This is a genomic window from Streptomyces sp. WAC 06738 (genome assembly GCF_003945505.1).
Taxonomy (GTDB): Bacteria; Actinomycetota; Actinomycetes; order Streptomycetales; family Streptomycetaceae; genus Streptomyces.
The window spans coordinates 5455120-5567808 of record NZ_CP029618.1 but is presented as its reverse complement, the minus strand read 5'-3'; the positions used below and the strand labels follow the sequence as shown (position 1 = coordinate 5567808).

Sequence of the window (112689 nt, the reverse complement as noted above, 5' to 3'; positions counted from 1 at the left end):
AGCCGCTAGCCGCCCTCCGGCCGCGCCGCGGGCCGCGGCGGGGTCCGTACCGCGCCGATGCTCGCCGCGATCACCATGCCGATCGCCGCGCACTGCACCGCCGTGAGCCCCTGGTCCAGCACCAGGTACCCGGCGAGCGCCGCGATCGCCGGCGCCAGGCTCATCATCAGCGCGAACGTCGCGGCGGGCAGCCGGCGCAGGGCGAACTGGTCCAGCGCGTACGGCAGCCCCGACGACATCACCGCCACCGCCAGGCCCAGCCCCAGCGTCGCCGGGTCCACCAGGCGGGCGCCCGCGCTCGCCACCCCGACCGGCAGGCTGATCACCGCGCCCACCGACATCGCGATCGCCAGCCCGTCCGCCCGCGGGAAGCGCGCCCCGGCCCGCGCGCTCATCACGATGTACGTCGCCCACAGGCAGCCCGCGCCGAGCGCGAACGCGACGCCCACCGGGTCCAGGCCGCCGAACCCGCCGCCGCTGAGCAGCACCACCCCGCCCAGCGCCAGCGCCGCCCACAGCAGGCTCGCCATCCGCCGGCCGGCGAGCACGGAGAGCGTCAGCGGCCCGAGCACCTCCAGGGTGACCGCGGCGCCCAGCGGGATCCGGTCGATGGCCTGGTAGATGGCCACGTTCATGCCGCCCAGCGCGACGCCGAAGCCGCACAGCACCGCCCAGTCGCCCCGCGAGTGGCCCCGCACCCGGGGCCGGAAGATCAGCATCAGCAGGGCCGCGGCGAGCGTCAGCCGCAGCGTCACCACGCCCAGCGCGCCCGCCCGCGGGAACAGCAGTGCGGCGACCGCGGCGCCGAACTGGGTGGACAGCGCGCCGGTCACCACCAGCGCGACGCCGCCCAGCCGCCCGGCGCGTACCCCCGCGGCCGCCGCCCCGGCGGGCACGGGGCCCGCGGAAAGGGAAGGAGCGGAGACCGGGGCGGCGGCGGAAGCGGCAGCGGCGGAAGCAGGAGCGGAAGCGGCGGGACCGGGACTCTGGGAGGGCACGCCCCCACGCTACGAGCACGCGCTTCCCACGTGAAATGCATAACCTGCTGCGCTGATGCCGCCGCACCACGACCGGGGAGCTGCGGCACCCGCGCACCTTCCTCGCCATCGCCGCGGGACGCGCCGTCGGCGTCACCACCACGGCCACCGGGCAGGCGCACCGCTCTCACTCGGTTGCCCGCGTCCCGCCGGCCGGTGCCCCGCCGGCCCGGTGGTGCCGGCCCGGCGGGACCCGCCGCGCCACCCCGCGGTTCCCGCACTGCTGATGCTTGCGCACCAGGTCGCCGGGGAAGCCGCCCAGGAACCGACGGGCCCCGGCAGCCGTTGATCCAATAAGAAACGCGCGGGATACTTGGGCCCATAGCGGCAACAGCGTAAGAATTCACCCCAAACGTTCGGCAATACGTCAGGAGACACACATGGCAGGCTTTCTCGACCGCGCGAAGGAGAAGGCGGAGACCGCGCTGAACCAGGGCAAGGAGAAGGTCGGGGAGGTGCAGGCGCAGCGCGAGGGCCAGGCCCTCCTGCGCCGCCTCGGTGCGGCCTACTTCAACGAGCAGCGGGGCAGCGGTTCGCCGCAGGAGGTGCAGGACGCCCTCCAGGCCGTCCACGCCCACATCGCTCAGCACGGCGACGGTTTCCTCACCCGCGGCTGAGCCGGGACGGGCCCCGCGGCCGGCCCCGCGGCGCTCCGGGCCGAAGGCCCGGCACCGGCCCCGACCGGCCACCGAAGAGCGTCCCGTGTACGCGCCAGAGCCCGCCGGGCCCGCGGCCCCGCCGCCCGACGACCAGCCGCCCGCCGGCCCACCCTCCGGCGGGCGGCTCGCCGCGCTCCGGCCCCGGCTGCCCTCGCCGCTGGAGGAGATCGCCGACGACCGCCTCGCCGCCCGCGGCGTCCGGCTGCTGCTCAAGCGGGACGACCTGATCCACCCGGCGCTGCCGGGCAACAAGTGGCGCAAGCTGGCGCCGAACCTGGAGGGGCGCGCGGCCGGCTCCCCCGCCGGGGACGGCCGCCCGCTGCTGACGTTCGGCGGGGCGTACTCCAACCACCTGCGGGCCACCGCCGCCGCGGGCCGGCTGCTGGGCATCCGCACCATCGGCGTGGTCCGCGGCGCCGAGCTGGCGGACCGCCCGCTCAACGGCTCCCTCGCGCGGGCCGCGGCGGACGGCATGCGGCTGCACTTCGTGCCGCGCGCCACGTACCGGCGGCGCGCGGACCCCGCCTACCACGCCGAGCTGCGCGCGGACTTCGGTGACTTCCAGCTCATCCCGGAGGGCGGCAGCAACGCCGCGGCGGTACGCGGCTGCGCCGCCCTCGGCCGCGAACTGGCCGGCGCGGCGCAGACCGCCGTCGTCGCCTGCGGCACGGGCGGCACGCTCGCGGGGCTGGCCGCCGGGCTGCCCGCGGGCGCACGGGCGATAGGCATACCCGTCCTCAAGGGCGGCTTCCTCGGCGCCGACGTCGAGCGGCTGCAGACCGCGGCCTTCGGCGGACGGCGCGGCGACTGGCACCTCGCGGACGGCTTCCACTTCGGCGGCTTCGCCCGCCGCACCCCCGAACTCGACGCCTTCGCCGCCGACTTCGCCGCCCGCCACGACCTCGTCCCCGAACCGGTGTACGTCGCCAAGATGCTCTACGCCGTCGTCGCCCTCGCCGCCGAGGGGGTCTTCCCGCGGGGCTCGGCGGTCGCGGCGGTCGTCACCGGCTGAACGCGGGTGTCGCCCGGACGAGGGAAGCCGGTCGGCGGTTGTCGGTGGGCCCTGCCATAATGGCAACCCGGAGTGACCGCACGGGAATTGGGACGAGAAAAGCCCTAGCCACGGAGCGTAATCAGGGTTTACTATTAGTGACAGCCGCGGGATGGGGTGGCCTTCTCCGGACCAGGAGACAGCAGCTCATCGCACGCGGTAGCGTCGCAGGCGAACGATTTGCCACGCCGGTCCGTTACTCCCAGTGACGGGGGGCAGGCCGGCGTTCCCATGGCAGAGAGTCGCCACGCACCTTGGAGGTGAGGGTGTCCCAGTTCGAAGGCGAGCCCAGTCCGAAGGACTTCGTCGAAGTCCGGCTGCCGGCTGCGGGGGCGTACCTATCGGTGCTCCGCACCGCCACGGCAGGGCTCGCTGCCCGCCTGGACTTCACGCTCGACGAGATCGAGGATCTGCGCATCGCGGTCGACGAGGCCTGCGCGATCCTCCTCCAGCAAGCCGTTCCCGGCTCCGTTCTCACCTGCGTCTTCCAGCTCGGGGACGACGCGCTGCTGGTGACGGTGTCGGCACCGACCACCGACGGCCGGGCGCCCGAGCGCGACACCTTCGCGTGGACCGTGCTGTCCGCGCTCGCCGGCAGGGTGGACGCGACCGTGGGCGACGACCGCACGGTCACGATCAGCCTGCTCAAGGAGCGCGGCGCGGCGCCGGGGCTGACGTGACGTACGTCAGGGGCGTTCCGATGCGAGACGAGGGCCGGCTGGCCGCGGCGGAGCGAGAGCGGGCGGACCACATGGACGGACTGCAGCAGCACGACAGGCGTGAACCGCAGGACCGCAGCGGCGCGCGGGCGATGTTCTACGAGCTGCGCAAGCTGCCCGCGGACTCCTCCGAGCACGCCGAGCTGCGGAACGCCCTCGTGCAGATGCACCTGCCGCTCGTGGAGCACCTGGCCCGCCGCTTCCGCAACCGCGGGGAGCCGCTGGACGACCTCACGCAGGTCGCCACCATCGGCCTGATCAAGTCCGTGGACCGCTTCGACCCCGACCGCGGCGTGGAGTTCTCGACGTATGCGACCCCCACGGTCGTCGGCGAGATCAAGCGCCACTTCCGCGACAAGGGCTGGGCGGTGCGGGTGCCGCGGCGGCTGCAGGAGCTGCGGCTGTCGCTCACCTCCGCCACCGCCGAGCTCTCCCAGCTCCACGGCCGGGCACCGACGGTGCACGAGCTGGCGCAGAAGCTCAACATCTCCGAGGAAGAGGTCCTGGAGGGCCTGGAGTCGGCGAACGCGTACTCCACCCTCTCCCTCGACGTCCCCGACACCGACGACGAGTCGCCGGCCGTCGCCGACACCCTCGGCGCGGAGGACGACGCCCTGGAGGGCGTCGAGTACCGCGAGTCCCTCAAGCCGCTGCTGGAGGAGCTGCCGCCGCGGGAGAAGAAGATCCTGCTGCTCCGCTTCTTCGGGAACATGACCCAGTCCCAGATCGCCCAGGAGGTCGGCATCTCGCAGATGCACGTCTCCCGGCTGCTGGCGCGGACGCTGGCGCAGTTGCGCGAGCGGCTGCTCGTCGAGGAGTGAGCGGCGGGGCGCGTGCGCCCCGCCGTGACCCGCGAGGCGCCGTGCGCCGCTCTCCGGCGCCGTGAGCATCCCCGGAGCCCTGCGGGACCGCCGAGGACTCCTCGTGCCGTACGGGCCGCATGCCGAGGCCCGCACGCGGGCGTACGGGCCTCCCCCGGCCCGTGCCGCGGTGCTACGCCGTCCGGCTCGGGCCCACGCCCAGCGCCTCCGCCGTGCTCGGGCTGAGCACGCACACGAGCGCCCCCACCGCGACCACACCCAGCACGAGCCCCAGCGCCAGCATCGTGCCGCCCGTCGACACCATCGCGAAGGCCACCGGCAGCGCCAGGATCTGCGTGATCATCGAGGGCCCCCGGCTCCAGCGGCGCTGCCGCCACAGACCGAGCGCGGCGGCCAGCGGCAGCACGGCGAGCGCGAGCACGGTGAGCCCGCCGAAGACGGCCTGGCGGGTGCTGTCCGGTTCGCCGACGATTCCGAGCACCAGCTCGTAGCCCCCGAGGGCGGCGATGACGATCCCCTCGACCGCGGTGAGTACGGCGGCGACGGTCACCCGCGGCGGCCGCGGCCCCTTCTCCCCGGCGGCCGTCCCGGCCGCATCCGACGCGGCCCTGCCGGCCGCCGGGTCCTCCGTGGCCCGGCTCGCCTTGTCCGTCGTGCCCGACTGAGCGGCCTCGGCGGCCGGCGCCCCCTTGCCCGCCCCGCCGCTCTTCGCGGCCTTGCCGGCCCCGGTGTTCTTCCCGGGATCGGGCTTCCGCCCGGCCCCGTCCGTCTTCTCCCGCTCGGGCCCGGCCGCCTGCTTCCGCCCGCCCCGGCCCTGCGTTCCGCTCATGCTCTCCAGCCTACTGGGGCCCCGGTACCCGCTACGCCGGGGCTGGGCCCCTCTACTTTTCGGTAGGTAACCTGCATGCCATGCGTGCGCTCCTCGTGGTGAATCCCGCCGCCACCGACACCAGTGCCCGGACCCGCGACGTGCTGATCCACGCACTCGCCAGCGACCTGAAGCTGGAGACGGTCACCACCGAGTACCGGGGCCACGCCCGCGACGTCGCCCGGCACGCGGCGGACAGCGGCGAGGTCGACATCGTCGTCGCCCTCGGCGGCGACGGCACGGTCAACGAGGTCGTCAACGGCCTGCTGCACCGCGGCCCCGCGCCCGAGGACCTGCCCCGGCTCGCCGTCGTCCCCGGTGGTTCCACGAACGTCTTCGCGCGCGCCCTCGGCCTGCCCAACGACGCGGTCGAGGCCACCGGCGCGCTGCTCGACGCCATGCACTCCGGCAGCGAGCGCACCGTCGGCCTCGGGCTCGCCTCCGGCACCCCGGACACCGACGACGAGGGCGCGCCGGCGCGCTGGTTCACGTTCTGCGCCGGCATGGGGTTCGACGCGGGCGTCGTCGGCCGTGTCGAGCAGAAGCGCGAGCGCGGCAAGAAGTCCACCCACCCGCTCTACGTACGGCAGTTGCTGCGCCAGTGGCTCGGCGAGGGCGACCGCAGGCACGGCACGATCACGCTGCGGCGCCCGGACGGTGACCCCGTCGAGGGCCTGGTCCTCTCGCTCGTCTGCAACACCTCGCCGTGGAGCTACCTGGGCAACCGCCCCCTCTACGCGACCCCCGGCGCGTCCTTCGACACCGCCCTCGACGTGCTCGGACTCGCCCGGCTCTCCACGCCGTCGCTGCTGCGCTACGGCACCCAGCTACTCACCTCGTCGCCGGAGCGCGGGCCGCACGGCAAGCACGCGGCGTCCCTGCACGATCTCACCGACTTCACCTTGGAATCACAGGCCCCACTGCCCTTCCAGATGGACGGTGACCACCTAGGGCTGCGTACGAGCGTGACCTTCACAGGCGTACGGCGCGCACTGCGTGTGATTGTGTGAGTGGAAGGCCCGAAAGTCCTTCCAGTCGAACGTTTAGGCTGCGCCTCACCCCCTGGAAGTGGGGCCCTTTGTCAACTGAGACCAAGGAATCCAAAGAAACTTCCCGGAAGGGGTTGTATCCGAAGCTGAGGTTTGCGAACCTCTTCATGGCGGCTGGAGCGCCTTCCCCTCAGGGGACCTCACCTCCGGCGCACTCGCCCCCTCCACATGTTGAAGGTCACACCGGAAATCTGGTTCGACCCCTTCACTTGTCGGAGGATTCGTGAAAGCGTTCACATTCACAAGCAACTGACAGCAACGCGAAGAGATGGAGCAGTCATGGACTGGCGTCACAGCGCCGTTTGCCGCGAGGAAGACCCCGAGCTCTTCTTCCCGATCGGCAACACCGGTCCTGCTCTGCTGCAGATCGAGGAAGCCAAGGCCGTCTGCCGTCGCTGCCCCGTGATGGAGCAGTGCCTGCAGTGGGCGCTGGAGTCCGGTCAGGACTCCGGTGTCTGGGGTGGCCTCAGCGAGGACGAGCGCCGCGCGATGAAGCGCCGCGCCGCGCGCAACCGGGCGCGCAGGGCCAGCGCCTGACCCGACACCCCCCGGATGCGCCAAGGCGCCGTGGGTCCCACGGCGCCGCTCTCCCCGAGCCGCAGCGCAGCAGCCGCAAAGCCGCACCACGAGTCACCGCAGAGCCCCGGAGCCGGATGGCCCGGGGCTTTTTGCTGCCCCGATGCCGCCGTGGGCCCGCCCGTCAACCCGCGGCGTCCACCTCCGTACCCGCAACCCCCCGGCGCGTCAGCGCTTTTCGGGTTGCACGGGGATGTCGAACACCACCCGCGTGCCCCCCTCCGGCGCCCGCGCCATCGAGAACGTGCCCGCCAACTCCCCCTCGACCAGCGTGCGTACGATCTGCAGCCCGAGGCTCCCGGACGTCGCCGGGTCGAACCCCTCCGGCAGCCCCCGCCCGTCGTCCTGCACGGTGACCAGCAGCCGGTTGTCCTGCCGCCCGCTGGAGCGCAGCGCGGTGACCTCCACCCGCCCCGACTCCCCCGGCCCGAAGCCGTGTTCCAGGGCGTTCTGCAGCACCTCGGTGAGCACCATGGACAGCGGCGTGGCGACCTCCGCCTTGAGCACGCCGAAGCGGCCGGTGCGGCGTCCCGTCACCCGGCCGGGATTGATCTCCGCCACCATCGCCACCACCCGGTCGGCGATCTCGTCGAACTCCACGGTCTCGTCCAGGTTCTGCGACAGCGTCTCGTGCACGATGGCGATCGAGCCGACCCGCCGCACCGCCTCGTCCAGCGCCGCCCGCGCCCGCCCGTCGGGATCCTCGGCGGCCAGCCGGCGCGACTGGAGCCGCAGCAGGGCGGCGACGGTCTGCAGGTTGTTCTTCACCCGGTGGTGGATCTCGCGGATCGTGGCGTCCTTGGTCATCAACTCGCGCTCGCGCCGCCGGATCTCGGTGACGTCGCGCAGCAGCACCAGCGACCCGATGCGCGTCCCGCGCGGCTTCAGCGGGATCGCGCGCAACTGGATGACGCCGCCGTTGCCCTCCACCTCCGCCTCCCGCGGCGCCCACCCGCTGGCGAGCTTGACCAGCGCCTCGTCCACCGGCTCCTTGCTGACGGCCAGCTCCGAGGTGGCCTGGCCGAGGTGCCGGCCGACGAGGTCGGCGGCCTGGCCGAGGCGGTGGTAGGCGGAGAGCGCGTTGGGCGAGGCGTACTGCACGATGCCCTCCGCGTCGAGGCGGATGAGCCCGTCGCCGACGCGCGGCGAGGTCTCCGTGTCGCCCTGCTGCCCGGGGTAGGGGAACGCGCCTGCGGCGATCATCTGCGCGAGGTCGGAGGCGCTCTGGAGATACGTCAGCTCCAGCCGGCTGGGGGTGCGCACGGTCAGCAGGTTGGTGTTGCGGGCGATGACGCCCAGGACGCGGCTCTCCCGGCGCACGGGGATGGATTCGATCCGTACGGGCACCTCCTCGCGCCACTCCGGGTCGCCCTCGCGCACGATCCGGCCCTCGTCGAGGGCCGCGTCGAGCATGGGGCGCCGGCCGCGCGGGACGGTGTGGCCGACCATGTCGTCCTGGTACGAGGTGGGGCCGGTGTTCGGGCGCATCTGCGCCACGGAGACGTAACGGGCGCCGTCGACGGTCGGGACCCAGAGCACGAGGTCGGCGAAGGACAGGTCGGCGAGCAACTGCCACTCCGATACGAGGAGGTGCAGCCACTCCAGGTCGGTCTCGCTCAGCGCCGTGTGCCGGCGGACGAGTTCGTTCATGGACGGCACACCTGGAGCCTACCGGCGGGGCCGCGAAGCACCCGAAGCCCGCCGCGGCGAAGCCGCCGGCGCCGGCGGTGCGGGCCGCGGGCCGGAACGCACTTCGGGCCGCGGTGCCTGGACCGGGACCCTCAACCCGTCCGGCACCGCGGCCCGGAGCCAAGCACCGGTGCGCGCGCCGCGAAGTGTGCGGCCCCGCGGCGTCGCAGCCGGTGAGGAGGCCGGGACGCAGTCAGGGCAGAGAACGTCTCGGGCCTCGTTCCGCCCCGTCGTGCGGAAGGGGCGGAAGCCTGACAAGCATTGTGGACTAGACCACTCCCGGCTGTCTACGCCCCGGACGCACCGACTTGGCCGCCCTCCGCCGACGCCGCGAAGCCCGCCGCGGCGACCTCCGCCACCCGCATCAGCAGCTCCCGGTCGGCACCGTCCCTGGCCTGCGCGGACATGCCCTGGAGGACGGCCCCCGCGTAGCTCGCGAGCTTCTGTGCGTCGGTCCCGGGCGGCAGCACGCCCGCGGTCACGTCGGCCTGGACGCGCGCGGTCATGGCGGCGAGGTTCAGGGCGCGCAGCTCGCGCATCTTGGTCACCACCTCGGGGGTGGTGGCGCTCACGCCGACGCTGAGCACCATGCAGCCGCGGGGGCGGTCCGGCGCGGTGTACCCGACGGCGGCCTCGCGCAGGATGCGGCTGAAGGCGGCGACGGCGGTGGGCTCCTCGGCCAGCGCGCGGTCGATGAACGTGCCGTTGTCGGTCGTCGCGTACGCCTCGACAGCGGCGTCGAAGAGCGCCTTCTTGTCCCCGAAGGCGGCGTAGAGGCTGGGCGCGCCGATGCCGAGGACACGGGTGAGATCGGCGACGGAGGTGGCCTCGTAGCCGTGCTGCCAGAAGGCGTACAGGGCCTTCTCCAGCGCTTCGTCGCGGTCGAAGGAGCGGGGGCGCCCGCGCTGCTTGGTGGCCATGGAAACAATTCTATAGCGCCCGCTAGACAATGTGATACGGTCCTTTCTGTAGCGACCTTTACAGAAAGGGGGCGCCGCCATGGGCGCGCTCACTGGCAAGACGGCACTGGTCACGGGCGCGAGCCGCGGGATCGGCAGGGCGATCGCGGAGCGGCTGGGGCGGGACGGCGCGCGGGTCGCCGTGCACTACGGCAGCAACGAGGCGGCGGCGAAGGAGACGGTCGCCGCGATCGAGGCGGCCGGCGGTGAGGCGTTCGCGATCAGAGCCGAACTGGGCGTGCCGGGTGACGCGGCGGCGCTGTGGGCGGAGTTCGACCGGCACGCGGACGGGCTCGACATCCTCGTCAACAACGCGGGGGTGGCGCTGCAGGCGCTCATCGAGGACACCGACGAGGCCGAGTTCGACCGGCTCTTCGCGGTGAACACCAAGGCGCCGTTCTTCGTCACCAAGCTGGGGCTGTCCCGGCTGCGCGACGGCGGGCGCATCGTCAACGTCTCCACGGTGGCCACGCACGCGGCGCTGATGCCGACGCTGCTGGCGTACACGATGACGAAGAGCGCGGTCGACGCCTTCACCAAGTTCCTGTCGAAGTCCGTGGGCGAGCGGGGCATCACCGTCAACGCGGTCGCGCCCGGCGCCCTGGACACCGACATGAACGCGGCCTGGCTGCGCGACAACGACGACGCGAAGGCGGGCATGGCGGCGATGTCGCCGCTCGGCCGGATCCCCGACGTCAGCGAGGTCGCGGACACGGTGGCGTATCTGGTCTCCGGCGACGCCAAGGTGCTCACGGGTACGTACGTCGACGTCTCCGGCGGCGTACTGCTGTAGCACGTCCTACGGGCCGCGGCCCCGGCTCCGCGGGAGAGCCGGGGCCGCGGCCCGTTCCGGATCGGACGATCAGCGGGTCTCCGTGACCTTCGCCAGCGAGCGCGGGGCGTCCGGGTCCTGGCCGCGGGCGATGGTGACCTCGTACGCGAGCAGTTGCAGCGGCAGGATCTCCAGGATCGGCTGCACCTCCTCCGCCACCCCCGCCGTGGGCAGCGCGAAGCCCCCCGCGGCGGCGTCGACCTGCGCCTGCGGGCCGATGACGACGAGGTCGGCGCCGCGGTCCCGCAGCCGGTCGAGGACCGGCTGCAGCGCCTCGCCGCCGCGGCCGTCGGTGACGATGGCGATGACCGGCGAGACGTTGTCGACCATCGCCAGCGGGCCGTGCAGCAGATCCGCGCCGGAGTAGGAGAGCGCCGGGATGTACGACGTCTCCATCAGCTTCAGCGCCGCCTCCTTGGCCGTCGGATAGCCGAAGCCGCGCGAGGTGAGGACCATCCGCTCGGCGAAGCGGTAGCGCTGCGCCAGGGCCTTCACCTCGTCCTGCCGGGCGAGGATCTGCTCGGCCAGCTCCGGCAGCACCGCGGCGGCCTCGCCGCGCCCGCCGCGCATGCCCTCGACGAAGAGGTAGAGCGCCAGCAGCGAGGCGGTGTAGGTCTTGGTCGCCGGCAGCGCCTTCTCCGGGCCCGCCTGGACGTCGATGTGGTACTCGCTGACGCCGGCCAGCGGCGAGTCCGGGTTGTTGGTCACCGCCAGCGTGAGGGCGCCGGCCTCGCGGGCGGCGCGGGTGGAGGCGACGAGGTCGGGCGAGCCGCCGGACTGGCTGACGGTGATCACCAGCACGTCGGTGAGGTCGGGCCTGGCCTCGTACGCCGTGGTGGTCGACATCGAGGTCAGCCCGCACGGCAGGCCGAGCCGGATCTCCAGCAGGTACTTGGCGTACAGCGCGGCGTTGTCCGACGTGCCGCGTGCGGTGAGCAGGACGAAGCGCGGCGAGCGGGCCGCGATCGCCTCGGCGACCCTGCGGATCTCCGGGGCGCCGTGCGCCAGGACGCGGCGCAGGGCCTCGGGCTGTTCGGCCATCTCGCCGGCCATGATCCGGCCCGGCTGGGCGGCAGTCATGCGGGGTGCCTCCGTAATGCGGTGTCAGGTGGTACGGGCGGGTGGCGGTCAGGCCCCGGCGCCCTTGCCGGTGATGACCTCCGCGGCGGCGCGTCCGCAGACGCGGGCGGCACCGTGTGTCGCGATGTGCGGCGCCCCGCGCGGCGGCGCCTGCGGCACGCCCATCTCCACCACGACGGTGTCGGGACGGGCGGCGAGCAGGGCGTCGAGCGCGTCCGCCATCCAGGGGTGGCGGTGGACGTCGCGCACCACTGCGACGATCCTACGATCACCCGCTGCCGCGAGCACATTTGCGGTCAGCGCCGACAAACCCTCCCGGCTCGCCGCCTTGCCGCCTCCGCCGCCGTCGGCGCCCAGCGACGAGCCGTCGAAGACCGCGGACTCGGTGCCGGGCAGCGCGCGCTCCAGCTCCGCGCCGACGCCCCACGGGGTCTCCTGACCCACCGCGATGCTGGCGACCGGCGTGAAGCCGGCGACGTACACCGGTCCGGCCGGCGGCTCGTAGCCCGCGGCCCCCGTGACGCGCAGCGCCCGGCGGGCCGCGGCCTGGCCGATGCCGGGGTCCGGCGCGATCCCCTCCACCGCGCCGGACGCCGCGGACGCCGACCAGGCCGCCAGCGCCCGTACCCGGGCAGCGGCATCGGCGAGCCGCTCCTCGGGCAGGTCCCCGCCGCGCACCGCGGCCACCAGGGCGTCGCGGGTGCGCAGCACGATCTCCTCGTCGCCGCGGGCGCCGATGCACATCGCGTCGGCGCCGGCCGCGACGGCCCGTACCGCACCGCCCTCGATGCCGTACGTCGCGGCGATGGCCTGCATCTCCAGCGCGTCCGTGATGATCAGGCCGGTGAAGCCGAGCCCGCCGTCGGCGACGGGGGCGCGCAGCAGGCCGGTGAGCACCGCGGGGCTCACGGTCGCGGGCACGTCGGTGCGGAGCGCGGGCAGCAGGATGTGCGCGCTCATCACGGCCTTGGTCCCGGCCGCGACCGCGGCCCGGAACGGCACCAGCTCGCGCTCGCGCAGCACGTCGACGGGGACGTCGATCCGCGGCATGGCGTGGTGCGAGTCGACGTTGGTGTCGCCGTGGCCGGGGAAGTGCTTGGCGCAGGCGCTGACGCCCGCGTCCTGGAGGCCCTCGATGTACGCGGCGGTGTGCCGGGCGACGAGCGCGGGGTCGGCGCCGAAGGAACGCGCGCCGATCACCGGGTTGTCGGGGTTGGAGTTGACGTCGGCGGACGGCGCCCAGTCGAGGTTGACGCCGACCTCGGCGAGCCGGCGGCCCAGCTCGCGGGCGACGGCGCGGGTCAGCCCGGGGTCGTCGACCGCGCCGAGGGCGAGGTTGCCGGGGAACGAGGAGCCGGTGCGCACCTCGAGCCGGGTGACGTCGCCGCCCTCCTCGTCCATCGCCACCAGCACGTCGGGCCGCGCGTCGCGCAGCCGCGCGGTGAGCCGGGCGACCTGCTCGGGGTTCTCGATGTTGCGGCCGAAGAGCCCGACGCCGGTCAGGCCCTCGTCGAGGCGGCGCAGTACCCAGTCCGGGGGCGTCGTGCCCAGGAAGCTCGGCTGCAGTACGGCGAGGGCGTCCCGGGTCAGGGTGTCGGTGCTCCCTGCGAGTGTCGTCATGGCCGTCGTGCTGTCCCTTCCCGCGGCGGGTGGTTCCGCCGCAGCTTACGAGGTGGTACGGGAGGACCTGTCTCTCCGGTCCCGTCGTTCGCCCGCAGGGCGGGCGGGACCGGAGAGACAGGTCCTACCCCTTCACGGCACCGGCGGTGAGGCCGGCGGTGACCTTGCGCTGCAGGTACAGGAAGAGCAGCAGGATGGGCAGGGCGAAGAGCGACGCGGCGGCCATGGTGGCGCCCCAGTCGTCGCCGAACTGGGTCTGGAACTGGGACAGCCACAGCGGCAGAGTCTGCGCCTCGGCCTCCTTGTTGAGGACCAGCACCATCGGGAACTCGTTCCAGGCGGTGATGAAGCCGAAGAGCGAGGTGGCCATGAGGCCGGGCGCGAGCAGCGGGAAGATCACCTTGCGGAACGCCTGGACCCGGGTGGCGCCGTCGACCATGGCCGCCTCCTCCAGGTCCTTGGGCACCGCGGCCACGAAGTTGCGCAGGGTCAGGATGGTCAGCGGCAGCACCATCACGGTGTAGAAGAGCGTGAGCGGCACCAGGCTGTTCAGCATGTCGGCGTCGCGCACCAGCATGTACACCGAGATGACCATGACCTCCCAGGGCGCCATCTGCGCGAACATGAAGACCAGGATGAGGCCGGTACGGCCCCGAAAGCGCATCCGCGCGATGGCGAAGGACGCCAGCAGCGCGATGAGCAGCGAGAAGCCGACCGCCAGCAGGGTCACCGTGAGCGAGTTCTTCCAGAAGTTCCAGAAGTTGTCGGCGTCGAAGGCCGTGCGGTAGTGCTCGAACGTCGGGTCCAGGGGGAACCAGACCGGGTCCTCGCTGATGATGTCGCCGGTCGGCTTGAGTGACGTGGCAAACATCCAGTACACGGGGAAGAGGAAGATGACGAACAGCACCACGGCCGTCGCGTTGGGCCAGAAGCGGCCGAAAAGCGAGCGCCTCACGAGTCTTCCCTCTCCTGCTTCATGAGCAAGCGGATGTAGTACGACGTCAGCCCCATCAGGACCAGGATGGTGAGTACGGAGATGGCCGCGCCCATGCCGTAGTGCTGGTTGCCGACGCCCTCGACGAAGGCGTAGACGGGCAGCGTCTCGGTGAGCCGGTCGGGGCCGCCGCCGTTGATCGCGTAGACGTGCGGGAACGCCTTGAAGATCCAGATGATCTCCAGGAACGTGGTGGCGAGGAGGAACGGCCTGATGAACGGGAAGGTCACCGAGGTGAACGTGCGCCACGCGCCGGCGCCGTCGAGCCCGGCCGCCTCGTACAGCTCCCTGGCGATCGTGGTCGTGGCGGCGTAGAGGTTGATCGCCACGAACGGGACCGACGTCCAGACGAGCATCACCGTGATCACGAAGAAGGTGGAGAACTGGCTGCTGGTCCAGGAGTAGTCGGCCATCGAGTGCCAGCCGAGCTTGTCCAGGATCCAGTTGACGACCCCGTAGCGCTCCGCGAACAGCCACTGGTAGACGGTGGTGGCCGCGATGATGGGCATGGCCCAGGCGAGCACGAGCGCCATCAGCAGGGTGAGCCGCATCTTGCGGCCGAGCCGGGCGAGCAGCAGCCCGACGAGGGTGCCGAACAGCATGATGAGCGCGACGTTGACCGCGGTGAAGACGATCGTCCGGAGCGTGACGCGCCAGAAGTCCTCGCCGCCGAGGGCGTCGGCGTAGTTGTCGACGCCGTTCCATACGGTGAGGTGCTGGATCAGCTCCTTCATACCGAGTTGCTGGAACGACAGGATGCCGTTCTTGATCAGCGGCCAGCCGAGCAGCACCGCGGTGAGCACCAGCGCGGGCAGCAGCAGCAGGTACGGGAGGGCGCCGGCGGAGCCCTGGGCCTTGCGGTGGCGTCCGGGCGGTGGGGGTGGTGTCGTACGGGCGCGGCCTTTGGCCTTCTCGGCCGGCCTCGGTATCTGCACAGTCATGATGCGGCGATCTCTTCGGGACGAGGTGGTTTCGGACCCGCGGGTGCGGGCGGGGCCGGGTCGTACCCGGTCCCGCCCGCCCGATGAGGCTTACTCCTGCGCCAGGCGCTCGTTGAGGTCGTCCTCGACCGACTTCGCGGCCTCCTCGTGGGAGTCACCGTTGAGGTAGGCGGTCATGTAGGACTTGATGGGGTTGGGGGTGTTCTCCACCGCGCCCCACTCCGGGATGAGCGGGGTGGTGCCGCCGACGGCGGCGGCGGGCGCCGCGGCCTCGGCCGCCTCGTTGCCCTCCAGCTTCGACAGCAGCGATTCCTTGTTGGGGATCACGCCGTTGGCGGCCGCGAGGGCGCCCTCGTGCTTGTCGGAGAGCACGATCTTCAGGAACTCCTGGGCGAGTTCCTGCTTCTCGCTGCCCGCGGCGACGGCCAGGTTGGAGCCGCCGAGGAAGACGCTCTCGGGGGTGTCGGCGGTCTCACCGGGGATGGTGAAGTAGCCGATCTCCTTCTCGAAGTTCTTGTCCTTGCTCGCCTCGATGGCGATGCCGGACTCCCAGCCCATGCCGATGATCGCGCCGGTCTTGCCCTTGCCGAAGACCTCGCCCTGCTGCGGGGTGGCCTCGTCCTTGTCCTTGGGCGCCGTGGAGTAGTCGGCGTACTGCTTGTAGATCTCCATGGCCGCCCCGACCTTGGGGTCGGAGAGGTTGGAGACCCACTTGTCGCCGTCCTGCTTCACCAGCTCGGCGTCCTGGCCGATGAGCAGCCCGTCGAAGAAGTACCAGTTCTGGCCGGGCATGTAGATCGGCTCGGCGTCGGTGTTCTTCTCGATCTTGTCGAACGCCGCGAAGAGGTCGTCACGGGTCTTGGGGATCTCCGTGATGCCGGCTTCCTTGAAGATCGACTTGTTGTACATCACCACGCGGTTGGCGAAGAACCACGGCACCGCGTACTGCGCGCCCTCGTAGACCGACGACTCGTTGAGGGACTCGGTCCACTCGGTGCCGATCTCCTCCTTCAGCTCGGTGAGGTCGGCCAGACCGCCGGTCGCCGCGTAGGCGGGGGTCTGGGTGTTGCCGACCTCGACCACGTCGGGCGGGCTCTCCTCGGACAGCGCGGTGGTCAGCTTCTGCTGGATGCCGTTCCACTGCTGCACCTTGTATTCGAGCTTGGCGCCCGTCTTCTTCTCGAACTCGGCCTGGACGTCCTTCAGCCAGTCGTCAGGGGTCGAGCCGTCCATGGCCCAGAAGGTGAGCGTCTCGCCCTTGAACGACTTGGCGCCACCGCCCTTGTCGCCCTCTTCGTCACCATCGTCAGAACCGCAGGCGGCGAGGCTTGCCACCAGGCCAGCCGCCGCCAGCACCGCTACCGCCGTGCGCTTCACGTCACCCTCCTCAACATGCCGGCCCACGCCCCCCTGCCGTCTTTCGCCAGCGATTCGCCACCGAAAAGTCCTTGCTCCCGGACCCTGCCCGTGGAGTGGACTTGTGGTCTTTAATGGTTTAGACCAGGTTGACGGTCTTGGTCTGGACCAATCGTGGAACGAAGCCTGGCCTAGACCAATGAGGGTGTCAAGGGTGTGCGGCCTGCTGGTTCGGCTTCCGTTACCGGACCGACATGTGAGCTATCCCGTCACCCCGCGAGTGCACCGACGGGTGACGAGCCGTGCCAGGATGTGAGCCGCTACCAGACGGAGGAGTCATGAGGACGAACGCCGGACCGGCCGAGGGAACGTCGGCTGCGACGGTACCGGCAGCCGACGAGCCGGGACGTGCCGGGGGCAGCACCGGGCGGACCACCCGCGTGCCCAAGTACTACCGGCTCAAGCGGCATTTGCTGGAGATGACCGAGACCCTGCCTCCCGGCACCCCGGTGCCGCCGGAGCGCACGCTCGCCTCCGAGTTCGACACCTCCCGTACGACCGTGCGCCAGGCGCTGCAGGAGCTGGTCGTCGAGGGTCGGCTGGAGCGGATCCAGGGCAAGGGCACGTTCGTGGCCAAGCCCAAGGTCTCGCAGGCCCTCCAATTGACCTCGTACACCGAGGACATGCGCGCCCAGGGCCTCGAACCCACCTCGCAACTGCTGGACATTGGCTACGTCACCGCCGGCGACCAGCTCGCCGAGCGGCTCGACATCACCCCCGGCGGGCGGGTACTGCGCATCGAGCGGCTGCGCCTGGCCAACGGCGAGCCGATGGCCATCGAGACCACCCACCTGTCCGCGAAGCGCTTCCCGGCGCTGCGCCGCAGCCTGGTCAAGCACTCCTCGCTCTACACCGCGCTCGCCGAGGTCTACGACGTCCACCTGGCCGAGGCCGAGGAGACCATCGAGACCTCGCTGGCCACGCCGCGCGAGGCGGGCCTGCTGGGCACGGACACGGGCCTGCCGATGCTGATGCTCTCGCGCCACTCCGTCGACACCCACGGCGAGCCGGTGGAGTGGGTCCGCTCGGTCTACCGCGGCGACCGCTACAAGTTCGTCGCCCGCCTCCGCCGCCCGGTGGGCTGAGCGGCCGCGCGGCGGCGTTCCCGGCCCGGCGCCGGGCCGCCGCCGCGCTCCGCCCCGGCCGCAGGGCCCCGGCCGGGGCTTTCGTGATCGGATAGCGACTGATCGCCCTAGTGACGGCGGCCTGCCCCTGCTCTACATTTCGAGCGCATTGCAAGAGATTGAGAGCTCAGGGGACGGAGCCGCCATGACTGTGCAAGCACCCCCGGACGTGCCGAAAAAGCCACGTCTCGAACCGAAGAGCGTCATCCTGTGGACCGCCGTGGCCCTGGTGGGCGCCGTCGGCTGGACCATGCTGGCGCTCTCCCGGGGCGAGGAGGTCTCGGCGGCCTGGATGGTGGCGGCGGCCCTCGGCTCGTACGCCATCGGCTACCGCTTCTACTCGAAGTTCATCGCCTACCGCGTGCTCAAGGCCGACAAGACGCGCGCCACCCCCGCGGAACGGCTCGACAACGGCATCGACTTCCAGCCCACCGACCGCCGGGTCCTCCTCGGCCACCACTTCGCCGCGATCTCCGGCGCCGGCCCGCTCGTCGGCCCGGTGCTGGCGGCGCAGATGGGCTTCCTGCCGGGCACGATCTGGATCGTCGCGGGCGTGATCTTCGCGGGCGCGGTCCAGGACATGGTGGTGCTCTTCTTCTCCACCCGCCGCAACGGCCGTTCGCTCGGCCAGATGGCGCGCGAGGAGATCGGCCCGGTGGGCGGCGCCGCCGCGCTGCTCGCGGTCTTCGCGATCATGATCATCCTGCTGGCGGTGCTGGCGCTGGTCATCGTCAACGCGCTGGCGGAGTCCCCCTGGGGCACGTTCTCCATCGGCATGACGATCCCGATCGCCCTCTTCATGGGCTTCTACCTGCGGATGATCCGTCCCGGACGGGTCGCGGAGGTGTCGCTGATCGGCATCGCCCTGCTGCTGCTCGCGCTGGTCGCGGGCCGCTGGGTGGCCGAGTCCTCGCTCGCGGACACGTTCACGCTGAGCAAGGAGTCGCTGGTCATCTGGATGGTCATCTACGCCTTCATCGCCTCGGTGCTGCCGGTGTGGATGCTGCTCGCGCCGCGCGACTACCTGTCGACGTTCATGAAGCTCGGCACCATCGCGCTGCTCTTCATCGGCGTGGTCGTGGCCGCGCCGACGCTGAAGATGGAGGGCGTCACCGACTTCGCGGGCGAGGGCACGGGACCGGTCTTCGCCGGCTCGCTCTTCCCGTTCGTCTTCATCACCATCGCCTGCGGCGCCCTGTCCGGCTTCCACTCCCTCATCTCCTCCGGCACCACGCCCAAGATGGTGCAGAAGGAGACGCAGATCCGGATGATCGGCTACGGCTCCATGCTGATGGAGTCCTCCGTCGCGATCGTGGCGATGATCGCCGCCTGTGTGCTGGACCCGGGACTGTACTTCGCGATGAACTCCGCGCCCACGGTGATCGGCGACACCGCGCAGTCGGCGTCACAGGCGATCCAGGGCTTCGGGTACGAGATCACGCCAGCGGCACTGCAGGCGGCGGCCGACTCCGTCGAGGAGTCGACGCTGCTGTCCCGTACCGGCGGCGCACCGACGTTCGCCATCGGCGTCTCGGAGATCTTCTCCGACGTGACCGGGGACAGTCTCAAGGCGTTCTGGTATCACTTCGCGATCATGTTCGAGGCGCTCTTCATCCTCACCGCGCTGGACGCGGGCACCCGGGTGGGCCGCTTCATGCTCCAGGACACCCTCGGCAACATCTACAAGCCGCTCAAGCGCGTGAGCTGGTGGCCGGGGCTCATCGCCACCAGCGCGGTCGTCGTGGGCCTGTGGGGCTACTTCCTCTGGGTCGGCGTCAACGATCCCCTCGGCGGCATCAACCAGCTCTTCCCGCTCTTCGGCATCACCAACCAGTTGCTCGGCGCGGTCGCGCTGACGATCTGCACCACGCTGCTGATCAAGTCGGGACGGCTGAAGTGGGCCTGGGTGACGGGCATCCCGCTGATCTGGGTCGCCGTGGTCACGCTCACCGCGAGCTGGCAGAAGGTCTTCTCCGACGACCCGCGGGTCGGCTTCTTCGCCCAGGGCGACGTGGCGCAGGAGGGCATCGACTCCGGCAAGCTGTCCGGGCAGGAGCTGGAGGACGCCGAGACGATCGTCACCAACACGACCGTCGACGGGGTGCTCTCCGCGGTCTTCGCGCTGCTGGTGGTCGTGGTGATCCTGGACGCGGCCCGGGTGTGCGTGAAGTCGCTGCGCAACCCGGAGTCCGTGGTCAGCCATGAGGAGCCGTACCACGAGTCGTCGTACGTGGCACCGGCCCAACTGATCGCGACCAAGGAGGAGAAGGAGGAGCTGGCCGCGGCGGGGCTGGGCAGCGGCGGCGGGTTCAAGCCGGGCACGGGACCGGGTGCCGGCGGCGGTACGCGGGACGGAGGGGGCTCATGACCGGGACGGCCGCGCTGGCGGCGGCCGGGCGCAAGGTCTGGTGGTACGTCCGCGAGGTGATCGGCGACACGGCGTACGAGCGCTACGTCGAGCACCTGCACGGGCACGACCCCGACGCGAAGGTGCCCACCCGGCGCGAGTTCGAGCGGATGCGCACGGACGCGGGCGACGACCCGCGCAAGGGCTTCCGCTGCTGCTGAGCGCGGTGCGGCACGGGCCGCGGACGTACGGGCCGCCGTCCCCGGCTTCCGGGGGCGGCGGCCCGTTGTCGGTGGGGCAGGGCAGACTCGGGGGTATGGACTTCACGGTGCGGCCGGTGCGGCCGGAGGAGTACGAGCGGGCGGGCGAGCTGGTCGCCGAGGCGTATCTGGCGGACGGACTGCTGACGTTCGGCGAGGACGACGAGTACGTGCACGAGCTGCGGGACGTGCGCCGCCGGGCGGCGGCGGAGCGCGCCGAGGTGCTGGTCGCGGTCGAGGGGGACGCCGGCGCGGTCGGCGGGGACGTGCTGGGCAGTGTGACGTTCGTGACGGCGGGGTCGCCGTTCGCGGAGCTGAGCGGTCCCGGCGAGGGCGAGTTCCGGATGCTGGCGGTGGCCCGGGAGGCGCGCGGCCGGGGCGTGGGCGAGGCGCTCGTACGGGCCTGTCTGGACCGTTCGCGGGAGCTGGGGGCGCACCGGGTGGTGCTGTCCAGCACCCCGCAGATGGGCACGGCCCACCGGCTGTACGAGCGGCTGGGGTTCGTCCGCACCCCGGCGCGGGACTGGCTGCCGCTGCCGGATCTGCCGCTCTGGGCCTTCGTCGCGGACCTCTGACGCCCGACCGAGAGGCGACACAACATATAGGGGTGCTTCCACGACGAGCCACTAGATGTATGCTCGTCCTAGCTGCCGACGCAGGGGAATCCGGTGGAAGTCCGGAGCTGTCCCGCAACGGTGAGCGATGTACGGGCATGCCTGCCACGCGCCGGCGGGTCCGTCTGTCGTGAGCCCGAAAACCTGCGGCAGCGATCGATGACGTCCGGGTCTCGTGGATTGGGCTCGCGGACGCACACGGGGTGCCTCGACGGATGTGGCATGCCCGCCTGCGCCCGTACCGCAGCCTCTCCCGCGCGGCCCCCCGCCGAGCGAGGGAGAGCAGCATCTTGACGATCGCACCACCGGCCGCGCCTACGGAGCCCGCCTCCGCCACCCCCCGTGCCGGCGAAGGACCGGCCGCCGCGCTCACCCGCACCCTCGCCGAGCTCGCCGCCGACCTGCCCGCCACCGACCCCGCCCGGGTCGCCGCGGACGCGCTGCGCGGACGGCACCCGGGCTCCGGCGAGGCGGAGTTGCGGGAGCTGGCCACCGAGGCCGCGGCGGCGCTCATCGCCGAGGAGCCGGAGTACTCGAAACTGGCCGCCCGGCTGCTCACCCGGGCCGTCGCCGAGGAGGCCGCGGGCCAGGGCGCCACGAGCTTCTCCGCCGCGATCGCCGTGGGCCACCGCGAGGGCATCGTCGCCGACGCCACCGCCGCGTTCGTCCGGCGGCACGCCGCCCGCCTCGACGCGCTGGTCGACGAGGCCGTGGCCGAGGGCCGCGACGACCTCTTCGGCTACTTCGGCCTGCGTACGGTCTCCACCCGCTATCTGCTGCGCCACCCCACCGAGCGCGCGGTCATCGAGACCGCCCAGCACTTCTTCCTCCGCGTCGCCTGCGGGCTGGCCGCCGGCGACTCCGACGCCGACGTGGCCGAAGTCGCCGAGCTGTACGGGCTGATGAGCCGCCTCGGGTACCTGCCCTCCTCCCCCACCCTCTTCAACTCCGGCACCCGCCACCCGCAGATGTCGTCCTGCTACCTGCTGGACTCCCCGCTCGACGAGCTGGACTCGATCTACGAGCGCTACCACCAGGTCGCCCGGCTCTCCAAGCACTCCGGCGGCATCGGCATCCCCTTCACCCGGGTCCGCTCCCGCGGCTCGCTGATCCGCGGCACCAACGGCCACTCCAACGGCATCGTCCCGTTCCTGCGCACCCTGGACGCCTCCGTCGCCGCCGTGAACCAGGGCGGCAAGCGCAAGGGCGCCGCCTGCGTCTACCTGGAGCCCTGGCACGCCGACGTCGAGGAGTTCCTGGAGCTGCGGGACAACACCGGCGAGGAGGCCCGCCGCACCCACAACCTCAACCTCGCGCACTGGATCCCGGACGAGTTCATGCGCCGCGTCGAGGCCGACGGCCCCTGGTCGCTCTTCTCGCCCGCCGACGTGCCCGAGCTGACCGACCTCTACGGCGCCGAGTTCGACGCGGCGTACGCCCGCGCGGAGGCCGAGGGGCGGTACGTCAGGCAGATCCCCGCGCGGCAGTTGTACGGCCGGATGATGCGTACCCTCGCGCAGACCGGCAACGGCTGGATGACCTTCAAGGACGCCGCCAACCGCACCGCCAACCAGACCGCGGAGCCCGGCGCCGTCGTGCACTCCTCGAACCTCTGCACCGAGATCCTGGAGGTCTCGGACGACGGCGAGACCGCGGTGTGCAACCTCGGCTCGGTCAACCTCGCCGCCCATCTCGGCGACACCGCCGGCGGCTGGGAGGGGGCGATGGACTGGGAGAAGCTGGACGCCACGGTCCGTACCGCCGTGACGTTCCTCGACCGCGTCGTGGACATCAACTTCTACCCCACCGGGCAGGCCGCGGCGTCCAACTCCCGCTGGCGGCCCGTGGGCCTGGGCGTGATGGGCCTCCAGGACGTCTTCTTCCGGCTGCGGCTGCCGTTCGACTCCCCGGCGGCGCGGGCGCTGTCCACCCGTATCGCCGAGCGCATCATGCTCGCCGCGTACGCCGCCTCCGCCGACCTCGCCGAGCGGCACGGCGCGCACCCGGCCTGGTCTCGCACCCGTGCCGCCCGCGGCGTGCTCCACCCCGACCACTACCCCGAGGCCGGCGCGGTCTGGCCGGAGCGCTGGACCGCGCTGCGCGCCCGGATCGCGGGGACGGGGCTGCGGAATTCGCTGCTGCTGGCCATCGCGCCGACCGCGACGATCGCCTCCATCGCCGGCGTCTACGAGTGCATCGAGCCGCAGGTCTCCAACCTCTTCAAGCGCGAGACGCTGAGCGGCGAGTTCCTCCAGGTCAACTCCTACCTGGTGGCCGAGCTGAAGGCGCTCGGGGTGTGGGACGCGCAGACCCGCGAGGCGCTGCGCGAGCACGACGGTTCCGTACAGGAGCTGACCTGGATCCCCGAGGAGGTCCGGGCGCGGTACCGCACGGCGTGGGAGATGCCGCAGCGCGCGCTGATCGACATGGCCGCGGCCCGTACGCCCTACCTCGACCAGGCCCAGTCGCTCAACCTCTTCATGGCCGCGCCGACCATCGGCAAGCTCAGCTCGATGTATGCCTACGCCTGGAAGTCCGGGCTGAAGACGACGTACTACCTGCGCTCCCGCCCGGCGACCCGGATCGCCCGCTCGGCCCGCGCCGCCGCGTCCACCGGCGCCGCCCCCGTACCCCTGCCCGTCCAGCAGCCGCACGCCGACGACGCCGTCGCCTGCTCCCTGGAGAACCCCGAGACCTGCGAGGCCTGCCAGTGACCACCGCCACCGGAGCCAAGAACCTGCTCGACCCGGGCTTCGAGCTGACCCTGCGCCCCATGCGCTACCCGGACTTCTACGAGCGCTACCGGGACGCGATCAAGAACACCTGGACCGTCGAGGAGGTCGACCTCCACTCCGACGTCTCCGACCTCGCGAAGCTCTCGCCAGGCGAACAGCACCTCATCGGCCGGCTGGTGGCGTTCTTCGCCACCGGCGACTCGATCGTGGCGAACAACCTGGTGCTCACGCTCTACAAGCACATCAACTCGCCGGAGGCCCGCCTCTACCTCTCCCGCCAGCTCTTCGAGGAGGCCGTGCACGTCCAGTTCTACCTGACGCTGCTGGACACCTACCTCCCCGACCCGGACGAGCGGGCCGCGGCGTTCGCCGCCGTCGAGAACATCCCGTCGATCCGCGAGAAGGCGCAGTTCTGCTTCCGCTGGATGGACTCCGTGGAGAACATCGAGCGGCTGGAGACCAGGGAGGACCGCCGCCGCTTCCTGCTCAACCTCATCTGCTTCGCCGCCTGCATCGAGGGCCTCTTCTTCTACGGCGCGTTCGCGTACGTCTACTGGCTGCGCTCCCGCGGTCTGCTGCACGGGCTCGCGACGGGCACGAACTGGGTGTTCCGCGACGAGAGCATGCACATGGACTTCGCGTTCTCCGTGGTCGACACGGTCCGCGAGGAGGAGCCGGGGCTCTTCGACGAGGAGCTGGGGCGGCAGGTGCGCGACATGCTCGACGAGGCGGTGCGCGCGGAGCTGCAGTTCGCGCGGGACCTGTGCGGCGACGGCCTGCCGGGGATGAACACCGACTCGATGCGCGCGTATCTGGAGTGCGTGGCGGACCAGCGGCTGGCCCGGCTGGGCTTCGCGCCCGTGTACGGGTCGCAGAACCCCTTCGCGTTCATGGAGTTGCAGGACGTGCAGGAGCTGACGAACTTCTTCGAGCGCCGCCCGTCCGCGTACCAGGTGGCCGTGGAGGGCTCGGTCGGGTTCGACGACGAGTTCTGAGCGCCGCCTGCCGGGCGGCAGATGAGCCGCGGCGCCGGCCGGACCCTGCCGCGGGGGGCGGGTCCGGCCGGCGGCCGCTTGCTGCTGCGGCGGCGTTGCCGCGCCGCTTGTGCTGCTGCGCCGCCCGCGGTCAGATGCCGCAGGAGGGAGCCGACCAGTAGCGCGAGGACCGGCCGTCCACGTGCGTGTGGTCGTTGTGGCCCGGGTAGCCGGGACCGAGGATCCCGCCGAAGCCGTGGGTACGCGCCTGCTGGGCCAGCCGGCAGAACGACGGGGAGCCGACGAGGTCGGCCGCCGTGCCGTACAGATGCTGGCTGTTGGAGGCGCCGCCGACCGCGCTGTTGCACGAGGTGGAGCGGAAGCCGCTGCTGATGTTGATGGGAACGTCGCCCAGCGCGTGCCTCATCGCCTCCAGCTTCCACATGGTGCGCTTGGCGTTCTCCTTGGCTGTCGCCGCGGATACCGCGCCACCGCTCCAGGTGGAGTTGCACTTGTTCAGTTCGCCGTAGGTGAAGTGAATCGGCGTGCAGTCGGCGTCCTGGAGGCTGTAGATCTTGTTGAACGTGTTGGTGCCCGCGACACCGTCCGAGGCGAGCCCGTACGCGCTCTGGAACTTGGCGACCGCGGCCTTGGTGCGCGGGCCGAAGTTGCCGTCGACGGCGAGGATTTCGCCGGACGTCACGTGCCCGGCCACCCGGATCTGCAGTTGGGTGACGTCCGCGCCGGACATGCCTTCCTTGAGCGTGCGGTTCCAGGTGTAGCACGAGTCCGCCTGCGCGGTGCCGGCGGTCGCGACCGTACCGACGACACCCGCCGCCGCGATCATGACGATGCTGAGGATGAGTCTGACCGTACGTCTGAGCATGGGGCCTCCGTGCCGTACGAATGGGGGGCTCCGAGCCTCGCGTGCGCCGGGCGCACGGTCAACGCGCCGCCATGGCGCCAGTGGACTGGACCACTGCCGTAACCGCCGCGCAAGAGGCGGCGGTCACGGCCCGCGGGCGGCGGATCCGGGCAGGCCGGGGGGCGTCAGTCGTTGGGGACGGTCTCGTACCGCGGGGTGTTCTCGGCCATCTGCTCCATGACGTCCTTGCGCTCGCGCTTGGAGAGCCGGTCGATGTAGAGCCGCCCGTAGAGGTGGTCCGTCTCGTGCTGCAGGCAGCGGGCGAAGTAGCCCGTCCCGGCCACCCGGAGGGGGTTGCCGTCGAGGTCGCGGCCGCTCACCACCGCATAGTCGGGGCGGGCCAGCGACATGTACGCGCCGGGGACGGACAGGCACCCCTCGTTGCCGTCGTCGAGCTGCCGGCGCTCGGCGGGCAGCTCCTCCAGCACGGGGTTGCACACGGCGCCCACGTGCCGCACGCCGTCGTCGTCCGGGCAGTCGTAGACGAAGACCTTGAGGTCGACCCCGATCTGGTTGGCCGCCAGGCCCACGCCCTCCGCGGCCCGCTGGCTGGCGAACATGTCGTCCACGAGCCGCCGCAGCGCGTCGTCGAACTCCGTCACGTCCCGGCACTCGCGGTGCAGCACCGGATTGCCGACCACCGTGATCGGCCGGGCCGTGCCCCGCTCGCGGGCCGCCCGCTCGCGCGCCTCCGCGTCCGTCACGTCGTCGATGAACACGTCCGGCGACTCCGCTTCCCGCCCCGCCTGCTCCTGCTCCGCCTGCTGCGTCATGCTCGCCGTACGCCTTCCTGGTTCCCGCCCTCACGAGCTTCTGTGAAAAGACCGGAGTCCAGGGTACGGCCAGGTTCCGACAGCCTCAGACGACTTCCTCCAGATCCCGCCAGTCCCGGGTGTCCGGGCTGTCCGCCGCCCAGCTCTCCAGCAGCCCGCGCACCAGGGACGCGGGCGCGGCTATCCCGCACTCGCGCTCCGGCACCCACAGCCCGTCCTCGGTGCGGTGCACCAGCGGGCCCGGCTGGCCCGGCTCGCTGTGGTCGTGCGGGTCGAGGGTCGCCTGCAGCGAGCCCTCGGCGCTGGGCATGCAGCTCTCCGAGCAGGTACGGCAGAGCAGCCGCACCGACGACGACCAGTCCTCGGCCGCGTACCCCGCCTCGGCCGCCAGCAGCTCGACGGCGTCCCGGTCCGCCTCGGTGGCGGCCTCCAGCAGCACCACCCACGTCGGCACCGGCGAGGGCGCCCAGAGCTCTATCTCGTCGAAGACCGGGTACGAGGGCCCCGCCAGCGTCGCCCGCTCGCCGTGCGGCACCCCGTCGTGCAGCACGACCTCGCCCCAGCGCCGCCCCGACGACGGCAGCGGGATGCTCTGCACCTCGATCCGGGCCGGGTCGAGACGGCGGCCCCAGACGACCTCCGCCTCGCCCTCGGGCGACAGCCGCACCGCGGCGCTGCCCAGGTCCATGTCCTCCGGCGGGTCGGTGGCCCCCTGGTGCGCGGCGCCGCCGGGCACGCTCAGCCCGTACGCCTGCCAGGCCCGCCGCGCCAGCGGCCAGTCCTGGAGCGCGGTGGCGGCGATGCCGACGTTCCACCAGTCGGGCGCGCCCGTCTCGCGGTCGAGCAGCGCGACGGCCCGCAGGCCCGCGGCGCGCGCCTGCTCCCAGTCGTGCCGGAACTTGTGCAGCAGCGCAAGGTTGAACCACGACTCCGACAGCCAGGGCTCCAGGCCCGCGGCACGGGTGAGCAGCGCGCCCGCGTCGTCGTACCGGCCGTCGCCGATCAACGTGAACGCGCGGTCGGTCGCCTGCCGCCACGAGGCGGAGGGCCGATGCCGTGTTCTGCCGAAGATCCTCACGATTCCTGCCTGCCGTCTTTGACTCCAGGATGACCACTGTGCGGCCCGTCCGCACGGCGTGCTCTCCCGGGGGGCGCCGTTGCTCCCCGCAACTTCCTGTCCGCTCGGGTGCCGGGCTATGCCCGCATCCAACCACGCGGTGCCGTACACCCGCTTCTTACCGGTCAGTTCGCGCACACGCCACTCGCCAGCACCTCCCGCAGCGCGTCCACCACGACCGGGTCGTACTCGTCCGCAGTGGCCAGCCGGAGCCGCTCCAGGGCCGCCAGCGGCCCGGCGGCGACCGCGCCCTCACCCTTCGCGTTCCCCGCCACCAGCACGTCGTATGCGGCCGCCACGCGCACGATACGGGCCGCGACCGGCTGGTCACGGTACGGCTCCGCCTGCCGCTCCACGACGACGGCGACCTCGGCGGCCACCCCGGTCTGCCGCACCACCGCGCCGCCGAGCAGGGCGACGCGCCGCCGGTCGGCGAGGCTCTCGGCACCGGGCGGCACGGTCCCGTCGCCGCCGGGCGGCACCGGGTCGGCCAGGGAGAGCTTGCCGAGGTCGTGCATGAGCGCGGCCTGCTCCAGCACGTCCAGCTCCCGCTCGGAGAGCCCGCGTACCCGGCCGATCGCCCGGCTGAGGGCGGCGACGCGGTGGGCGTGGCCCTGGCTGTGGTAGCCGGCCATCTCGGTCGCGCGGGCCAGGGAGGCGATGGTCTGGCGGTACGTGCGGCGTACCGCGGCGTAGCGGCGGAACGAGACCTGGGTGAGCAGCAGGGGCAGGCTCAGCACGGGCAGCGCCCAGGGCCCGGCCACCTGCGCGGCCAGCGCGATGACGACGCCGGTCGCGCACATCGCGGAGCCCACGCCGGGCAGGGCGCGCAGCTCGTCGCGGAGCAGGGGGCCGTACGGCCAGCCGGTGCGGGCCCGGGCGAGGCAGGCGGCGAGCACGGCGTCGCAGAGCGCGGTGAGGGCGAGGACGCCGAGCAGCGCCAGGACGTAGCCGGGGCCCGCGGCGAGGCCCGCGACGGGGCCGCCGTCGCCGTCGACGGGGGCGCCGGCGCAGAGGGGTCGGCAGCAGGCGGCGGCGAAGGCGGTGCCGAGGACCCGGCGCACCAGGTGCTCGGCGGTGGGGCCGCGGCCCCGGGCGACGTGCGGGACGGCGCCGACGACGGTGGCGGTGAAGGACACGGCGGCGATCTCCAGGACCGCGCCGCCGGCCGCGTCCGCCGGGATGCAGAGCAGCGCGTACCCGAGCGCGCCGGCGGTCGCCAACGGCGCGGGGATGCGCGCGGGGGCGCCCGCGCGGTGGTCTCCCGCCACCTCGCCGAGCACGATGAGGAGGCCGAAGGCGAGCGCGGCCTCGGGCTGGGCGAGCCCGTGCGTGAGCGTCCAGCAGAACCCGGCCGCGGTCGCCGCCCCCGCGGCCCCGACCGCCACGCGCACCTCGGGCGGGGTCCGGTGCCGGGCGCGGCGAACCGATTCGCTCACGGGGCGCCACCGCTGCGTACGACGTCCGCCGTACCGCCCGCCGTACCGCCCGCCGTGCCGTCCCCGCGCCGCTCGCCGGTCCCGCCGCGCAGCGGCGCGGGGACGGCGGCCGGCTCGTCCGCGGTGACCTCGGCGTGCCAGCCGCGGCGCCCGATCGCACCGGCCAGCGCGCGCACCATCCGGGGGTCGAACTGCGCACCCGCGCACCGCCGCAGCTCCGCCAGCGCGGCGGGCACCTCGCGGGCGCGGCGGTAGGAGCGGGTCGACGTCATGGCGTCGAAGGCGTCGGCGACCGCGACCACCCGGGCGTATTCCGGAATCGCTTCGCCGGTGAGCCCGTACGGGTAACCGCCGCCGTCCATCCGCTCGTGGTGGTGGAGGATCGCCGAGCGCACCTCCTCCAGGAAGCCGATGCCGCGGACGATCTCGTGCCCGTACTCCGGGTGCAGCTCGATGACCCGCCGCTCCTCCGGCGTCAGCGGCCCGTCCTTGCGCAGGATGCGCGTCGGCACGCCGAGCTTGCCCACGTCGTGCAGGATCCCGGCGAACCGCAGGACCTCCTGCCGCCGCTCGTCCATGCCCAGCTCGCGCGCGATGAGCACCGACGCGCGGCCGACCCGCTCGCTGTGCCCGCGGGTGTAGCGGTCCTTGATGTCCACGGCCTGCACCAGCGCGCGGATCGTCGCCTGGTGCGCCGCCCGTTCGCGGTTGGCCTGGGCGAACGCCCAGCAGGAGATGGCCATCGGCAGCAGCACGAGCAGCCCGCTGGCGGGCCCGTGCGGGCTGTGCCAGAGCATCGCCATCATCAGCCCGGCGAGCCCGTGCACGAGGTACGTGCCCGCCGCCGCGGGCGCGCCGGCGAGCGCGGCGCGCGGGGAGCGGCGCTCGGCGGCGGCCTGCATGAGGGCGGCCAGGCAGGTGAGGACGGTCCAGAAGGCCGCGACCGCGGCGAGCGCGGCGGGCAGCAGTTCGGGGAATCCGGCCTCGCCGAGCCTGGCGTCCCCGGGCATGCGCCCGGCGGCGTACGCGGCCGCCCAGCCGGCGAGCGCGAGTTCCGCGGCCCGCCACAGCCGCCGCGGGGCGGCGGGCTGCTCGGCGATCCGGGCGGTCAGCGCGCCCGGAAGGGGGACGAGGGCCGCCGCGGAGGGCGGCAGCAGAAACGCTCCTGCAAGGAGGACCGGGAAGAACGCGCCGATACCGTCGGGCACCCGTCCGGCCAGCGGCGGGACGCGCCAGAGGTGTTCACCGGCCGCGTAGACGACGGCCAGCAGGGCCAGCGCCGCCCAGGGGATCGCGGCCCCGGGCAGCAGCGCGGGAGCGGCGCACGCCGCGGTGGCGAGGAGTGCGCACAGCAGACAGCCGCGCCCGGCCGCAGAGACCTGCGCCACCTGCCCCATGCGCCCCACGCTCCTCGTCCCGGCTGTACTCCGTACGAGTTGGGGAGCATAGGGCGGCACCTACGGCCGAATGGGGCGCAGTTGCGTAAAAGAACACTACGAGGCGGGTGGATTCGCACCTTCGAGTGACGTGGGGCGGCCCTCGTCCCCGCCGTCGAGCACCGGCTGTTCCGGTACCTCGTCGCCGGACCTGATGGTGTCGATGCGGCCCATCACCTTCGCGCGCAGATCCGCCGGTACGTCGTCCTGCCCGCAGCAGCGCTTGACGAGCTTCTTCACGGCCTGCTCCAGGCCGTACTTCTCCAGACAGGGGCTGCATTCGTCGAAGTGCACCTGGAACTTCGCGCAGTCGCCTTCCGGCATCTCCTTGTCGAGATACTCGTAGAGGTGGTCGAGGACCTCTGAGCAATCCGTCTCGTGCGGCTCTCCGCAGCTCATGATCCCGAACCCTTTCCCGTGTGCGACCCGGCCGACTCAGGACCGGCACCCGCCGGCATCAGGCCGCGCTCCTGCGCGTAGTCCTCCAGGAGACCGCGCAACTGGCGGCGACCGCGGTGCAGCCGGGACATGACCGTACCGATCGGTGTCCCCATGATGTCCGCGATCTCCTTGTAGGCAAAGCCCTCGACGTCCGCCAGATAGACCGCGATCCGGAACTCCTCCGGAATCGCCTGGAGGGCCTCCTTCACGTCCGAGTCCGGCAGGTGGTCCAGCGCCTGGGCCTCGGCGGAGCGCAGGCCGGTCGACATGTGCGACTCGGCACGGGCGAGCTGCCAGTCCTCGATCTCCTCGGCGGCACTGCGCTGCGGCTCACGCTGCTTCTTGCGGTACGAGTTGATGAACGTGTTGGTCAGGATGCGGTAGAGCCACGCCTTGAGGTTCGTGCCCTCGCGGAACTGGTGGAAGGACGCGTACGCCTTGGCATAGGTCTCCTGCACCAGGTCCTCCGCGTCGGCGGGATTGCGCGTCATGCGCAGCGCGGCCGAGTACATCTGGTCGAGGAACTGGAGCGCGTCACGCTCGAAGCGTGCGTTCCGCTCGGCGGACGTCTCCTCGGGCGTCTTCGGCTCCTCGGCCGCCCCGCCCTTCCCCGTGTCGGTCCCAGTGACGAGACCCACCTCCTCCAGCACCGTGGTGGAGCCTCCCGTGGCCCCGTACGGTTCGGAGGATAGACGACGTACGTGCACATCCGCCGCCCAGTACTTCTCCGCTGCCTCCGGCTGCGGACGCGACGGGCATGCGACCCCGGTCATGCGTTTCCCTTCGACGATCGCGTGACGTATACCGCTGAGAACGCTCGCCGCCGATGCCGCATTCCCCGGGCGGACCGGGTGACCATCCGCCGGGTACGGGCCCGGGCCTGCCCGGACGCGTACGAAGGGGCGCGGACGCGGGAGGGCACGGATCTGCGGCGTCGCCTGTGCCGGAGCGCCGGGGGCGCGGGCCGCTCGCCTAGATTGTGGTGGGTGAAGCCCACCACCCAGACCGTCGCCACCCCGCCCGGTGACGCCCGGATCACCTGGCACCGGGCCGCCCGGCCGCGCCTCGTGCTCGCGCTGAGCCACGGCGCCGGCGGCGGCATCGAGGCCCGTGATCTGCGGGCGCTGGCCGGCGCGCTGCCCGCCGAAGGGGTCACCGTCGCTCTCGTCGAGCAGCCGTGGCGGGTCGCGGGACGCAAGCTGGCGCCCGCGCCCAAGACCCTCGACGCCGGCTGGACGGCGCTCTGGCCCGCCCTGGAGAAGCCCGGCGTGCCGGTCGTCGCGGGCGGCCGGAGCGCCGGCGCCCGGGTCGCGTGCCGGACCGCCCGGGACCTCGGTGCCCTGGCGGTGCTCGCCCTGGCCTTCCCGCTGCACCCGCCGGGCAAGCCGGAGAAGTCGCGGCTGGCGGAGCTGCTGGACGCGGGGGTGCCGACGCGCGTGGTGCAGGGCGAGCGCGACCCGTTCGGCGGGCCCGCGGAGTTCCCGGCGGAGGTCGACGTCGTGCCCGTGCCGTACGCGGACCACGGCTTCGCCGTGGCCAAGAGCGCGCCGCCCGACGAGGCCGGGACCGCCGCCACGATCACCGCCGCCGCGGCGGACTGGCTCGCCGGCCTGCACTGAACCTGCACTGAAGTCGCACCCGTACCCGCGCCACCGCCGCCCCGCGGAGCGCCGTGGCAGCCGGCCCTGAGGCCCGGAACGCGGACCCTAGAACAGGGTCTCCTCCTCCGGCGCCGCTATCTCCTCCACCAGCTCCGCGCCGTTGTTGCGCACGTCGCTCACCTTCGTGGACACCGGGAACGCCCGCAGCAGCCCCGGCGGGGGCGGGGTCAGCAGTTCGCGCAGCGCCTCCGGGTCCTTGTTGGCCGGGTCGAGCCAGGCGTCCCAGCGGTCCGGGGTGAGCATCAGCGGCATCCGCGGGTGGATCTCGGCGAGGGTGTGCGGCCCCGACTCCCCCGCGGAACCGCCGGCCAGCTCCGTGCTCTCCGCCTCCGTCGTGACCACCGTGCACGTCACCCACCACGCGCGCGGGTCGTCGTCCGGCAGCGTCTTGTCCCGCCAGAACTCGAAGAGCCCCGCCATCGCGAAGACCGAGCCGTCGGCCGGGGTGACGAAGTACGGCTGCTTGCGGGGCCGCTTCTTCTTCCCCTGCTCCTCCAACTGCCGCTCGCCCTTGAACGTCAGCCACTCGAAGTAGCCGTCGGCCGGCAGCAGGCAGCGCCGGGAGGCGAAGGCGCGGCGGTAGGCAGGCTTCTCGTGCACGGTCTCGGCCCTGGCGTTGATCATCTTCACGCCCAGGTCCGGGTTCTTCGCCCAGGACGGCACGAGGCCCCAGCGCAGCGTCCGCAACTGGCGCACGGGGCGGGGGTCGTCCGAGTCCCGCTCGGGGCGCTCCAGCACCGCGTACACGTTCTTGGTGGGCGCCACGTTGTAGTCGGGCGCGAGCGTCTCCTCCGCGTCCCACTTCTCCACCTCGAAGAGGTGGACGAGGTCCTCGGGTTTCCTGCTCGCCGCGTACCGTCCGCACATGGGTGACAAGACTGCCACGCCCCTCTGACAGCCCGCACACGGTGCCTTGGCTACCCTGCTCGTCCGAGCACCGGGAGGGCACATGGAAGGAACCAGCCTCGGCGAGCTGTGGGACCGCGTCGTCGGCACCCAGCCGGACCCCTCGGAGTGGCTGGTCGTGGTGACGGGGCTGGTGGCGCTCTCCGTCGTGCTGCCCTGGGGCATATGGCGGGTGGCGCGCAACGCCGTCACCATCGCGCACGAGGGCGGCCACGGCCTCGTCGCCGTGCTCACCGGCCGCCGCCTGGAGGGCATACGCCTGCACTCCGACACCTCGGGCCTGACCGTCAGCCGCGGCAAGCCCTCCGGCCTCGGCATGGTCCTCACCGCCGCCTCCGGCTACACCGCACCGCCGCTGCTCGGCCTCGCCGGTGCCTGGCTGCTGGCCGACGGGCGCATCACGGCGGCGCTGTGGGGCGCGATCGCCCTGCTCGCGGCGATGCTGCTGATGATCAGGAACGCGTACGGGGTGGTGACCGTCGTCCTCACCGGGGCCGCGTTCTTCCTCGTCTCCTGGCTCACCGAGCCCGACGTGCAGGCGGCGTTCGCGTACGGGGCCGTGTGGTTCCTGCTGCTCGGCGGCGTGCGGCCGGTCTTCGAGCTGCAGCGCAAGCGGCGCCGCGGCGAGGCGCCGCAGTCCGACGCCGACCAGTTGGGGCGGCTGACGCACACCCCGGCCGGGCTGTGGGTCTTGCTGTTCTACGTCGTCGCGCTCTGCGCCCTCGCCGGCGGCGCCCGCTGGCTGCTCGACCTCTGATCCGCCCGGCGCCCCCGCTCCCGCCCGCGACCCCGGCGCCGCCGTCCACAACCCGCCGGTTGTCCACAGGCGGCGGGCGAACCCTGCGAGCGGCGGTGCCGCCCGCATAGGGTGAGTGCCATGACCGCTTCGCAGAGCAGCCCCTGGCCCGCGCCGACCGCCTCCGGCCCGGTGACGGCGGCCGTCACCGTGCCCGGATCGAAGTCGGTCACGAACCGGGCGCTGGTGCTCGCCGCGCTCGCCTCCGGGCCCGGCCGGCTGCGCCGGCCGCTGCGTTCGCGCGACAGCGCCCTGATGGCGGGCGGCCTGCGGGCCCTCGGCGTCGGCATAGAGGAGGGCATGGGCCCGGACGGCACCGAGGAGTGGCGCGTCACCCCCGGCGGCGGCCTGCGGGGCGACGCCGCGGTGGACGTGGGCAACGCGGGCACGGTCATGCGCTTCCTGCCGCCCGTCGCCGCCCTGGCCGACGGCCCGGTCCGCTTCGACGGCGACCCGCGCAGCCACGAGCGCCCGCTGCACGGCGTGATCGACGCGCTGCGCGCCCTCGGCGCCAGGATCGACGACACCGCGCAGGGCAGCCCCGGCGCCCTGCCGCTGACGGTGTACGGGGAGGGGACGCTGCGGGGCGGTCCTGTCGAGGTCGACGCCTCCTCGTCCTCCCAGTTCGTCAGCGCGCTGCTGCTCTCCGCGCCGCGCTTCGACAAGGGCGTGGAGCTGCGGCACACGGGCGACCGGCTGCCCTCGCTGCCGCACATCCGGATGACCGTGGAGATGCTGCGGGGTGCCGGCGCCGAGGTGGACGCGCCGGAGGACGGCGGGGAGCCGCACGTGTGGCGGGTGGCGCCGGGCGGCCTGCGCGGGCGGGACCTGACGGTGGAGCCGGACCTGTCGAACGCCCAGCCGTTCCTGGCCGCCGCGCTCGTCACCGGCGGCAGGGTGACGATTCGCGACTGGCCCCGGCGGACCACGCAGCCCGGGGACGCGCTGCGCGAGATCTTCACGGAGATGGGCGGCTCCTGCGAGCTGGTGACCACGGGGGACCGCACGGACCTCGTCTTCACCGGTGCCTCCTCGGCGGGCGGCGTCCGCGGCATCGACATCGACCTCTCCGAGGTCGGCGAGCTGACGCCCGGCATCGCCGCGGTGGCGGCGCTCGCGGGCTCGCCGTCCCGGCTGCGCGGCGTCGGCCATCTGCGGCTGCACGAGACGGACCGGCTCGCCGCCCTCACCCGGGAGATCAACGGGCTGGGGGGCGACGTCACCGAGACCGCGGACGGCCTGGAGATCCGCCCCCGCGCGCTGCACGGCGGCGTCTTCCACACGTACGACGACCACCGGATGGCCACCGCGGGCGCGGTCCTGGGCCTGCTGGTGAAGGGGGTGCGGGTGGAGAACGTGGAGACGACCGCCAAGACCCTGCCCGACTTCCCCCGGATGTGGGCCGGACTGCTGGCCGGGACGGACACCGGGCCCGGGTCCGCAGCCGGTGCGCCCGCCGCCCAGGACCCGAGAGACTGATCCACGCGATGCGGCGCTACGGCAAGAACCCCGACGAGGACGACGTCCGCGTACGCCCGGACCGCCGGGGCAGCCGCCCCCGCAGCCGCAACCGCCCCAAGCACGAGGACGCCGCCGAGGGCCTCGTCCTCACCGTCGACCGCGGCCGCATCACCTGCCTCGTCCGGGAGCGCACCATCACCGCCATGAAGGCCCGCGAGCTGGGCCGCAAGGGCATCGTCGTCGGGGACCGGGTCGCCGTCGTCGGGGACGTCTCCGGCGACCCCGGGACGCTGGCGCGCATCGTCCGCGTCGAGGAGCGCACGTCGGTGCTGCGCCGCACGGCGGACGACGACGATCCGTACGAGCGCGTGGTCGTGGCCAACGCCGACCAGTTGGCCATCGTCACCGCGCTCGCCGACCCGCCGCCGCGGCCGCGGCTGGTGGACCGCTGCCTGGTCGCCGCGTACGACGGCGGGCTCGACCCGCTGCTCGTGCTCACGAAGTCGGACCTGGCGCCCGCGGACGAGCTGCTGGAGTCGTACGCGCCACTGGGCGTCCGCGCCGTCGCCTGCAACCGCGACGAGCTGGCCACCGGCGAGGGCGCCGCCCGCGTGCTGGACCTGCTCACCGACCGCGTCACCGCCTTCGTCGGCCACAGCGGCGTCGGCAAGACCACCCTGGTCAACGCGCTCGTGCCGGAGCGCCAGCGGGCCACCGGCGAGGTGAACGTCGTCACCGGCCGCGGCCGGCACACCACCACGTCCGCGCTCGCCCTGCCGCTGCCCGACGAGAAGGGCTGGGTCATCGACACCCCGGGCGTGCGGTCGTTCGGCCTGGCGCACGTGGATCCCTCGCGCGTCATCCACGCCTTCCCCGACCTGGAGCCCGGGACGGCGGACTGCCCGCGCAACTGCAGCCACGACGAGCCGGACTGCGCGCTGGACGCCTGGGTCGCCGGGGGCCACGCCGATCCCGCCCGGCTGGCCTCGCTGCGCCGCCTGCTCGCCACCCGCGAGCGCCGGGAAGGGGACTGACCGCGGCCGGGCCATGGGCCGCCGAAGCGTTTCGGCAGGTCCGTCGCCCCCGCGGACGCGTGTTGGGCATAATCGCAGGAGCGTCAACCGAACGGGAGGCACTACACGATGGCGTGGCTGCTGGTCGTCGTGGCCGGAATCCTCGAAACCGGCTTCGCCGTCTGCCTCAAGCTCTCCCACGGCTTCACCCGGCTCTGGCCGACGGTCGCCTTCTGCGTCTTCGCGCTCGGCAGCTTCGGCCTGCTGACGCTGTCGCTGAAGAAGCTCGACGTCGGCCCGGCGTACGCGGTGTGGACGGGCATCGGTGCCGCGGGCACCGCGATCTACGGCATGGCCTTCCTCGGCGACATGGTCTCCACGCTGAAGCTCGTCTCCATCTCGCTGGTGATCGTCGGCGTCATCGGCCTGCAGTTGTCCGGCTCGGCGCACTGAGCGCCAGCAGCCCGCGCACCGTACGCTCCACGTCCTCGCCCCGGGCCGCCGGCGCGATCACGTAGGAGAGCGTCAGCCGGGTCACCGCCTCGCAGACCCGGCGGCGTTCGCCGAGGGTCCCCGGCAACTGCTCCTCCAGCGCCCGCAGTACCCGGTCGCGCACCTCCTCGACCAGCTCGGCCGGCGTCTCCACGGACGGGTCCCGGCGCCGTGCGCCCGGCGTCCCGCCCCGGGCGGGCACGCGCCGCGCCGGGGTCGGCAGTTGCTCGCCCCAGCAGCCGGTGAGCGCGGCGCGCACCAGCGGGTTGCCGCGCGCGGCGCGCAGGGTCCAGGCCACCAGGGCGAGCAGCCGGCCACCGGCGTCGGCGCCGGATCTGCGGGCACCCGCCAGCGTCCGTTCCACGCCCGCGAGATAGCCGTCGATCTCGCGTCTGACGAGGGCCTGGGCGAGCCCCTCCTTGCTGCCGAACTCGTTGTAGAGGGTCTGGCGGGACACCCCGGCCGCGGCGGCGACGTCGACCATCCGCACCGCCGCCCAGGGCCGGCTCCTGAGCGCCGCGAAGGCGGCGTCGAGAAGTGACTCTCGCGCTGTGGGCATCCTGGCCTCCAGAGGGCGACCGTGCGCTCAGAATTGACGCACCGCCAGGTGCTGTCAAGGGTCCGTACGGGGGGCTCGGAGGCCCGCCACGCGCGCGGGCGAAGGTTGGCGGCGCACCTTTGGGGTTACTGTTCGTTGCATGGCCGGTTTTCATGATGATCTGCGTCTCGCCCACGTCCTGGCGGACGCCGCCGACGCCACCACGATGGAGCGGTTCAAGGCCCTCGACCTGAAGGTCGAGACGAAGCCGGACCTCACTCCGGTGTCGGAGGCGGACAGATCGGCGGAGGAGCTGATCCGCTCCTCACTGCGCCGCGCCCGGCCACGCGATGCCGTGATGGGCGAGGAGTACGGCACCGAGGGCACGGGCCCGCGGCGCTGGATCATCGACCCCATCGACGGCACGAAGAACTACGTGCGCGGCGTCCCCGTCTGGGCGACGCTCATCGCGCTGATGGCGCCGGGTCCCGAGGGCAACCAGCCGGTCGTCGGCGTGGTGTCGGCGCCGGCCCTCGGCCGCCGGTGGTGGGCGGTGCAGGGCGGGGGCGCGTACACCGGCCGCAGCCTGGCGAAGGCGAGCCCGCTGCGGGTGTCGGGCGTCCAGCGCATCGAGGACGCCTCGTTCGCGTACTCCTCGCTGCACGGCTGGGACGAGCGCGGCCGGCTCGACGGCTTCCTGCACCTCACCCGCGACTGCTGGCGCAGCCGGGGGTACGGGGACTTCTGGCCGTACATGATGGTCGCCGAGGGGACGGTGGACATCTGCGCGGAGCCGGAGCTGTCGCTGTGGGACATGGCGGCGTGCGCGGCGATCGTGGCGGAGGCGGGCGGCTCGTTCACCGGTCTCGACGGCGAGCCCGGACCGCACAGCGGCAACGCCGCGGCGTCCAACGGGCTGCTCCACCAGGAACTGCTGAAGTATCTCGGCCCGTAGCCGCGCGTCGGGACCGCCGGCCAAACCCGCGCCCGGAGGCGCGGGGGCCGGCGGCCGGGCATCTCCCGCCTCTTGTTGCACTCTCCTCAGCGTGCCAGTCTGGGCACTGACAGACCTTGTGAACTTGTGAAATCCTTCACAGGTCGCGCAAGGGCCCGTTCGTACGCCTAGGAGGTGGCTCCACCCCATGCTCGTCCGCGACGCCATGAGCACGGTGGTCCTCACCATCGGCCCCGCACACACACTCCGCCAGGCCGCCCGGCTGATGTCGGCGCGGCGCGTCGGCGCGGCGATCGTCTTCGACCCCGACACCAGCGGGCTCGGCATCCTGACCGAGCGCGACATCCTCAACTCCGTCGGCGCGGGCCAGGACCCGGACACCGAGAAAGCCGACGACCACACGACCACGGACGTCGTCTTCGCCGCACCCGGCTGGACCCTCGACGACGCCGCCGACGCCATGACGCACGGCAGCTTCCGCCATCTGATCGTCCTCGACGACGCGGAGCCGGTGGGCGTCGTGTCGGTACGCGACATCATCCGCTGCTGGACCCCCGCGCGGCAGGCATCGGAGCGCCGCGAGACAGCCCTCGCGTAGCACGCCCGACGCGTCAGAGGGGCCGGGAGCCCGACCGGCATCCCGACCCCTCTGTCCGTGCACGGCAACCGGTCCGCGCCCGCGCAGGGCCTGGAGCGCGAACCCGGAACCGATCGCCGCAGTCTGGCAGCGAGCCTACATTAGACATAGTCCAAGTCAAGATCCCCATGAAGTTCGTATGGGTTCTGGCCATAGAGCGGTGCGCTGCTACCCTGAATGCATGAGCGACCTCCTGGAGCGACTGCGCGGCCGTGGCTTCCGGCTCACCGCACAGCGGCGAGTCGTGGCCGAGGTCCTGGACGGCGACCACGTGCACTACACGGCCGACGAAGTACTGGCGCGTGCCACCGCCCGGCTCCCGGAGATCTCCCGGGCGACCGTCTACAACACGCTGGGCGAGCTGGTCGCCCTCGGTGAAGTGCTCGAGGTCAGCACGGACGGCCGCGCCAAGCGGTACGACCCGAACGCCCACAGTGCGCACCAGCACCTGGTCTGCAGCCGCTGCGGCTCGATCCGCGACGTACGCCCGGAGGGCGATCTGCTGTCGACGCTGCCCGAGGCCGAGCGCTTCGGCTTCCGGGTCTCCGGCGCGGAGGTCACGTATCGCGGCGTCTGCCCGGACTGCGCGGAGCGCAGCGCTTAGCAATTTGCACTGGTCGATGGGCCAGGGGTAGTGTTGGTTTCACCGACGCGGGGTGGAGCAGCTCGGTAGCTCGCTGGGCTCATAACCCAGAGGTCGCAGGTTCAAATCCTGTCCCCGCTACCACTGACGGAGGCCCGGACCACATGGTCCGGGCCTCCGTCGTTGTCTATGCGCGGGCGAACACCACGCGGAAGCGGCCGGCGGCTGTGTGCCACCGGCCGCTTCCGGCCGTACGAAGCCCTGCCGGGCCGGCCCGCGCCGTCACGCGCCTCCCGGCGGCGGCCGGGGACCGCCCGGGCCGTTCCCTCAGGCGGTCAGCTCCTGCGCGAGCGCGTCCCGCAGCCGGGCGGCGCGCTCCGCGACCTCCGCGGGGCCCAGCTCCACCGCGCGCGACGACCAGTGCTGGCTCTCCGGCAGGTCGCCCCGCCGGGCCGCCAGCAGCGCCAGCCGCAGCGCCGCGCGGCCGTGGCCGTGCTCCGCGGCCCGGCGCCACCAGATCGCCGCCTCCGGCACGCTGCCCTCCCGGGCCAGCAGCAGGCCCAGGTTGAACGCGCCGTTGCGGCTGCCGGCCTCCGCCGCGGCCCGGTACCACCGGCCCGCGGCCTCCGTGTCGCCCCGGGCGGCCGCGCGCATGCCCAGCCGCACCTGGGCACGCCGGTGCCCCTGCCGCGCGGCCTGCTCGTACCACCGCTCGCACTCGGCGGCGTCGGCGTCCGAGCCGCCCGCGTCGCCGGCCGTACCCGCGGCACCCGCGCCGCCCCACGCCCGCGCACCGCGCGAGCCCGCGGCGTCCGGCCCCGCTCCGGGCCCGGGCCGCCGGTCGTCCAGCAGCGCCGCCAGCCGGAACGCGCCCTCGGCGCTGCCGCCCTCGGCGGCCGTCCGCAGGCGGTGCTCGGCGTCCTTCTCCTCGCCCTCGCGCAGCAGCGCGATGCCGACCTGCAGCGCGGCCTCCACGTGCCCGGCCGACGCGGCGCGCTCGTACCACTGCCGCGCGCCCGTCTCGTCGTCCCGGCCCGCGTGGATGATCCCGAGGTTGAACGCCGCGTCGACGCTGCCCGCCTCCGCGGCCTTCGAGAACCACGGCTCGGCGCCCGCGGCGTCGCCGCGCTGCAGCAGCAGCACGGCCAGCGCGTTGGCCGCCTCGCAGTGACCCGTGTACGCGGCCTGCCGGTACCACTGCTCGGCCTGCTCGACCCGGTTCTCCCCGGCGCACAGCAGCGCCAGGTTGTACGCACCGTTGACGTCGCCCGCACCGAGCGCGGCCCGGTACCACCGCTCCGCCTCCTGCGGCTCGCCGCGGTCGGCGTAGAGCGCGCCGAGCGCGTTCGCCGCGTTGCCGTCGCCGTCCTTGGCCGCCTGGCGCCACCACACGGCCGCGCTGGCGTCGTCCCCGGCGTCGCGCAGCAGAAAGCCCAGCGCGCAGGCCGCGCGCGGCTCGCCGCCCCGCGCGGAGATCACGTACCACCGGCCGGCCTCCTGCGACTCGCCGCGCTCCTCCAGGAGCGTGCCGAGGTGCAGCGCGGCGCGCACGTGCCCGCGCGCGGCGGCCTGCCGGTACCACTGCTCGGCCTCGGCGACCGGGTCGTCGCCGGCCCCCGGCCCGTCGCGGACGAGGCTCACCGCGCCCGGCGCCGCCGGGGGCGTCAGCCGCGTACCGGTCTCGACGCCGCTGCCGGACCCGGCCCGGGTGCCGGTGTCCAGGATGCGCGCGAGACGGTACGCCGCCTCGCGGTGCCCCTTGTCGGCGGCGATCCGGAACCAGCGCTCCGCGCCCACGTCGCTGCGGTGCTCCAGCAGGTCGGCGAGGGCGTACGCGCCCAGCGCGTGGCCGGCCTCGGCGGACTGGCGCAGCCAGTACTCGGCGCCGGGCTCGTCGCCGTTCTCCCGGTAGTAGCGCCCCAGCGCGTGCGCGGCGGCGGGCGAGCCGCCGACCGCGGCGATGCGCCACCAGCCGGCCGCCTCGTGCACCTGGCCGCGCTGGTAGAGCAGCACGCCCAGGTTGTTCGCCGCGGCGCGGTCGCCCTCGGCGGTCGCCGCGCGCAGCACCGGCTCCGCGCCGTCGAGGTCCCCCTTGCGCAGCAGGGCGGCGCCCTCCGCGCTGAGCTGCGCCACGGCCGGATCCGGGCCGCGCGCAGCACTCGACTCACCGGCGGCGGGAGCCTTGCGCTCCTGCCCGCCGGTGCCCCCTGTCTTACGGGCGTCCAACACCCTTGCCTCGTCCCCCATGAGGTCCATCGTCGCACCACCTGCAACCCGCGTACACCTGGTATACCGCAGCCAGGAAGGTCACTTCAGCGGTTTGTCGACTTCCCGACACAACGACTGAACAAACCTTGTCACGCCGACACCCCTCAAAACAATGACCTCGGAAACACACACACGACGCATCCGTCCCCCTCACCACACCGCCCCCACGGTGCACACGGATCACGCGGCAGGAACACGTCGAGGCCCGGAGTCCGATGGACTCCGGGCCTCGATCTCGCGTAGCGGGGACAGGATTTGAACCTGCGACCTCTGGGTTATGAGCCCAGCGAGCTACCGAGCTGCTCCACCCCGCGTCGTGTGCCGTAAGGCTATCACGCTGCCGGGGGCCCCAACGCCGCCCGTCCTCGCGGCCCGTGGCCCGCCGGACGTCACGTCCGGCGGGCCACGGCGGCCCCGGAGGGCCTAGGCCCCGCTGCCGCCGCCGTCACCGGCATCACCGGCATCGCTGCCGCCTCCGCCGTCACCGGCTCCGTCGGCTCCGCCGTCGCCGGCTCCCTCACCGGCTCCGTCGCCGTTCGCGCCGGCCTGCTGCTCGGCGTCCTCGATCCGCTGGAGCGCCTCCTCCAGGTCGTCCTGGGCCTTGCCGTACGCCTCCCAGTCCTGGTCCTGGAGCGCCTGCTGACCGTCCTCGTAGGCCTTCTGGGCGTCCTCCACGGCATCCTGGAGGCTGCCGCCGGCCGGCGGTTCCTCCTCCGGTGGCGGCTCCTCGCCCGTGTCCTCGGGTGGTGTCGCTTCCTCCACCCCGAAGACGACGTTCAGCGCCTTGGGCAGCGTGTCCTCGAAGGCCGTCTGGTCGCCGTACGTGACCAGCACCTTGCGCAGCAACGGGTAGCCGGTGCCGGTGCCTTGCACGTACACCGGCTCGATGTAGATCAGTCCGCCCTCCAACGGCACCGTCAGCAGGTTGCCGTAGATGACTTCCGAATCGCCTCTCTGAAGGATGTTGATCTGGTCGGCGATCGCGGCGTTGGAGTTGAATCTGGACTGCACGAGCTTCGGTCCCGGCACGGGACTGTTGGGCGGCAGCTTCAGGATTCTGATCTGGCCGAAGTCGTCGGTGCGCGCGTCCGCGCCCACGGCCATGTACGCGCCCAGGTTGTTGCGGTTGCGTGGCGTGAACGTGGTCGTCAGCGAGAACGACCGCGAGTCCTGGTCCGGCATCTTCATGCTGAGGTAGTAGGGCGGCACCGAACTCTCGACCTTGGTGGTCGGGTCGTCCGGGATCTCCCACTGCTCACTGCCGGAGTAGAACTGCTTGGGGCTGGTGACGTGGTACTGCGTCAGCAGCTCGCGCTGGACCTTGAAGAGGTCCTGCGGGTAGCGCAGGTGGTCCATGAGCGCGTCGCTGATCTCCGCACGCGGCTTGACCGTGTCGGGGAACGCCTTCATCCAGGTCTTGAGGACGGGGTCCTCGGTGTCCCACTCGTAGAGGTCCACGCTGCCGTCGTAGGCGTCGACGGTGGCCTTCACCGAGTTGCGGATGTAGTTGACCTGGTTCTGCTGCGCGATCACCGAACGCTGGTCGTCCGTCAGCGAGTCGGCCGTCGTGTCGCCCAGGGTGGTCCTGGTCGAGTACGGATAGCCGTTGCTGGTGGTGTAGGCGTCGACGATCCAGGTGATGCGCCCGTCGACCACCGCCGGATACGGGTCGCCGTCGATCGTCAGCCAGGGCGCGACGGCCTCCACCCGCTCCTTCGGGGTGCGGTTGTAGATGATCTGCGAGCCCTCGCCGATCGCACCGGAGTACATGATCTGCGGCTCGCTGAACGTCAGCGCGTACGCGGCCCTGTTGATCGGGTTGGACAGGTCGACGCCGCTGTCGCCCTTGTAGCGGTACGTCTTCTCGCCGGAGTCGTCGGCGTAGTCGACCTCGTCCTGCGGGCCGCCCACGATCGAGTAGTCGCGGGTCTGCTCGCCGTAGTAGATGCGCGGCTCGTAGTCGCCGAGCTCGCCCTCGGGCGGCAGGTTCTTCTCCGTGTACGCCGGGTCGCCGTCGTCGGTGACCTCGGTGCCCTTCGCCGCGACGACGCCGTAACCGTGCGTGTACCGGAAGTGACTGTTGATCCAGCCCTTCTCCGGGATGCCGTTCACGTTGATCTCACGGAGACCGACGACGGTGTCCTGCGAGTTGCCGTCCTCGTCCTCGTACCGGTCGACGTCCAGCGTGCCCGGGAACTGGTAGTAACCGCGGACCTGCTGTTGCTGCTGGTACGTCGGCGAGACCACGCTCGGGTCGAGCAGCCGGACGCTCGCCGTGCTGTCGACGGCGCTGCGCAACTGCTCGTTGGTGGTGTCCTTGGGCGCCTGGCCCGAGTACTCCGTCACCTGGGAACCGTCGATGTCGTACGCCTTGCGCGTCGCCTCGATGTTCTTCTTGATGAACGGCGTCTCCTTGGCCTGCTCGTTCGGCTGCACCTGGAACTTCTGCACGATCGCCGGGTACAGCCCGCCGATCAGGATCGCCGAGAGGACCATGAGGCCGAGGCCGATGAGCGGCAGTTGCCACGTACGCCGCCACAGCGTGGCGAAGAAGAGCACCGCGCAGATGATCGCGATGACGAAGAGGATCGTTTTCGCCGGCAGATAGGCGTTCGCGTCGACGTAGCGCAGACCGGTCCAGCCGTCGGTGGTCTTCAGGCCGCTGGTCTTGGTCGCCAGGCTGTAGCGGTCGAACCAGTACGCCACCGCCTTGAGCGCCACGAAGGTGCCCAGCAGCACGGCGAGATGACCGGTCGCGGCGGAGGTGGCCCGCGCGCCGGGGCTGGAGATCCGCAGGCCGCCGTAGAGGTAGTGCGTCAGCGCGGCGGCGATCGTGCAGAGCACGATCGCGGCGAAGCCGAAGCCGAGCAGGAAGCGGTACCACGGCAGATCGAAGGCGAAGAAGGAGATGTCCTTGTGGAACTGGGGGTCCTTCTCGCCGAACGACTGGCCGTTGACCCAGAGCAGCCAGGTGCGCCACTGCCCGGTCGCGGAGGCGCCGGCGATGAGGCCCACCAGCGTGGCGATGCCGAGCAGCACCCACTTCTTGTACGGCGCCAGGTTCATCCGGTAACGGTCGAGGCTCTCCTGCTCCAGCGACATCGCGCTGAGCGGCGGCCTGAGCCGGTGGGCCAGCCAGATGTTGAAGCCCACGGCGAACGCCATCAGCAGGCCGAAGACGAAGAACAGCCCCACCTTGGTCCACAACCGGGTGGTGAAGACCGACGAATAACCGACGGAGCGATACCAGAGCCAGTCCGTCCAGAAGCCGGCGAACATGACGAAGATGATCCCCAGGATGGCGAGCGCACCCAGGGTCATCAGCAGTGTTCGTACTCGCCGGGACGGCCTGCCCACACTGATCCGTGGCCCGGTGGGGCCCCCGCCGCGGTCCGGCATCTGGAAAGCCAAGGTGGCACCTCGATCGAGACGTGAACGTCATGTCATACGGCCCCCGCGGCACAGGGGCCCAATGTGGCAACTTACTAAAGCTTTACTCAGTTCCCGCCGGGGGTGGCAGAGACCGATGAGGCAGGATTGCAAACATGTCCAACTCTCCCACCGGCGGTCCACCCCTGGCAGCCGACCCGCTGACTCGCGCGGTCCTGGAGCTTGACGAGTACGCGGCCGGTTTCGGCTGGGACCGGCCGCCCCGGCTCTTCGCCCTCGTCGACACCGCGCGGCTGCGCGCGCAGGAGCCGGACCTCGCCGAGCGGCTGAACCTCGACGCAGGTCAGGGCGCCGGCGACGGCCCCGCCGCCGAGTCCGCCGCGGGGCCGGCCGCGCAGGTCTCGTACACGCCGATCGAGCAGCAGGAACTGCCCACCGGGCAGCCGCTCGACGAGTTCCTCGGCACCATCGCCTGGCCCGACGCGGTCGGTGGCTGCGCGCTCACGGTCGAGCGGCTGATGCTCCCGCCGGCGGCGGAGGCCGAAGTCCCGGACGATCTCGACGAGGAGGGGCTCGCCGCGTGGGTCGCCGGGCATCCGCGGCGCGAGGAGGTCCGGATGACGGTCGGCGTACTGCGCGACGGCAGCCGGGAGGCCGCGGTGCGGCTGCGCTCCAAGGACGCGCCCACGGAGGTGCTCACGGGGCCGGATCTGGTGCCGGGGCTCGCCCGGGCGCTGGCGGCGACGTTCGACTGACCCCGCCGTGACGGCCGGCCGCCTCCTCCGGGGCGGCCGGCCGTCGCCCGTTCCGCGCGCTCCGTACGCGCCCAACTACTCCTTGCACTCGTCGAGCTGGTCCAGATTGCCGTCGCGGATGTCCTTCAGCGCGTCCATCGCGTCGGACATCGTCCGGATCTCGATGAGCGTGAGCCCGTCGGGGACGTCCCGCGCGGCAGTGGCGCAGTTCGCCGCGGGCGTGAGGAAGAACTTCGCACCCTGGTCGCGGGCGCCGACGGTCTTCATGTGGATGCCGCCGATCGGCCCGACCCGGCTCTCGGTGTCGATCGTGCCGGTGCCGGCGACGAACTCGCCGCCCGTGAGGTCGCCCTTGGTGAGCTTGTCGACGATGCCGAGCGCGAACATCAGCCCCGCGCTGGGGCCGCCGACGTCGGCGAGCTTGATGTCGATCTCGAACGGGAAGGTGTGCGCGGTGCCCGCCGTGATGCCCACCATGGCCTTGCCGGGCTCCTGGTCGGACTCCCTGGTGGTGACGGTGATTTCCTCACCCGGCAGCTTGCGGGGGTCCTCGCCGTTCTTCTCTGCCTTCTCCGCCTTGTCCGCGGGGACGATGCGGAACGTGACCTTCTCCCCCGGCTTGCGGCTGGTGACCAGCTTGACCACATCGCTCGGCCCGTCGACGGGCTCGCCGTCGACGGCCTTGATCACGTCACCGGCGTGCAGGGTGCCCTGCGCGGCGCCGCCCGCTACCACGGAGGCCACGATCACGCGCGTGGTGAAGGGGATGCCCAACTCGTCGAGCGCGGCGACCTTGGCGCTCTCCTGCGAGGCGGTGAACTGCTCGGCGTTCTGCTGGTCGACTTCCTCGGCGGTGCTGTCGTCGGGGTACAGCGACTCGTGCGGCACCACCGCGTCGTCGGGCGAGAGCCAGCCGTAGACCGCCTCGACGAGGTTCATCTTGTAGTCGGCGCCGGTGACGCGGACCGTCGTCATGTTGAGGTTGCCGCTCGTCGGATACGTCTTGCGGTCCTCTATCTGCAGGACGGGCTCGCCGTCGTGGTCCCCGAGGGTGTTCACCGTGGGCCCGGGCGACATCTCTGCGTACGGAACGGGGATGAAGACCCCGGCGACGAGGATGGCGAGCAGCGTCACGGTGGAGGCGAGCAGCGTCGCCGTGCGGCGTGGCATAGAACGACAGTACGGGACGCTCAAGCGGCCCCGGAACGGGAGTGGCTACGCTCCATGGCTTCCCGGAAGCGGGCGTACCCCGCGAGCTCCGTGCTGTCGCCCACCTTGCGGGTGCGCGTTGCCCAGCTTGCCCATATCGCGGCTCCCCCGGCCGATGCGAGGGGTATGACCAACCAGGCTATCGCTGCCATCCCGTGCTCCTAGCTGACGTGAGGTCTTTCCGTTAAGCCAACGCTCACGCGGGCCCGAAAGTTACGCAACTCGACAACCTCAGCCAGCGCCTACCCATTCCTCCGTCCCGTCCGTGAACTTCTGGTGTTTCCAGATGGGAACTTCGCGCTTCAGGGTGTCGACCAGGCTGCGGCAGGCGTCGAACGCCTCCCCGCGGTGCGGGCAGGAGACGGCGACGACGACGGCGAGATCTCCCACGGCCAGTTCCCCCACGCGGTGGACGGCGGCCAGCGCCCGCACCGGATAGCCGGCCGCGACCTTCTCCGCGATCCGGCGCATCTCGGCCTCGGCGGTCGGATGGGACGAGTACCCGAGCGCGGTCACGTCCTGGACGCGCTCGGACGCCGCCTGCCGGTCGTGGTCACGGACCGTGCCGACGAAGAGCGCCGTGCCGCCCGCGGCGGGGTCGCCCACGGCGGCGAAGACCTCGTCGAGCGAGAGCGGCTCCTCACGGATCGCGACGAGCCGTACGGGGTCCGCTGCGGCCTGCTCGCCCGGGTGCTGCGGGGTGTCTGCCATCCGTCCATCCTGCCGCACGGGACCGCCGGCGCGCCCCCGCGCGGCGGTCGGCGGCCGGCGCCCGTACGGGCCGGGGCGCGGTCCGTACGCGACGCTCCGCCGCCGCGCCGGCTCAGATCTTGCCGCGCCGTGCCTTGCGCACCCGGCGCACGACCGCGGCCGTGCCCAGCAGCGCGACCGTCGCCCCGGCCGCGCCCGCGGCGCCCGCCGCGGCGGCGTCCTTGCGGCCCAGCCGGCGGCCCGCGACGGTGTGCCGGCCGGAGACCTCCGCCAGCAGCTCGGCGAGGACCTCCTCGTTGGTGTGCTGCGGGCGCCAGCCCGCGTCGTGCAGCCTGCTGCCGCTGACGACCCACGGGTACATCGTGTACGCCAGGTCACCGGCCGGCGACGGGGTGAGCCCGAGGCGGTGCAGCCGGGAGGCGGCGCCGAGCGCGACGGCGGACGGCAGCTCCATGCGCCGGATGCCGGTCAGCTCCTCGACCTCCTCCTGCTCCAGCCAGCCGTCGCAGCCGACCGCCAGCTCCCCCTCGGCCTTCTCCAGCGCCGCGAACTCCAGCGCGGCGGCCAGATCGTCGATGTGGCAGAACTGCCAGCACGGCCGGGTGCCCTTGACGACCAGCAGCCGGGGCGACTCGAAGTACCTGGTCAGCGGGGTGTCGACGCCGCCGACGACGGCCGCAGGGCGCACGACCGTGACGTTGAGCCCGGGGTGCGCGCGGGGCGCGCGGCGGCCCAGACGCTCCATCTCCAGCAGGTCGCCGACGCCGGTGGCCTCCTCGGTGGCGCGCAGCTCGGCGTCCTCGGCGAGCGGGACGGGGTTGTCGGGCAGCGCCCCGTAGACCATGGCGGAGGTGCACAGGACGACCCGGCGCACGCCCGCCGCGGCGGCGGCGGTGAGCACCGTCTGCGTACCGCGTACGTTGTACGCCGTCCGGGCGGTGGCGTCGGTCTCCAGGTCCAGGTCGAGGGCGAGGTGCACGACGACGTCCGTGCCCCGCAGCTTGTCGGCGATCGCGGGGTCCCGCACGTCCAGCACGTGCCAATGGGCCTCGGGCAGCTCGCCGCGGCGCTCGTCGATGGCGACGACCTGCTTGACCTCGTCGGAGGCCGCCAGCCGCTCCGTGACAAGGGCGCCGATGCCGGCCGCCGCCCCGGTCACGGCGACGACGGGGCGCCACGCGCCCGGGGCGGGCTCGTCGGCCGCGCCCCCATCGGCGGCCTTTCGCGCTGCGCGAACGTTCGGTTCCGGGGAACTCACCGAGCGGCTCCAGTGGTTGTGTGCAGTAGTTCCATCCATCCTGCCCCAGCCGCACCCGCGGCGGTGGCGGCGGGCGCCAGGACATCGTGCAGGCATACGAAGCGGCATAGGGTGGAGGTAGTGGAGGGCGTACGCCGCCGGCCCGGTGCAGGCGGCCCGATGAGCCGAGGAAACCGTGAGTGACACCCCATTCGGATTCGGCCCCCCGAAGGAGCCGGACGACGACGGCGAGGGCGACGACAAGGGTGCCCGCAAGGGGGACGGCGACCGGAGCGGCCGGGACCCGTTCGGCTTCGGGGGCGCCGGGAGCGACCCGCAGAACCCGTTCGCGGCCATCTTCGGCTCCCTCGGCGGCCAGGGCGGCGCCATGGGCCCGCAGGACCTGGGCGCGGCCTTCCAGCAGCTCGGCCAGATGCTGAGCTACGAGGGCGGGCCGGTCAACTGGGACATGGCCAAGGACATCGCCCGGCAGACCGTCGCCCAGGGCGCTGCCGACGAGTCCAAGGACGCCAGCGTCGGGGACGCCGAGCGCAAGGCGGTCGAGGAGTCCGTACGCCTCGCCGACCTGTGGCTGGACGGCGCGACGTCGCTGCCCTCCGGCTCGGGCGCCGCGCTGGCCTGGAGCCGCGCGGAGTGGGTCGAGGCGACGCTTCCGGTGTGGAAGGAGCTGGTCGACCCGGTCGCCGAGCGCGTGGGCGCCGCGATGGGCGGTGTGCTGCCGGAGGAGATGCAGGCCATGGCCGGCCCGCTCATCGGCATGATGCGCTCGATGGGTGGAGCCATGTTCGGTACCCAGATCGGGCACGCGGTGGGGGTGCTGGCCGGCGAGGTCGTCGGCTCCACCGACATCGGGCTGCCGCTCGGCCCCGCGGGCAAGGCGGCGCTGCTGCCGGTGAACATCAAGCGGTTCAGCGAGGGCCTGGGCGTACCGCAGGACGAGGTCCGGCTGTACCTGGCGCTGCGCGAGGCGGCGCACCAGCGGCTCTTCGCGCACGTGCCGTGGCTGCGCTCGCACCTCTTCGGCGCCGTCGAGGGCTACGCGCGCGGCATCAAGGTCGACACGTCCAAGCTGGAGGACCTGGTCGGCCAGGTCGACATCGAGCGGCCCGAGCAGTTGCAGGAGGCGCTGCAGCAGGGCATGTTCCAGCCGGAGGACACGCCGGAGCAGAAGGCGGCGCTGGCCCGGCTGGAGACGGCGCTCGCGCTGGTCGAGGGCTGGGTGGACGCGGTCGTGCACGCGGCCGCGGAGCCGCACCTGGACGCCCCGTCGCTGAACTCGCTGCGCGAGGCGCTGCGCCGCAGGCGCGCCACGGGCGGTCCCGCGGAGCAGACGTTCGCGACGCTCATCGGCCTGGAGCTGCGGCCGCGGCGGCTGCGGGACGCCTCGCGGCTGTGGGCGTCGCTGGCGGACGCGCGCGGGGTCGACGGGCGGGACGCGCTCTGGGCGCACCCCGACATGCTGCCGACCGCGGGCGACCTGGACGACCCGGACGGGTTCGTGCACAGCGAGCAGGCGGACTTCTCGGAGCTGGAGAAGCTGCTGGGCTCGGGGGGCGACGCCGAATCCGGTGACTCCGGCGGGAAGGACGCGCCGGACGAGAAGGGCGGCCCGGACGGGCAGGACGGCGGCAGGGGCGACGGCAAGGGCGACGGGGGCAAGTGACGCTGAGGGACGACGCCGAGCGCGTACTGAAGGAGTGGAGCGCGCCTGACGGCGATCAGGAGGCGCTCCGCCTCAGGTATCTGGAGTTCCTGGCGGCGCATCCCGACGGGATGTGGAAGCCGTGCGCGGACGGGCATATGACGGCCAGCGCGCTGATCGTCGACACGGCGCGCGAGCGGGTGCTGCTGACCCTCCACCGCAAGCTGAACATGTGGCTGCAGACGGGCGGCCACTGCGAGCCGGAGGACGTGACGCTGGCCGCGGCGGCGCTGCGGGAGGCGCACGAGGAGTCGGGCGTGGCGGGACTCACGCTGCTGCCCGGCGGCCCCGTGGGCCTCGACCTGCACCACACGCCGTGCGCCTGGCACCTGGACGTGCAGTACGTGGCGCTGGCCCCCGAGGGGGCGGTGCCGGCGATCAGCGAGGAGTCGCTGGATCTGCGCTGGTACGGGTACGACGCGGTGGCCGGCGTCGCCGACGAGTCGGTGGCGCTGCTGATGGAACGCACCCGGGCGCGGCTGGCCTGACGGCGTGGCCCGGGAGCGGAGGGCCGAGGGCCGGGGAGCTGCGGGCTGAGGGCCGGGCCGGTTAGTCCCCGGCGGGCGGGGTGGTCGGTGTGGGGCGCGGGATGAACGGCAGGCTCTCGCCGGCGACGACGCCCTCCAGGTAGCCGCGGGCCCGCTCGGTGCGGGGGTAGGCGCCGACGAGGTCCCAGAAGCGGGGGCCGTGTCCCGGCACGAGCAGGTGGGCCAGCTCGTGGATCAGCACGTAGTCGATGACGTACTCCGGCATGCCCTTCAGCCGGTGCGAGAGGCGGATCGTGCCCTCGGCGGGGGTGCAGGAGCCCCAGCGGGTGTTCTGGTTGGTGACCCAGCGCACGCTGCTGGGCCGGGCCCGTCCTTCGAGGTACTGCGCGGACAGCCGCTGGGCCCGGTCGGCCAGCTCGGCGTCGCCCGGCATCCGCCGGTTCTCCTGGGCCTGCAGCTTGTCGAGCATGACCGTGACCCAGCGCTGCTCCTCCGCCTCGCTCATACGGGCGGGGATCAGCACGACGGTGCGGTCGCCCTCGCGATATGCGGAAACGGTCCTGCGCCTGCGCGTGCTGCGTCTGACCTCGACCGCTCTCGACGGTTTCGGCCGTCCCGGGATGTGCTCTGGGTCAGCGGGCACGGCATGACGTTACCTGGTCAGGGCGGAGAAAGTCCCGGCCGGGAGCAGGCGTGCGGCGCCGCCGCGGAGGTCGCGGCCAATTCGTAATACTTTTTCCGGCACCTGTGGATAACTCATGACGCAGTGGGGCGGGCTGCTGGCAGAGTGTCGCAGGAACGAGGGGGGCGCGATGCATCCGATGATCAAGCCGGCGCTGCGGCGGAGCTGGCGCGGCAGGCACACCATGCAGATGGGCGTGACCAGGGCACATGCGGTGTCGATCCATCCGGTCGACTCGGCGACGGGGCTGTTCCTGCGCAGGCTGGACGGCACGCGCGGACTGGACGCGCTGCGCCGCGAGGCACACAGGTTCGGCCTCTCCCCCCGGTCGGTCGACACGCTGGTCGCCCGATTGACGCGGGCCGGGCTGATCGACGACGGTCCGCCCCCGCCGAATGACACGGGAACTCCCCGGGACGACCACCCGGCCTCCACGGGCCGTCCACGTCACATCCACCGTTCCCCGGACGCCGGTCCGCCGGCGGCGCACGCCGCACCGGCGGTCGTGCTGCCGCGGGATCGCCCGCCGTCGTCCGGCTCTCCGGCGTCCGCTTCCCGGGCCGGCCGGGTGCCGCCGCCCGGGGCCCGGCGGCGGGGCGGGGTGATACCGGCGCGGTTGCGGGCGGACCAGGCATCGCTGTCCGTGGTGCACCCCGAGCCCGGGGCCGCGGAGGCGCGGCTGGGGGCGCGGCGGGGGCTGCGGGTGGTGGTGCGCGGTGCCGGGCGGGTGGGGGCTTCGGTGGCGGCGCTGCTCTCCGCCGCGGGCGTCGGCGGGGTGGAGGTGGTCGACGGCGGCTGCGTCGAGCCGTGGGACGTGGCGCCGGGCGGTGTGGGTGCGGGGGACGTCGGCCGGCGGCGCGGTGACGCGGCCCTGGGCGCGGTGCGGCGGGCCGGGCCGTGGCCGGCGGCGCGGGGCGGGCGCCCGGGCGGCGCGGTGTCGCTCGTGGTGCTGGCGCCGCGGGACGGGCTGGCGGCGTACGCGCCGGATCCGGAGGTCGCGCGGCGGTACCGCGAAGCGGGCATTCCGTACGTGTACGCGGGGGTGCTGGAGGGCACGGGGGTGGTGGGACCGCTCGTGCTGCCGGGTGGTTCCGCGTGCGCGGGCTGCCTCGCGGCGGCCCGGACGGAGGCGGAGCCGGAGTGGCCGCGGATGCTCGCCCAGTGGCGGACCGGAGGTGATCGGGAGGGGGTCGCCGCGTGCGATGTGGCGTTGGCGACAATGGTGGCAGGGCTGACGGCGGCCCACGCGCTGACTTTTCTCGACGGGCGGCTGCCGGTCTGTACAGGGGCCCGGCTGGAGTTCGCGCTGCCGGGCCTGGCCTGGGAGTTGACGAAGCTCGATCCACACCCGAGGTGCGGGTGCGGTGCGGCGGCAGCCGCTGACCGGGATACGGGAGTGGCCCATGTCTGACCTTCCGCGCAAGGCGATCACGCGTACGGCCAGGTTGGCCTCGCTGCCGGTGGGCTTCGCCGGGCGGGCCACCTGGGGGCTCGGCAAGCGGCTCGGCGGCCGGCCGGCGGAGCTGGTCGCCCGGGAGCTCCAGCAGCGCACCGCCGAGCAGTTGTTCAAGACGCTCGGGGAGCTGAAGGGCGGGGCGATGAAGTTCGGGCAGGCGCTGTCCGTCTTCGAGTCCGCGCTGCCGGAGGAGATCGCGGGGCCGTATCGCGCGGCCCTCACCAAGCTGCAGGAGGCGGCGCCGCCGATGCCGGTGCGTACGGTGCACGGTGCGCTGGCGGAGCGGCTGGGCCCGGACTGGCGCGATCTCTTCCTGGAGTTCGAGGACACGCCCGCGGCGGCGGCGTCGATCGGGCAGGTGCACCGGGCGGTGTGGCACGACGGCCGCGAGGTGGCGGTCAAGGTGCAGTATCCGGGCGCGGGCAAGGCGCTGCTCTCCGACCTGGCGCAGTTGGGCCGCTTCGCCCGGCTGTTGGGGCCGCTGGTGCCGGGGCTGGACATCAAGCCGCTCATCCAGGAGCTGCGGGACCGGGTGTCGGAGGAGCTGGACTACGGGCTGGAGGCCCAGGCCCAGAGCGCGTACGCGGAGGAGTTCGCGGACGACCCGGATGTGCTGGTGCCGGACGTGGTGCACCAGGCGGAGCAGGTGCTGGTCACCGAGTGGCTGGACGGGGTGCCGGTCTCGGAGCTGATAGCGAACGGCTCGCGGGCGGAGCGCGACCGGGTGGGCCAGTTGCTGGCGCGGTTCCTCTTCGCCGGTACGGCGCGCACGGGCCTGCTGCACGCGGATCCGCACCCGGGCAACTTCCGGCTGGTGAAGGAGGGCGAGCCGGAGGAGTGGCGGCTCGGGGTGATGGACTTCGGCACGGTGGACCGGCTGCCGGGCGGACTGCCGGAGGAGATCGGCATCGCACTCGGGATGACGCTCGAAGGCGAGGCGGACGAGGTCTACGAGCTGCTGCGCGAGCAGGGGTTCGTGAAGCCGGACGTCGATCTCGACCCGGAAGCGGTGATCGACTACCTGCTGCCGATCATCGAGCCGGCCGCGGTCGCGGAGTTCGCCTTCAGCCGCGAGTGGATGCGGACGCAGGCGGCCCGCATCGCCGATCCCCGCAACCCCGCGCACCAGTTGGGCCGGCAGCTCAACCTGCCGCCGTCGTATCTGCTCATACACCGGGTGACGCTCAGCACCATCGGGGTGCTCTGCCAGCTCGGTGCGCAGGTGCGGATGCGCGAGGAGCTGACGGAGTGGCTGCCGGGCTTCGCCGAGTACGCCGAAGGGGGCCGTCCGGAGGACGACCCCCACGAGGGTTCGGCGACGGAGGACCCGGCGACGGCGACCGCCTGACCGGGCCGGCCGCCGGCGGCCGGAGCCGTGGTCGCCGCCGGCCGGCCGCGACCCGGGCCCGGCCCGCGGCCGTTACTGCATGACCGCCATGGCCAGCGCGCGCCGGGCGCGCATGTGCGCGCGCTCGGCCCGGCGCTGCATCCGCCGGGCGGCGATGAGGCGCAGGGCCCTGCGTTCCTGCTCGGCGGCCTCTACCCGGTCCCGATACTGGGCCCGGGCAAGGGCTTCTGGCATGAGTTGCATCTGAAGGTTCCTGTTCTGGCGCTCGTCGTAGGCGCCTGCTTCGTGACGTGCTGCGGGGTAGTCGGTGGACGGGCTCATCGTCGTTTCCTGCTCTGCCGGTGCGTGTGCGCGTGGACGGTCGATCGTGCCGTGGGCGTTCATGCCACGACCGGGTTCTTCCGCGGACGCCCACGCGGCCGCTTGCGCGGCACCACCACGCCCTGGACGAAGAGCTCGCCGCCCCAGACGCCCCAGGGCTCGCGGCGCTCCTTCGCACCCGCGAGGCATGCCTCACGGACGGGACAGGTCTGGCAGAGGGACTTGGCGTACTCGACGTCCGCCGGAGTCTCCGCGAAGAACACTTCGGGGTCGTAGCTGCGGCAGGGTACGAGGTCGCCGAGCGCGTCGATGCGCTCGTCGAGCTCGGTGAGAGCGGTGAGCTGGGTAGTCAAGGGGACCTCCAGGTCGGTGGTGCCGGGCACGGGGTCGGGCGTGGGCCTGTGCGGGGTGTGCACGGGGAGGGACACGATTCCGTCCTTGCTCGTCGTCTTGATCAACTTCTGCGTTGGGCAAATCAAAAGGGCCGCGGATCCCGGTTCGGGTTCCGCGGCCCTGGAAGGTGCCGTCTCGATCGAGTCGATCAAGATGGTTCTTTCCAGGGATCAGGCCCGCGGAAGGCCCGCATGTGCGTCGTGGCCGCAATGCCGCCTGCGAAGGCGCCATTGGCCCACTCCTGCTGGAGGTCGGCACCCGCTGCCGCCGCCGCATAGGCCGGAGCCTGCGCCGCTGCTACCAGGAGTGCCTTGGTCGGTCGCTCGTCACGGACACCCAGACCGCCACGGACACCGGACACACCGGTGGCGGGGACCTGGAACTTGGAGAGGGCGAGCAGGCAGGAGGAGACGACCTCGCGACCGTCGGCAGCACGACCGTCAAGTTTCGTGATGCTGATCATGGGGTTCTCCTCCTCTCTGGTCTCGTCGGACCGGCGAGCCGGTCCAAGGTCTCCTAGTACAACACGGAATCACCGGCTCCGTGAAGAGCTGTTCTTCCGTGCCGGAAGGCTATGAGGCTACTCCCGGCGATCGCAAACCATTTTTCGGGGACTTTTTTCGCCGGGTCCCGTCAGGGCTCCCCGGCAGGCTCGCCCGAGGGCTCCCGGCCGGCACAGAGATCCAGGACATCGGTGCCGTATCGGTCGAGTTTGCGCTTGCCCACACCCGAAATGACCGACAGCTCCTGCTCGTTGACCGGCGCGGCCTCGGCGATGGCGATCAGGGTCTTGTCGGTGAAGACGCAGTACGCGGGCTGCCCCAGTCGCTGCGCCTGGACCGCGCGCCAGTCGCGCAGCCGCTCGTACAGCCCCTCGTCCATGTCCGAGGGGCAGTCCTCGCAGCGCATCAGCTTGATCTCGCCGGCGTCCGTCAGCGTCCGCCCGCAGACCCGGCAGCGCACCGGTCCACGGCGCCGGCGCCGGGCCGCCGCGCCCCGCTCCGCACCGCCGCGCTCCACGCCGCCCTGCGGCACCGTCCCGGCGCCGCCCCCGCGCCCCGAGCCCGGCCGCAGCCCGGTGAGGAAGCGGCTCGGGCCCCGCGAGGCCCGCCCGCCCGGCGAGCGGGACAGCGCCCAGGACAGCGACAGGTGCACCCGGGCCCGGGTGATGCCGACGTAGAGCAGCCGGCGCTCCTCCTCGATCTGCTCGGGCGTCTTGGCGTACGTGATCGGCAGCATGCCCTCGGTGAGCCCCACGAGGAACACCGCGTCCCACTCCAGGCCCTTCGCGGCGTGCAGTGAGGCGAGCGTCACACCCTCGACCGTCGGCGCGTGCTGCGCCGCCGCGCGCTCCGCCAGCTCCTCGACCAGATCCCCCAGCGCCGCTCCCGGCCGGGCCCGCGCGAAGTCCTCGGCCAGCCGCACCAGCGCGGCCAGCGACTCCCAGCGGTCCCGCGCCGCGCCCGAGCCGGCCGGCGCCTCCGGGGACCAGCCCATCGTCCCCAGCACGGCCCGCACCTGCGCGGCCAGGTCGCCGTCCCGGCCGGCCTCGTCCAGCATCGCGTCGTTCTTGCCGGCCACGGCCGCCCCGCGCAGCTTGACCCCCGCCTCGCGCACCTCGGGCCGCTCGAAGAACCGCTCGGCGCCCCGCATCTGGTACGGCACGGAGCGGTCGGCGAGCGCCTGCTCGTAGACCTCCGACTGGGCGTTGATCCGGTAGAGCACGGCGATGGAACTGGGCGCCACGCCCGCGTCGATGAGCCGGCGGATGTGCCGGGCGGTGCCCTCGGCCTCGGCCGGCTCGTCCGCGTACTCCGCGAAGGCCGGCTCCGGGCCGGCGTCGCGCTGCGCGACCAGCTCCAGCCGGGCTGCGGCGGCCCGTCCCGTGGCCTGGGAGAGCACGCCGTTGGCCAGGTGGACGACCTGGGGCGTGGAGCGGTAGTCCCTGACGAGCTTCACGACGGTGGCGTCCGGGTGCCGGGTGCGGAAGTCCAGCAGGTGGTCGGGGGTGGCGCCGGTGAAGGAGTAGATCGTCTGGCTCGCGTCGCCGACGACGCAGAGGTCGTCCCGGCCGCCGAGCCACAGTTCGAGGAGCCGCTGCTGGAGGGGGCTGACGTCCTGGTACTCGTCGACGACGAAGTGCTGATACTGCCGGTGCACCTGCTCGGCGATGTCCGGGCGGTCCTGGAGCACGCCCACGGTGAGCAGCAGCACGTCCTCGAAGTCGATGACGCCGCGGTCGCGCTTCAACTGCTCGTACCCCCGGTAGATCCCGGTGATCTCGGCCGGGTCACGCGGGGCGTCGCGGCCGGTCTTGGCGAGCGCCGCGGCATAGTCCTCGGGGGCGGTCTGGGTGACCTTCGCCCACTCCAGCTCGCCGGTGACGTCCCGCAGCTCGTTGCGATCGAGGCGGACGCGGGTGCGCGCCGCGGCCTCCGCCACCAACTGGACCTTGCGCTCCAGCAGCCGCGGCAGCTCGCCGCCGACGGCGCGCGGCCAGAAGTACTGCAACTGCCGCAGGGCGGCGGAGTGGAACGTCCGCGCCTGCACGCCCGGGGCGCCGAGCTGGCGCAGCCGGCCGCGCATCTCGCCGGCCGCCCGGTTCGTGAACGTCACGGCCAGCACGCTGGCCGGCTGGAGCACGCCTGCCCGCACCCCGTACGCGATGCGGTGGGTGATCGCGCGGGTCTTGCCCGTGCCCGCACCGGCCAGCACGCACACCGGGCCGCGCAGCGCCGTCGCCACCTCGCGCTGCTCCGGGTCGAGCCCCGCCAGCACCGCGTCCGCCGAGCCCGGGACGGCGGGGAACTCCGTGGGCTCCGGGGAGAGGGAGGGCTGCGAGGACGACGGGGGCTGCGGTGCTGCTGTCACCCCGCCATGCTGCCAGGTCCGCCGGGACCGGTGTGCCGGTTGTCCACAGGCCCCTGTTGAGGGCCCGGTTATCCACAGATGGCGGCCGGGACTACGGGAATGGCGGCGTCCCCGGGTACGTTCACCTTCCGGAACAGATCACGCCGCGACCCGGCCGACCCCCAAAGGAGCGCAGCGACATGGCGGGCACCGTCACGATGTACAGCACCACCTGGTGCGGCTACTGCCGTCGGCTGAAGAGCCAGATGGACCGCGAGGGCATCCCGTTCGAGGAGATCAACATCGAGCAGGACCCGGACTCCGCCGCCTACGTCGAGAGCGTGAACAACGGCAATCAGCTCGTGCCGACCGTCGTCGTGGTGCCGCGGCAGGGCGGCGAGTCCGTCGCCATGCCGAACCCCTCGCTGGCCCAGGTCAAGGCCGCCCTCGGCGCCTGACCGCGGCCGCGGGCGCCGGGCGGGGAGCCCGGCGCCCGGCAGCGCCCGCGGGACCCGCAGCGGCGGCCGTCAGCCCGGCCGCCGCGGCAGGTCCGAGCCGTACCAGAGCTCGATCAGCCGCCCCGCGATCGAGATGCCGTACGGCGGCAGCACCTCGCCGGACTCGTAGGCCGCGCCCAGTTCCTCGCGGGAGAACCAGCGCGCCTCGTGCAGTTCCTCGCCGTCCACCCGGATCTCCGCGCCCTTGGCGTCCGCCGCCCGCGCGAGGAAGCCCACCATGAGGCTCGAGGGGAACGGCCACGGCTGGCTGGCCACGTACTCCACGTCGCCGACCACCACCCCCGCCTCCTCGAAGACCTCCCGCCGCACCGCGTGCTCCAGCGACTCGCCGGGCTCGACGAAGCCGGCGAGCGTCGAGAAGCGCCCCTCCGGCCAGTGCACCTGGCGGCCCAGCAGGATCCGGTCCTCCGGGTCCGTCACGGCCATGATCACGGCGGGGTCCGTCCGCGGGTAGTGCTCCGCGCCGCACGCCGGGCAGCGGCGGATGTGGCCCGCGGCGGCGATGACCGTGCGCTCGCCGCAGCGCGAGCAGAAGCGGTGCAGCCGCTGCCAGTTCTCCAGCGCGACGGCGTGGACCATCAGCCCGGCGTCCTGCTCCGAGAGCAGCAGCCCCGCCTCGCGCAGCCCCGCGGGGCGCGCGGTGTCGTCCATGCGGCCGGGCAGCGAGTCCTTCTGCAGCGCGAAGTAGCGCACGCCGAGGGCGTCGGTGCCGAGGAAGTAGCGGTGCTGCTCGGTCGGCGGGGCCTCGAAGGCGGGGGTCGTGACCAGCGCCGTGCCGCCGTCGGGGGTGTCGTCGATGAGCACCTGGCCCTCGCAGACCACGAAGACCCGGGTCGTCGGGTGGCTCCAGGCAGCGGCCAGCCACGCCTCGTCGATGCGGTGGTGGGCGGCGCGGTCGACGCCGCTGTCCGCCGTGAAGGAGATAGGCCGGGAGGCCGCCCGCTCGATGCCCGTGGTCACTGCTGCTCCCCTTCCGCCGCGCCGCACACGGCCCCCGCGCGCTCGTCCCGCACGCACGCCGAAGGGTCGGCGACGCTGCCGGGGGTGGTGCTCATGCCCCCGAGCCTAATCCGTCCGGCCGGACAGCAGGGCCTCAAGCTCCGCTCTTCCCGGCAGTGTGGCCGGACGCACGATCTCCCCGGTGCGTACGTAGAGGAAGGCGGCGGTCACGTCGGCGAGCGGCAGCCGCTCCTGCTCGGCCCAGGCGAGCCGGTAGACGGCGAGCTGGAGGGGGTCGGCGCTGCCGCTGCGGCCGGTCTTCCAGTCGACGATCTCGTAGCCGCCGCCGGGGTCCCGGTAGACGGCGTCGATACGGCCGCGGACCATGCGCCCGGCGAGGCTGAGCTGGAAGGGCGCCTCCAGGCGGTACGGCGTGCGCCGGGCGTACGGGGACCGCTCGAAGGACTCCTTGAGGGCGGCCAGATCGCGCTCGTCGGCGATCTGCGGCGCGTCCTCCTCGCCACCGGGCAGCTCGTCGGGGCCGAGCATGGGCAGCGGCAGCGCCTCGAACCGCGACTCGACCCAGGCGTGGAACCGCGTCCCGCGCCGCGCCGCGGGCATCGGCGGCCGGGGCATGGGCCGGGCCAGCTCCTGTGTGAACGCCTCGGCGTCGGCGGCGAGCCGGAGGAGCTGCGAGGCGGTGAGGGAGGCGGGCAGGGTGACCTCCCGTACGGGCCGGCGGGCGGCGAGCAGCTCCGCTTCGAGGGCGTCGAGGTCCCGGTCCCAGGACTCGACGACCCGCACGTCGGCGGGCCCGAGGGGGTGGGCCCTTGCGCCGTCGGGGCCGGTGCCGGGAGCGTGCCCGTCCGCCGCCGCCCGGCGGGCCAGAGCCGCCTCCACCGCCGCCGCGGCCTCGCGGCGGCGGGCCGTCGCCGCCGGGGCGAGCGGGAGCGGCCACGCGCGCTCCGCGGCGTGCTCCGCCAGGGCCGGGTTCTCCGTCTCCTCCGGGGGCTCCGGGGCCCACTCCTCGACCTCGCCGCCGCCGCGCTCGCAGTGCTCCCGCAGCGCGTGCAGGAACGCCGACGGGCCCCGCGCCTCCTTCTGTGTCGGACCCCACCAGTGCCCGGAGCCCAGGAGCAGCGACCGGGGGCGCGTCACCGTGACGTACCCGAGGCGCAGCTCCTCCACCTCCTGGTGCTCCCGCATCGCCGCCTTGAAGTCCTTCAGCCCCCGCGCCGTCCACTCCGCCACGTCCGGCAGCGTCTGTGCGTCGCCCCGCAGCGCGTGCGGCAGCACCTTGCCCTGCGTGGTCCACGACTCGCGCGGCTGCCGGCTCGGGAAGTGCTTCTCCACCAGTCCCGGCACCACCACGACGTCCCACTCCAGGCCCTTCGCCTTGTGCGCCGTGAGCACCTTGACCGTGTCCCGCCCGTCGCCCGGCAGCGAGCTGTCGAGCCCCTTCTCGTACTGCGCCGCGGTCCGCAGGAAGCCCAGGAACGCCAGCAGCGTCGCCTCGCCGTCGAGGGCGGCGGACGAGGCGTAGTCGGCGGCGACGTCGAGGAAGCGCGCCAGCGTCTCGCGCCGCCGCGCCGCCAGCGCGTGCGGCGACGCGGACAGCTCGACCTCCAGGCCCGTCACCGCGAGCACCCGGTGCAGCACGTCCATCAGCGGATCCGCCAGCGACCGCCGCAGGTCCCGCAGCTCCGCCGCCAGCCGGCCGAACCGCTTCCGCGCCGCCGCTCCGAACGGCAGCCCGTCGTCGGGCTGCCGGGCCTCCAGGAACGTGTCCAGCGCGTCGGCGAGCGACGCCACCTCCGCCGGGTCGACGCCCTCCACGGCCTGCGCCAGCCGCTCGTCGGCGTCCTGTCCGCCGTCCGTACGCGCCGTGGCCACCAGCAGCCGCGCGCGGCGCCCCAGCAGCGCCAGGTCGCGGGGGCCGATGCGCCACCGCGGGCCGGTCAGCAGGCGGACGAGCGCGGCGTTGGCCGTCGGGTCCTGGAGCACCTCGCACATCGCCACCAGGTCCGCGACCTCCGGCAGGTCCAGCAGGCCGGCGAGCCCGACGACCTCCACGGGGACGTCCCGGGCGACCAGCGCCGCCTGGATGTCGCCGAAGTCGCCCGCGGTGCGGCACAGGACGGCGACGTCGCCGGGGGCCGTGCCCGTCCGCACCAGATGCGCCACCGAGTCCGCCAGCCACTCCAGCTCCGCGCCGTACGTCGGCAGCAGCGCGCAGCGCACCGTGCCGTGCCGCTCCGCGCCCGGGGCCGGGCGCAGCGCCTCCACGCCGACGTGGCGGGCGCGCAGGGGGGCGGCGAGGCCGTTGGCGAGTTCGAGGAGGCGCCCGCCGCTGCGGCGGTTCTCGCCGAGCGCCTGGCGGCGCGCGGGGGTGCCGTCGGCGTGCGGGAAGTGGGCGGGGAAGTCGTCGAGGTTGGCGACGGAGGCGCCGCGCCAGCCGTAGATCGCCTGGCAGGGGTCGCCGACGGCGGTCACCGCATGCCCCGTACCGCCGCCGAAGAGCCCGGCCAGCAGCCGCCGCTGGGCGACGGAGGTGTCCTGGTACTCGTCCAGCAGCACGACCCGGCACTCCTCGCGCAGCAGCCGCCCGACCGCCGGGTGGTCCTCGGCGAGCAGCGCGGAGTGGGCGATCTGGTCGCCGAAGTCGAGGAGGTCGCGGCGGCGCTTCTCGCGCCGGTAGGCCCGTACGAGGTCGAGCAGCTCCAGCCGGGCCTGCGCGGCCCTGGGGGCCTTGCGCAGCTCGTCGTTGGTGAGCCGGACCCGGTCGAGAGCGGCGAGCTGCGCGGCGCCGAAGTCCGCCAGCGCGTCCGGATCCACGAGGTGTTCCGCCAGCTCGGCGTCGAGCGCGAGGAGTTCGCTGACGAGCGTCGGGAGGGACTTCGTCAGCGCGGGGTACGGGCCGGGGGCGCTGCGCAGGACGCGGGCGGCGAGCTGGTAGCGGGTGGCGTCGGCGAGGAGGCGGGCGCCGGGTTCGAGGCCGATGCGCAGGCCGTGGTCCTTGAGCAGTTGGCCGGCGAAGGCGTGGTACGTGGAGATCCGCGGCTCGCCGGGCTCCGCGGCGCCGTCGCCCGGCACCCCGTCGCCGTACGCGCCGTCGCCGTAGGCCTCGTCCGCACCGCCCGCCGGCGTGACCCCCGCCTGCGCCAGCGCCCGGCGCACCCGCTCCGCCAGCTCCGCCGCCGCCTTGTTGGTGAACGTCAGCCCCAGCACCTGCTCCGGTGCCACCTGCCCCGTACCGACCAGCCACACGACCCGGGCCGCCATCACCGTCGTCTTGCCGGACCCCGCACCCGCCACGATGACCTGCGGGGCGGGCGGTGCGGTGATGCACGCCGTCTGCTCGGCGGTGAAGGGGATCCCGAGGAGCTCCTTGAGCTGATCGGGGTGGGTGATACGGGCCGGCATTCCAGCGAGCGTAGCGGCGCCCGCCGACAACCGGGGTTCCACGGCTGCCGGCGGGCGCGAGGGACGCGGGATGCGCTACGGGCTCAGCCGCCCAGCTCGTTCAGGTTCACCGCGTCGGCGGGCGCCGTGACGTCGACCTTCTCGTTGAACTCCGAGAACTCCGCCGTGCCCGGCTGGTCCCCGTCCTCCATCTCCATCTTGAGGATGTACGGCTCGCCCTCGGTGGCGATGTGGACCCGCGTGGTCTCGCCGTCCTCCTTGGCGATCAGCGTGATGGTCGGGGTGCCGCGCACCTCGCCCTCGTCGCCCTTCTCGGTGGTGTCCTTCTTGTCGCCCTTCTCCCCATCGCCCTTGTCCTCGTCGTCCATGTCCTTGAGGATCGTGTCGAGGTCGCAGAAGGAGGCGAAGTCGTCCTGGCCCGCGCCCATCTCCACCCAGCGGTCGCCCACCGTCGCCTCGATGAGCTGCGCCTGCTCCGGGCTGCCGGCGTTCTGCTCCCAGAACTTCGTGTCCGGCTTCATGTAGGACGTACCGCCGACGCGGCGGATCTCCGCGGTGGCACCCTGCGTGGTGACGCTGCCGGCGCACTCGCCGCCCTTGGTCACCGACAGCTTCATCGCCGTCCCCGCCGCCCCCGTCTGCTGGAAGTCCAGGGTCATGGACTTGGCGGAGCGCATGGCCGCCACCGTCTCGTCCTTGATCTCCTCGGGCGACTTGCCCGCGAGACCGCTGTCCTCGCTGCCGCACGCCGAGAGGACCGTCACACCCAGGGCCGAGACCAGCGCCGCCGCCACCACGCTCTTACGCACAGTCAATCCTTACTTGTTGCTTACACCTGACCGATTGGTCATACGACCACACAGACAGCCGCGGTGTCACACCGGGGTCTCCTACCGTGGTCTCACTCCACGACGTGCCGGCCCTCCGGGCGGGCGCTGCACGAGCTGCGGAAAGCGCACTGCGCGCAGTGGTCGCCGGGCGTCGGCCCGAAGCGCTCGTCGAGCACCCGGGCGGCGGCGGTCGCCAGCAGCCGGGGGACCCAGTCGCCCTCCGGGGGCGGCTGCCGCTGCACCTTCGGCAGCGCGTCGCCGCCCTCCCGGACGGGCGCCCCGATCCGCAGGTGGACCAGCTCGGCGCCGCCGGACACGGTGCGCTCCGCGCCCGCCGCGCCCTCGGCGACGGCGGCCTGGTACACGGCGAGTTGGGCGTGCTCGGCGACCTCGGGCCCGGTCGGCCGCGACTTGCCGGTCTTGAAGTCGACGACGTACGCGCGGCCTTCGGCGTCCTCCTCGACGCGGTCCATGGTGCCCTTGATCCGCACTTCGTACGTACCGGCCTTCAGCGTGACGTCGAAGTCCCGCTCGCTGGCCACCGGACGGCGGCCCCGCTCCAGCACGTGCCAGCGCAGGAAGCGCTCCAGGGCGGCGCGCGCGTTCCCCTTCTCCTGCGCGGACTTCCACGGGGCGTCGAAGGCGAGTCCGTCCCACACGCCGTCGAGGCGCTCCATGAGCGCGTCGAGGTCGGCGGGGGTACGGCCGGAGGCGACCTCGTCGGCGAGGGCGTGGACGACGAGGCCGAAGCCCTGCGCGGCGGAGGCCGGAGCGTCGGCGCGTACCTCGCGGCCCAGGAACCACTGCAGCGCGCAGGTGTCCACCAACTGCCCCACCGCGCTGCCGGAGAGCGCGACGGGCAGGTCGCGGTCGCGCAGCGGCACCGCGTTCTCCGTCGGCTCGTCCAGGCCCCACCAGCGGTCCGGGTGCGCGGCGGGCACCAGCGGACGGCCGTCGTCCGCCGGCGCCGCCAGCCGGGCCAGCCGCTCGGCGGCGGCGGCGCGCAGGGCGTCGGACGCCTCGGGGTCGACCGTCGTCGCGCGCAGCTCGGCGACCATCGCGGCGACGGAGAGCGGGCGGCGGGGCCGTCCTGTGACGTCCTTGGGGTCGACGCCCAGCTCCGCGAGGAACCGCGACGGCTGGTCGCCGTCCTCGGCGGGCGCCTTCACGGCGGTGACGACGAGCCGTTCGCGGGCGCGGGTGGCGGCGACGTAGAAGAGCCGGCGCTCCTCGGCGAGGATCGCGCCGGGCGGCAGCGGCTCGGCGAGGCCGTCGCGGCCGATGCGGTCCGCCTCCAGCAGCGAGCCGCGGCGGCGCAGGTCGGGCCAGAGGCCCTCCTGGACCTGGGCGATGACGACGAGCCGCCACTCCAGGCCCTTGGCGCGGTGGGCGGTCATGAGGCGTACGGCGTCGGGGCCGGCGGAGTCGTCGGCGCGGCGGGTGAGGACGTCGGCGGCGATGTCCTGGGCTTCGAGCTCTTCGAGGAAGTTGAGGGCGCCGCGGCCGCCGGTGCGCTCCTCGGCGCGGGCGGCGGTCTCGAAGAGGGCGCAGACGGCGTCGAGGTCGCGGTCGGCGTTGCGCCCGGCGGGACCGCCGCGGGCGGCGGCGCGCTGGAGCCGCGCCGGCCAGGGGGTGCCGTCCCACAGCTCCCAGAGCGCGGCTTCCGCGGTGCCGCCGCGGGTGAGGAGGTCGCGCGCCTTGCGCAGGAGGAGGCCGAGGCGGAGGGCGCTGCCGGCGTAGGCGCGGTCGTGGACCACGAGGCGGCGGGGCTCCGCGAGGGCCTCGGCGAGGAGGACGTCGGAGGGCCGCGGTACGGAGCGGCCCGCGGCCCGCTCCTCGTCGCGGAGCGCGCGGCCGAGGCGGCGCAGGTCGGCGGCGTCCATGCCGCCGAGGGGGGAGGAGAGGAGGGCGATGGCGACGTCGGGGGGGATCCAGGGGTCGGGGGCCGGAGGGGTGGCGGTGTCGTCGGCTGGTACGGGGGCGGTGTGGCGTTCGCCGGGTTCGGGGTTGCGCTCGCCGGGGTCCGTCCCCGGGCCGGGTGCCGCGTCCGCCGTACTCCCGGGCGTCGTCTCGCCGCCCTCCGCCTCCGTACGTTCCCCCCGCCCCGCCGGAGGCAGTACCGCCGCGGCCGTGGTCCTCAGGGCCGTCAGCAGGGGCTGTACTGCCGGTTCGTGGCGCAGGGGGAGGTCGTCGCCCGCTATGCGGAGGGGGACTCCCGCCGAGGTCAGGGCGCGGCGGACCGACGGGATCGTGCGGGCGCCCGCGCGGACCAGGACCGCCATCTCACGCCACGGCACGCCCTCTTCGAGGTGCGCCCGGCGCAGGATGTCCGCGACGTTGTCCAGTTCGCCGCTCGCCGTCGGGTACGTGTACGCCTCCACCCGCCCCCCGTCGCGCACCGGCACCAGCCCCCGGTGTGCCCGTACCGCCGCCGACGGCAGCCGCGGCAGCGGCATGCGGCGCGTGAGCAGCCGCGTCGCCGCCAGCGGCTTGGCGGCCGAGCGCCGCGACGTGCCCAGCACCGCGACCGGCGCGGGCGCGCCGTCCCGCCGCGGGAAGACCTCCGGGAACGTCAGGATCCCCCCGACGTCCGCCCCCCGGAACGCGTAGATCGACTGGTCCGGGTCGCCGAAGGCGACCAGCGTCCGGCCGCCGCCCGCCAGCGCCCGCAGCAGCCGCACCTGCGCCGCGTCCGTGTCCTGGTACTCGTCGACGAACACCGCGTCGTACCGCCCCGCCAGCTCCGCCGCCACCCGCTCCGACTCGGCCAGCAGCACCGCCCGGTGCACCAACTCCGCGTAGTCGAGGACCCCCTGCATGTCGAGCACGTCCAGGTACTCCGCCAGGAACTCCCCCGCCGCCGCCCAGTCCGGCCGCCCCGCCGCCGCCGCGAACCGGTCCAGCGCCGCCGCCCCAGGCCCAGCTCCCGGCTGCGCGCCAGCACCGCCCGCACCTCGTCGGCGAACCCGCGCGTCGTCAGGCAGGCCCGCAGCTCCGCCGGCCAGGACACCCGCGCACGGGCGCCGTCCGCGTCGTGTCCGGCGAGGAGTTCCCGTACGACGACGTCCTGTTCCGGCCCCGACAGCAGCCGCAGCGGCTCGACGAACATCTCGGCGTCCTGGTGCGCCCGCACCAGCGCGTAGCAGTACGAGTGGAAGGTGCTGGCCTGCGGCGCCCGCGCGCCGTCCAGCCGGGCCGCCATCCGGTCGCGCAGCTCCACCGCCGCCTTGCGGCTGAACGTCAGCACGAGGATCCGCTCGGGGTCCGCCCCGCGCCTGATCCGCTCGGTGACGGCCTCCACGAGAGTCGTCGTCTTGCCCGTCCCCGGCCCGGCGAGCACGAGCAGCGGTCCGTCCCCGTGATGAACCACCGCGCGCTGCGCTGCGTCCGGCACAGGGGGGACCGGCCGCACGGGTGCGGTGCGGACGAGCCGGTAGGCCGGAGAGGAGACGGGCAAAGTGCTCACATGTATCGCCGGTGACAGAGGACGGAAGGGAGGTGCCGGTTGCCGAACCGTACTCCGTACGGGCGGCGGCCCGGGCCGTTTGGTGCCCGGTGTCGGAAGCTGTCAGATATGACCCTCGACACCGTCGCCGCGGCCGTCCCAGCGGGCGCGGCGGAGGTCGATGCGCTGGTCACCCGCGGTGGTGGCGCGCAGGGGCGTGCCCTCCACCCGGTAGTGCTCCAGGGCCTCGCGCTCGTGGCCCGGCAGCGGCCGGCCGTCGGCGCGCACCACGCGCCACCAGGGCACGGCGCTCCCGTAGAGCGCCATCACCCGGCCCACCTGGCGCGGCCCGCCGCGGTCTATGAACTCCGCCACATCCCCGTACGTCATCACGCGGCCCGGCGGGATGCGCTCCGCCACGGAGAGCACCCGGTCCGCGTACTCGTCGAGCAGGCCGGCGTCCGGGCCCGGAGGGCCGGCGGAGGGTGTCGCGTCGTCCATCCGCCCCATCCTGCCCCAGACCGCCGACAGTCCGGCGCCGCGGCCGGCGGCGGGCACACCGCCGTCAAGCAGACCCGGATGCGACCATCGGAGACATGCTCGTGCCACCATCGTGCGGGCGGTGACTGGTGATACGAGACGAAGACGGGACAACCCAGGGCATGCGGCGCGACTCCGCGGCGGAGCCTCCGCCGGCAGAGCCGGCCACGGAGGCGCAGAGCGCTGCCCGCCCGGACGGGCAGGCCCGTCCCGAGGGGCGTGACGGGCGGGAGGAGCGGGCCCACCCGGGCCCGTACGACGAGCAGGACGCCGACCGCGACGACTCCCCCGACCACCCCCGCGGCCTCTACGACACCCCCCGCCCCCACTCCCCCGCCACCGCCCGCTACGACTCCCGCCGCCGCACCGCCCCCGGCCCCATCGAGGGCGACGATCCCCTCCTGCCCGCCCGCGTGCACCGCCCCTCCGACCTCATGCGGCTGCTCCTCGGCATCCTCGGCATCGCCGCCGTCCTCGGCCTGGCCGCCGTCGCGCACGGCACCACCGAGGGCCTGGAGGAGGACATCACCAAGGGCGCCGAGTACACGCCCTCGTTCGTCGTCACCCTCGGCGGCCTCACCTCCAGCATCGCCGTCCTCATCGTCCCGGTCGCCTTCGCCGTCGAGCGCCTCGTCAAGCGCGACGGGCTGCGCATCGCCGACGGCGTGCTCGCGGCCGTCCTCGCGCACGGCGCGGGGCTGGCCGTCTCGCTCTGGGTCTCCGAGGCCGCCCCCGGCTCCGTGCAGGGGGCGCTCACGCAGATCGCCCGCGACGGCGGGCGCACCGACCCCGTACACGGCTATCTCGCCCCCGTCATCGCGTACATGACCGCCGTCGGCATGGCCAGGCACGCCCGCTGGCGCGTGCTGATGTGGACCGTCCTGGTGCTCGACGGCCTCGCGGTGCTCGTCGGCGGCTACACCACCCCGTTCGCCATCCTGCTCACCGTCCTCATCGGCTGGACCGTCGCCTACGGCACGATGTACGCGGTCGGCTCCCCCAACGTCCGCCCCACCGGCCGCAACCTCCTCGCCGGCCTGCGCCGCGTCGGCTTCCGCCCGGTGAGCGCGCTCGTGCCCGAGGAGCAGCCCGACCTGGAGGGCGACGGCCGCGGGCGGCGGTTCGTGGTCACGCTGGAGGACGGCCCGCCGCTGGACGTCACCGTCGTCGACCGGGAGCAGCAGGCCCAGGGCTTCTTCTACCGCGCCTGGCGCCGCCTCTCGCTGCGCGGCGTCTACCAGCGGCGCAGCATGCAGTCGCTGCGGCAGGCGCTGGAGCAGGAGGCGCTGCTGTCGTACGCCGCGATCGCCGCCGGCGCCAACGCCCCCAAGCTCATCGCCACCTCCGACCTCGGCCCCGACGCGGTCATGCTCGTCTACGAGCACACCGGGGGCCGGCCGCTGGCCACCGTCGCCGACGAGGTGATCACCGACCGGCTGATGCGCGAGAGCTGGCGGCAGGTGAGGGCGCTCCAGTCGCGCCGCATCGCGCACCGCCGGCTGGACGCGGACGCCGTGCTGGTGACGCGCTCGGGCGAGGTGATCCTCACCGACCTCAGCAACGGCGACATCGCCGCGGGCGACGTCGTGCTGCGCATGGACATCGCCCAGTTGCTCACCACCTTCGCGCTGCGCGTCGGCGCCGAGCGGGCGGTCGCGGCGGCGGTGGAGGTCCTCGGCCCGGACGCGGTCGCCGACGCGCTGCCGCTGCTCCAGCCGATCGCGCTCACCCGGGACACCCGCGCGGAGCTGCGCCGGCTCTCCCGGGAGCGGGCGGCGCGCGAGCGGGAGGCGGTCATCGAGGCGTCGCGGTCGCGCAAGCACCAGGCGGCCGGGGACCGCAAGAGCATGCGGGCCGCCAAGCAGGCCGAGAAGCGGGCGATCGAGGGCGCCCTGGACGAGGCCCGCGAGGAGGACGTGCTGACGCAGATCCGCCAGCACGTGCTGCTGATCCGGCCGCAGGCGCCGGTGGAGCCGGTACGGATCGAGCGGATCAGGCCGCGCACGCTCGTCAGCATCATCGCGGGCGTCTTCGCCGCGTACTTCCTGCTGACGCAGCTCACCCACGTCAAGGTCGACGACGTGCTGGCGCAGGCGAACTGGCGCTGGGCGGCGCTGGCCGCGCTCTTCTCCTCCGCCACCTACCTCGCCGCCGCGATGTCGCTGCTGGGCTTCGTCCCCGAGCGGGTGCCGTACGGGCGGACGGTGCTGGCGCAGGTCGCCGCCTCGTTCGTCAAGCTGGTCGCCCCGGCGGCGGTCGGCGGGGTCGCGCTCAACACCCGCTTCCTGCAGAAGTCGGGCGTACGGCCCGGCCTGGCGGTCGCGAGCGTCGGCGCCTCGCAGCTCTTCGGCCTCGGCAGCCACATCCTGCTGCTGCTGACCTTCGGCTATCTGACGGGGACCGAGCGGACGCCGTCGCTGTCCCCGTCCCGTACGGTCATCGCGGGTCTGCTCGCGGCGGCGGTGCTGATCCTGATCATCACGGCCGTGCCGTTCCTGCGGAAGGCCGTGTCGTCGCGGATCCGGTCGCTCTTCGCGGGCGTGGTGCCGCGCATGCTGGACGTGCTCCAGCGCCCGCAGAAGCTCGCGGCGGGCATCGGCGGCATGGTGCTGATGACGCTGTCGTTCGTGCTCTGCCTGGACGCCTCGGTACGGGCCTTCGGCGGCGACCTCAGCTTCGCGAGCGTCGCGGTCGTCTTCCTCGCCGGCAACGCGCTGGGCTCGGCGGCCCCGACGCCGGGCGGCGTGGGCGCGGTGGAGCTGGCGCTCACCGCGGGTCTGACGGCGGCGGGGATGCCCAGCGACACGGCGCTGTCGGCGGTGCTGCTCTTCCGGCTGCTGACGTTCTGGATGCCGGTGCTGCCGGGGTGGCTGTCGTTCACCCATCTGACCCGCAAGGGCGCCCTGTAGCCGGGCCCGGCCCGGGGCGGGTCAGAGGTCGACGACGTTCCAGGGGCGGATGCTCCACTTGTCCACCAGCCCGTTCGCCACGTACGGGTCCCTCCTGACGAACTCCTCGGCGGGCCCGGGGCCTTCGGTCCGCCAGATCAGCAGGCCGCGCGGCGGGGCCTCCGTCATGGCCCCGGCCATGAAGAGGTCGCCGCGCCGGTGGCACTCGCGGATGAGGTCGAGGTGGGCCTCGCGGTAGGCGTCCCGCCGCGCCAGGTAGTCGTCGACGTAGGAGTAGTCGAGGACGTAGTAGGACACGCGGCCTCCCTGGTGGCGGGGGTGAACGGTACGGGGACCACCGTACTCACCCGTACGCTCCGCGCAGCGCGCGGCCGTCCGCGCCCCGCCGGACGATGGCAGTCCGCCACCGCCGAGACCGGGGAGCCGCCGTGCGGGTCACCAAGCCGACCACCGCCGTCACCGCCGCCACCGTCCTGCTGACCGCCATGGCCGCGGGCGGCTGCGCCATCGCGTCGTCGTCCGAGCGCGACGGAGGGCTGGAGGACGGCGCGGCGGCCGCCGGCATCCACTGGGGGGCGTGCAAGAACCTCCCCAAGCCCGCGCCCGGGGCGCCGGCCGCGGACACCGACTGGCAGTGCGGCACGCTCGACGTACCGCTCGACCACGACAAGCCGGACGGCGAGAAGATCGGCATCGCCATGATCCGCGCCAAGGCCACCGGGCCGCGGGAGGACCGCATCGGCTCGCTGCTCTTCAACTTCGGCGGCCCCGGCGGCTCCGGCATCGAGACCCTGCCGGGCCTCGCCTCCCAGTACAAGACGCTGCACAAGCGCTACGACCTCGTCAGCTTCGACCCGCGCGGCGTCGGCCGCAGCGAGGGCGTGCACTGCCTCGACGACCGCGCGCTCGACAAGTACTTCGCCGCCGACAACACCCCCGACGACAAGGCGGAGGAGAAGGCGTACCTGGACCGGATCCACGACTTCGCCGCCGCCTGCGAGAAGAAGTCCGGCAAGGTGCTGCCGCACGTCGCCACCGAGAGCGCCGCCCGTGACATGGACCTCATGCGCGCCGCGCTCGGCGACGACAAGATGCACTACTTCGGCGTCTCGTACGGGACCGAACTGGGCGCCGTCTACGCCCATCTCTTCCCCGAACGGATCGGCCGGGCCGTGCTCGACAGCCCGGTGGACCCCACGCAGAACAGCGCGCAGCGCTCGCTCGCGCAGGCGAAGGGCTTCCAGCAGGCGCTGGAGAGCTACGCCGAGGACTGCGCCAACAAGGGCGAGAAGTGCCCCCTCGGCGACGCCGGCTCCGGGGAGCCCGCGGTCGCCACCGAAGACGTCGCGGACCTGCTGAAGCGGCTCGACGGCAAGCCGATCCCGGGCTCCTCGGGCCGCGATCTGACGGAGTCGCTGGCCACCGGGGGCATCGCGCAGTCGCTGTACTCCAAGCAGCTCTGGCCGCTGCTGACGCAGGGCCTGGAGCAGGCGCAGGACGACGACGGCGCGACCCTGCTGCTCCTGGCCGACGCGCTCAACGGCCGCGAGCCCGACGGGCACTACAGCACGCTCCAGTCGTCCTTCCTCGCGGTCAACTGCGCGGACACCAAGGACCGCTACTCGATCGACGACATCCGCGACCGGCTGCCGGAGTTCCGCAAGGCGTCGCCGGTGTTCGGCGACTTCATGGCCTGGGGGCTGGCCTCGTGCGACGGCTGGCCGGTGACGGGCAAGCGCTCGACGCCCCGGGTGAGCGCGGAGGGCGCGGACACGATGCTGGTCGTCGGCAGCACGGGCGACCCGGCGACGCCGTTCGAGGGCACGCAGCGGATGGCCGAGGCGCTCGGCGGCGACGTGGCGGTGAAGCTGACGCGCGTCGGCGAGGGGCACGGCGCGTACGGCAGCGGCAACCGCTGCACGCAGGAGGCGGTCGACACGTACCTCCTCGACGGCCGGGCCCCGCAGAACGACACGACCTGCCGCAAGTAGCCCGCCCGGGAAGACAGACGAGACGGACGTGCCGCCGCCGGAATCCCTCCGGCGGCGGCACGCCGCGTCGTGCGCGTGGTGCGCCGTACGTCAGTAGATGGGCTTGTCCGGCTCGATCTGGTTCACCCAGCCGACCACGCCGCCGCCCACGTGCACCGCGTCGGCGAAGCCCGCCGACTTCAGCACCGCCAGGACTTCCGCGGACCGGACACCCGTCTTGCAATGCAAGACGATCTTCTTGTCCTGCGGCAGCCCCTCCAGGGCGTTGCCCATGAGGAACTCGTCCTTCGGGATCAGCCGCGCGCCCGGGATCGAGACGATCTCGTACTCGTTGGGCTCCCGGACGTCGATGATGTCGATGTTCTCACCGTCGTCGATCCACTCCTTGAGCTGCTTCGGAGTGATCGTGGAGCCGGCCGCGGCCTCCTGCGCCTCGTCGGAGACGACGCCGCAGAACGCCTCGTAGTCGATGAGCTCGGTGACGGTCGGGTTCTCGCCGCAGACCGCGCAGTCCGGGTCCTTGCGTACCTTGACCTGGCGGTACTGCATCTCCAGGGCGTCGTAGATCATCAGCCGGCCGACCAGCGGGTCGCCGATGCCGGCGAGCAGCTTGATGGCCTCGTTGACCTGGATCGAGCCGATCGACGCGCACAGCACGCCCAGCACGCCGCCCTCGGCGCAGCTCGGCACCATGCCGGGCGGCGGGGGCTCGGGGTACAGGCAGCGGTAGCACGGGCCGTGCTCGGCCCAGAAGACGGACGCCTGGCCGTCGAAGCGGTAGATGGAGCCCCACACGTACGGCTTGCCGAGCAGCACGCAGGCGTCGTTGACCAGGTAGCGGGTGGCGAAGTTGTCCGTGCCGTCGACGATCAGGTCGTACTCGGCGAACATCTCCATGACGTTCGAGGAGTCCAGCCGCTCCTGGTGGAGGTTCACCTTCACGTACGGGTTGATGCCCAGCACCGTGTCGCGCGCGGACTCCGCCTTGGGGCGGCCGATGTCCGCCTGGCTGTGGATGACCTGCCGCTGCAGGTTCGACTCGTCGACCTCGTCGAACTCGACGATGCCGAGCGTGCCCACACCCGCCGCGGCCATGTACATCAGCGCGGGCGAGCCGAGGCCGCCGGCGCCCACACAGAGCACCTTGGCGTTCTTCAGCCGCTTCTGGCCGGCCATCCCGACGTCCGGGATGATCAGGTGGCGCGAGTACCTGCGGACCTCGTCGACGGAGAGCTCGGGGGCGGGCTCGACCAGCGGTGGCAGCGACACGGGGACTCCGTAAGCGTGTGAGAGCACAGTGGGTCTTCCCGTAACACTGCCACGCGCCTCCTCATTCCGAGACTCCCTGTCCGAGACGCGAGACGAGGTCGTCCCAGTAGCCGGGCAGCGCCTCCCAGCCCGGCCGGTCCGTGAAGAACACCGAGGCCGCGCCCTGCCAGCGGGCGACCCGCATCGCCTCGTCCAGATGCCTCGGCGGTACGCCGTGGACCAGGTGGCAGAACCGCTCGGCGGGGTGCTCCGCGGTCCACTCGGCGACCTGCGACCAGCGGTAGTCCGCCCACGGGCCGGCGAAGGTGACGAGCTGGTCGGCGGCCTCGGCGTAGCCGGGGTACGGGTGCGTGCCGATGCCGAGGACGACGTGGACGCGCGGGGCGAGCGCGCCCAGCGTCGTCGTCACCCGCAGGACCTCGGGCAGCAGGTCGCGGTCGGCGGGGCAGCGGCCGAGGTAGAAGCCGTCGACGCGGTACCACTCCAGGAACCGGTGCGCCTCGGTGATCAACTCGCCGAAGGGGCGGCGGCCGTGGCGCAGATCGAGCCGCCCCAGGGTGCGCACCCGCGCCGACTTCAGCCGGCCCGCGGCCTCCAGGCAGTGCGGGTCGGGACGGGCACCCGGCCCGCCGGCGACGTCGAGGACCGTCCAGTGGACGGCGCCCGCGGCGGCGGGCCGGGTCAGCTCGCCCCACTCGACGGGGGCGACGAGGGGGTGCGCGTAGCCGGGGACGGCGAGGCGGAGGGGGGTCTCGGCCGGCTGCGGCGGGTGCTGCCGCCGGCCCTCGGGCACGGGCGGCACGCCCGGCAGGTCCCGCAGCGCCGCGGCCGCGCCGGGCGGCCTGCCCGGCCCGTCAGGTCTCAGATGCGGCATGCCGCCTCCATCCAGATGTCCGCAAGGCTCTCCTCGATTCCGATCCGGGGCCGCCAGCCGAGGCGGTCCCGGGCCGTCCTGATGTCCGCCTGCTGCCAGGCACCGCACCCGTCCGGATACGGATACGCCGCGGCGACCGCCGCCGGTTCCGCGCCGGGGCCGCCGTTCGTGCCGTGGCCGGGTCCGTGCCCGGGACCGTGGCCGTGGCCCAGGGGGTGGCCCATGCCGTGCCCCGGGCCGTGGCCGCCGTGCCCGAGGCCGTGTCCCGCGCCCGCGGGCTGCGGGATCCGGCCGGTCAGCGTCGTGTCGAACTCGTGCAACTGGCCGCTGTACCCCGCGATCCGCGCCAGCGCCGCCGCCGCGTCCCGCAGCCGCACCGCGCGCCCGCCGCCGATGTTCACCACGCCCTGCGCCGCCGACAGGGACGCGGCGTGCACCGCCCGCGCCACGTCCCGTACGTCCACGAAGTCCCGCTGCGCGCCGAGCCCGCCGAGCTTCAGTTCGCCGTCGCCCTGCTGCATCGCCCGCCGCAGCGCCTCCGCCAGCCGGCCCAGCGGGGAGCCCGCCGGGGTGCCGGGGCCCGCGGGCGAGAACACCCGCAGCACGATGGCGTCGAGCCCCGAGCCGAGCACCAGCTCGGTCGCGGCCAGCTTGCTCACGCCGTACGGGCCGCCGGGGCGCGGCAGCGCGTCCTCGGCCGTCGACGAGCCGGCCGGCGAGGGCCCGTACTCCGAGGCGCAGCCCACGTGCACGAGCCGCGCGGAGCAACTGCTGCGCCGCATGGCCTCGCAGAGGGTGGCGACGGCGACGGTGTTGTGCCGGGTCAGGTCGCGGGCGCTGCCGCGGGTGGTGCCCGCGCAGTTGACGACGACACCCGGGTGCACGGCGTCGAGGAACCGGGTGAGCGCGCCGGGGCTGCCGGACGACAGGTCGAACCGCACGTCGGCGTCGTCACCGCGGCCGAGCGCGGTGAGCTGCACGGCGGGGTCGGCGAGCAGGCGGTCGGCGACGTAGCGGCCGACGAAGCCGGTGCCGCCGATGAGCAACACCCTCATCGCGCACCCCCGTCGTTCGAGCCGGGCGTGGCCAGTGGTGGTGCGGTCATCTCGTTGTGCTCCTTGCGATGAGCGGAGGCTCGGGTGAGTGCGCGGCCGGCGTACGCCAGCAGCGCGAGCGCGGCGGCGCCGCAGGCGACCGCAGGCACGGCGGCCATACGGAAACCTGCGGAGCCGGCGACCAGCAGCTCGACCGGACGGCCGAGCACGGCAAGCCCGGGGACCCGGGCGGCCAGGACCAGCAGCAGCGCCGTGACCTGCGCGGCGCAGGCGGCGGCGAGACCGTACGCGGCGGCCCGGGGGAAGCCGTGCACGGCGAGCAGCCGGGCGAGGAAGAGCAGCGCGCCGAGGGCGCAGGCGGCGGCGGGGACCGCGGGCCCGCGGGCGGTCCCGCCGAGGGCGGGGCCCGCGGCCGCGGCGGCGAGCTGCAGCGCGGCGAGGACGGCCAGCACGGCGGCGACGGCGGCGGCGAGCAGCGGGCGGGCGCGGGCACGGAACTCGGCCAGATCGCGGCTCTCCCGCAGGCGGCCGCGGGCACGGGCGGAGAACCACCGGGCCACGGCCGCGGCGGGCAGCACGGCGGCGGTGAGCGCGGCGAGGGCGGCGGCGGTGGCGTACGGCACGACGGGGGCGCGGGTGACGCCGGTGGCGCCGCCGAGCAGTTCGCCGAGGAACCAGTCCCCGTAGGCCGCGTACGCCAGCAGCCACCCCACGGCGAGGCCGGCCGCGGGCGGCAGCCCGGCCCCGACCCTCAGCGGCCCCCGCTGCGACCCGAGCACCAGCGCGACCACGGCCCAGGCGACGCCCGCGGCGGTGAGCGCCACCTGCGCCCGGCCGTGCAGCCCGGCGGCGCCGAGCACGAGCAGCCCGCCGCCGAGCGGCAGGAGATGGGCGAGCGGGGCGAGGGGGGTACGGGGCAGGGGCGTGCCCGGCGGCGGGGGCTCGGCGCCGGGCCGCCGGGTCCGTACGTACATCTCCTCGGCGAGGGAGAACACATCGCGGTGCCGGTACCGCACGGCGGTCCGGTCGGTGACGCCGTGCGCCTCAAGGCCGGCGGCGATCTCCAGCGGATCGACGGCCCGCCTGCACAACTCCCGGTGCCGGTGCATGAGCCCCCGCACGGGATCGGCGGACCCGCGCCGCGGCCGGACGGCCGGGGCGGCGGCGGCCGGGGTCGCGGCGACGGGAGCAGCTTCGCCCGCGGCCGGCCCGGCGGGCTCGGCAGGCTCGGCGGGCTCGGCCGGGGCGGAGGAGGGGGCCGGCTGAGCGGTGCCGGGCGGGCCCGGGTGCCCGGCGACCGCGGGGGCGGCGCCTCCGGCGCCCCGCGGGGCCGCGCCGGAGGAGGCCGCCCGCGCGCCTGGCGCGGAAGTCCCTCTCCCCGCGGCTTCCGCCGCCCCCGCGCCGGGGGAACCCGCCTCGCCTTCGGCGGGCGGGGAGTGGAGGGACGTTACGGCGGGGGCTTCCGGGCGGGGGCCGAAAGCTTCCTCCAGGGCTTCCGCCAGGTCTTCCGCCGGGGTGGGCGGCGACGGCGCCCGCGTCTGCGGCTCCGGAGTCGCTCTCGGGCCGTCCGTCATCGGTCGGCCCCCTCGAGCACGGGGCCCGTACCCACCCGGCCGGCGTCCGGCACCGGCGCGGCCGCCAGATACGCCTCCGGCGGATGCGCGAACGGGTGCGGGGTGGCGCGGGCCGGGGCGGAGGCCGGGCCCCGGGAGGCCAGCTCCAGGTAGAGGGAGCCGAACGCGTCCACGTTCCGCTCCGCCGTGAACAGCTCCGCCGCCCGCGCCCGCGCCGCCGCGCCCAGCCGCGCGCGGCGCGCCGGGTCGCGGAGCAGCGCCAGGCAGGCGTCCGCCAGCGCCCGCGGGTTCCGGGGCGGGACCACGAGGCCCGTGCCGCCGATGACCTCCCGGACCGCGCCGACGTCCGTCGACACCGTCGCCCGGCCGCAGAGCATCGCCTCGACCAGGCCCAGCGGGAAGCCCGCCATGACGCTGGAGAGCACCGTCACCCCGCCCGCCGCGTACGCCGCCGCCCGGTCCGGCAGCGCCGGGTCGCCGATCTCCTCGAACGACACCGGGCCGGCGCCCGCCGCGTGCGCGTCGGCCGCCTCGTCGGGGAAGAGCCGGGCGGCCAGCACGCGGCAGTGGTCGCGGTAGCCCGCGTGGGCGGCGGCCGGGGGGCCCGTCTCCGCCACGACGAGGTGGGCGGCCGGCTCCTCCCTGCGGATCTCCGCGAACGCGTGCAGCAGCGCGATGAGGTCCCCGGCCGGCTCCATCCGGCCGGCCCAGACCAGGGTCCGGTCGTCCCCGGCCGCCAGCAGGTCGGCCACCTCGGCGAACCGCGCCGCGTCCATGCCCGGGTACACCGTCCGCAGCCGGTGCCCCGCCGCGCCCAGGCGCAGCGCCCAGCGCCGCGCGTGCGCGTTGCCCGGGGTCACGAGGGCCGCCTTGTCGTACGCCTCGGCCGCCAGCCGGCGGTGGAAGGCCGCCACCAGCGCCCGTACGGTCACGGTGCCGCCGGCGTACGCCCACCGGCCGCTCTCCAGGTAGTGCCGCCGCAGCCGCACCCCGTACTCCGTCACCAGCAGCGGCGTGCCGAAGAACCGGCGCGCCAGCAGGCCGGGCAGCACCGCGGGGCCGCCGGAGAGCGCGTGGCACAGGTCGGCACCGGCCAGCCCGGCGCCGCCGTCCCCGTACCACCCGGCGCCCAACGGCCGCAGCGCCCGGTCCAGATGCGCCGCCACCGCCAGCAACTCCGCGACGCGCGCCCCCCGCACCACCGGATGTGCGCCCGGCGCCCGGCAGGCCCGCTCCAGGATCCGGACCGCCTGCTCCTCGCGGAGCGCGCGCCCGGGGCCGCCCGCGTCCCTGGCCAGCTCCGCCAGCCCGTAGAGACCGGAAGTGAAACGGTCCTGCCCGGACTCCCGCCCGGGTTCCCGCCCCGGAAACTCCCCGGCGCCCCCGGCCGCCAGCGCGCCCGCCAACTCCGCGAAGTGCTCGGCGAACCGGCGCCGCTCGGCGCGCCCGTAGCGGCGCTCGCCCGGCACCGGGCGCCAGAGCGGCGCGACGTGCACCGCCCGCACCTGCGGCGGCAGCGGTACGAGCCCCGACGACTCCTGCGCCGCATCGACCGCAAACGCGAAGACGTCGAACTCATGGTGCGCAAGCCCGCGTACGAGCCGGTCGCACCACCCCGGCGACTCGCCCGCGGCGAACGGGAATCCGCCCTCCGCGAGAAGGCCGATGCGCAACGAGAACACCCCCGAAACTGCTGTGGCTCCATCCGGTGGGAGGACGGTACGCACGCGGCGGGGCAGTGCGATGGACGGTTGTCCGTCGCACCACCGGAAGGGGTGAATACCCGTGACTATTCGGGGTGTGGGGCGTTTTGCCCGCCCCGTCGCCCGCCGGGGGTCAGTCGCGCGGGTACGGCCAGGGGTTGGGCTTGCAGGTGGCGCCGTCCGTCGACAGGTACTTCGTCTGCTGCATCATCACCGGAGCCAGCGCGCCGTCCTGCTCGCAGCCGACGTGCCCGTGCCCGAGCCGGTGACCGACCTCGTGGTTGATGAGCATCTGCCGGTAGGCGTGGATGTCGTCGCCGTAGGTCTTCGAACCCTGCGCCCACCGAAAGGCGTTGATCATCACGCGCTCGGTGGCGGCGGAGTCGCAGGACACGTCCTCGTCGCTGGTGTCGAGCCCCGACCTGGCGCACCACTCGTCGGTGGTCCCGGGGCTGGCCAGGGTGATGACGAACACGGACTCCCGGTCCCGGCCCACCCGCTCGAAGGTGCGGTCGCCCCGGCCGCCCCAACTGCGCTCGTCGTTGAGCGTCTTGTGCACGGCGGCCGCGAACAGCTCGCCGTCGAGCGGCAGCCCGTCCTCGACGTCCACGCGGTAGGTGACGACCTCGCCGCGGCCGGGCGCCTTGTCGTGGCCGGGGACGGTGGTGAGCTTGCCGGAGCCGGTGAGGTTGCGGCTGAGGGGGTACGTGGCCGCCATCTTCTCGGTGTACGTGGCGGGCACGGCCCGCGCGTCCTCGCCGGCGTCCGCGCGGTCCCGCTCGTCCGGCCCCGCCGGGTCGTCGCGGTCGCCCGAGCGGGAGGCGCCGTCGGCGCCGGCCCGCTGCTTGCGCTCGTCGGAGGCGGCGGCGTCGGCCCGTTTGGCACGGCCGTCGGAGACCTGGCCGGCGATGGCGGCGGCGAGCGCGCACGTCACGACGGCGGCGGCGACACCGGTCACGACCCGGCCGCGGTTGGCGGGGCGCTGCTTGCGGCGGCGGCCGCCACCCGTGGAGTGCAGGGCGGCCGCGGTGTCGTCGGGCGGTTCCTCGTCGCCGGGCGGCCGGCCGAGGTCGTCGGCGGCGGGGGCAGGACCCGGCACGTCACCGGGGCGGCGGCGCACGGCGGGATCGGCGATCTGGCCGGGGCCCGGCCCGTCGAAGGCGTCGAGGTAGTCCTGCCGTACGGGCGTGGGCGTGGCGGCGACGGTGGCGGCGCCGAGCCCGCGCCCGGGCTGCTCGTACGGCGGCATGCCCCACCCGCCGCCGGGCTCCCGGTGCTCGGGGTGGCCGAGGGGGCGCTCGCCGGTGTCGTCCATGGGGACCGTGCGGGGACCGCGGGACGGGCGGGGCATCCCGTGCACGGGCGGCGGCCCCCCAGGTCCGGCGACGCGCCGCATCGACCCGGTGTCGCCGACGTGCGGCGTCGGCCCGGTGTCCGAGACACGGGGAATCGGCCCGGTCCCGGAGACCCGCGGCATCGGCCCGGTCCCGGCGGCCCGGGGGATGGGGCCCGTGTCGGAGACCCGGGGGATCGGCCCGGTCCCGCCGGCCCGCGGGATGGGACCCGTATCGGAGACCCGGGGGATCGGCCCGGTCCCGCCGGCCCGCGGGATGGGACCCGTGTCGGAGCCCCGCGGCACCGGGCCCGTGTCGCCGAACCGCGGCATCGCGCCCGTGCCCGAGACCGTGCGCCCGTCCCCCGGAACCCGCGGCACAGGACCCGTGTCGGAGACCCGCGGCACCGGACCCGTCTCCGTCACCCGCGGGATCGGGCCCGTGTCGCTGATCCGCGGGATCGGCCCCGTGTCGCCCCGCCGCGGCAGCGGCGGCCGCGGCCCGGACCCGGGCGCCGGCCCGGACCCCGACCGGGTCCCGCCGCCGTCCCGCGCCTTCTTGCCCTTGCCGGACGCGCTGTGCCTGCCCACCGTGTGTGTCAGCTCCCGCCGGGGCTCGCGTCTGCGATCCCTGTCTCGTACTCGTCCAGCATCTCGGTGAACGCCCTGGCCACCACTTCCGGGTACTCCATCATGGCCACGTGCCCGGCCGCCGGCAGGGCCAGCAACCGCGAGTTGCGGAACGCGGCCTTCGCCCGCCGCGCCATCCTGAACGATACGAGTTGGTCGCGCCCGCCGTAGATGAGCAGCGTAGGGGCCAGCACCCGCTCGGCCAGCCGCCACAGCGAATGCTGCCCGCCCAGGGTGTACGCGCCGACGACCCCGCGCGCCGACCGCTCCAGCGCGTCCCAGTGGTACGGCAGCCGCATGCGCCTGGCGTACTCGCGCGCGTGCTCCGCGAAGCCCTCCGGGCTGACCCGGCCCGGGTCGCCGTAGCAGAGGCCCAGCACCGCGCGGGTGCGCTGCTCCGCGGTCCAGTGACGGGTCAGCCGGGCGAAGAGCGCGGTGACCCCGGGCACGGCGAGCAGCGCGGTGGGCATCGCGGTGCGCTGCGGGGGCAGTTCGGGCAGCGCGGGAGAGATGAGGGTGAGGGTGCGCACCAGGTCGGGGCGGAGGGCCGCGACGCGGGTGACGATGGTGCCGCCCAGCGAGTTGCCGAAGAGGTGTACGGGGCCGCGGTCGGCCGCGTCGAGGTAGCGGATGACGGCGCGGGCGTGGCCGGAGAGGGAGTAGTCGCCGTCGTCGGGGGGCGGGGAGTCGCCGAAGCCGGGGAGGTCGACGGCGTCGCCGTCGACGCGGGCCGCGAGCAGGGGGCCGAGGCCGGCCCAGTTCAGCGCGGAGCCGCCGAGCCCGTGCACGTACACCGCGGGCGGCAGTCCCGGGCGCGCCGGCGGGTGGCCGCGGACGGCGAGGGTGAGCCCGGGGAGCGTCACCCGCCGTCGCTCGACGCCGTCCCGGCCTTCGGGAGGAGAGGGCGGCGCGGTCCCGGGCGAGCCGTTCGCCGGGGATACTTCGTCGCCCGCCAGAGAGCGCTCTGTCGACGGCATGGGGGCAATGTTACGAGACAGTCACGCAGTGGTTCATGTGTTCGCGCTCACAAGCCGCCTCGCGGCCGAAAGCGCCCTCTCTTACGCTCGTGTGGAGGACGTATAGCGGACATCACCCGTAACCGTGCCCGAAGTCCGGGTGACGAACGACGCGGAGAGGAGACGACGCCATGGCGGTCGACCCGCAGGATTCGGACACCTTCGACGAGCCCGCCCGCCGTGCGGGGCGACGCGGGAGGGCGGACGAGCCCGCGGAACGGGACGCCGAGACCCCGGAGGCGGACGCCGCGGAGCAGCGCGCCGAGGTGGACCAGCGCGACGAGGACGTCACACCGGGCGAGCGCGGCGGCGACGAGGCCAATCCCGCGGACGCCGCAGAGCAGGCGCGCGTCGTCGAACAGGACGAGGACGAATACCGGTGACGTGCTCGGTATTGCCCCGGTTCGGCCCGGGTCAGGGGCGATGAAATTTCGCGCAGCGACGGAGCGCCGGACGATTACCCGCACGTACGATGGCACCTGCGGTCGGCCCGCCGGACAGGCCCGGCGTCCCGGGGGCGATCATCTCAGGAACCAGGAGGCGCAGTGACAGCCATGGAGCAGGCCGAGACGCGTCCACGCAGTACGAGGCTTCCCCGCCGCGCGCGCCGCAACCAGCTCCTCGGTGCGGCCCAGGAGGTCTTCGTCGCCCAGGGGTACCACTCCGCCGCCATGGACGACATCGCGGACCGCGCCGGCGTCAGCAAGCCGGTGCTCTACCAGCACTTCCCCGGCAAGCTGGAGCTGTACCTCGCCCTGCTCGACCAGCACTGCGACGCGCTCCTCCAGGCGGTGCGCGCGGCGCTCGCGTCCACGTCGGACAACAAGCAGCGCGTCGCCGCCACGATGGACGCGTACTACGCCTTCGTCGAGGACGAGGGCGGCGCCTTCCGGCTGGTCTTCGAGTCCGACCTGACGAACGAGCCCGCGGTGCGCGAGCGCGTCGACCGGGTGAGCCTGGACTGCGCGCAGGCCGTCAGCGAGGTCATCGCCGAGGACACCGACCTGCCGGTCGAGCAGGCGATGCTGCTCGCGGTGGGGCTCTGCGGCATGGCGCAGATCACCGCGCGCTACTGGCTGGGCTCCGGCCGGTCCATCCCGCGCGACGACGCCGCCCGCCTCATCGCCTCGCTCTCCTGGCGGGGCATCGCCGGCTTCCCGATGCACGGGGGCCCGGAACAGGCGTAGAGGCGGCCCGCGGACACGTCCCGCAGCGGTGTTCGCTGCGGGCGTGCAGGCATCGGTCCCGCGGGGTGTGCACGCCGGGTTAGTGTGCACTCGTACATCCAACTGACCGAAAGGGATCAGGCCGTGGAGGTCAAGATCGGCGTGCAGCACGCCCCCCGAGAGATCAGCCTGGAGAGCGGGCAGTCCGCCGAAGAGATCGAGAGCGCGGTGGCGGACGCGCTCGGCGGCAAGTCGGAGGTGCTGACCCTGGTCGACGACCGCGGCCGGAAGATCCTCGTGCCGTCGGGCCGCATCGCCTACGTGGAGATCGGTGCGCCCACCGCGCGCAAGGTGGGCTTCGGCGCCCTCTGAGGGCGGATCCCCCGCTCGCGCAGCTCGTCCGCCCCCCGGTGTCCGGCACCGGGGGGCCGTCGTTTGCCCGCGGATCCATGCGGGTAGATCCGGAGCGTCCGGTTCACCCCAGCAGAGTGGGGCCCAACGAAGGGCGGGCGCGAGATGATGATCCTGGCAGCCGTACTCTCCGCAGTCATCGGCCTGGCGATTGCGCTGGCCGCACTCTCCCGCTATCCGGATCGCTTCCGGCACCGGAACCTGACGCTGGCCACGGGCCCCGGGGCCGCCGTGCTCGGCGCCGCCCTGGCCCACACGGTGCTGGGCGCGGGGAACCTGCCGATCGTCCTGCCGGTCGCCGGCGCCTTCTCGGCGGCGATGCTGTCGCTGCTGGTGAAGAACCGGGAGCGGAGCCGCCCCGCGGCGGCGTACCTGGCGGGCCGCCCGGTGCGCTGAGCGGCCCGTACCCGTACCCCATCCCTGGAAGCAGGAAGACGCACGCGCGCCCGGGCGGACCGCCCGGGCGCCGCGCTATGCGGACAGGCCCAGCGCCGCCATCCGCTTGGTGTGCGCCTCGGTGATACGCGAGAACATCCGCCCCACCTCCGCCAGGTCGAACCCGTCGGCGACCCCGCCCACGAGCATCATCGACAGCGCGTCCCGCTCCGCCACCACCCGCTGCGCCTGGCTCAGCGCCTCGCCCATCAGCCGCCGCGCCCACAGCGCCAGCCGGCCGCCCACCCGGGGGTCGGCCTCGATGGCGCTGCGGACCTTCCCGACGGCGAACGTCGCGTGCCCGGTGTCGTCCAGCACGCTCAGCACCAGGCCGCGGGTGTCGGAGTCCAGCCGGACCGCGACCTCGCGGTAGAAGTCGCTGGCGATCGAGTCGCCGACGTACGCCTTGACCAGCCCCTCCAGCCAGTCGGACGGCGCCGTCTGGCGGTGGAACTCGTTCAGCGCGGCGGCGAACGGCTCCATCGCCCGCGCCGGGTCCTCGTCGATCTCGGCCAGCCGGTCCCGCAGCCGCTCGAAGTGGTGGAACTCGGCGGCGGCCATCGCCGCCAGCTCCGCCTTGTCCTCCACACCGGGCGCCAGCTTCGCGTCCTCCGCCAGCCGCTCGAAGGCGGCCAGCTCGCCGTAGGCGAGGGCGCCGAGCAGGTCCACGACCGCGGCCCGGTACTGCGGGTCGGCGGCGGCCTGCGCCCAGTCCTCTGCGGCTACGCCGGAGGCGGCGGGTGCGGCGGTGTCGCCGGTTCCGCTGGTGTCGCCGGTGTCCTGGGGGGCGGCCTCGTCGGCAGGGGGAGTCTCCATAGGAGCGGAATATAGCGGCCCGCGGGGGCCTGGGAAGAGGCTGGTCAGCCCGTGGACTATGAGACATCGCACAACACGGCTGCACGATTTTAGGTAGAGTGGTATAGCACTCGCCGGTCACGGCGGGTCCCCCATGCCGCGGGCGTGAGCCCGGAGGCGCGTGGGAAGCATGTATTGAAGGATGCCCGGTCGGTGGCCCGATCGGCTCCGACCCCGACCGCTCTCAGCGGAGCCCGTGCGGCCTGTCCCGCCGTACGCACACCGCCGGAGGGAATTCTCGCGGCTTGAGCGCGCGAGTGACGGTAGAAGTGGTCCCGCGCCGCCCGCGCGGTACGACCCCCGTCCCCCGCCGCTCGCCGCGACCGACAGAAGAGGCAAGCATCCTGTCCACGTTTCGAGACCTGGGGATCCTCCCCGAGACTGCTGAGGCCCTGGAGGCCGTGGGAATCACCACTCCTTTCCCCATCCAGGAGATGACCCTTCCCGTGGCCCTCGCCGGCACCGACGTGATCGGCCAGGCCAAGACCGGTACCGGTAAGACGCTCGGCTTCGGCCTTCCCCTGCTGGAGAAGGTCGTCGTCCCCGCCGACGTCGAGAACGGTCGCGCCGACACCGGCGCCCTGACGGACGCCCCGCAGGCGCTCGTCGTCGTCCCCACCCGCGAGCTGTGCGTCCAGGTCACCAACGACCTGCTCACCGCCGGCAAGGTCCGTAACGTCCGCGCGCTGTCGATCTACGGCGGCCGGGCGTACGAGCCCCAGCTCGAGGCGCTGAAGAAGGGCGTCGACGTCGTCGTCGGCACCCCCGGCCGCCTCCTCGACCTCGCCGGCCAGCGCAAGCTGGACCTGTCGAAGATCAAGGTGCTGGTGCTCGACGAGGCCGACGAGATGCTGGACCTCGGCTTCCTGCCGGACGTCGAGAAGATCATCCAGCAGTTGCCCGCCAGGCGGCAGACGATGCTGTTCTCGGCGACCATGCCGGGGCAGGTCATCGGCCTCGCCCGGCGCTACATGTCCCAGCCCACCCACATCCGCGCCACCGCGCCGGACGACGAGGGCGCGACGGTCGCCGCCGTCGAGCAGCACGCCTTCCGGGCGCACTCCATGGACAAGCCGGAGATGCTGGCGCGCATCCTCCAGGCCGAGGGCCGCGGGCTGACCATGATCTTCTGCCGTACGAAGCGCACCTGTGCGGACGTCGCCGAGCAGTTGACCCGGCGCGGGTTCGCCGCCGGCTCGGTCCACGGCGACCTGGGCCAGGGCGCGCGCGAGCAGGCGCTGCGGGCGTTCCGCAACGGCAAGGTCGACGTGCTGGTCTGCACGGACGTGGCGGCGCGCGGCATCGACGTCGCCGGCATCACGCACGTGATCAACTACCAGACGCCGGAAGACGAGAAAACGTACCTGCACCGCATCGGCCGCACCGCCCGCGCGGGCGCGTCCGGCACGGCGGTCACGCTGGTCGACTGGGACGAGATCACGCGCTGGCACCTGATCAACAAGGCGCTGGAGCTCGACCTGGAGAACCCCGAGGAGACCTACTCCACCTCCCCGCACCTCTACGAGGCGCTGCGCATCCCCGAGGGTACGAAGGGCGTGCTCCCGCGCGCCGAGCGCACCCGCGCGGGACTCGGCGCCGAGGAGTTGGAGGACCTGGGCGAGACGGGCGGCGGCCGCCGCGGCGCGGGCTCGCGCCGGTCGGCCACCGAGGAGCGCCCGAAGCGGACCCGTACGCAGCGGCAGCGCCGCCGCACGCGCAGCGGCCGCCCGGTGGCGGCGGAGGCCGCCGAGGGCGCCGCCGGGCAGCAGGAGACCGCGCCGGAGCAGGCTGCGAGCGTGGGTGCGGACGCGGCGGACGCCGCGCCCCGCAAGCCGCGCCGCCGCCGTCGCCGCACCCGCAGCGGCAACGCGGGCACGCCGGCCGCGGAGTAGCAGCACCCTTGCCGGGCCCGGGGCGTACGTCACGACGTACGCCCCGGGCCCGCGGCTTGCGCGCGAGCGGGGGGCGCACCGCGGCGGCCGGGCCGCGTCGGCGCCGCTTCCCCGCTCCCCCCGCGGAGCGCCGTGGGTCCGGGCGCGGCTAGGGTCGGGGGATGAGCAAGCCGCCGTTCGTCGCGTTGCCGGGTGGGGTCGAGGCCCTGCGGGTCGAGACCCCGCGGGGGGCGTTCGCCGCGCTGCGGGCCGGGCGGCCCGTCCACGGGACCGCGCTCCTGCTGCCCGGGTTCACCGGCAGCAAGGAGGACTTCATCGCCCTCCTCGAACCCCTCGCCGCCGCCGGCTTCCGCGTGGTCGCCGTCGACGGCCGCGGGCAGTACGAGACGGAGGGCCCCGGGGACGAGGACGCGTACACGCAGGACGAACTCGCGCAGGACGTCCTCGCCCTGGCCACCGCGCTGGGCACGGCGGACGGCCCCCCGCCGCACCTTCTCGGGCACTCCCACGGCGGCCACGTCGCCCGCGCCGCCGTCCTCCGCGCCCCCGGGGCGTGCTCCTCGCTCACCCTCATGAGCAGCGGCCCCGGCGTCGTCTGCGACGAGCAGCGCTCCCGGGCGAAGCTCCTCGGCGACGCCCTGGCCACGTACGACATGGAGACCGTCTGGCAGGCCATGCGCGCCTTCGACCCGCCCGAGGCCGCCGACGCCCGCACCCCCGCCGACGTGAACGACTTCCTGCACCGCCGCTGGCTCGGCACCAGCCCCGCCCAGCTCAGGGCCACCGCCAGGCAACTGTGCGAGGAGCCCGACAGAACCCCGGAGCTGGCCGCCCTGCCGCTGCCCGTGCACGTGCTCACCGGCACGTCCGACTACGTGTGGCCCGTGGCGCAGATGGACGACATGGCGAAGCGGCTGCGGGCCCACCGCACCGTCGTCGACGGCGCCGACCACTCCCCCAACGTCGACCGCCCGGCCGAGACCGCCGCCGCGCTCGCCGCGTTCTGGTCGGCCGACCGGTAGTGGCGCAGAGAACCTCAACCGTGGTTGAGGTCGAGTTACGCTGGCGGACATGACGCACCACCTCTCCCCGCGGGCCAAGGAAGCCACCATCGGCGAGCTGTCCGACCGGAGCGGAGTCCCCCAGTCCGCGCTGCGCTTCTACGAGCGCCAGGGCCTGATCAGCAGCCGCCGCACCACCGGCAACCAGCGCCGCTTCTCCCGCGACACCCTGCGCAGGGTCGCGTTCATCCGCGCCTCGCAGCGCGTGGGGATCCCGCTGGCGGCGATCCGCGAGGCGCTCGCGGTGCTGCCCGAGGGCCGTACGCCGACCCGCGCCGACTGGGCGCAGTTGTCGGAGGGCTGGCGCAAGGACCTCAACACCCACATCCGCCGGCTGGAGCGGCTGCGCGACAACCTCACCGAGTGCATCGGCTGCGGCTGCCTGTCGCTCGACAAGTGCGCCCTGGCCAACACCGACGACCGCCTCGGCGAACGCGGCCCCGGCGCCCGCGGCCTCGGGGTGTGACGGCGCGGTACGCCCTCACGCCTGCTGGATGAACTCCGTGACGCCGTTGGCGATCTGCTGCACCGCGATCGTCGCCAGCAGCATCCCGGCCAGCCGCGAGACCAGCACCACGCCGCCCTCCTTGATGACCCGGATGATCAGCAGCGAATAGCGCATCGTCACCCACAGCACGAGGTGGATCGCGACGATCGCCGCCCACACCGCCAGTTCCTGGCGCACCCCGTGCGCGTCCTGCACCGCCAGGATGACGGTCACGATCGCCCCGGGCCCGGCGAGCAGCGGCATGCCCAGCGGTACGAGGGCGGCGTTGACGTCCTTGGTCTGGGTGGGCTCCTCGGCCTTGCCGGTGAGCAGGTCGAGGGAGATCAGCAGGAGCAGCAGGCCGCCCGCGACCATCAGCGCCGGTACGGAGACGTGCAGGTAGTCGAGGATCTGCTGGCCGCCGACGGCGAAGACCGCGATCACCCCGAAGGCGACGGCCGCCGCCTGGAGGGCCATCTTGCGCTGGAGCTTGAGCGGACGGCCCGAGGTGAGCGCGAGAAAGATCGGGGTGGTACCGGGCGGGTCCATGATCACGAACAGCGTGACGAAGACCGAGCCGAAGAGGGCGAGATCGAACACGCCAGGAGCTTAAGGCGTCCCGTACGAAATGGGCCCCGGCGGGCGGCGTCCCCTGCCCGCCGGCCTCAACGCCCCGGCGTGGGGTCAGCCCTTGACCGGGGTCGCGCCCGTGGCGCGGTCCACGATCTGCTCGTAGACCTCCGGGGCCGTCGTGAACTCGCCCAGGCGGCAGGTCTTGCGCGCGCCGTGGTAGTCGCTGGAGCCGGTGGCGAGCAGGCCCAGGTCGGCGGCCGTGCCGCGGAGCCTGGCGCGGGTCTCCTCGTCGTGGTCCATGTGGTCCACCTCGATGCCGTCGAGGCCGGCCGCGGCCAGCTCCGCGACCGCGCTCTCCGGCAGGCACACGCCGCGCTTCACCGCCAGCGGGTGCGCGAAGACCGTGACGCCGCCGGCGCCCTTGATCAGCCGGATGGCGTCGAAGGGGTCCAGCTCGTGCTTCTCCACGTACGCCCGGCCGCCGGAGCCGATCCACTCGTCGGTGAACGCGTCCTGCACCGAGTCGACGACGCCGGCCTCGACCATCGCGCTGGCCACGTGCGGCCGGGCGATGGCGCCCTCGCCGGCGATCTCCTGGACGCGCTGCCAGGTGATCGGCACGCCCAGCTCGATCAGCCGCTCGGTCATGAGCCGGGCCCGGCGCACCCGGTCGTTGCGCACGGCGTCGCGCTCGCGGGTCAGCTCCGGCTCCTCGGGGTCGAAGAGGTACGCGAGCATGTGCAGGCTGATGCCGTCGAGGTCACACGACAGCTCCATGCCGGGGACGAGGGTCAGCCCGGGGGGCAGCGCCTCGATCGCCTCGGCGTGGCCGCCGACGCCGTCGTGGTCGGTGAGCGCGACGACGTCCAGGCCCTCGGCCGCCGCCTTGCGCACCAGGTCCGCGGGGGTGTCCGTACCGTCCGAATCGGCGGAGTGGGTATGCAGGTCGATGCGCACGGACGGTACCTCGCACGGGCTCGGGGTCGCTGGAAGGCACCCAGCTTACGGTCCCGGGCGGCTGTCCAACCGAGTAGGTGCGGCTTCGCGGACGCCCGCCGCGCGGCGCTACAGGAGCCGCGGCGACAGCGCCCCGCAGGGCAGCAGTTCGATCTCGGCGCCGGCGTCGCGCAGGTCGGTGAGCACCAGCTCGTCGTAGAGCAGCAGTCCCGACTGCTCCGGCCAGACCACCGCCCACAGCCACAGGCCGCGCGCCTCCCCGGCGAAGACGGCCCGGTCCGCGGGCACGCCGCCGACGTGCCAGAGCGGGGTGGGCCGGCCCGCGGCGATGACCTTGGCGTCCGGCGGCTTGTCGGTGCACATCCCCGGCCCGGGGTCGGGCCCCTGCACGCCGGCGAAGCGCGCGCCGAGGCCGACGCCCAGCTCCTCGGCGACGAGGACCAGTTCGCCGGGCCCGCCGAGCGGCCCGGGTCCGGAGCAGGCGACGGCGGTGGCCCGGCCGCCGCTGCGGTCGTCGCCCGCGTTGGCGACGCCGGTGAAGAGCCAGCCCAGGGGGAGCGGCCACGGCATCCACACCGGCACCTGGGCCCGGTGCACCACCACCCCGAGCGCCTCGACGCTGGGCGGTATGACGGGCTGCAGCGGCTGCACGGGTCCGTGCCGCTCGCACTGCCAGGAGTCGGTGAAGAGACCGGGCGCCCGGACCCGCCCGCCGCACTTCGGGCAACTGGGTTCGCCCCTCATAGGAACTTACGGTCCTCTCCGGCCGCCGCGCCGTCAAGGACGATCACCCGTCCGGGGCCGCCCGCGCTGCCGCCCCGGCGCGCGGACGGGCGGCCGCCCCGTCCCCGTACGGCGTGCGCCGGGGGGCGGGTCTACGCGCCCAGCTCCACCCCGCGCCGCAGCGGGTCCCGCAGGTCCGTGCCCGCCGCCAGCCAGCGCTCGCTGAGCGCCGCCGCGCCGTGCACCCGCTTCCACGCGGCCTCGTTCGGCGTCATCGGCAGCAGCGGCAGGAACCGCACCGGCTCCCGCGGCTCCGGCAGCACCACGTCGTCGACGAGCCCGCCCGGCTCCGCGACCAGCACCGCGCGGAACGGCGCGCCGGGCCAGAGCGGCCCGCCCACCTCCAGCGACGCCCCCGGCGCCACGACGACGCCCTCCACCTGGGGCGACGCGGCGAGCACGGCGAGCGGGCGCAGCACCTTGTCGGTGTCGGCGAGGCCGGCCCTGACGGTCAGCAGCAGTTCGGCGCGCGGGCCGCGCAGCGGGTCGGCCAGCGCCTGCGCGGGGTCGGTCATGGGCTGCGCGGACATGCCGAGGGTGGCGTAGCGCAGCAGCGGTTCGCCCTCGGCGGTGGCCGACGTGAAACGCGCCACCTCGATGCGGTCGGTGCCGACGAAGGTCACCGACGCCCGCGCGTCGGGCTCGCCGAACGCCCCGGTCAGCCGCCGTTCCACCTGCGCGAGCACGTCGTCGTACGCCATTGCCTCAGCCTACGGGCGCCGGGGAAGCGTCAACGTGGGCGGGCGGTTCACCGGCGGCTGCTAACCTTGCGTGTCGGCTTGATGCGCGTCGTACGTACGGCGCAGGCACGACCCCGACGCTCAGGCACATGAGCAGCACGCGAACGGCTTCGACACACACGCCCTTCGACAGGGCCCGGCCGGAGGAGGTGGGGACTGCGGTGGATCCCAGCCGACCTTGCAGTACCGACAGCTCTCCCGCCCGGCCCGGCGCTCGCTGACCTTCGCCTGTTCTCCCCCGCGACGATGCGGGGATCTCCAGGTCGACTCCCGGCCCCGCCGTTCGGCGCCTCGCGGCTGAGCACGCACATTTCCGTCGTCATCCACTGACGTGCCGCCGGCGCGCTCAGCGGTGCCCGCTTTGTGGGTGTACCTCTGCGTAGATCCCCATTCCCGGCAGCGTTGGCCCGCGCCCGGCAGGAGCGTGAAGGAGTTCGCCCATGTCGATGATCCGTGACCTGCGAGCCGTCGTCCGTCCCGCCCTCAAGCGCCCGGGCCAGTCCGCCCACGGCTACGACCCCACCCGCGACCCGGCCACCGTCAGCGCCGTCGTCGACTGCGCCGTGTACCGCGGCGGCCGGCGCATCAGCGAACGGCTCTCCCCCGCCCAGGCGATGCGCCGGGTGCGCGCCGGGGGCGGCTTCGCCTGGATCGGGCTGCACGAGCCGACGGAGCGCGAGTTCGCCGGCATCGCCCAGGAGTTCGGGCTGCACCCGCTGGCCGTCGAGGACGCGATCGACGCGCACCAGCGGCCGAAGCTGGAGCCGTACGAGGACTCGCTCTTCACCGTCTTCAAGACCCTCCACTACGTGGAGCACGCCGAACTCACCGCCTCCAGCGAGGTGGTGGAGACCGGCGAGGTGATGTGCTTCACCGGCCAGGACTTCATCATCACCGTCCGGCACGGCGGCCAGGGCTCGCTGCGCGCGCTGCGCGCCCGCCTGGAGCAGGACCAGGAGCTGCTGGCGACCGGCCCGTCCGCGGTGCTCCACGCCATCGCCGACCAGATCGTCGACAGTTACCTCGTCGTCGCCGACGCGGTCCAGGAGGACATCGACGAGGTCGAGATCGACGTCTTCTCGCCGAGCGACGGCCGCAGCGGGCGCGGCAGCGACGCCGGGCGGGTGTACCAGCTCAAGCGCGAAGTACTGGAGTTCAAGCGGGCGGTGGCGCCGCTGCTGCGGCCGATGCAGTTGCTGTCGGAGCGGCCGATGCGGTTCGTCGACCCGGAGATCCAGAAGTATTTCCGGGACGTCGCGGACCACGTGGCGCGCGTGCACGAGCAGGTGGTCAACTTCGACGAGCTGCTCAACTCCATCCTCCAGGCCAATCTGGCCCAGGCCACGGTGGCGCAGAACGAGGACATGCGGAAGATCACGTCCTGGGCGGCGATCTTCGCGGTGCCCACGATGATCGCCGGGATCTACGGCATGAACTTCGACCACATGCCCGAGACCCAGTGGGAGTTCGGCTATCCCATGGTGCTCACCCTCATCCTCGGCATCTGCCTGGCGATGCACCGCGGCTTCCGCCGCAACGGCTGGCTGTAGGGGTACGGCCGCGGGGCCCGGCGGCTACGCTCGTGCCCCATGGAGCCGATCGCCGCCGCCCTCGCAGAAGAGGCCGCCAGGAAGTCCGGGCTCGTGTGGATCGAGGGCCCCGACGGCACACAGCGCGCGCTGTGGCACGTCTGGCACGACGGCGCCGTCGTCCTCGTCGGCGACGGCCCCGCAGAGCAGCCGCTCGACGGGCTCGGGCTCGCCGACGGGGCGGTGGTGACCGTGCACGCGCGCAGCAAGGACAAGGGCGGGCGGCTGGTCGCGTGGCCGGCGCGGGTGACCGAGCTGGCGCCGGAGGGCGAGGCGTGGCGGGCGGCCGTGGAGGAGCTGAAGGGCAAGCGGCTCAACGCCGTGGACGCCGACCACGTCGCCGCACGCTGGGCCCGGGAGTGCCGGGTGCTGCGGCTGACGCGGGACGGGGCGGCGGTCGCCGGGGACGGGCTGCCGTCCGGTTCGCTGGCCGCCCCGCCGCCGGAGACCCCGGCGACGACGCGGCGGCCGGCACCCGCGGCGCTGCCGCGGCTGCTGTTCCGGCGGCGGCGCGGCTGAGGGGGCCGGTTCAGCTCGCCGAGATCTGCTTCCCGTAGTCCACGACCTCTTCCTTGCGCGGGGCGTTGACCTCGAACTCCTCGTCCCAGTTGAGGAGTCGCAGCTCGCCCGCATCCCCCGCGCGCTCCAGCAGCAGCGGGTAGGGCCGCCCCTCCAGAGCCACCTCCAGCGCCCCGCCCACGCCTTCGTCGGCCGTCACCCGGATCGTGGTGAAGCCGTCGACCTCGCCGTTCTTCTCCGCGGCCAGCTCGCCGTCGAGCTTCAGCAGCCCGTCGAGCAGCACCTTCATCTCCGTGAAGCCGCTGAGCTGCTTGTACGCGGTGTCCTCCGGCGGCACCTTCACGTACTTGCCGTCGAGCTTCCGCGCCGCCGCCATGTCGGACTCGGACGGCTTGCCGTCGCCGTCCTCGCCGTCGTCCTGGTGCAGCCAGAACTCGTCGCCGGCCTTCAGGAAGAGGTCCTCCTCGGCGCGGAGCAGCGAGAACGTCATGCCGCCCGTGGACACTTCGCCTATCCCGCCGGCCGCCGACAGTCTCATGTCGAGCTTGACCGGCTGGCCGCTGCTCACCAGCGTGCCCGCCAGCCGCACCGAACTCGCGCCTGCCGCGGCCTTCTCCGCCTTGGCCCTGATGCTCTCGGGAGAGAGCTTCCCGACGCCGTTCTCGCCGGCCTCCGGACCGTCCTCGGCACAGCCCGCCAGAACGGTCGCGGAGACAGCGAACGCCACCATCCGGAACGCCGATCTCCTCATCACGTGCGGCAGCGTACCGGGCCCCCGGGGCCCTGGCTTTCCCCGCCCGCAGCCCTCGGCCGTACGCTTGTGGCATGGCTGTCACAGAAGAGGCGGTGCGCGCCGCGCTCGCGACGGTGAACGACCCGGAGATCCACCGGCCGATCACCGATCTCGGCATGGTCAAGTCGGTCGAGATCGGGACAGACGGCTCGGTCGCCGTCGGGGTCTTCCTCACCATCGCCGGCTGTCCGATGCGGGACACGATCACCTCGCGGGTCACCGACGCGGTCGAGAAGGTCGCGGGTGTGACGTCCGTCACGGTCGAGTTGGACGTGATGAGCGACGAGCAGCGCAAGGCGCTCGCCGCGTCCCTGCGCGACGGCAAGGCGGAGCGCGAGATCCCCTTCGCCCAGCCCGGCTCGCTCACCCGGGTGTACGCGGTGGCGTCCGGCAAGGGCGGCGTCGGCAAGTCGTCCGTGACGGTCAACCTGGCGGCGGCGATGGCGGCGGACGGGCTGAAGGTCGGGGTCGTCGACGCCGACATCTACGGCCACTCCGTACCCCGCATGCTCGGCACGGACGCCCGGCCCACCCAGGTCGAGGACATGATCATGCCCCCGACGGCGCACGACGTGAAGGTCATCTCCATCGGGATGTTCACGCCGGGCAACGCGCCGGTCGTCTGGCGCGGCCCGATGCTGCACCGCGCGCTCCAGCAGTTCCTCGCGGACGTCTTCTGGGGCGACCTCGACGTGCTGCTCCTCGACCTCCCCCCGGGCACCGGCGACATCGCGATCTCCGTCGCGCAGTTGATGCCGAACGCCGAGATCCTCGTCGTCACCACGCCGCAGCAGGCCGCGGCCGAGGTCGCCGAGCGGGCCGGGGCGATCGCCGTGCAGACGCACCAGAAGATCGTCGGCGTGGTGGAGAACATGTCGGGCCTGCCGTGCCCGCACTGCGGCGAGATGGTCGACGTCTTCGGCACCGGCGGCGGCAAGCAGGTCGCCGAGGGGCTGACGCGCACGACGGGCGCGGAGGTGCCGGTCCTGGGCGCCATCCCGATCGACGTGACGCTGCGGTCCGGCGGCGACGAGGGCAAGCCGGTCGTCCTCACCGACCCGGAGTCGCCGGCGGGCGCGGCGCTGCGCGACATCGCGGCGCGGCTCGGCGGGCGGCCGCGGGGGCTCGCGGGGATGTCGCTGGGCGTCACGCCGCGCAACAAGTTCTGAGGGGTACGCCCCGGGCCGCCGGGCGCGGACAGGGGCGTACGCCCCCGGCGCTACGGAGCAGGGGGGCGCGGTTCGTACGCGATCCGCGCCCCGGACCGCCGCGAGACGCTATCCGCGGCGGTCTTCGTACGTCGTGATGTCCTTGATCACCGAGAACGCGAGCCCGTACGCGCTCATGCCGCGGCCGTACGCGCCCAGGTGCACCTGGTTCTGCGTCGTCCCCGCCAGCACCCAGCCGAACTCCGACTCGCGGTAGTGGAACTGCGTCCCCTCGCCGTCGACCGGCAGCGACAGCGCCGACCAGCCGGACCCCTCCAGGTCGTCGGCCAGCTCCCAGGCCACCGACGTCTGCTGGTCCAGCCACTCCTCGCGGATCTGGCGCTCCATCTGCGTCGGCCAGGTGCACGACAGCAGTCCGGAGCCCGCCAGCCAGGCCGCCGACGACACGGACGTCGCCTCCAGCACCCCGGTGCCGTCCGCGCTGCGCCGCACGGGGCGGCTCGCGACGGTCACGACCACCGCGAAGCGGTGCTCGCGCATGCCGGCCTCGGCCAGGTACGAGGGCATGTCCCCGTGGCCCACCGTGCCGTGCTCGACCGCGCCGTCGCCGCCGCCGGTCGACTGGAGCCAGCGCGGCCCCACGAACGCGTCGTCCAGCCCGTACCAGGGGAAGGACGCCCGCAGAAAGCTGTCCACCAGGCGTGGCTCGGACTCCTGAACCATCCCCCCGGGCTCCGCCTCGCTCGTCATCTCCATCAGCGTGGTGCCTCCTCGTGGCCTGGACCTGTCAGTCGGCGGTCGCCCCCCGCCGGGGCGCACGCCCCGCCTGGCACACCGCATGCCGGGCGCTCACCCAGACACACGGGAGGATATCCACCTGCATACGCTAGGACAGGCAGGTGGTCTGATATGTGAGCCGATCAGGTGGCGTCCGCGTCGTACGGCGGGCGCTCGGCGGTGGCCGTCCCCTTGGCCTCACCTGCGGCATCGCCCTTGGCGTCCGTGCCGCCGCCGCTCTCCTTCGTCAGGCTCAGCCGCTTGCCGCCCGCGGCACCGTCGTCCTCGATGTCCCCCACGGTGCGCGCCGCCTCGCCGACCTCGGCGACCTCCTTCTTGAGGTCGAAGCCGTTGCGGATCTCCTTCAGACCCAGGTCGTCGTTGTCGAGGAGGTGCTTCTTGGCGAAGTTCTTCGGGTTCAGGTCCTCGAACTCGAAGTCCTTGAACTCCGGGCCCAGCTCCTTGCGGATGTCCTCCTTGGCCGAGTCGGAGAACTCCCGGACCTTGCGGATGAACCGCATCGTGTCCTGGATGACCTTGGGCAGCTTGTCGGGGCCGAAGACGATCGTGGCCAGGATGATGAGAGCGATCAGCTCGAGGGGTCCTATGTCGAAGAACACCTGGCACTCCTTGCTGTCCTGTCCGTCGGCCCGCTGCCGGCAGGTCCGGGCGACTCTCACGGTACCTGGCGACCCCGCCTCCCCGGGAGTACCGCATCGGCCGCGGTGGACTGGTCCACCGCGGCCGATGCGGGTGTTTGGGGTCGTTTGGCAGGGGTCAGTCGGTGGAGTCGCCCTCGCCGAGGGTGACGTCGACGGTCAGCTCCTCGCCGTCGCGCTCGACGGTCAGGCTCAGGTCCTCGCCGGGGCTGCGGCTGCGGATCTTGACGATCAACTCCTCGCCGTTGTGCACGGCTTCGCCGTCGACCCCGGTGATGACGTCCCCCGGCTCGATGCCCGCGCTGTCGGCGGGGCCGCCCGGGGTGACGGGCTCGGTGCCGCCCTCCTCCGCGGAGGTGCCGACCTGGGCGCCGTCGCCGGTGTACTGCATGTTGAGCGTCACGCCGATGACGGGGTGCGTGGCCTTGCCGGTGTTGATCAGCTCCTCGGCGACGTCCTTGCCCTTGTTGACGGGGATGGCGAAGCCCAGGCCGATGCTGCCGCCCTGCTCGGTCTGCGGCTCGCCGCTGCCGTTGTCGGCGGCGCGGATGGCGCTGTTGATGCCGATCACGCGGCCTTCGAGGTCCAGGAGCGGGCCGCCGGAGTTGCCGGGGTTGATCGGCGCGTCGGTCTGCAGGGCGTTGACGTACGAGATGTCGCTGCCGTCGCCCTGCTCGCCGCCCGCGGTGATGGGGCGCTCCTTGGCGCTGATGATCCCGGAGGTGACGGTGTTGGGCAGGTCGTACGGGGCGCCGATGGCGACGACGGGGTCGCCGACGGCGACGGACCGTGAGTTGCCGAGGGGCAGCGGCTTCAGCCCGGAAACCCCCTTGACGCGTACGACGGCGAGGTCGTAGCCGGCGTCGCCGCCGACGACCTCGGCGGACTTGGACTCGCCGCCGCTGAACGTCACCGTTATGTCGCCGCCCTCGTCCGCGGGCTGCACGACGTGGTTGTTGGTGAGGATGTGCCCGCGCTTGTCGAGGACGAAGCCGGTGCCGGTGCTCTGCTCGGCGACGCCGCTGACGCGCAGCGTCACGACCCCGGGCAGCGCGGACCTGGCGATCCCGGCGACGCTGCCGGGCGGGCGCTTGCCGCCGTCGTCGGCGGCGGAGGACTGGTCGAGTTCGAGCTGTCCCGGGGTGCCGTTGCGCTCGATGTAGCTGCCCAGGGCACCGCCGATGCCGCCGGCGACGAGCGCGATGACGAGCGCACCGACGAGGGTCGCCAGGCGCCCCTTGCGCCGCTCCGGCGCGTGTGCCGCGTGCGCGGGCGCCCAGGGGTCGTAGCGCTGCCACTGGCCCCCCTGCGGGGCGCCCTGCGGGTGGGCGCCGTAGGGCGCGGGGCCGCCGGGGCCCGGCGCGCCGGAGGCCGTGGGCGGGTGCGGGCCGGGGGGCCGCCCGGAGCCCTGCGGGCCGTACTCGCCCGGGGGTACGCCGCCGGGCGGTGTCACGCCGGGTACGGGGGCCTGCGCGCCGGGCCCGTACGGCGCGCGGGGCCGGGGCTGCGGCCCGGGGGCGCCCTGCGCACCGGGGTGGGCGGGGTGGCCGCCCTGCGGGGCGGGGTGGTGCGTGTCGGCGGGCGCGGGGCGCCGCGGTGCGTCGCCCCCGGAGCCGCCGGCCGCCGCGGCGGCGGGCGGCGCGGGCGCGTCGGCCGCGGGCCGCCGCGGGCCGGGGAGGTCCCCGGAGGGCGGGGCGCCGGAGTCGGAGATGACGGCGAGCTGCGTGGTGTCGTCGTCCTCCACGCCCGCACGTGGCCCGGCGGCCGGCGGCCGGTCGGCCACCTCGCGGTGCGCCTCGTCCGAAGGCGGGGGGCCGAAGCCGCCCGCGTCGCCTGATCCCTCGGGAGCGTCCGTCCGCGCCGCGGCGTCGCCCGGTGTCTTCGCGGTGCTCTCCCGGCCGGAGGCGGCCGCGCGGTCACCGGCCGGGGGGACGGCCGGCCGCGAGGGCTCCGCGGCGTTCTGGGGGGCGTCTGCGGGCTCCGGCGGTGTCCCGGGGGTGGTGTCCGGTTCGTCCTGCTGCGGGAGGGCCGCTCTGCCGGCGCGGGCGCCCGCCACGGCGGACACCGCGGCGGGTATGCCTCTGCCGCCCGGCGAGCCCTCGGCCCCGGCCTCCCCCGCACCCGGGTACGGCCGCACGCCGACCTCCCAGGGACGTTCCTCCGGGCTCCCGGCATCCGCCGCGGCACCGTCCTGGTCCTGCCCCGCACCGGGCGAAGAGGGCTCCGCCGCCGGGCTTTCCGCGGCAGGGGCCGCGGTCCTGGCCGGGAGGGCACGCGGCTCCGTGGTCGGCCCCTCGGTCCCGGGGGCGCGGTCCGCGGCTGCGGCCGGGCCCGGCGTATCCCCCGCGCGGGGGCGCGTCGGGAGCGCACCCGTGTCCGCCGCGGCCGGCCCGCCGGTCTCCGCGGCCCGCGGACCGGGAAGGTCCGCGGCCGTGGCGGAGCCGGCGGAAGCGCCCGCGCTCCGTACGGCATCCTCATCCGCGCGCGGCGTTCCACCCGGCTCGCCCGCTCCGGCGGCCTCTGCCCGTTCCGGCACGGACGCGGCGTCCGCGGGGGTGCCCGCCGGGGTGCCGCTCTCCGGAGCCGGCGGCCCGCCCGGCGCGGTCACGTCCTGCCCGCCCGCATCCTGCTCCACCGCGCTGTCCGCATCCGCGGCCCGGACCGGCTCCCGGCTACTGCCGTCCGGCCCGCTCTCCGCGGGGACGGCCGCGCCGTCGGCCGGAGGCTCCGCACCCCCCGGCGGGGGCACCGAGGCATCCGCGGGACCGCCGTCCGCCGCGCTCTCCGCGGCGGCCCGGCTCCGTTCCCTGTGGTAGTCGTCCTCCCCGTCGCGCCACTCCCGCAGCGCCTCCCGGACCCGGCGCAACTGGTCCACCTCCGGGTCGTATCCCGGTGGTGGGCCCGCGTCCGCCGGCGGGGGTGCCGGTTGCGCGAAGGCGTCGGAGTCGGTGGGCGGTCCGGCGGTGTCCGACTCGGCCTCGCGCGGAGGCTCGCCGGGCTCCTGCCTCCACCAACTCGGCTTCCCCTGGTCCATGTTCTCCCCACACGTTCCGCATGCGACTCGGGCGCAGACCGTCGCGGCCCGCAGTTGTTGCTCACCCGCCGGGCGGCCCTAAGCGGTGCCTGGCACATCCCGCCTGCGCGCCCGCCCAGAGGGCGGACGACGCCATTTGCCAGACACGCCCTAGCGATTCAATCAGGTGCATGCGGTTCCGCGCATCGCCTCGGGGCCGACGTCCCGCCGTCCCCGAGGGGGGTCACTGCGGCGACGGGGTGTTCATCCCGCTCAGCGCGGTCTGCGGTGCGGACGCCGGCGTCTCGGACGCCGACGGCTCGGTGACCGCGAAGACGGAGAGCAGCGGCGGCTGCGGCGTCGCGGTCGTGGCCGCCGTCGCGGAGGCGGCGAGCTGAAGGGGGCCGCTCTGCGTGCTGTACGGCTGGACCGGGCCCGCGTCCTGCGCGCCGCCGGAGGTGGAGAGCTGGGGGTCGTACGAGTAGCGCGCGGGCTCGCCGCGGTCGCCGGGGGTGACGGCGGGGGAGCCGCCCGAGGGGTCGACGGCCGACTCGATGGGCAGCGCGCCGCCGAGGGCGAGGGCGGCGAAGGAGACCGCGCCGGCGGCGGCGAACGCGAAGCGCCGCCCGCGGGCGGCGGAGGGCCGCTCGACCTCGTGGATCGGGAACCCGGGGCCGCCGTCGAGCACGGCGCCGCCGAGGATGCCGCCGCCGAAGCCGCCGGTCCTGGCCGGGCGGGCGCCGCCGGTCCTGCCGCCCGTACGCGCGCTGCCGCCGGCTCCGCCCGCGAAGGGCGACCGGCGGGCGGCGTCGTCGAGGTCGACACCCGGCAGGTTCTCCAGCCGGGCCAGCAGCCCGTCGGAGGGCGCGGGCGGGGCGGCGGCGGAGAACACGCTCTTGAGCCGGCGCTGCTCGTCGGCCTCTGCCTTGCACCGGGGACACGTCGCCAGATGGGCCAGCACGCGGTCCCGCGAGTCGTGGGGCAGCTCCCCGTCGACCAGCGCCGCCAGCGCCTCGCCCAGGTGCTGCTCGGCGGGCGACAGCCCGCCCACGCTGCTCACAGCGTTCCGCCCTCCTCGTCCGAGCCGTAGGCGCCCTGCCCCGCCCCGGCGAGCGAGCGCTGCTCGGCCCTCGCCTCCGGGGAGCGGTGCTTGAGCGCCTTGCGCAGGTGGGAACGGCCGCGGTGGATCCGGCTGCGGACCGTGCCCAGCTTGACGCCCAGGGTGGCGGCGATCTCCTCGTACGACAGGCCCTCGATGTCGCACAGCACCACCGCGGCCCGGAACTCGGGCGCGAGGGTGTCCAGCGCCTGCTGGACGTCGGCGTCGAAGTGCGTGTCGTTGAAGTGCTGCTGCGGCGACGGCTCGCGGCTCGGCAGCCGCTCGGCGGCGTCGTCCCCGAGAGCGTCGAACCGGATGCGCTGCTTGCGCCGCACCTGGTCGAGGAAGAGGTTCGTGGTGATGCGGTGCAGCCAGCCCTCGAACGTCCCCGGGGTGTACGTCGACAGCGACCGGAAGACGCGGATGAAGACCTCCTGCGTGAGGTCCTCGGCGTCGTGCCGGTTCCCGGTGAGGCGATAGGCGAGACGGTAGACGCGACCGCTGTGGGTGCTGACGATCTCCTCCCACGAAGGCGGAGTCCACCCCTTGGACGACGCGTCGTCGGCCGGGAACGCGGAGAATCCGGCAACGGTCACGGTGTCGGTGGCGTGGCTGCGGTCGTCAGCATTGTCGGTCACGGATTTCGGCTCATCCGGTGCCCGGGACCCTCGGCGGAATCGCCGGAGGGTGCCCCCTTCGCCGGACGCGGCCGCACCTCCCCTGGTGGCTCTGGTGGTGTCCAGTAGGCCCCCTACCATATCCACCTCGCCCGTTAGCTCCGGATAAGCTCATCCGACCGGTATTTTCCCGCATTCAGCGGAACCATCCCCGCCGGCATCCTTACCTCGTCCGTATCACTTCCGTCTCCCCCAACGCACGGTCCGGCCAGCAGGTTCCCAGGGGCAGCGGATACAGTCACGCTTGCGACGGATGCAGGTGCAGGTGCCAACGGGGAACAGGAGAAGGCGATTACCGGCAACCGGCTGGCGAGCTGGTCGTTCGCGGAGGCGTACGGCACGGACGGTGCCGCGGACGCCGGCGGCGGCCGGGCCGGGGTGACCCCGGGCGACCCGGCGGCTGCGACGCGTGCGCAGGGCTCGGCGACGGCTGCGCTGCACTGGGCGCGGCAGCGGGCCCTGGAGGCGGGGCTGCGCCAGGTGTCCGCGGGCGCCGGGGCCGCGCTGCGGCTGCTCGCGGCGACGGCGGGCGCCAAGGCGGTGGTCGAGATCGGCACCGGCACCGGCGTCTCCGGCATCCACCTGCTGCAGGGCATGCGCCCCGGCGGGGTGCTGACGACCGTGGACCCCGAGCCGGAGCGGCAGCAGTTCGCGCGCCAGGCGTTCCGGGCGGCGGGGTTCGCCGCGAACCGGGCGCGGATCATCGTCGGCCGGGCGCTGGACGTGCTGCCGCGGCTGGCGGACGGCTCGTACGACATGGTCTTCTGCGACGGCGACCCGCTGGAGTGCCTGGAGTATCTCGGCGAATCGTTGCGCCTGCTGCGGCCCGGCGGCGTGGTGTGCTTCGAGGGCGTCTTCGCGGACGGGCGCACGGTGGACTCGGCGGCCCAGCCCGACGAGGTGCAGAAGGTGCGCGAGTTGCTGCGCGCGGTGAAGGAGAGCCGGGAGCTGATGCCCGCGCTGCTGCCGGTGGGGGACGGGCTGCTCTGCGCCGTCAAGCGCGAGGCGTGACGGGCGGGAAGGACCGGACGGACGTGACGGATGTCACGGGCGTGCGGGCGGAACGCGCGGACGGCACCGGGTTCTCCGGTGCCCCGCGGGCGGGGATACGGGCCCGGAAGGACGATCCGCCCCGGCCACCGCGTGGCCGGGGCGCATACAGGGTTCTTCCGGACCTCGGTCCGACTAGCTGACGACCTTCTTCAGGGCGTCGCCGAGCGCGTCGGCTTCATCGGGGGTCAGCTCGACGACGAGCCGCCCGCCGCCTTCGAGCGGAACGCGCATGACGATGCCCCGCCCCTCCTTGGTCACCTCGAGCGGGCCGTCGCCCGTCCGCGGCTTCATGGCCGCCATGCTCGTTCCCCTTCCTGAAACCAGCTCTTCGTTGAGAAGCTTCGACGGCCCGTGGACAGGCTCGTCGCCACCGGCATCGAACACAGTGCTTCTCGCCCATTATCCCGCATTGCCGGTCCTGATGACCAACATCGGTCCGCATACTCTCGGCGACGTCCGACCGCAAAACCTCCCAATTCCCGCCAGAGGGATGCGATACTGCGCCCTTCCCGGCCGGGGCGCGCCGCGTTTCCATTTGACGCACGTCACATGTCGCGGAGCGGTGATCTCCGCCATGCTGACGGCACCGGACGAGACGCGGCAGAGCCCCGGTGATCCCGGGGCGTAGCGAAGGGAAGAACATGGCGGACACCGTGCTGTACGAGGTCGCCGACGGACTCGCGACCGTCACCCTCAACCGCCCGGACGCGATGAACGCCCTCGACACCGGGACCAAGAACGCCCTGCGCGACACCCTGCGGGAAGCCGCGGCGGACGACGCCGTACGGGCCGTGCTGCTCACCGGCGCGGGGCGGGCCTTCTGCGTGGGGCAGGACCTCAAGGAGCACATCGGCACCCTCGCCGCGGCCCGCGCCGCGCAGCGTACGGACCACGCGATGGACACCGTCGCCGAGCACTACAACCCCATCGCCGCCGCCCTCGCCGGGATGCCGAAGCCGGTGGTCGCGGGCGTCAACGGGGTCGCCGCCGGGGCCGGCGCGGGCTTCGCGTTCGCGGCGGACTACCGGGTGGTGGCCGACACCGCGTCGTTCAACACCTCCTTCGCGGGCGTCGCGCTCACCGCGGACTCCGGCGTCTCCTGGACCCTCCCCCGCCTCGTCGGCCACGGCCGCGCCGCCGACCTGCTGCTCTTCCCGCGCCGGATCCCCGCGGCCGAGGCGCTGGCGCTGGGCATCGCGAACGTCGTCGTGCCGGCGGCGGAGCTGGCTGCGGAGGCGGCGGCGGTGGCCCGCCGGCTCGCGGCCGGGCCGACGGGGGCGTACGCGGCGATCAAGGAGTCGCTGGCGTACGGGGCGGGCCACGGGCTCGCGGAGACGCTGGCGAGGGAGGCGGAGCTGCAGTCCCGCGCGGGTGCGTCGGAGGACCACAGGATCGCGGTGGAGGCGTTCGTGGCGAAGGAGGAGCCGCGCTTCACGGGCCGCTGATCCCGTACGCCGGCGGGGCGGCACCGGGCCCGGAGCCCCGCGCGGCTAGCGCGCGTGGCAGTCCGCGAGGTGGTCGTCGACCAGGCCGCACGCCTGCATCAGCGCGTACGCCGTCGTGGGGCCGACGAACCGCACGCCGCGCCGCTTCAGCTCCTTGGCCAGCGCCGTCGACTCCGGGGTGACGGCCGGGACGTCCGCGAGCGTGCGCGGCGCGGGGCGGCCGGCGGGGTCCGGGGCGAACGACCAGATCAGGGCGTCGAGTTCGCCGGGGGTCCAGGCGGCGAGGGTCTTGGCGTTGGCGAGGGTGGCCCGCACCTTCAGCCGGTTGCGGATGATGCCCGGGTCGGCGAGCAGCCGCTGCTCGTCCCCGGGGCCGAACTCCGCCACCGCGGCGATCTCGAAGCCGGCGAAGGCCGCCCGGAAGCCCTCGCGGCGGCGGAGGATCGTCAGCCAGGAGAGCCCGGACTGGAACGCCTCCAGCGACAGCCGCTCGAAGAGCGCGTCGTCGCCGTGTACGGGCCGGCCCCACTCCTCGTCGTGGTACGCGACGTAGTCCTCGGCCGAGAGCCCCCAGGGGCAGCGCAGCAGCCCGTCGGGGCCGGCCACGGCCCCGCCCTCGGCGCTCATGCGCGGCCGTCCAGGCCGTCGCGCGGGTCCGCACCGCCGGGCCCCCGGCCGTGCGCTTCCCGGCCGCCGGCGTCCCGTCCGGCCAGGTCCGTGCCCCCGTTGCCCAGGCCGCCCGGGTCCCGGCCGCCCGGGTCGCGCGCGCCCAGGTCCGTGCCCCCGTCGCCGCGCCCGCCCAGGTCCCAGGTGCCCAGGTCCGTACCGCCGTTGCTCCGCCCGCCCGGGTCCGCGACCCCGCCCGCGCCGCCGAAGCCCGGTCCCGGCGGCGCGTCCTCGTACCCCTGTCCGCCCGTTCCTCCCCCGCGGTACGCCGCCGCGTGCGCGCCCGCCAGGGCCGCCTCCAGCTCCGCGATGCGCGCGTCCCGCTCCGCCAGCTCGGCGGCGACGCGGTCCAGCGCGTCGTCCACGTCCTCCATGCGGTACCCCCGCAGGGCGACCGGGAGCCGCAGCGCGTCGATGTCGGCGCGGCCGAGCGGGCGGTCGGGCGGCAGCGGGTCGTGGAGCCGGTCCGGCTGCGGCTCGGTGAGCTCCTCCTCGCCGTTCCCCGCCAGCACGAGGGTGACCGCGGCCACGACCACGACCATGGCGATGAGCATGAACCAGAACACGATGTCTCCCCGTGGACAGCCGGGGCGCCGGACGGCCGCGCCCGGTACGCCGGGTGGCTGCGCCCCACCATAGCCGGGCCCTGTGACAGTCCCCGCGGCCCGGCGCACGGACCCCGTACCCGCACACCCCACCGGGACGGGTCCGGCGCCCCGCCCGCCGCACGCCGCCCCGCCGCGCCCGCGGGCTAAGGTCGCGGGAGGAGCCCGGGGCCGCCGCCCCGGAGGACGTCAGAGGAGGCAGCATGCTGCGACTGGGGTCGCGCACTTTCGCCGCGCACGAGCCGGTGATCATGGCGATCGTCAACAGGACCCCGGACTCCTTCTACGACCAGGGCGCCACCTTCCGCGACGAGCCCGCGCTGGCCCGCGTCGAGCAGGCCGTCGCCGAGGGCGCGGCGATCATCGACGTCGGCGGGGTGAAGGCCGGCCCCGGCGAGGAGGTGTCGGCGGCCGAGGAGGTGCGCCGTACCGCGGGCTTCATCGCCGAGGTGCGCCGCCGCCACCCGTCCGTCGTGATCAGCGTCGACACCTGGCGGCACGAGGTCGCCGAGGCCGCCTGCGCGGCCGGCGCGGACCTGCTGAACGACGCCTGGGGCGGCGTCGACCCGCTGGTCGCCGAGGTCGCCGCGCGGCACGGCGCGGGGCTCGTGTGCACCCACGCCGGCGGCGTGCAGCCGCGCACCCGGCCGCACCGCGTCGCGTACGACGACGTGATGGCCGACATCCTGCGGGTCACCCTGGGGCTCGCGGAGCGGGCCGTGGAGCTGGGCGTACGCCGCGACGGCATCCTGATCGACCCCGGGCACGACTTCGGCAAGAACACCCGGCACTCGCTGGAGGCCACCCGCCGGCTCGGCGAGATGACGGCGGCGGGCTGGCCGGTGCTGGTCTCGCTCTCGAACAAGGACTTCGTCGGCGAGACGCTGGCCAAGCCGGTGAAGGAGCGGCTGATCGGCACGCTCGCCACCACCGCGGTCTCGGCCTGGCTGGGGGCGCAGGTGTACCGGGTGCACGAGGTGGCCGAGACCCGGCAGGTGCTGGACATGGTGGCCGCCATCGCGGGCCACCGCCCGCCCGCGGTCGCGCGCCGCGGGCTCGCCTAGCGGCCCGTACCGCCCGCCCCTACGGGGTCTCCTTGGTGACCAGCCCCACGGCCTCGGACACGTCGTCCGTGATGTGGAAGAGGTCGAGGTCCCGCTCCGCGGCCTTGCCGCCGTCCACCACGGTCTTGCGCAGCCAGTCGACGAGCCCGCCCCAGTACTCGCTGCCGAAGAGGACGATCGGGAACCGCGTGACCTTCTTCGTCTGCACCAGGGTCAGCGCCTCGAAGAGCTCGTCCATCGTGCCGAAGCCGCCCGGCAGCACCACGAAGCCCTGCGAGTACTTCACGAAACACGTCTTGCGCACGAAGAAGTAGCGGAAGTTCACGCCGAGGTCGACGTACCGGTTGAGCCCCTGCTCGAAGGGCAGCTCGATGCCCAGCCCCACGGAGAGCCCGCCGGCCTCCAGCGCGCCCTTGTTCGCCGCCTCCATCACTCCGGGCCCGCCGCCGGTGATCACCCCGAAGCCGGCGTCCACCAGCCCCTTGCCGATCGCGACGCCGCGCGCGTACTCCGCGCTCTCCGGTGCCGTACGGGCCGAGCCGAAGACGCTGATCGCGGGCCCCACCTCGGCGAGCGCGCCGAACCCCTCGACGAACTCCGCCTGCATCCGCAGCACCCGCCACGGATCCTCGTGCACGTACTCCGCGGCGCGCTCCCGGGTGTCCAGCAGGTGCTGGTCCATCGTCCCGCGCTGGATGCGGCTGCGGCGGCGGATGACGGGGCCGAGCCGCTGCTCCTGGAACTCCTCGCGGTTCGCCACGGGCGCGCTCCCTTCCTCGTGCTGACTCGTGTCCGGCGACGAGTCCGACCGTACGGCTTCCGCGTACGGCGATCTCCGGGCCCCAGGCTAGGCGAAGCCGCCCCAAGCCATGTGAACCCCGGCAGAAACCACGGCGGAACAGCCGGTGACACGGCCCGCGCTCAGGCGGTGAGCCAGGCGCGCAGCCGCTCCTCGCAGTGGTGGATACGGGCCGTGTGCACGTGCTCGTCGCGCTTGTGCGCGTAGTTCGGGTCGCCGGGTCCGTAGTTCACCGCGGGGACGCCGAGTGCCGTGAAGCGGGCCACGTCCGTCCAGCCGTACTTCGGCCGCGGGACGCCGCCGACCGCGGCGGTGAACGCGGCGGCCGCGGGGTGGGCGAGGCCCGGCAGGGCGCCCGGGGAGCTGTCCTCGACGGTGATCGCGGCGATGCCGCAGCCGTCGAAGTACTCCCGTACGAAGGCGATCGCCTCGTCCTCCGAGCGGTCGGGGGCGTAGCGGAAGTTGACGGTGACCTCGCAGACGTCCGGCACGACGTTGCCCGCGACGCCGCCGGAGACGCGGACGGCGTTGAGGCCCTCGCGGTACTCCAGGCCGTCGATGACGGCGTGCCGCGGCTCGTACGCCGCGAGCCGGGCCAGCGCGTGGGCGGCGGCGTGGATGGCGTTGGCGCCGAGCCAGCTCCGCGCGGAGTGGGCGCGCTCGCCCTCGGTACGGAGGACGGCGCGCAGCGTCCCCTGGCAGCCGCCCTCGATCTCGCCGTCGGACGGCTCCAGCAGCACGGCGAAGTCGCCCGCGAGCCAGTCGGGGTGGCGCTCGGCGAGGCGGCGCAGGCCGTTGCGGGAGGCGTCGACCTCCTCGTTGTCGTAGAAGACGAAGGTGAGGTCGCGGTTGGGCGCGGGCACCGTGGCGGCGATGCGCAGTTGGACGGCGACGCCGGCCTTCATGTCGGAGGTGCCGCAGCCCCACAGGACGCCGTCCTCGTACGTGCCGTCGAGGCGCGAGGGCAGGTTGCCGGCGACGGGCACGGTGTCGATGTGCCCGGCGAGCACGACGCGCTCGGCGCGGCCCAGCCGGGTCCTGGCGACGACGGCGTCGCCGTCGCGGTCCACCTCCAGATGCGGCAGGCGGTGCAGCGCGGCCTCGACCGCGTCGGCGAGGTGCTTCTCGTCGCCGCTGACGGAGGCGGTGTCGACGAGCTGGGCGGTGAGCCGTGCGGCATCGAGCGTCAAGTCCATGCCGACGACCCTACGGCCCGGTGCGCCGGCCCTCGCGCCGTCCGTACGCCGTACGCACCCCCTACGCGCACCGGGCGCGCCGCCCGCCGCGCTCCCGCCGGCCGCGGTCGTCCGCCGCGAACGCTACGGTGGGCCCGTGCCAGCCTCCGACGTCTTCCGCCGCCGCCTCCTCCGCGCGTTCGTCGCGCTCGTGGTGCTGGGCGGCGTGGGCGCGTACCTGCTGGTCCACCTCAACACCGGCGGCGGCCCCGCGCCGCGCTGCGAGGTGCGCGGCAAGGGCGAGGGCGAGCCGTACGAGCTGGATCCGGAACAGGCCGCCAATGCCGCGACGATAAGCGCCGTGGCGTCCTCCCGGCGGCTGCCGGAGCGCGCGGTGACCATCGCGATCGCCACCGCCATGCAGGAGTCGGGGCTGCGCAACATCGAGCACGGCGACCGCGATTCGCTCGGGCTCTTCCAGCAGCGCCCGTCCCAGGGCTGGGGCACGGAGGAGCAGATCCTCGATCCGGTCTACTCCACCGGGAAGTTCTACGAACACCTGGCGGAGATCCCCGGCTACTCCCGGCTGCCGCTCACCGAGGCCGCGCAGCGCGTGCAGCGCAGCGGCTTCCCGCAGGCGTACGCGAAGCACGAGCCGGCCGCCGCCCGGCTCGCCGCCGCGCTCACGGGCCGCGACGGCGGCGCCTTCACCTGCACGACGGCGAAGGGCGACACCCGCTCCGGCGATCCCGCGCTGCTGCGCGAGGCGCTGAAGCGGGAGTTCGGCGCCGGCGTGCTGCCGGACGCGGGCGGTTCGGGCGAGGGGTCAGGGGGCGCGAACGGGGCCGGTGCCGGGCAGGTGCTGGTGCTGCCGGTCGCCGGGGACGGCGCGGACGCGGCGGGCCGCGGCTGGGAGCTGGCGCACTGGGCGGTGGCGCAGGCGCCGCGGCTGCGCGTCGCGCAGGTGTCCTTCGCGGGCCGCGAGTGGCGGGCCGAGGACTCGACCGCGGGCTGGCGCGAGGTCGAGGGCGCGAACGCGGAGGCGGGCGCCGCGTCCGTCCGCATCGTCACCGAGCCCTAGCGACCGCGGACCCGTACGGGGGATGCCGGTCAACGCGGGCTGACGGCGCGGCGCCATTCCCCGTTCTTTTCCACGATCCGACAAATCCCCGGTGGGGCGGGTCTCCGGCCCCTCGAACGGCGCTCGCACCGACCTGCTTTGCCCGGTTTTCTGGCGAAGCAGATTATGCGACGCATTACCAACTCTTTACGTAGGGCGACCGCAACCTTCCGGCGCCTCACGCGGTAGTCACAGCGTCCGCACGGCGGACATGCCCATCAGCAGCCCTCCGCAAAGGAGAACCATGTCCCACCCCCTGAAGCGCCACCTCGCCCGGGTCGCACTCGTCGTCGCCGCCGGTGCCGCCCCGGTCGTCGGCGCCGCGGGTGCCGCCGGCGCCGTCGAGCTGCCCAGCACGAACGGCCTGAACCCGGTCAGCGCGCTGGAAACCGGCTCGCTGCCCGCGACCGCCTCCCAGACCGGCAGCGAGGTGCTCACCACCGGTACCGAGACCGCGAACCAGCTCGGCGAGAACGCCGGCCCGACCACCGAGAAGGCTCTCGGCGCGGTCCAGGACACCACCGGCAAGACCGTCGAGCAGGGCCAGGGCGCCGTCGGCGACACCGCCGCGAACCTCACCCCGGAGCTGCCCACGTCGGGCCTGGGCCTCTGAGCCCGTCCGGCTGACCACGAGGCCGCCGGTGGCCCGCGGAGCCGTCCTCCGCGGGCCCGGCGGCCCGTCAGCGCCGCGGCGGGTCCCGCGGCGGCGCACCCGGGATCTCTCCCGGGCCGGCGGCGGCGCTGCGGCGCGTCAGCCCCGCAGCGCCGCCAGCCGCTCCACGGCTGCGGCCACGCGCTCGTCGGTGGCCGTGAACGCGACCCGTACGAACCGCTCCCCCGCGGCCCCGTAGAACTCCCCGGGCGCCACCGCGATCCCCAGCTTCGCCAGCTCGGCGACCGTGTCCCAGCACGGCTCGTCCCGCGTCGCCCAGAGATAGAGCGACGCCTCGCTGTGCTCGATCCGGAAGCCCGCCCCCGTCAGCGCCTCGCGCAGGGCGGCCCTGCGGCGGGCGTAGCGCTCGCGCTGCTCGGCCACGTGCCGCCCGTCGCCCAGCGCGGCGATCATCGCCTGCTGCACCGGCTTCGGCACCATCATCCCGGTGTGCTTGCGCACCGCGACCAGCTCGCGCACCACCGCCGCGTCGCCGCCCGCGAACCCGGCGCGGTAGCCGGCCAGGTTGGAGCGCTTCGACAGCGAGTGGACGGCGAGCAGTCCCTCGTACGAGCCCTCGCTCACCGACGGGTGCAGCACGGACACCGGCTCGGTCTCCCAGCCCAGCTCCACGTAGCACTCGTCGGAGGCGACCAGCACCCCGTGCGCCCGCGCCCACGCCACCGCGCGGCGCAGCTCGGCGGCGTCCATGGTGCGCCCGGTGGGGTTCGACGGGGTGTTGAGCCAGAGCAGCTTCACCCGCGCCGGATCGAGGTCCGTGACCGGATCGGCGTACGTCACGGGCTCGGCCCGCGCCGTCAGCGCCCCGATCTCGTACGTCGGATAGGCCAGGCCCGGGTACGCGACCTGGTCGCCCGGCTCCAGCCCCAGCAGCGTCGGCAGCCAGCCGACCAGTTCCTTGGTGCCGATCGCCGGCAGCACCGCGTCCGGCCCGATGTCCGCCCCGAGCCGCCGGCCGAACCAGCCGGCGACGGCCTCGCGCAGCGCCGGAGTGCCCCAGGCGAGCGGGTAGCCGGGGCTGTCGGCGGCGTCCGCGAGCGCGGCCCTGACGACCTCGGGAACCGGGTCGACGGGGGTGCCGACGGACAGGTCGACGATGCCGCCGGGATGAGCGGCGGCGGCGGTCTTGTACGGCTCCAGCCGGTCCCAGGGGAAGACGGGCAGCCGGGAGGTGACGGGTCGCACTCTCACTGTCCTCACTCGACGCAACAGCCCCCGCCGATCAGCCCGGGGCCGACGGGGCGGGGGCAATGCGTATCGCCGTGGTACTCGGTCCTGCTCGTGCTTACTCGTCGTGCTCCTGCGGAGGGAGGGCCGCGACGATCGGGTGGTCCCGCTCGATGAGGCCGAGCTTCGAGGCGCCACCGGGCGAACCGAGGTCGTCGAAGAACTCGACGTTCACCTTGTAGTAGTCCTTCCACTCCTCCGGAGTGTCGTCCTCGTAGAAGATCGCCTCCACGGGGCAGACCGGCTCGCAAGCACCGCAGTCGACGCACTCGTCCGGGTGGATGTACAAGAACCTCTGGCCCTCGTAGATGCAGTCGACGGGGCACTCCTCAATGCAGGCCTTGTCCTTGAGATCCACACAAGGCTCTGCGATGACGTAGGTCACGCTGTCGTTCCTCCTCGATCAGGCTGGCGGCGCGGGAGCGCGGCGTGTCGATGCCCGCACCTAGTATCTCCGTTCCCGGGCACGGAGCGAACAAGAGGGGCGTGGAGAGCTGTGGAATTCACCACTGGGGCGCGGCTCGAAATCCGCATCACCCCCGCTGACGTGGGAAAACGCGTTTCCGTACGGCGACTGACAGATGCCTGCGAGGGGGACGCGCGGTTCACGGACGCGGTCGGTGTGCTCACATCGTGGGACGCGGGCGAACTGCGTCTCACCAGGCGGAACGGCGAGGTCGTCCGGATCCCGGAGGCCGCGGTGGTGGCGGCGAAGGCCGTACCGGCCGCTCCGGCGCGGCGGCGCGGCCCGGCGGCGACGGCGGCGGAGCTGACCCGGGTGGCGGCACG

103 protein-coding genes, 2 tRNA genes, 1 pseudogene and 1 riboswitch (1 of these 107 only partly in view) are annotated in these 112689 nt (G+C 73.8%); of the genes and pseudogenes, 46 read left to right on the top strand and 60 right to left on the bottom strand.

The annotated features are described in order from the left end of the window. Nucleotides 1–5 precede the first annotated feature (5 nt). Nucleotides 6–896 carry an EamA family transporter gene (locus tag DMB38_RS24725; protein WP_240662449.1) on the bottom strand — a complete coding sequence of 297 codons (891 nt, stop codon included), beginning with the start codon at nucleotides 894–896 and terminating at the stop codon, nucleotides 6–8. Between the two features lie 521 nt (nucleotides 897–1417). Between DMB38_RS24725 and DMB38_RS24720 the strand changes: the two genes are divergently transcribed. The 4 genes from DMB38_RS24720 (at nucleotide 1418) to DMB38_RS24705 (ending at nucleotide 4287) form a co-directional block, all read left to right on the top strand. Next, a complete protein-coding gene (locus DMB38_RS24720; RefSeq protein WP_037740986.1) occupies nucleotides 1418–1654 on the top strand; it encodes a hypothetical protein in 237 nt (78 codons plus the stop codon). A gap of 85 nt (nucleotides 1655–1739) precedes the next feature. Further along, nucleotides 1740–2708, top strand: coding sequence for a pyridoxal-phosphate dependent enzyme (locus DMB38_RS24715; protein ID WP_125936992.1), 969 nt, complete (start codon nucleotides 1740–1742; stop codon nucleotides 2706–2708). A 305-nt stretch (nucleotides 2709–3013) separates the two neighbouring features. Next, on the top strand, nucleotides 3014–3427 hold the full coding sequence (locus DMB38_RS24710) for an anti-sigma regulatory factor (RefSeq protein WP_027753975.1): 414 nt from the start codon (nucleotides 3014–3016) through the stop codon (nucleotides 3425–3427). Next, on the top strand, nucleotides 3316–4287 hold the full coding sequence (locus DMB38_RS24705; protein ID WP_240662448.1) for an RNA polymerase sigma factor SigF: 972 nt from the start codon (nucleotides 3316–3318) through the stop codon (nucleotides 4285–4287). The genes DMB38_RS24710 and DMB38_RS24705 overlap by 112 nt, the downstream gene beginning before the upstream one ends. A 172-nt stretch (nucleotides 4288–4459) precedes the next feature. Here DMB38_RS24705 and DMB38_RS24700 read toward each other — a convergent pair whose 3' ends face one another. Then, entirely contained in the window at nucleotides 4460–5116 is a 657-nt protein-coding gene (locus tag DMB38_RS24700) for a hypothetical protein (protein ID WP_125936991.1), read from the bottom strand. Nucleotides 5117–5196: 80 nt separating this feature from the next. Between DMB38_RS24700 and DMB38_RS24695 the strand changes: the two genes are divergently transcribed. Then, on the top strand, nucleotides 5197–6165 hold the full coding sequence (locus tag DMB38_RS24695; RefSeq protein WP_125936990.1) for a diacylglycerol kinase family protein: 969 nt from the start codon (nucleotides 5197–5199) through the stop codon (nucleotides 6163–6165). Nucleotides 6166–6483: 318 nt separating this feature from the next. Then, entirely contained in the window at nucleotides 6484–6741 is a 258-nt protein-coding gene (locus tag DMB38_RS24690; protein ID WP_018835069.1) for a WhiB family transcriptional regulator, read from the top strand. Between the two features lie 207 nt (nucleotides 6742–6948). Here the strand turns inward: DMB38_RS24690 and DMB38_RS24685 are convergent, their stop codons facing one another. Together DMB38_RS24685 and DMB38_RS24680 are read right to left on the bottom strand one after the other, a co-directional pair. Then, a complete protein-coding gene (locus DMB38_RS24685; RefSeq protein ID WP_125936989.1) occupies nucleotides 6949–8430 on the bottom strand; it encodes a PAS domain-containing sensor histidine kinase in 1482 nt (493 codons plus the stop codon). A 326-nt stretch (nucleotides 8431–8756) separates the two neighbouring features. After that, nucleotides 8757–9389: a TetR/AcrR family transcriptional regulator gene (locus tag DMB38_RS24680; RefSeq protein ID WP_125936988.1), complete on the bottom strand. Its 633-nt coding sequence runs from the start codon at nucleotides 9387–9389 to the stop codon at nucleotides 8757–8759. A gap of 79 nt (nucleotides 9390–9468) precedes the next feature. On the opposite strand from DMB38_RS24680, the gene DMB38_RS24675 reads away from it, so the two are divergent. After that, nucleotides 9469–10221 (top strand): SDR family oxidoreductase, encoded by a 753-nt coding sequence (locus DMB38_RS24675; RefSeq protein ID WP_047017967.1) that lies wholly within the window; start codon nucleotides 9469–9471, stop codon nucleotides 10219–10221. A 69-nt stretch (nucleotides 10222–10290) separates the two neighbouring features. Here DMB38_RS24675 and DMB38_RS24670 read toward each other — a convergent pair whose 3' ends face one another. The 5 genes from DMB38_RS24670 to DMB38_RS24650 form a co-directional block, all read right to left on the bottom strand. Continuing rightward, nucleotides 10291–11340 (bottom strand): SIS domain-containing protein, encoded by a 1050-nt coding sequence (locus tag DMB38_RS24670; RefSeq protein WP_125936987.1) that lies wholly within the window; start codon nucleotides 11338–11340, stop codon nucleotides 10291–10293. Between the two features lie 48 nt (nucleotides 11341–11388). Next, entirely contained in the window at nucleotides 11389–12960 is a 1572-nt protein-coding gene (locus DMB38_RS24665; RefSeq protein ID WP_125936986.1) for a glycoside hydrolase family 3 N-terminal domain-containing protein, read from the bottom strand. 124 nt (nucleotides 12961–13084) lie between these two features. Next, on the bottom strand, nucleotides 13085–13915 hold the full coding sequence (locus DMB38_RS24660) for a carbohydrate ABC transporter permease (RefSeq protein ID WP_125936985.1): 831 nt from the start codon (nucleotides 13913–13915) through the stop codon (nucleotides 13085–13087). Further along, on the bottom strand, nucleotides 13912–14895 hold the full coding sequence (locus tag DMB38_RS24655) for a sugar ABC transporter permease (RefSeq protein ID WP_125936984.1): 984 nt from the start codon (nucleotides 14893–14895) through the stop codon (nucleotides 13912–13914). Before DMB38_RS24655 ends, DMB38_RS24660 begins: the two co-directional genes overlap by 4 nt. 90 nt (nucleotides 14896–14985) lie before the next feature. Further along, nucleotides 14986–16272: an extracellular solute-binding protein gene (locus DMB38_RS24650; RefSeq protein WP_125936983.1), complete on the bottom strand. Its 1287-nt coding sequence runs from the start codon at nucleotides 16270–16272 to the stop codon at nucleotides 14986–14988. A 317-nt stretch (nucleotides 16273–16589) separates the two neighbouring features. On the opposite strand from DMB38_RS24650, the gene DMB38_RS24645 reads away from it, so the two are divergent. The 6 genes from DMB38_RS24645 (at nucleotide 16590) to DMB38_RS24620 (ending at nucleotide 24386) form a co-directional block, all read left to right on the top strand. Continuing rightward, nucleotides 16590–17396 (top strand): GntR family transcriptional regulator, encoded by an 807-nt coding sequence (locus DMB38_RS24645; protein WP_173534882.1) that lies wholly within the window; start codon nucleotides 16590–16592, stop codon nucleotides 17394–17396. Between the two features lie 184 nt (nucleotides 17397–17580). Next, on the top strand, nucleotides 17581–19803 hold the full coding sequence (locus DMB38_RS24640) for a carbon starvation CstA family protein (RefSeq protein WP_206337737.1): 2223 nt from the start codon (nucleotides 17581–17583) through the stop codon (nucleotides 19801–19803). After that, on the top strand, nucleotides 19800–20003 hold the full coding sequence (locus DMB38_RS24635) for a YbdD/YjiX family protein (protein WP_125936982.1): 204 nt from the start codon (nucleotides 19800–19802) through the stop codon (nucleotides 20001–20003). Before DMB38_RS24640 ends, DMB38_RS24635 begins: the two co-directional genes overlap by 4 nt. A 95-nt stretch (nucleotides 20004–20098) precedes the next feature. Then, nucleotides 20099–20617 (top strand): GNAT family N-acetyltransferase, encoded by a 519-nt coding sequence (locus DMB38_RS24630; protein ID WP_125936981.1) that lies wholly within the window; start codon nucleotides 20099–20101, stop codon nucleotides 20615–20617. A gap of 38 nt (nucleotides 20618–20655) precedes the next feature. Continuing rightward, nucleotides 20656–20823: riboswitch (cobalamin riboswitch) on the top strand. 123 nt (nucleotides 20824–20946) lie between these two features. After that, on the top strand, nucleotides 20947–23370 hold the full coding sequence (locus DMB38_RS24625) for a ribonucleoside-diphosphate reductase subunit alpha (protein WP_125936980.1): 2424 nt from the start codon (nucleotides 20947–20949) through the stop codon (nucleotides 23368–23370). Next, on the top strand, nucleotides 23367–24386 hold the full coding sequence (locus DMB38_RS24620; RefSeq protein WP_047017957.1) for a ribonucleotide-diphosphate reductase subunit beta: 1020 nt from the start codon (nucleotides 23367–23369) through the stop codon (nucleotides 24384–24386). The genes DMB38_RS24625 and DMB38_RS24620 overlap by 4 nt, the downstream gene beginning before the upstream one ends. A 130-nt stretch (nucleotides 24387–24516) precedes the next feature. Here the strand turns inward: DMB38_RS24620 and DMB38_RS24615 are convergent, their stop codons facing one another. The 7 genes from DMB38_RS24615 to DMB38_RS24585 form a co-directional block, all read right to left on the bottom strand. Then, entirely contained in the window at nucleotides 24517–25251 is a 735-nt protein-coding gene (locus DMB38_RS24615; RefSeq protein WP_125936979.1) for a D-Ala-D-Ala carboxypeptidase family metallohydrolase, read from the bottom strand. 164 nt (nucleotides 25252–25415) lie between these two features. Then, nucleotides 25416–26063: a peptide deformylase gene (gene def, locus DMB38_RS24610; RefSeq protein WP_125936978.1), complete on the bottom strand. Its 648-nt coding sequence runs from the start codon at nucleotides 26061–26063 to the stop codon at nucleotides 25416–25418. Between the two features lie 85 nt (nucleotides 26064–26148). Next, complete coding sequence (locus DMB38_RS24605; RefSeq protein ID WP_047017954.1) at nucleotides 26149–27141, bottom strand: tetratricopeptide repeat domain-containing protein; 993 nt, start codon at nucleotides 27139–27141, stop codon at nucleotides 26149–26151. A gap of 164 nt (nucleotides 27142–27305) precedes the next feature. Beyond that, a complete protein-coding gene (locus DMB38_RS24600) occupies nucleotides 27306–28619 on the bottom strand; it encodes an HD domain-containing protein (protein ID WP_125936977.1) in 1314 nt (437 codons plus the stop codon). Continuing rightward, nucleotides 28616–30016, bottom strand: coding sequence for an HD-GYP domain-containing protein (locus tag DMB38_RS24595; protein WP_240662447.1), 1401 nt, complete (start codon nucleotides 30014–30016; stop codon nucleotides 28616–28618). Before DMB38_RS24595 ends, DMB38_RS24600 begins: the two co-directional genes overlap by 4 nt. 96 nt (nucleotides 30017–30112) lie before the next feature. Beyond that, nucleotides 30113–30454 carry a mycothiol system anti-sigma-R factor gene (gene rsrA, locus DMB38_RS24590; protein ID WP_125936976.1) on the bottom strand — a complete coding sequence of 114 codons (342 nt, stop codon included), beginning with the start codon at nucleotides 30452–30454 and terminating at the stop codon, nucleotides 30113–30115. After that, the gene (locus DMB38_RS24585; protein ID WP_125939245.1) at nucleotides 30451–31134 is read right to left on the bottom strand and encodes a sigma-70 family RNA polymerase sigma factor; all 684 of its coding nucleotides are present in this window, start codon (nucleotides 31132–31134) and stop codon (nucleotides 30451–30453) included. Before DMB38_RS24585 ends, rsrA begins: the two co-directional genes overlap by 4 nt. 348 nt (nucleotides 31135–31482) lie before the next feature. On the opposite strand from DMB38_RS24585, the gene DMB38_RS24580 reads away from it, so the two are divergent. Beyond that, nucleotides 31483–32115, top strand: coding sequence for an alpha/beta family hydrolase (locus tag DMB38_RS24580; protein ID WP_125936975.1), 633 nt, complete (start codon nucleotides 31483–31485; stop codon nucleotides 32113–32115). Between the two features lie 87 nt (nucleotides 32116–32202). Here the strand turns inward: DMB38_RS24580 and DMB38_RS24575 are convergent, their stop codons facing one another. Then, complete coding sequence (locus DMB38_RS24575) at nucleotides 32203–33024, bottom strand: SOS response-associated peptidase (protein WP_125936974.1); 822 nt, start codon at nucleotides 33022–33024, stop codon at nucleotides 32203–32205. Nucleotides 33025–33106: 82 nt separating this feature from the next. On the opposite strand from DMB38_RS24575, the gene DMB38_RS24570 reads away from it, so the two are divergent. The 4 genes from DMB38_RS24570 to DMB38_RS24555 all read left to right on the top strand — a co-directional run bounded on the left by DMB38_RS24570 (nucleotide 33107) and on the right by DMB38_RS24555 (nucleotide 36786). Continuing rightward, complete coding sequence (locus tag DMB38_RS24570; RefSeq protein ID WP_125936973.1) at nucleotides 33107–33820, top strand: M50 family metallopeptidase; 714 nt, start codon at nucleotides 33107–33109, stop codon at nucleotides 33818–33820. A gap of 120 nt (nucleotides 33821–33940) precedes the next feature. Beyond that, nucleotides 33941–35338 (top strand): 3-phosphoshikimate 1-carboxyvinyltransferase, encoded by a 1398-nt coding sequence (gene aroA / locus DMB38_RS24565; RefSeq protein WP_240662446.1) that lies wholly within the window; start codon nucleotides 33941–33943, stop codon nucleotides 35336–35338. A gap of 8 nt (nucleotides 35339–35346) precedes the next feature. Continuing rightward, a complete protein-coding gene (gene rsgA, locus DMB38_RS24560) occupies nucleotides 35347–36354 on the top strand; it encodes a ribosome small subunit-dependent GTPase A (RefSeq protein ID WP_125936972.1) in 1008 nt (335 codons plus the stop codon). Between the two features lie 108 nt (nucleotides 36355–36462). Further along, entirely contained in the window at nucleotides 36463–36786 is a 324-nt protein-coding gene (locus tag DMB38_RS24555) for a multidrug efflux SMR transporter (protein ID WP_047017947.1), read from the top strand. On the opposite strand, the gene DMB38_RS24550 is transcribed toward DMB38_RS24555, so the two are convergent. Continuing rightward, entirely contained in the window at nucleotides 36752–37384 is a 633-nt protein-coding gene (locus tag DMB38_RS24550) for a TetR/AcrR family transcriptional regulator (protein WP_125936971.1), read from the bottom strand. The two genes, DMB38_RS24555 and DMB38_RS24550, sit on opposite strands and share 35 nt — an antisense overlap. 139 nt (nucleotides 37385–37523) lie before the next feature. Between DMB38_RS24550 and hisN the strand changes: the two genes are divergently transcribed. The 4 genes from hisN to DMB38_RS24530 all read left to right on the top strand — a co-directional run bounded on the left by hisN (nucleotide 37524) and on the right by DMB38_RS24530 (nucleotide 39682). Next, nucleotides 37524–38318: a histidinol-phosphatase gene (gene hisN / locus DMB38_RS24545; RefSeq protein WP_047017945.1), complete on the top strand. Its 795-nt coding sequence runs from the start codon at nucleotides 37524–37526 to the stop codon at nucleotides 38316–38318. A gap of 187 nt (nucleotides 38319–38505) precedes the next feature. Next, nucleotides 38506–38916: a CBS domain-containing protein gene (locus DMB38_RS24540; RefSeq protein ID WP_125936970.1), complete on the top strand. Its 411-nt coding sequence runs from the start codon at nucleotides 38506–38508 to the stop codon at nucleotides 38914–38916. A gap of 220 nt (nucleotides 38917–39136) precedes the next feature. After that, the gene (locus tag DMB38_RS24535; protein ID WP_047017943.1) at nucleotides 39137–39559 is read left to right on the top strand and encodes a Fur family transcriptional regulator; all 423 of its coding nucleotides are present in this window, start codon (nucleotides 39137–39139) and stop codon (nucleotides 39557–39559) included. A 46-nt stretch (nucleotides 39560–39605) separates the two neighbouring features. Then, nucleotides 39606–39682 (top strand) — tRNA-Met (locus tag DMB38_RS24530). A 183-nt stretch (nucleotides 39683–39865) separates the two neighbouring features. Here the strand turns inward: DMB38_RS24530 and DMB38_RS24525 are convergent. The 3 genes from DMB38_RS24525 to DMB38_RS24515 all read right to left on the bottom strand — a co-directional run bounded on the left by DMB38_RS24525 (nucleotide 39866) and on the right by DMB38_RS24515 (nucleotide 45205). Then, complete coding sequence (locus tag DMB38_RS24525) at nucleotides 39866–41671, bottom strand: tetratricopeptide repeat protein (RefSeq protein ID WP_125939243.1); 1806 nt, start codon at nucleotides 41669–41671, stop codon at nucleotides 39866–39868. 375 nt (nucleotides 41672–42046) lie between these two features. Continuing rightward, nucleotides 42047–42120, bottom strand: a tRNA-Met gene (locus tag DMB38_RS24520). 109 nt (nucleotides 42121–42229) lie between these two features. Next, the gene (locus DMB38_RS24515; RefSeq protein WP_206337839.1) at nucleotides 42230–45205 is read right to left on the bottom strand and encodes a UPF0182 family protein; all 2976 of its coding nucleotides are present in this window, start codon (nucleotides 45203–45205) and stop codon (nucleotides 42230–42232) included. 146 nt (nucleotides 45206–45351) lie between these two features. Between DMB38_RS24515 and DMB38_RS24510 the strand changes: the two genes are divergently transcribed. Further along, nucleotides 45352–45951 carry a PPA1309 family protein gene (locus tag DMB38_RS24510; RefSeq protein WP_125936968.1) on the top strand — a complete coding sequence of 200 codons (600 nt, stop codon included), beginning with the start codon at nucleotides 45352–45354 and terminating at the stop codon, nucleotides 45949–45951. Nucleotides 45952–46026: 75 nt separating this feature from the next. On the opposite strand, the gene DMB38_RS24505 is transcribed toward DMB38_RS24510, so the two are convergent. From DMB38_RS24505 to DMB38_RS24495, 3 genes are all read right to left on the bottom strand, one after another. Further along, nucleotides 46027–47121: a PDZ domain-containing protein gene (locus DMB38_RS24505; RefSeq protein WP_125936967.1), complete on the bottom strand. Its 1095-nt coding sequence runs from the start codon at nucleotides 47119–47121 to the stop codon at nucleotides 46027–46029. 270 nt (nucleotides 47122–47391) lie between these two features. Then, a complete protein-coding gene (locus DMB38_RS24500) occupies nucleotides 47392–47871 on the bottom strand; it encodes a molybdenum cofactor biosynthesis protein MoaE (RefSeq protein ID WP_125936966.1) in 480 nt (159 codons plus the stop codon). 112 nt (nucleotides 47872–47983) lie between these two features. Continuing rightward, entirely contained in the window at nucleotides 47984–49129 is a 1146-nt protein-coding gene (locus DMB38_RS24495; RefSeq protein WP_047017937.1) for an SDR family oxidoreductase, read from the bottom strand. Between the two features lie 175 nt (nucleotides 49130–49304). Here DMB38_RS24495 and DMB38_RS24490 point away from each other — a divergent pair, with 175 nt between their 5' ends. Both DMB38_RS24490 and DMB38_RS24485 read left to right on the top strand, forming a co-directional pair. Then, entirely contained in the window at nucleotides 49305–50792 is a 1488-nt protein-coding gene (locus DMB38_RS24490; protein WP_125936965.1) for a zinc-dependent metalloprotease, read from the top strand. Then, on the top strand, nucleotides 50789–51319 hold the full coding sequence (locus DMB38_RS24485; RefSeq protein ID WP_125936964.1) for an NUDIX hydrolase: 531 nt from the start codon (nucleotides 50789–50791) through the stop codon (nucleotides 51317–51319). Before DMB38_RS24490 ends, DMB38_RS24485 begins: the two co-directional genes overlap by 4 nt. A 61-nt stretch (nucleotides 51320–51380) precedes the next feature. On the opposite strand, the gene DMB38_RS24480 is transcribed toward DMB38_RS24485, so the two are convergent. Beyond that, entirely contained in the window at nucleotides 51381–51962 is a 582-nt protein-coding gene (locus DMB38_RS24480; RefSeq protein ID WP_240662445.1) for a M48 family metallopeptidase, read from the bottom strand. Between the two features lie 169 nt (nucleotides 51963–52131). On the opposite strand from DMB38_RS24480, the gene DMB38_RS24475 reads away from it, so the two are divergent. Both DMB38_RS24475 and DMB38_RS24470 read left to right on the top strand, forming a co-directional pair. Continuing rightward, complete coding sequence (locus DMB38_RS24475) at nucleotides 52132–53412, top strand: ThiF family adenylyltransferase (protein ID WP_125936962.1); 1281 nt, start codon at nucleotides 52132–52134, stop codon at nucleotides 53410–53412. Further along, on the top strand, nucleotides 53405–54805 hold the full coding sequence (locus DMB38_RS24470; RefSeq protein ID WP_125936961.1) for an AarF/UbiB family protein: 1401 nt from the start codon (nucleotides 53405–53407) through the stop codon (nucleotides 54803–54805). Before DMB38_RS24475 ends, DMB38_RS24470 begins: the two co-directional genes overlap by 8 nt. 72 nt (nucleotides 54806–54877) lie before the next feature. Here DMB38_RS24470 and DMB38_RS24465 read toward each other — a convergent pair whose 3' ends face one another. The 4 genes from DMB38_RS24465 to DMB38_RS24450 all read right to left on the bottom strand — a co-directional run bounded on the left by DMB38_RS24465 (nucleotide 54878) and on the right by DMB38_RS24450 (nucleotide 58390). After that, a complete protein-coding gene (locus DMB38_RS24465; protein WP_164716094.1) occupies nucleotides 54878–55189 on the bottom strand; it encodes a hypothetical protein in 312 nt (103 codons plus the stop codon). Then, nucleotides 55186–55509 (bottom strand): WhiB family transcriptional regulator, encoded by a 324-nt coding sequence (locus DMB38_RS24460; RefSeq protein ID WP_276314995.1) that lies wholly within the window; start codon nucleotides 55507–55509, stop codon nucleotides 55186–55188. Before DMB38_RS24460 ends, DMB38_RS24465 begins: the two co-directional genes overlap by 4 nt. Before the next feature lie 158 nt (nucleotides 55510–55667). Then, nucleotides 55668–55982 carry a hypothetical protein gene (locus DMB38_RS24455; RefSeq protein ID WP_125936960.1) on the bottom strand — a complete coding sequence of 105 codons (315 nt, stop codon included), beginning with the start codon at nucleotides 55980–55982 and terminating at the stop codon, nucleotides 55668–55670. 170 nt (nucleotides 55983–56152) lie between these two features. After that, complete coding sequence (locus DMB38_RS24450; RefSeq protein WP_346429518.1) at nucleotides 56153–58390, bottom strand: ATP-dependent DNA helicase UvrD2; 2238 nt, start codon at nucleotides 58388–58390, stop codon at nucleotides 56153–56155. A 179-nt stretch (nucleotides 58391–58569) separates the two neighbouring features. Here DMB38_RS24450 and DMB38_RS24445 point away from each other — a divergent pair, with 179 nt between their 5' ends. Further along, nucleotides 58570–58827, top strand: coding sequence for a mycoredoxin (locus DMB38_RS24445; protein ID WP_101421709.1), 258 nt, complete (start codon nucleotides 58570–58572; stop codon nucleotides 58825–58827). A gap of 69 nt (nucleotides 58828–58896) precedes the next feature. Here DMB38_RS24445 and nudC read toward each other — a convergent pair whose 3' ends face one another. The 5 genes and pseudogenes from nudC to DMB38_RS24420 all read right to left on the bottom strand — a co-directional run bounded on the left by nudC (nucleotide 58897) and on the right by DMB38_RS24420 (nucleotide 68025). Next, nucleotides 58897–59847, bottom strand: coding sequence for an NAD(+) diphosphatase (gene nudC, locus DMB38_RS24440; protein ID WP_125936959.1), 951 nt, complete (start codon nucleotides 59845–59847; stop codon nucleotides 58897–58899). 105 nt (nucleotides 59848–59952) lie between these two features. Further along, nucleotides 59953–63249: an ATP-dependent DNA helicase gene (locus DMB38_RS24435; RefSeq protein ID WP_125936958.1), complete on the bottom strand. Its 3297-nt coding sequence runs from the start codon at nucleotides 63247–63249 to the stop codon at nucleotides 59953–59955. Nucleotides 63250–63332: 83 nt separating this feature from the next. Continuing rightward, nucleotides 63333–64058: a hypothetical protein gene (locus DMB38_RS24430; protein WP_125936957.1), complete on the bottom strand. Its 726-nt coding sequence runs from the start codon at nucleotides 64056–64058 to the stop codon at nucleotides 63333–63335. Between the two features lie 92 nt (nucleotides 64059–64150). Further along, nucleotides 64151–67473, bottom strand: a pseudogene (locus DMB38_RS24425) (ATP-dependent DNA helicase). 174 nt (nucleotides 67474–67647) lie between these two features. After that, nucleotides 67648–68025 carry an MGMT family protein gene (locus tag DMB38_RS24420; protein ID WP_125936956.1) on the bottom strand — a complete coding sequence of 126 codons (378 nt, stop codon included), beginning with the start codon at nucleotides 68023–68025 and terminating at the stop codon, nucleotides 67648–67650. Nucleotides 68026–68186: 161 nt separating this feature from the next. Here DMB38_RS24420 and DMB38_RS24415 point away from each other — a divergent pair, with 161 nt between their 5' ends. Next, the gene (locus DMB38_RS24415; RefSeq protein ID WP_125936955.1) at nucleotides 68187–70973 is read left to right on the top strand and encodes a lysylphosphatidylglycerol synthase transmembrane domain-containing protein; all 2787 of its coding nucleotides are present in this window, start codon (nucleotides 68187–68189) and stop codon (nucleotides 70971–70973) included. Between the two features lie 21 nt (nucleotides 70974–70994). Here the strand turns inward: DMB38_RS24415 and DMB38_RS24410 are convergent, their stop codons facing one another. Beyond that, complete coding sequence (locus DMB38_RS24410) at nucleotides 70995–71270, bottom strand: YciI family protein (RefSeq protein WP_125936954.1); 276 nt, start codon at nucleotides 71268–71270, stop codon at nucleotides 70995–70997. 131 nt (nucleotides 71271–71401) lie between these two features. Here DMB38_RS24410 and DMB38_RS24405 point away from each other — a divergent pair, with 131 nt between their 5' ends. Then, a complete protein-coding gene (locus DMB38_RS24405) occupies nucleotides 71402–72964 on the top strand; it encodes an alpha/beta hydrolase (protein ID WP_125936953.1) in 1563 nt (520 codons plus the stop codon). 90 nt (nucleotides 72965–73054) lie between these two features. On the opposite strand, the gene moeZ is transcribed toward DMB38_RS24405, so the two are convergent. The 7 genes from moeZ to DMB38_RS24365 all read right to left on the bottom strand — a co-directional run bounded on the left by moeZ (nucleotide 73055) and on the right by DMB38_RS24365 (nucleotide 82379). Further along, complete coding sequence (gene moeZ, locus DMB38_RS24400; protein ID WP_125936952.1) at nucleotides 73055–74233, bottom strand: adenylyltransferase/sulfurtransferase MoeZ; 1179 nt, start codon at nucleotides 74231–74233, stop codon at nucleotides 73055–73057. 61 nt (nucleotides 74234–74294) lie between these two features. Continuing rightward, on the bottom strand, nucleotides 74295–75107 hold the full coding sequence (locus tag DMB38_RS24395) for a spherulation-specific family 4 protein (RefSeq protein WP_125936951.1): 813 nt from the start codon (nucleotides 75105–75107) through the stop codon (nucleotides 74295–74297). After that, nucleotides 75095–76162 (bottom strand): NAD-dependent epimerase/dehydratase family protein, encoded by a 1068-nt coding sequence (locus tag DMB38_RS24390; protein ID WP_125936950.1) that lies wholly within the window; start codon nucleotides 76160–76162, stop codon nucleotides 75095–75097. Before DMB38_RS24390 ends, DMB38_RS24395 begins: the two co-directional genes overlap by 13 nt. Then, entirely contained in the window at nucleotides 76159–77271 is a 1113-nt protein-coding gene (locus DMB38_RS24385) for a hypothetical protein (RefSeq protein ID WP_240662444.1), read from the bottom strand. Before DMB38_RS24385 ends, DMB38_RS24390 begins: the two co-directional genes overlap by 4 nt. Nucleotides 77272–77732: 461 nt before the next feature. Next, complete coding sequence (locus DMB38_RS24380) at nucleotides 77733–79409, bottom strand: DUF3492 domain-containing protein (protein ID WP_346429517.1); 1677 nt, start codon at nucleotides 79407–79409, stop codon at nucleotides 77733–77735. A 163-nt stretch (nucleotides 79410–79572) separates the two neighbouring features. Continuing rightward, a complete protein-coding gene (locus DMB38_RS24375) occupies nucleotides 79573–80754 on the bottom strand; it encodes a DUF3152 domain-containing protein (RefSeq protein ID WP_240662443.1) in 1182 nt (393 codons plus the stop codon). Between the two features lie 617 nt (nucleotides 80755–81371). Next, on the bottom strand, nucleotides 81372–82379 hold the full coding sequence (locus DMB38_RS24365) for an alpha/beta hydrolase (RefSeq protein ID WP_240662442.1): 1008 nt from the start codon (nucleotides 82377–82379) through the stop codon (nucleotides 81372–81374). Nucleotides 82380–82549: 170 nt separating this feature from the next. Here DMB38_RS24365 and DMB38_RS24360 point away from each other — a divergent pair, with 170 nt between their 5' ends. The 4 genes from DMB38_RS24360 (at nucleotide 82550) to DMB38_RS24345 (ending at nucleotide 84391) form a co-directional block, all read left to right on the top strand. After that, complete coding sequence (locus tag DMB38_RS24360; RefSeq protein WP_125936947.1) at nucleotides 82550–82801, top strand: hypothetical protein; 252 nt, start codon at nucleotides 82550–82552, stop codon at nucleotides 82799–82801. A gap of 162 nt (nucleotides 82802–82963) precedes the next feature. Continuing rightward, nucleotides 82964–83605, top strand: coding sequence for a TetR/AcrR family transcriptional regulator (locus DMB38_RS24355; protein WP_125936946.1), 642 nt, complete (start codon nucleotides 82964–82966; stop codon nucleotides 83603–83605). Nucleotides 83606–83728: 123 nt separating this feature from the next. Beyond that, nucleotides 83729–83956, top strand: coding sequence for a DUF3107 domain-containing protein (locus DMB38_RS24350; protein ID WP_018834999.1), 228 nt, complete (start codon nucleotides 83729–83731; stop codon nucleotides 83954–83956). A gap of 147 nt (nucleotides 83957–84103) precedes the next feature. After that, nucleotides 84104–84391: a hypothetical protein gene (locus DMB38_RS24345; protein WP_047020351.1), complete on the top strand. Its 288-nt coding sequence runs from the start codon at nucleotides 84104–84106 to the stop codon at nucleotides 84389–84391. Between the two features lie 75 nt (nucleotides 84392–84466). Here the strand turns inward: DMB38_RS24345 and DMB38_RS24340 are convergent, their stop codons facing one another. Further along, nucleotides 84467–85246 carry a ferritin-like fold-containing protein gene (locus tag DMB38_RS24340; protein ID WP_125936945.1) on the bottom strand — a complete coding sequence of 260 codons (780 nt, stop codon included), beginning with the start codon at nucleotides 85244–85246 and terminating at the stop codon, nucleotides 84467–84469. 473 nt (nucleotides 85247–85719) lie between these two features. On the opposite strand from DMB38_RS24340, the gene DMB38_RS24330 reads away from it, so the two are divergent. The 3 genes from DMB38_RS24330 to soxR all read left to right on the top strand — a co-directional run bounded on the left by DMB38_RS24330 (nucleotide 85720) and on the right by soxR (nucleotide 88704). Beyond that, a complete protein-coding gene (locus DMB38_RS24330; RefSeq protein WP_125936943.1) occupies nucleotides 85720–87177 on the top strand; it encodes a DEAD/DEAH box helicase in 1458 nt (485 codons plus the stop codon). Between the two features lie 161 nt (nucleotides 87178–87338). Continuing rightward, the gene (locus tag DMB38_RS24325; RefSeq protein WP_125936942.1) at nucleotides 87339–88199 is read left to right on the top strand and encodes an alpha/beta fold hydrolase; all 861 of its coding nucleotides are present in this window, start codon (nucleotides 87339–87341) and stop codon (nucleotides 88197–88199) included. 49 nt (nucleotides 88200–88248) lie between these two features. Continuing rightward, nucleotides 88249–88704, top strand: coding sequence for a redox-sensitive transcriptional activator SoxR (gene soxR, locus DMB38_RS24320; protein WP_125936941.1), 456 nt, complete (start codon nucleotides 88249–88251; stop codon nucleotides 88702–88704). Between the two features lie 15 nt (nucleotides 88705–88719). Here soxR and DMB38_RS24315 read toward each other — a convergent pair whose 3' ends face one another. From DMB38_RS24315 to DMB38_RS24300, 4 genes are all read right to left on the bottom strand, one after another. Continuing rightward, the gene (locus DMB38_RS24315) at nucleotides 88720–89325 is read right to left on the bottom strand and encodes a MarC family protein (RefSeq protein ID WP_125936940.1); all 606 of its coding nucleotides are present in this window, start codon (nucleotides 89323–89325) and stop codon (nucleotides 88720–88722) included. An 84-nt stretch (nucleotides 89326–89409) separates the two neighbouring features. Then, the gene (locus tag DMB38_RS24310) at nucleotides 89410–90255 is read right to left on the bottom strand and encodes a PHP domain-containing protein (RefSeq protein ID WP_125936939.1); all 846 of its coding nucleotides are present in this window, start codon (nucleotides 90253–90255) and stop codon (nucleotides 89410–89412) included. 108 nt (nucleotides 90256–90363) lie between these two features. Next, entirely contained in the window at nucleotides 90364–90999 is a 636-nt protein-coding gene (locus DMB38_RS24305; RefSeq protein WP_047017908.1) for a DUF6758 family protein, read from the bottom strand. 131 nt (nucleotides 91000–91130) lie between these two features. Continuing rightward, nucleotides 91131–91739: a suppressor of fused domain protein gene (locus DMB38_RS24300; protein WP_125936938.1), complete on the bottom strand. Its 609-nt coding sequence runs from the start codon at nucleotides 91737–91739 to the stop codon at nucleotides 91131–91133. Between the two features lie 479 nt (nucleotides 91740–92218). On the opposite strand from DMB38_RS24300, the gene DMB38_RS24295 reads away from it, so the two are divergent. Beyond that, nucleotides 92219–93328 (top strand): magnesium and cobalt transport protein CorA, encoded by a 1110-nt coding sequence (locus DMB38_RS24295; protein WP_125936937.1) that lies wholly within the window; start codon nucleotides 92219–92221, stop codon nucleotides 93326–93328. Between the two features lie 39 nt (nucleotides 93329–93367). Beyond that, nucleotides 93368–93886 (top strand): hypothetical protein, encoded by a 519-nt coding sequence (locus DMB38_RS24290; RefSeq protein WP_125936936.1) that lies wholly within the window; start codon nucleotides 93368–93370, stop codon nucleotides 93884–93886. 10 nt (nucleotides 93887–93896) lie between these two features. On the opposite strand, the gene DMB38_RS24285 is transcribed toward DMB38_RS24290, so the two are convergent. Next, on the bottom strand, nucleotides 93897–94616 hold the full coding sequence (locus tag DMB38_RS24285) for a hypothetical protein (RefSeq protein WP_125939239.1): 720 nt from the start codon (nucleotides 94614–94616) through the stop codon (nucleotides 93897–93899). A 95-nt stretch (nucleotides 94617–94711) separates the two neighbouring features. Between DMB38_RS24285 and DMB38_RS24280 the strand changes: the two genes are divergently transcribed. Then, nucleotides 94712–95848 carry an Mrp/NBP35 family ATP-binding protein gene (locus tag DMB38_RS24280; RefSeq protein ID WP_047017903.1) on the top strand — a complete coding sequence of 379 codons (1137 nt, stop codon included), beginning with the start codon at nucleotides 94712–94714 and terminating at the stop codon, nucleotides 95846–95848. Nucleotides 95849–95956: 108 nt separating this feature from the next. On the opposite strand, the gene DMB38_RS24275 is transcribed toward DMB38_RS24280, so the two are convergent. The 5 genes from DMB38_RS24275 to sigE all read right to left on the bottom strand — a co-directional run bounded on the left by DMB38_RS24275 (nucleotide 95957) and on the right by sigE (nucleotide 102154). Next, on the bottom strand, nucleotides 95957–96604 hold the full coding sequence (locus DMB38_RS24275; protein ID WP_047017902.1) for a hypothetical protein: 648 nt from the start codon (nucleotides 96602–96604) through the stop codon (nucleotides 95957–95959). A 164-nt stretch (nucleotides 96605–96768) separates the two neighbouring features. Next, nucleotides 96769–97245 carry a sec-independent translocase gene (locus DMB38_RS24270; protein ID WP_125939238.1) on the bottom strand — a complete coding sequence of 159 codons (477 nt, stop codon included), beginning with the start codon at nucleotides 97243–97245 and terminating at the stop codon, nucleotides 96769–96771. 157 nt (nucleotides 97246–97402) lie between these two features. Beyond that, entirely contained in the window at nucleotides 97403–99361 is a 1959-nt protein-coding gene (locus DMB38_RS24265) for a trypsin-like peptidase domain-containing protein (protein WP_240662740.1), read from the bottom strand. A 1180-nt stretch (nucleotides 99362–100541) separates the two neighbouring features. Then, a complete protein-coding gene (locus tag DMB38_RS24260) occupies nucleotides 100542–101357 on the bottom strand; it encodes an anti-sigma factor (RefSeq protein ID WP_125936934.1) in 816 nt (271 codons plus the stop codon). Beyond that, nucleotides 101354–102154 carry an RNA polymerase sigma factor SigE gene (sigE, locus tag DMB38_RS24255; RefSeq protein WP_206337736.1) on the bottom strand — a complete coding sequence of 267 codons (801 nt, stop codon included), beginning with the start codon at nucleotides 102152–102154 and terminating at the stop codon, nucleotides 101354–101356. The genes DMB38_RS24260 and sigE overlap by 4 nt, the downstream gene beginning before the upstream one ends. 297 nt (nucleotides 102155–102451) lie before the next feature. Here sigE and DMB38_RS24250 point away from each other — a divergent pair, with 297 nt between their 5' ends. Beyond that, a complete protein-coding gene (locus DMB38_RS24250) occupies nucleotides 102452–103084 on the top strand; it encodes an O-methyltransferase (protein WP_047017897.1) in 633 nt (210 codons plus the stop codon). A 174-nt stretch (nucleotides 103085–103258) separates the two neighbouring features. On the opposite strand, the gene DMB38_RS24245 is transcribed toward DMB38_RS24250, so the two are convergent. Next, nucleotides 103259–103426, bottom strand: a complete 168-nt coding sequence (locus DMB38_RS24245; RefSeq protein ID WP_018834979.1) for a DUF3117 domain-containing protein — start codon at nucleotides 103424–103426, stop codon at nucleotides 103259–103261. A 341-nt stretch (nucleotides 103427–103767) separates the two neighbouring features. Between DMB38_RS24245 and DMB38_RS24240 the strand changes: the two genes are divergently transcribed. Beyond that, entirely contained in the window at nucleotides 103768–104571 is an 804-nt protein-coding gene (locus DMB38_RS24240; RefSeq protein WP_125936933.1) for an enoyl-CoA hydratase-related protein, read from the top strand. Between the two features lie 45 nt (nucleotides 104572–104616). Here the strand turns inward: DMB38_RS24240 and DMB38_RS24235 are convergent, their stop codons facing one another. Together DMB38_RS24235 and DMB38_RS37695 are read right to left on the bottom strand one after the other, a co-directional pair. Further along, nucleotides 104617–105198: a DNA-3-methyladenine glycosylase I gene (locus tag DMB38_RS24235; protein WP_125936932.1), complete on the bottom strand. Its 582-nt coding sequence runs from the start codon at nucleotides 105196–105198 to the stop codon at nucleotides 104617–104619. Next, entirely contained in the window at nucleotides 105195–105803 is a 609-nt protein-coding gene (locus tag DMB38_RS37695; RefSeq protein WP_125936931.1) for a DivIVA domain-containing protein, read from the bottom strand. The genes DMB38_RS24235 and DMB38_RS37695 overlap by 4 nt, the downstream gene beginning before the upstream one ends. 242 nt (nucleotides 105804–106045) lie before the next feature. Here DMB38_RS37695 and folP point away from each other — a divergent pair, with 242 nt between their 5' ends. Further along, entirely contained in the window at nucleotides 106046–106906 is an 861-nt protein-coding gene (gene folP, locus DMB38_RS24225; RefSeq protein ID WP_125936930.1) for a dihydropteroate synthase, read from the top strand. A 19-nt stretch (nucleotides 106907–106925) separates the two neighbouring features. On the opposite strand, the gene DMB38_RS24220 is transcribed toward folP, so the two are convergent. Both DMB38_RS24220 and dapE read right to left on the bottom strand, forming a co-directional pair. Next, nucleotides 106926–107666 carry a TIGR00730 family Rossman fold protein gene (locus DMB38_RS24220; protein WP_125936929.1) on the bottom strand — a complete coding sequence of 247 codons (741 nt, stop codon included), beginning with the start codon at nucleotides 107664–107666 and terminating at the stop codon, nucleotides 106926–106928. A 161-nt stretch (nucleotides 107667–107827) separates the two neighbouring features. Further along, nucleotides 107828–108901, bottom strand: coding sequence for a succinyl-diaminopimelate desuccinylase (gene dapE, locus DMB38_RS24215; RefSeq protein WP_125936928.1), 1074 nt, complete (start codon nucleotides 108899–108901; stop codon nucleotides 107828–107830). Between the two features lie 136 nt (nucleotides 108902–109037). Here dapE and DMB38_RS24210 point away from each other — a divergent pair, with 136 nt between their 5' ends. Continuing rightward, nucleotides 109038–109961, top strand: coding sequence for a heavy metal transporter (locus DMB38_RS24210; RefSeq protein ID WP_125936927.1), 924 nt, complete (start codon nucleotides 109038–109040; stop codon nucleotides 109959–109961). 283 nt (nucleotides 109962–110244) lie between these two features. Further along, on the top strand, nucleotides 110245–110613 hold the full coding sequence (locus DMB38_RS24205) for a hypothetical protein (RefSeq protein ID WP_047017889.1): 369 nt from the start codon (nucleotides 110245–110247) through the stop codon (nucleotides 110611–110613). Between the two features lie 138 nt (nucleotides 110614–110751). On the opposite strand, the gene dapC is transcribed toward DMB38_RS24205, so the two are convergent. Continuing rightward, entirely contained in the window at nucleotides 110752–111858 is a 1107-nt protein-coding gene (dapC, locus tag DMB38_RS24200) for a succinyldiaminopimelate transaminase (protein WP_125939237.1), read from the bottom strand. Between the two features lie 100 nt (nucleotides 111859–111958). Then, nucleotides 111959–112285 carry a ferredoxin gene (fdxA, locus tag DMB38_RS24195; RefSeq protein ID WP_027754067.1) on the bottom strand — a complete coding sequence of 109 codons (327 nt, stop codon included), beginning with the start codon at nucleotides 112283–112285 and terminating at the stop codon, nucleotides 111959–111961. Nucleotides 112286–112396: 111 nt separating this feature from the next. Here fdxA and DMB38_RS24190 point away from each other — a divergent pair, with 111 nt between their 5' ends. Then, nucleotides 112397–112689, top strand: partial view of a GNAT family N-acetyltransferase gene (locus DMB38_RS24190; RefSeq protein WP_125936926.1) — the 5' portion only. It continues 721 nt past the right edge of the window; the window shows 293 of its 1014 coding nt (coding positions 1–293); it begins with the start codon at nucleotides 112397–112399; its stop codon lies beyond the right edge, outside the window.

Excerpts from the sequence above, each read along its gene's own strand:
- DMB38_RS24670 (WP_125936987.1), bottom strand. The coding sequence starts at position 11,340 with ATGACTGCCGCCCAGCCGGGCCGGATCATGGCCGGCGAGATGGCCGAA.
- DMB38_RS24300 (WP_125936938.1), bottom strand. The coding sequence starts at position 91,739 with ATGGCGTACGACGACGTGCTCGCGCAGGTGGAACGGCGGCTGACCGGG.
- DMB38_RS24390 (WP_125936950.1), bottom strand. The coding sequence starts at position 76,162 with ATGAGGGTGTTGCTCATCGGCGGCACCGGCTTCGTCGGCCGCTACGTC.
- dapE (WP_125936928.1), bottom strand. The coding sequence starts at position 108,901 with ATGGACTTGACGCTCGATGCCGCACGGCTCACCGCCCAGCTCGTCGAC.
- DMB38_RS24640 (WP_206337737.1), top strand. The coding sequence starts at position 17,581 with ATGACTGTGCAAGCACCCCCGGACGTGCCGAAAAAGCCACGTCTCGAA.
- DMB38_RS24435 (WP_125936958.1), bottom strand. The coding sequence starts at position 63,249 with ATGCCGGCCCGTATCACCCACCCCGATCAGCTCAAGGAGCTCCTCGGG.
- DMB38_RS24535 (WP_047017943.1), top strand. The coding sequence starts at position 39,137 with ATGAGCGACCTCCTGGAGCGACTGCGCGGCCGTGGCTTCCGGCTCACC.
- DMB38_RS24465 (WP_164716094.1), bottom strand. The coding sequence starts at position 55,189 with ATGAACGCCCACGGCACGATCGACCGTCCACGCGCACACGCACCGGCA.
- hisN (WP_047017945.1), top strand. The coding sequence starts at position 37,524 with ATGGCCGGTTTTCATGATGATCTGCGTCTCGCCCACGTCCTGGCGGAC.
- DMB38_RS24295 (WP_125936937.1), top strand. The coding sequence starts at position 92,219 with ATGTCGATGATCCGTGACCTGCGAGCCGTCGTCCGTCCCGCCCTCAAG.
- DMB38_RS24395 (WP_125936951.1), bottom strand. The coding sequence starts at position 75,107 with ATGCCGCATCTGAGACCTGACGGGCCGGGCAGGCCGCCCGGCGCGGCC.
- DMB38_RS24340 (WP_125936945.1), bottom strand. The coding sequence starts at position 85,246 with ATGGAGACTCCCCCTGCCGACGAGGCCGCCCCCCAGGACACCGGCGAC.
- DMB38_RS24675 (WP_047017967.1), top strand. The coding sequence starts at position 9,469 with ATGGGCGCGCTCACTGGCAAGACGGCACTGGTCACGGGCGCGAGCCGC.
- DMB38_RS24500 (WP_125936966.1), bottom strand. The coding sequence starts at position 47,871 with ATGGCAGACACCCCGCAGCACCCGGGCGAGCAGGCCGCAGCGGACCCC.
- DMB38_RS24280 (WP_047017903.1), top strand. The coding sequence starts at position 94,712 with ATGGCTGTCACAGAAGAGGCGGTGCGCGCCGCGCTCGCGACGGTGAAC.
- def (WP_125936978.1), bottom strand. The coding sequence starts at position 26,063 with ATGACGCAGCAGGCGGAGCAGGAGCAGGCGGGGCGGGAAGCGGAGTCG.
- DMB38_RS24555 (WP_047017947.1), top strand. The coding sequence starts at position 36,463 with ATGGCGTGGCTGCTGGTCGTCGTGGCCGGAATCCTCGAAACCGGCTTC.
- DMB38_RS24330 (WP_125936943.1), top strand. The coding sequence starts at position 85,720 with ATGACCCTTCCCGTGGCCCTCGCCGGCACCGACGTGATCGGCCAGGCC.
- DMB38_RS24420 (WP_125936956.1), bottom strand. The coding sequence starts at position 68,025 with ATGGACGACGCGACACCCTCCGCCGGCCCTCCGGGCCCGGACGCCGGC.
- aroA (WP_240662446.1), top strand. The coding sequence starts at position 33,941 with ATGACCGCTTCGCAGAGCAGCCCCTGGCCCGCGCCGACCGCCTCCGGC.
- DMB38_RS24455 (WP_125936960.1), bottom strand. The coding sequence starts at position 55,982 with ATGATCAGCATCACGAAACTTGACGGTCGTGCTGCCGACGGTCGCGAG.
- DMB38_RS24375 (WP_240662443.1), bottom strand. The coding sequence starts at position 80,754 with ATGGACGACACCGGCGAGCGCCCCCTCGGCCACCCCGAGCACCGGGAG.
- DMB38_RS24615 (WP_125936979.1), bottom strand. The coding sequence starts at position 25,251 with ATGCTCAGACGTACGGTCAGACTCATCCTCAGCATCGTCATGATCGCG.
- DMB38_RS24275 (WP_047017902.1), bottom strand. The coding sequence starts at position 96,604 with ATGGAGATGACGAGCGAGGCGGAGCCCGGGGGGATGGTTCAGGAGTCC.
- DMB38_RS24680 (WP_125936988.1), bottom strand. The coding sequence starts at position 9,389 with ATGGCCACCAAGCAGCGCGGGCGCCCCCGCTCCTTCGACCGCGACGAA.
- folP (WP_125936930.1), top strand. The coding sequence starts at position 106,046 with ATGCTGCGACTGGGGTCGCGCACTTTCGCCGCGCACGAGCCGGTGATC.
- DMB38_RS24635 (WP_125936982.1), top strand. The coding sequence starts at position 19,800 with ATGACCGGGACGGCCGCGCTGGCGGCGGCCGGGCGCAAGGTCTGGTGG.
- DMB38_RS24720 (WP_037740986.1), top strand. The coding sequence starts at position 1,418 with ATGGCAGGCTTTCTCGACCGCGCGAAGGAGAAGGCGGAGACCGCGCTG.
- DMB38_RS24475 (WP_125936962.1), top strand. The coding sequence starts at position 52,132 with ATGCATCCGATGATCAAGCCGGCGCTGCGGCGGAGCTGGCGCGGCAGG.
- DMB38_RS24685 (WP_125936989.1), bottom strand. The coding sequence starts at position 8,430 with ATGAACGAACTCGTCCGCCGGCACACGGCGCTGAGCGAGACCGACCTG.
- sigE (WP_206337736.1), bottom strand. The coding sequence starts at position 102,154 with ATGGTAGGGGGCCTACTGGACACCACCAGAGCCACCAGGGGAGGTGCG.
- DMB38_RS24630 (WP_125936981.1), top strand. The coding sequence starts at position 20,099 with ATGGACTTCACGGTGCGGCCGGTGCGGCCGGAGGAGTACGAGCGGGCG.
- DMB38_RS24655 (WP_125936984.1), bottom strand. The coding sequence starts at position 14,895 with ATGACTGTGCAGATACCGAGGCCGGCCGAGAAGGCCAAAGGCCGCGCC.
- DMB38_RS24445 (WP_101421709.1), top strand. The coding sequence starts at position 58,570 with ATGGCGGGCACCGTCACGATGTACAGCACCACCTGGTGCGGCTACTGC.
- DMB38_RS24235 (WP_125936932.1), bottom strand. The coding sequence starts at position 105,198 with ATGAGCGCCGAGGGCGGGGCCGTGGCCGGCCCCGACGGGCTGCTGCGC.
- DMB38_RS24505 (WP_125936967.1), bottom strand. The coding sequence starts at position 47,121 with ATGCCACGCCGCACGGCGACGCTGCTCGCCTCCACCGTGACGCTGCTC.
- DMB38_RS24290 (WP_125936936.1), top strand. The coding sequence starts at position 93,368 with ATGGAGCCGATCGCCGCCGCCCTCGCAGAAGAGGCCGCCAGGAAGTCC.
- DMB38_RS24240 (WP_125936933.1), top strand. The coding sequence starts at position 103,768 with ATGGCGGACACCGTGCTGTACGAGGTCGCCGACGGACTCGCGACCGTC.
- DMB38_RS24205 (WP_047017889.1), top strand. The coding sequence starts at position 110,245 with ATGTCCCACCCCCTGAAGCGCCACCTCGCCCGGGTCGCACTCGTCGTC.
- DMB38_RS24245 (WP_018834979.1), bottom strand. The coding sequence starts at position 103,426 with ATGGCGGCCATGAAGCCGCGGACGGGCGACGGCCCGCTCGAGGTGACC.
- DMB38_RS24665 (WP_125936986.1), bottom strand. The coding sequence starts at position 12,960 with ATGACGACACTCGCAGGGAGCACCGACACCCTGACCCGGGACGCCCTC.
- DMB38_RS24365 (WP_240662442.1), bottom strand. The coding sequence starts at position 82,379 with ATGCCGTCGACAGAGCGCTCTCTGGCGGGCGACGAAGTATCCCCGGCG.
- DMB38_RS24645 (WP_173534882.1), top strand. The coding sequence starts at position 16,590 with ATGAGGACGAACGCCGGACCGGCCGAGGGAACGTCGGCTGCGACGGTA.
- DMB38_RS24540 (WP_125936970.1), top strand. The coding sequence starts at position 38,506 with ATGCTCGTCCGCGACGCCATGAGCACGGTGGTCCTCACCATCGGCCCC.
- DMB38_RS24575 (WP_125936974.1), bottom strand. The coding sequence starts at position 33,024 with ATGTGCGGACGGTACGCGGCGAGCAGGAAACCCGAGGACCTCGTCCAC.
- DMB38_RS24415 (WP_125936955.1), top strand. The coding sequence starts at position 68,187 with ATGCGGCGCGACTCCGCGGCGGAGCCTCCGCCGGCAGAGCCGGCCACG.
- DMB38_RS24385 (WP_240662444.1), bottom strand. The coding sequence starts at position 77,271 with ATGCACCGGCACCGGGAGTTGTGCAGGCGGGCCGTCGATCCGCTGGAG.
- rsgA (WP_125936972.1), top strand. The coding sequence starts at position 35,347 with ATGCGGCGCTACGGCAAGAACCCCGACGAGGACGACGTCCGCGTACGC.
- DMB38_RS24695 (WP_125936990.1), top strand. The coding sequence starts at position 5,197 with ATGCGTGCGCTCCTCGTGGTGAATCCCGCCGCCACCGACACCAGTGCC.
- soxR (WP_125936941.1), top strand. The coding sequence starts at position 88,249 with ATGACGCACCACCTCTCCCCGCGGGCCAAGGAAGCCACCATCGGCGAG.
- DMB38_RS24470 (WP_125936961.1), top strand. The coding sequence starts at position 53,405 with ATGTCTGACCTTCCGCGCAAGGCGATCACGCGTACGGCCAGGTTGGCC.
- DMB38_RS24595 (WP_240662447.1), bottom strand. The coding sequence starts at position 30,016 with ATGGGGCAGGTGGCGCAGGTCTCTGCGGCCGGGCGCGGCTGTCTGCTG.
- DMB38_RS24515 (WP_206337839.1), bottom strand. The coding sequence starts at position 45,205 with ATGCCGGACCGCGGCGGGGGCCCCACCGGGCCACGGATCAGTGTGGGC.
- DMB38_RS24305 (WP_047017908.1), bottom strand. The coding sequence starts at position 90,999 with ATGAGGGGCGAACCCAGTTGCCCGAAGTGCGGCGGGCGGGTCCGGGCG.
- DMB38_RS24700 (WP_125936991.1), bottom strand. The coding sequence starts at position 5,116 with ATGAGCGGAACGCAGGGCCGGGGCGGGCGGAAGCAGGCGGCCGGGCCC.
- DMB38_RS24360 (WP_125936947.1), top strand. The coding sequence starts at position 82,550 with ATGGCGGTCGACCCGCAGGATTCGGACACCTTCGACGAGCCCGCCCGC.
- DMB38_RS24285 (WP_125939239.1), bottom strand. The coding sequence starts at position 94,616 with ATGGTGGCGTTCGCTGTCTCCGCGACCGTTCTGGCGGGCTGTGCCGAG.
- DMB38_RS24570 (WP_125936973.1), top strand. The coding sequence starts at position 33,107 with ATGGAAGGAACCAGCCTCGGCGAGCTGTGGGACCGCGTCGTCGGCACC.
- DMB38_RS24345 (WP_047020351.1), top strand. The coding sequence starts at position 84,104 with ATGATCCTGGCAGCCGTACTCTCCGCAGTCATCGGCCTGGCGATTGCG.
- DMB38_RS24510 (WP_125936968.1), top strand. The coding sequence starts at position 45,352 with ATGTCCAACTCTCCCACCGGCGGTCCACCCCTGGCAGCCGACCCGCTG.
- DMB38_RS24325 (WP_125936942.1), top strand. The coding sequence starts at position 87,339 with ATGAGCAAGCCGCCGTTCGTCGCGTTGCCGGGTGGGGTCGAGGCCCTG.
- rsrA (WP_125936976.1), bottom strand. The coding sequence starts at position 30,454 with ATGAGCTGCGGAGAGCCGCACGAGACGGATTGCTCAGAGGTCCTCGAC.
- DMB38_RS24550 (WP_125936971.1), bottom strand. The coding sequence starts at position 37,384 with ATGCCCACAGCGCGAGAGTCACTTCTCGACGCCGCCTTCGCGGCGCTC.
- DMB38_RS24690 (WP_018835069.1), top strand. The coding sequence starts at position 6,484 with ATGGACTGGCGTCACAGCGCCGTTTGCCGCGAGGAAGACCCCGAGCTC.